Origin of the sequence: Shouchella lonarensis (genome assembly GCF_900096965.1) — a bacterium.
Taxonomy (GTDB): Bacteria; Bacillota; Bacilli; order Bacillales; family Bacillaceae_D; genus Shouchella; species Shouchella lonarensis.
The window spans coordinates 230,009-324,594 of sequence record NZ_FMYM01000001.1; the positions used below are offsets into that span (position 1 = coordinate 230,009).

A 94,586-nucleotide genomic window follows, 5' to 3' on the forward strand; every position below is an offset into this window, starting at 1 on the left:
CTTATAATTGGGCCATAGCCAAGCGGTAAGGCAACGGATTTTGATTCCGTCACGCCCTGGTTCGAATCCAGGTGGCCCAGCCATATTTGCGGGAGTAGTTCAGTGGTAGAACACCACCTTGCCAAGGTGGGGGTCGCGAGTTCGAATCTCGTCTTCCGCTTATTTATTTTATGACAGAAGTGCTCCAAAGCGCGGGTGTAGTTTAGTGGTAAAACCTCAGCCTTCCAAGCTGATGTCGTGGGTTCGATTCCCATCACCCGCTCCAATTAAAGCAAGGTCTTTTTTTATGCCTACATAAGGGCCTGTAGCTCAGCTGGTTAGAGCGCACGCCTGATAAGCGTGAGGTCGGTGGTTCGAGTCCACTCAGGCCCATTATTTTAGCAAAGCGTTGTTCAATCATGGACGATGCTTTGCTTTTTTTTGCGGTACCGGGTCAAACCCGCCGGGGTGGAAAGGATGGCATTTTAAGATGCGCTTACATGTCAAATAACCACCTTTTAGTGCGCCGTGCATTTTAATTGCTTCGATCCCGTAGTGAGAGCATGTGGGATAGAAACGGCATGAAGGTGGTTTAAGTGGTGAGATGCATCGTTGATATAAGCGAATGAGTTTAATCATGAGTGTGCGCATGCAAAGCCCCTTTCTGGGCAAACGATCCGGAAAAAATGAGTGTGTGATTAGTATACCAGAGACTTAAGTGGGAAGCGACGGATGCGCAAAAAAATAAAAAAAGAAGCAGGAAAATAAAGAGCGGTGTCTAATTGTATAGTAACGGGTCGTATGATCCCGTATTTTCTAGAAAGGTGGGTTGCGTGTTTTCCTCTGTTTCATCCCCGTAAAAATTCCTCGAGGTGATAAAATTTGAAGCGTATATGTAAAGACGAGCGTGGCTTTACGTTAGTAGAGATGCTCGTTGTGTTGATGATCATTTCCTTATTACTCCTCATTGCCCTGCCAAACTTATCCAAAAATACCGATGTTGCCGGTGAGCAAGGTTGCCAAGCGACACAGAAATTATTGCAAACACAAGTTGCTGCTTATGAAATCGAGCATGGTACGCTCCCAACAAACTTACAAGCGCTTGTCGATGAAGGATATGTAGATACTGTCACCTGTCCGAATGGCAAAACGCTTTTGTTAGACGGTCGTAATGTTGTTATTTCTCCGTAATGAAGATGGTTTTACGTTAGTAGAGTTGCTGATTTCCCTCCTCATTTTGTCACTCGTTTTGCTCATCCCTCTCTCTTTTTTTCCAAACACAATAAAAACAAAAGAAGCGTTCTTAGCTGCAGACAAACTAAGAGATGATGTGCGTTTAGCACAACATATTGCCATGTCAAATGGAGCGCGTATCGACTTATCCTTCTCTGATCAGCAACTGACATTAACGAGTGAAGGTGAGGTTATTGCGCAATTTTCTTACCCTATTCCTATAGTGATGGAAGCGGTAACAATGGACTTCAACGAAATTGCGTTTTTAGAAAATGGTCACCCCCGTCAATCAGGCACATGGACTGTGGTGATCCACGGACAGACATTTGTCTATACGCTTCAACTGGGGAAAGGACGTGTGGCATATCGTGAACAATGAAGGATTTGCGTTAATGGAGGCGTTAATCGGTCTACTCTTATTAAGTTTAGTTGCAACCATTGTGCTTCCGTTACTGGTGACGATTTATGAAGACAAACGCGCTTTACAGCAAGAACAAGACCTCTTACTTCACTTAGAGGAGAAGCGGTATGCCTATGATATGGCAAGCGACCAAGACGGGTGGCACGCCTCTGAAGTAACAGGTGTGTTGAAATATTGCAAGCAAAGTCCATTACACAAAAGGGTGCATTGTGTCTATGTTAAAGAGCAGTGAAGCAGGATTTACGTTGTTAGAGCAGCTCATTGCTTTATTTGTGGTCTCTATTGTTGTACTGCTAGGCGCTGCTTTCTTTTCGTTATTTATGACACAGTCATCCTCATTTAGCCAATTTCAAGAAACACAATTGTTTTTCAATCATTTGGCAACGGAAGCAAAAGAGGCAGATACGCTTGTGTGGCATGAAGAAGAATTGCAATTGCAATTCCCAGATTTCACATTGAGTTATCGTGTACAAAGAGAAACGGTGTTGCAACGTTTTCGGAATGGACGTGGGTTTGTCAGTATGGTTGAAGGTGTAGAAGATTTTCATTGTAGAGTTGAAGAGGTATCCGCGGTGTGCCGCGTGCAATTAGATAATGGCAGCGTGTTTGAGCGGCGTGTTTGGACAATGAAAGGAGTGATAAAAAACGTTGTGGAAAAATGAACAAGGAGCGGTACTTCCGCTGACATTATGTGTGCTACTACTTGTAAGCGTGTTTTTTAGTTATCAACTGTATACGTATGAGCGGAAGTCCACCTTTGTTGCGCACCAAAGCGATCAACTTATGTTGGATAATTTGTTACAACTTGGGCTTTCGTTTGCATTAGAAGAAGAGAACATGTCTCCGCTTATCGTTTCACATGGTGAAGTTTATTATGAATTTGCAGATGACGAGATTCTTATTAGTGCCCAATTACAAAACGGCGCAAAACGTGTTGCAACTGCTGTCGTTGATGAAGGCGGGAAACTGCTGCGATACCGTCAAGGAGAAGGTAAAGATTAAATATGCCAATAGGAGGGTAGGCTAATGATGAGGTGGAAGAGATGAAATTCCAAGATTTACTTAAATTTGCGACAGAAGAGATGGTAAAAAAGATTGAAGAACCGCAAGAAGTGCGGAAGAAAGCACGTGCTGAAAAGAAGGCTCAACGAGAGCCTCTTTCTACATGGGCGTTTGGTGTGCTGCCAATGGCGTTTTCGATGTTCAAAAGACGGAGACAGTCCGAATAAATAAAAGTGCTTTGTATGTGTGGGAGAAAGCATTTACAAGGCACACATTCATCGTATATAATGGTGGAGAGAATGTTTTGTGAAAGGGAGGAAGAAGATGGATCGCATGTTTCGTGTGTTAGCGTTCTGGACAGGAATCTTTTCAGTGCTCTTTTTTATTGGGCATATGGAAACGATGTCGCTATTGTTTTTTGCACAGACAGTCATCTTGCTAGGGCTTAGTTACTTGAAATTGTCCGAACGCGTATATATGTATATTTTTGCAGGGTATTGTACGTTGTTTTTTGTTGGGTTCACGTACTACTCAATCTTTTTATACGTGCCAGGCTTTCATTAAAACCGATACATAGGGCATATCGTCGGCAGTTTCAGCGGCGTGATGTTTCTTAGCTGAACTGCCGACTTGCTCAAAAGCGAACGGTTTTAAGAGGGGAATCCGTGTAAAAAGGGATTGTTTGCCATTTCAGCGCCGATGGTTGTAAGCGCGCCATGCCCTGAGGCGACAACCGTTTCTTCAGGACAAGTGAGTAGCTGGTTGTGAATGCTTTCTAGCAGTTGTGTGTGGTTACCACCGGGTAAATCAGTGCGTCCGATGCCTTGTTGGAATAACGCATCACCAGAGAAAACAACAGATTCTGGTTTGTAGTAATAAGAAGTGCTGCCGGGTGAATGCCCTGGTGTGTAGCGTAACGTAAAAGTAAATGGACCAATATCAAGTTTTTTCTCGTTCCCCAATAAGATGTTTGCCTGCTTCGCTGTTACATTTTCACCAGGAAAAAAGGCAGAGCCGTTAAGAGTAGGATTTTCCAGCCAATTCGCTTCTTTTTGGTGAATATATACTGGACAATCAAAAGCGTCTCTCACGTCATCTACCGCACCAATGTGATCAAAATGGGCATGGGTAAGTAAAATAGCTAGCGGCTTTAATTGCTGTTGTTTAAGCCAAGAAATCAGTGCTGGACCATCACCACCGGGGTCAAAAATAACGGCTTCCTTCTGATCGTTATAAAGCACATAAGCATTTGTTTGTAATGGCCCTAAAGGGATTTGTTTAAACATTTGTTGTCAGCTCCTTTAAAAAGTTTACAGAGGTTTATCTAGGACAAACTTATCATATCGTGCAGTGATATACGATGCAAATGAGCCGACTCGCAAAAAATAAAAGTGCGTTACATGAAAAAGCCACAGAGCGTTTTTTACATAAATTGATTTTGTATAAATGGAGGGTGAAAGCAATGGTTTTAGCAATAATGTTTTTGGTCGTAGCGATCTTATCAGCAATTGGTGGGATTTCTAGTTTGAAAAAGAAAAATTTCTTTGCATTTGGTTTCAGTGGTGTAGCAGTGCTTGTATTTGGCTTCTTTTCGATTGCAACAATTATGAGTTACATTTTCTAGCTAAAAATAAAGTGAAAACCAACCATCGCGCTTAAATGCTATGGTTGGTTTTTTCGTGTTGATATTAGGAAAACACTTGTTGCTTTAAGTAGAGTAGCCCGCCGTTAATGAAGGATACACGAATATTTGGCTCATATTGTTCTTTTAACGCTTCTTTTTCAGCGAGGTAACTTTCTGGTTTTTCATCGTAGTCCCGGTAAAATGATTCGAGTAAGTCTAAGTCGTCATCCCAACGCTTTTTCGCAGCCACGGCCCAGTCGTTGGGCTCGTTTTCTGCAAATGTGCGGATCATTTGTTTGATCCTGTTAATGCCACTCTCAACGCGAATGAGCGGAGAAAGGGTGAAACAGTAGTCAGGGATTTTCGGTGTGAGTGTTTTTGACATTGCTTTATCATAAAAATCAGGGACAATCTGCCCATGAACCAGGTTGAGACCGAGTGACAGTAAAATGTCTTTTTTTCGGTCACATTGAAACGAAATTTGGGCATTGAGACAGAGCCAAGGGTGGAGTGGCTGAGCCTGTTGCCCTTGTGGTGGTGTTTGTTCATATAAGCGGATGAACGCGCCGAGTGACTTACTCGATTCAAAGATTTGTCTAAGGCGAGGAGAACCGAAATGCACCGCTTCTCCTTTCATATCGTCCGCGCATCGTGCCTGATCGGTGACGACGGTAAGTGTCATTGGATTAGGTACGCCACCTGTTTTTTCAAGGTAGTGCCAGTAGAAAGGACGATTCATGAGCGCCTTGTCTAATTCAATCGACAATTGTACCTCTAAATGGGCGTCACTTTCTGTTAAGATAGGGCTGTCATTGACAGTAAAGTAGCGCCGTAAATATTGGTGTACTTCAGGCTGTTTCATTGTTCTCGTCTCCTTTTTCGTCGTTGGCATCACGTTGTGCGTCATTCATGACAGCCGCTAAGTGGGCAAACTTTAGACGGATTTCTCCTTCAGATGTGGCGTTTGATACAATAGATTGTACGTGTTCCTCGATGTCTGGTAAATCAATCCGCGCCAAAATATCGTCTAGTTGTCCAATGACTGCTTCAAATAGATTGATCTTTTCATAAAGAAGCGACAAAATATGTTGTTCAACAGTGTTTTGGACGGCAAAGTTGTAAATGTGGACATCTTGTTCTTGTCCTAAACGATGGAGCCGACCAATGCGTTGTTCGATCCGCATCGGATTCCAAGGCAAGTCATAGTTAATGACATGGTGACAAAATTGGAGATTAATGCCTTCTCCCCCAGCTTCGGTGGCAATCAGCACTTGGGCGTGGTTTTCAAAGAGCTGTCGCATCCAATCTTTTTTGCCTCGTTTAAAGCCGCCGCGGAACGGAACAGACGTAATCCCGTGTTGTTTGAGAAACCATTGTAAATACATTTGGGTGGCACGGTATTCCGTGAATATGACGACTTTATCATTGATTTGCTGAATAATTTCAAGCGCCTTTTCTGCTTTGGCATGTCCAGTAACGGTGATGACTTCATTGAGCAATTCAGCAATGAAACGTGGGTCGCCGCCTTCTTGTTCTGTTTTTTCAAATGTGTTTTTTAGCGTCATGAGCACAGCTTCACGGCTTGAGCAGAGTTCGCGCTTTAACGTGAGTAACGTAAAAGGATTGATCCGACCTTGCGCTGCGTCTAGTTTTTCGTAGTATCGTTGTTCATTGTCACTAAAAGTAATCGGCACGGTTTTTACGACCCGTTTTGTCCATTCTATTCCTGTTTCTTCTCTGCGGTTGCGCACCATTACTTTTTGGAGGAGCATCCTTAGTTGTTCGTCGTTTTTGGCAGATCGCTTGGCGGAGCGGAACTGGTGTGCAAACGATGTTGCATCGCCTAAATAACCCGGCTTCAGGAGTGAAACGAGATTAAAAATCTCCTCCAATTTATTTTGCACCGGTGTAGCAGTGAGTAAAATACAAAATTTCTTTTTCAATAGCTGGATAAACGCATAGTTTTTTGTTTTGGCGTTTTTCAGCTTGTGTGCCTCATCAATAATGACCATGTCGTACGGTTGCTGCAACACAATCTCACGGTGAGGGGCACGCTTCGCTGTATCAATAGAAGCGACAACGATGTCACACTTCTCCCATACATACGACTTTTTTTGTGGTATGGCTGGGATGTGGAATTTGCTGTTTAGTTCGTATGTCCATTGAGAAACAAGCGATGCGGGTACGAGAATAAGCGCTTTTTTCACGAGACCACGAATCATGTATTCTTTTAAAATGAGCCCTGCCTCAATTGTTTTCCCAAGCCCAACTTCATCTGCAAGAATGGCTTTTCCGTTCATTCTTTCAATGACGGTTTGCGCTGCTTCCAATTGATGTTCATATGGCTTAAGATCGGGCAAATGATTTGGTGCGACGAGCCCATGAAAATCAGGAATTTGTTCGTGCTTTACGGCTTCATAAGCTAATTTAAATGCGTCCAGCTGCGCCCACGGTCCATCGTGTGTTAATCGTTCTAAAAAGGTGGTTTGCCAACTGTCATCAAAATGAATATTTACGTGCAAAGTGTCTCGCTCCTTTCTTATGTAGAGGACGGTTAATTGATTTATAAAAAAGATGTTGCACAAAGAGAGAACCATTGATAGGATAAGAAGTATCAGAAGTCCATAACTTTTGTTAGTATGGACGAAAGTAGGCTTGTTTATCCTGAGACTTCTGACCACATGTGTTTTTCGATCAACAATCATATATTGGCGGATGATGGTAAAGGGAGAGACTGCGCATTTTTGTGCGCAGCGCCGAAGGAGCAAGCACAATCGCGAATCTCTCAGGCAAAGCAGACTTTTACCGGACGCACCTCTGGAGAGCGTCTGTTTACACAAAGACCACCTACGAAGACACTCTAGCTTAGTGCTAGAGGAAACTTTCTGGTTCAAGGACAGAGCACACAAGTGATTCATTTGTTGTGCTCTTTTTTGCGCGACAGGAAATAAAAGGGGGATGAAAAGATGACAGCGACATTGAAACAAACACCTTTGTATGAGGAATCGTTAAAAGCTGGCGCTAAAATGATTGATTTTGGTGGCTGGGCATTGCCAGTATCTTATTCAAGTATTACGGCTGAGCATGAAGCAGTACGAAATGATGTAGGTTTGTTTGATGTTTCTCATATGGGAGAGGTACGTGTCGAAGGGAAAGATGCAACGAATTATTTACAAAAATTACTCACAAATGATGTAACAAAGCTCACAGACGGACGTGCGCAATATCATGCGATGTGCACGGAAACAGGTGGGACGGTTGATGATTTAATTGTTTATCGACGTGCAGAAGGTCGTTATTTACTTGTGTTAAATGCGGCAAATATCGATAGCGATCTCGAATGGATGACGCGTCATTTAGAAGGCGATGTGTGTTTGACGAATGTATCAGCAGAAACAGCATTACTTGCCGTACAAGGACCACAAGCAGAAGCGTTATTGCAAACGCTCACATCGACCGATTTAACGACAATTCGCCCGTTCCGCTTTCAAGAAGATGTAAATATCGGTGGGGTCTCTGTTTTGGCTGCCCGTACCGGTTACACCGGAGAAGATGGGTTTGAATTATATGTGTCAGCGACTGATGCAAGTCGGTTGTGGACAGTGATCATGGAAGCAGGCGCACCATTTAAGTTGTTGCCGTGTGGATTAGGTGCACGCGACACATTGCGATTCGAAGCAGCCCTCCCGTTATATGGACAGGAGCTGACAACGGAAATTAGTCCCATTGAGGCTGGCATTGGCTTTGCGGTGAAAACAGACAAAGATACACCGTTTATGGGGCAAGAAGTATTGCGACGACAGAAAGACGGTGCACTCACTCGTCAGCTTGTAGGGATTGAAATGATTGAGAGAGGGATTCCGCGTACGGGTTATGCAGTGTTTGCTGGAGAAGAAGAGATCGGATTTGTTACAACCGGCACGCGTTCACCAACGTTAGGAAAAAACATTGGTTTGGCGTTACTAGACATTCGCTTTACTACAGTTGACACAGAAGTGATGGTCGCTGTCCGTAACAAGCATGTGAAAGCGCGCGTTGTCGCAACACCTTTTTATAAACGTAAAAAATAGGAGGGGCTCTTATGACTGCAATCCATCGTTATTTGCCAATGACAGAAAAAGATAAACAACACATGCTTGATGAAATTGGTGTTTCTAACATTGAGGAACTATTTACGGATATTCCAGCGTCGATTCGTTATGAAAAAGAGCTTGCTGTTGGCCGTGCGTTAAAAGAACCAGAGTTACTACGTTTCTTTCAACAGTTGGCGAATAAAAATGTATCTTTAAAAGACTATCCATCATTTTTAGGTGCGGGTGTGTATGAGCACTATGTGCCATCTGTTGTCGACCACGTCATTTCCCGGTCTGAGTTTTATACCGCATATACGCCGTACCAACCGGAAATTTCGCAAGGGGAGTTACAGGCGATCTTCGAATTTCAAACGATGATTTGTGAGCTCACCGGAATGGATTTAGCGAATTCATCTATGTATGATGGGCCAACGGCATTAGCAGAAGCGGCGATGATGTCATGCGGACATACAAAAAAGAAAAAGGTGCTCGTCTCAAAAGCCGTTCATCCAGAGGCACGAGCTGTGCTAGCAACGAATGCGTACGGGCAAGGTGTAGAAGTCATTGAAATTGATACAGAAGATGGGGTAACAAATATCGCTGCATTACGTGCCCACCATGATGAAGACGTCGCTTGTGTCATCGTCCAGCATCCAAATTTCTTTGGTAGCTTAGAGCCACTTGCTGAGATTGAGAAAGTTGCTCACGAAGGAAAAGGACACTTTGTCGTATCAAGCAATCCACTTGCGCTGGGTATTTTAGAGCCACCAGGCGCCTTTGGTGCCGATATTGTCGTTGGTGATGCACAACCATTTGGGATCGCGACACAGTTTGGCGGACCACATTGTGGTTATTTTGCTACAACGAAAAAATTAATGCGCAAAATTCCTGGTCGTCTCGTTGGACAAACGGTCGACGAAAGTGGGCAGCGTGGCTTTGTGTTGACACTGCAAGCACGTGAGCAACATATTCGTCGGGAACAAGCAACATCTAACATTTGTTCGAACCAAGCATTAAATGCCCTGGCGGCATCCGTCGCTATGTCAGCACTCGGTAAAGAAGGTGTGCAGGAAATGGCCGCACAAAACGTGCAGAAAGCGGCATACCTTAAAAGGCGCCTCCAAGCAGCAGGGATAAAAGTGGTCCATTCGACACCGACGTTTAATGAGTTTGTCATCGATGTCGGTGAAGCTGTAGCGGATGTAAATGAAAAGTTATTAACGGCGGGTTTCATTGGCGGTTTTGATTTGACCCAAGTGGACGCAGCACGTAACGGTCAAATGCTCATTGCAGTGACAGAGTTGCGCACAAAAGAAGAGCTAGATACATTTGCGGAAAGTTTGGAGGCGATCGTATGCGGCAAGTAAAGGATACTGCATTCATTTTCGAGCAAAGTCAGCCAGGGAGAATCGGTCACAGTTTACCAGAATTAGACGTGGAGGAACAAGCGCTGTCTACGCTCATTCCATCTGAGTATGTGCGGAAGGAAAAAGCAGCCTTACCAGAAGTATCTGAACTGGATTTGATGCGGCATTACACAGCTTTGTCGAAACGTAATCATGGCGTGGACTCAGGTTTTTATCCGCTTGGTTCTTGTACGATGAAATACAATCCGAAAGTGAATGAAGATGTGGCGCGGATACCTGGACTTGCGCACGTACACCCGTACCAGCCGGAAACGCAAGTACAAGGCTCACTCCAATTAATGTACGAATTACAAGAAGCGTTAGCAGCAATTACGGGGATGGATGAAGTAACGTTACAACCAGCGGCAGGTGCACACGGGGAATGGACGGGATTAATGATGATTCGGGCTTTCCATGAGGCAAATGGTGATGATCAGAGAACGAAAGTCATCGTACCCGACTCTGCTCACGGAACAAACCCTGCTTCAGCTTCAGTGGCTGGTTTTGACACAATTACAGTCAGAACGAATGCGCATGGACTCGTCGATTTAGATCATTTACGTGAAGTTGTTGGCGCAGATACAGCAGCGTTAATGTTAACAAACCCTAACACACTTGGGTTGTTTGAAAGTGACATTGTTGAAATGGCGGCGATTATTCATGAAGCTGGCGGAAAACTGTATTATGATGGCGCCAATTCGAATGCAATTTTAGGGATCACCCGTCCAGGTGATATGGGTTTTGATGTCGTTCATTTAAACTTGCATAAAACATTTACCGGCCCACATGGTGGGGGAGGTCCTGGTTCAGGTCCTGTTGGTGTCAAAAAGGAGCTCATCCCATTTTTACCGAAGCCGGTTCTGCGTAAAAAAGATGATCGTTTTTATTTTGATGACCACCGCCCACAGTCAATTGGCCGGGTAAAACCTTACTATGGCAATTATGGGATCAACGTTCGGGCATATACGTACATTCGAACGATGGGACCTGCTGGGTTAAGGCATGTTTCAGAATTTGCGGTGTTAAATGCAAACTATATGATGCGCAAACTAGCACCTTACTTTGACTTACCATATACACAGCATTGCAAGCATGAATTTGTGTTATCTGGAAAACGGCAAAAGAATTTAGGGGTGCGTACGCTTGATATGGCGAAACGTCTGCTTGACTTCGGGTATCATCCACCGACAATCTATTTTCCACTAAATGTTGAAGAGTGTATGATGATTGAACCGACAGAAACAGAATCAAAAGAAACGTTAGATGCGTTCATAGATGCGATGATTCAAATTGCCAAAGAAGTAGAAGAGACGCCGGAAGTGGTGCAAGACGCACCACATCATACAGTGATCAGTCGTTTGGACGAGGCACGAGCGGCACGTAAACCGGTGTTACGGTACGAGAAAGAGAAAGATACGTTATCGGTGTAATGTATGTAACATGCAATCGATCCTGCTAACGAGCATTTTGGCAGGATCGAAATGATGAGGAGGGCTTTAGATGACCCCTTTATATGATCAAATTGGCACAACGTATGATGTGACAAGGAAAGCAGATCCTGAAATTGTTAGACGTTTGCGACATCATTTGAATGTTGCAGATGGGAATCGTGTGCTTGATATTGCGTGTGGGACAGGAAACTATACCGTCGCCTTAGCAGGTACAGGTTTATAAATGACAGGTTATGATATCTCAACTGTTATGATTGAGAACGCACGGGAAAAATTTAAGCAAGTCGACTGGCACGAAGGGGATGTTCATCAACTACCGTATGAAAGTGGTGTGTTCCAAGGGGCTGTCTGTACATTATCTATTCACCATTTTGAACAGTTAGCAGGCGCGTTTCGTGAAGTTTACAGAACGTTAGATCGCGGGCGGTTCGTTATTTTCACGTCTTCTCCAGAGCAAATGAAGCATTATTGGTTAAATGAATACTTCCCGGATGCACTAGAGAAGTCAATCACACAAATGCCGAGCATTGAAACGGTAAATGAAGCGCTCAAACAAGCGGGGTTTACATTGATTGGCGTTGAGTCATTCTTACTTGATCCACATATTCAAGACTTATTTTTATATAGTGGCAAGTTTGCGCCAGAACTGTACTTAGATGAGCGGATTCGCTCCGGAATGTCGACATTCGCTCATTTAGCATCGGTTGAAGAAGTGAGAGCGGGTTGTGCTAAATTGAAATTAGACATAGAAACAAATAAAATTAAAGACGTTTTGGAGCGTTATCACAGTCGATTTGGTGATTATATGTATGTTGTGGCGGAGAAGAAGTAGAAGAAAGGAGGACAAATAAAAAAGGCGCCCGGAGGTGCCTCTTTTTAGGTTACTCGTTACTTCTTCTTTACTTTCCCGGTCCACGTGCGGAATCCGCCTTTTAAATGGTTGAGATCTGTTGCGCCCCGCTTCTTTTTAATTATTTTAGCGGCTTGACGACTGCGCATGCCTGATTGGCAATACAGATACACGGTTTGATCTGCACGAACTTCGTTTACGCGTTGCCGTAATTGCGACATCGGGATATTGCGCGCACCTAAAATGTGTCCACCCTCATACTCCCGAGGTTCGCGCACATCAATTAGTTGTGCTTTACGGTAACCTTGGATAAATTCCTCTTGTGACAATACTTTTAAATACTTTGGGGTGTAAAGTCGGCGTATAATAAATACAGCAAGCAAAACAGCAAGTACGATGATTAAAATGATTTGAATGTCCATGAGACCTTTTAACGCTCCTTTTACAATATCAGCTATCGTTCATTATAGCGTTGTTATGAGGATTTTTCAATGAGTATGACCGTTCATTTATTGCTAGGGAGATAAAAATATACAGGTAATGTGGTTTGCAAAGGTGGGTCGGTCTTCCCTGTAGAGGGGAGGTGTCGCGAATGACAGAATGGCGGTCATGCTGATGTGGTTCGCATCAGACGGTATTTTGAATTTCATGTTTTATTACATTTTAATATACGTGTTGGTGTCCGCATAAGTCAAGGGGAGGTCTGAATCTGTATATGTAGATCTTTGGTGTATTGTTTGCTACACTGAGGAGGATGAAAATAGGAAAGAAGCGATGAATATGACTGAAACATGGCGCTTTATTGCGTTTGAAAAACATGATCCAGCTTACAATATGGCACTGGATGAAGCGTTACTTAACTGGCATAGTGAAGGGAAAATCCCACCGACAATCCGTTTTTACGGCTGGAATCCCCCGACGTTATCAATTGGTTACTTCCAACAATTGGAGAAGGAAATTGATATGGAGGCGGTGAGGCGCCATCAGCTAGGTTTTGTTCGTCGTCCGACCGGGGGACGAGGTGTGTTACATGAGCATGAATTAACGTATAGTGTCATTGTATCTGAGGCCCACCCTGATATGCCGCAAACGGTGACCGAAGCATACCGGGTCATTTCAGAAGGGTTATTGGAAGGGTTTAAAAAACTTGGATTAGACGCGTATTTTGCTGTACCGAAAACGGCAGATGAGACAGCGGCGTTAAAAAATCCACGCTCGTCTGTATGCTTTGATGCACCGTCGTGGTATGAGCTGGTTGTTGAAGGACGGAAAGTGGCTGGGAGCGCGCAAACAAGACAAAAAGGTGTCATTTTGCAGCACGGATCTATCTTACTTGATATTGAGGAAGATAAATTATTTGATTTGTTCCGTTATCCAAGCGAGCGGGTACGTGAACGGTTGCAAAAGCAATTTGCAAAGAAGGCGGTTGCGATTAACGCGTTGCGCGAAACGCCTGTGACATTGGAAGAAGCAAGTAAGGCGTTTCACTATGGGTTTGAAAAAGGGCTCGGCATCAAGCTTGCGCCTTACACATTAACAAGAGAAGAAGATGCATATGTTGCGCAGTTAGCGAAAACGCGCTACGCAACCGCAGAATGGAATGAACGGCGATAAACGCGCGATTGTGACAGACAATTTTAAAAAGGGGTGAGAGGCTTGCAAGAGCAATTGGATTGGGAGCGACAGCGGGCCGCTTATATTCACGCATTTATTCGCACGAAGCAGGCGCTATTAAAAAGTAAAGTAGAAGGTGTCCACGCGGATGAACGTGAACTGAAAGAAACGTTTTGGAACGATGTGACGGTCAACTTTTCCACTGCGGATGATACAGCAGAAACCATTTCAAGCATTAAACAGCAAGCCGAGCTTTTAAATGAACGGGAGCGAAGCGCGGCGCTGATTAAAAAGCAGATGAAGACGTTGCGCCGGTTGGCAGAGTCGCCCTATTTTGGCCGGATTGATGTAAAAGAAGATGGACAGTCAGAGATAGAGGCCGTCTACATCGGTATTGCGTCGCTTATGGACGAGCAAGAATTCGATTTTTTAATTTATGACTGGCGCGCGCCGATTTGTAGCCTCTACTATGATTCAGAACCGGGTCAAGTTTCATATACGGCACCAGCAGGAGAGGTTCACGGAGAATTATTACAAAAGCGTCAGTATCTTTTTCATCGCGGAGAACTTGAAGCGATGTTTGATACGACGATTGCTATTGGTGATGATCGGTTACGGGCAGCGCTTGCTGCTGGCGCATCGACACAAATGAAAACAATCATTTCCACGATCCAAAAAGAGCAAAATGAGGCAATTCGTGATGAGAAGAGTGCTGCATTAATTGTGCAAGGTGTTGCGGGTAGTGGCAAAACGTCAGTGGCGATGCAACGTGCTGCTTATTTATTGTACCGGCAGCGGAAACACTTGGATGCGAGCCAGCTCATCTTGTTTTCGCCGAATCGGTTATTCTCAAGTTATGTGTCAACCGTGTTGCCAGAGCTTGGTGAAGAAAATATGACGCAAAAGACATTTGGCTCGTATGTGTATGAACGTCTCGGAAAGGTATATGATGTCGAGGATGGCTTCTCGCAGTTAGAGTATGCGCTTGGCGCCCAACATGACAAAGCATATGCGATGCGGATGATGAGCATGCGGTATAAGGCAAGTGCGCGCTATAAACAAAGAATGGATGACTATATTGCTTTATTACATGTGAGCGGCCTACCGTTTTGTGATCTCCTTTTTCGTAAGGAAGTGCTCATTTCAAAAGAGGAGATGAAACATTTCTTTGACCAGTTAAATAAGAAAATCCCATTGACAAACCGTGTGCATTTGCTGGCAGAGTGGTTACTAAAGCTAATTATCCAAAAGGAGAAGCGGGAACATCTTAATGATTGGGTAGAAGCTGAAAGAGAACTGTTGGATGAAGAAACGTTATTTTATATGCATCGCGAGTTGCAAAAACAGTATTCGAATGAAGATGTGTTTAACGAGAATGAAGCTGTTGACCATGTGGCAGCACGTCATTTAGTGAAAAAAGCTTTTCAACCACTCAGAAACTGGGTAAAGTCATTTCAATTTATTCATATGCCGTTGTTGTATAGCCATTTTCTGCGTTCTGATGTGCATCGAGATATAACGGATTTTGCGATGATTGCCGATTGGACAGAAAGTGAGTTAGCAGAAAAACGCATCCCGTTTGAGGATACGACGCCGTTTTTGTACTTGCAAGATGCGGTGCAAGGATTCCGAGTTGACCGGACAGTGAAACATGTGTTTATAGATGAGGCACAAGACTACGCTAGTTTTCAATTTGCTTATTTGCGGATGATGTATCCGAAAGCGAACTTTACAATTGTTGGGGATAGTAGCCAAGCATTATTTCCGCATGTAGAGGTCGGAGAAGGTTTTCAAGCACTTTCGTCTTGGGCAGGCTCCAAGCAGTTGTCGTTCCATAAAAGTTATCGAGCGACAAAGCCGCTCATGTCTTTTGCACGAGAATTGTTGCCACATCCGGAAGTAATTGAGCCATTTGAGCGAGTGGGAGAAACACCATTGCTTATTGTTGCCTCAAATAGTGATGCACATATGAAGGCAGTGCGCACACAAATTGAAGCATTCAGTACACAAGGGATAAAAACGGTTGCTGTTGTAACAAAGACAGTGGCTGAGGCTGTACGAGCTCACGCACAGCTTAGTGAGTGGCACGACATTCAACTTGTTGCAAGAGATGACCAAACGTATCAAAATGGGGCGGTCGTCTTACCTGTCTACTTAGCAAAAGGGCTGGAGTTTGATGCGGTGCTCGTCTTTGATGCTTCAAAAGAAATGTATGTCAGTGAGTATGAGCGTTATCATTTATACACGGCGTGTACGAGGGCAATGAACCAATTGTTTATATTTGCAACTGTTGCACCGTGCCACTGGATAGCAAAAGTACCGTCTCATTTATACCGACGAAAAGAAGCAACAACGCCTCCTCTCGATTAAGAGGAGGTGTTTGTCGTGGTGATACCGATACGTGCGGTAAAGGCTTCTTGAATGCGCTTGGTTATTGGACCGATTGGCAGTGTGACTTGGACGTCGCCAGTAAAAGAGTGAATCGGCATAATTTCAATGGTTGTACCGGTAAGGAACGCTTCATCCGCATGCGCAAGAACTTCTTTTGGGAAGGGCTCTTGAACAACATTGATATGGCGCTCTTCTGCGATGTCAATGACTTCCTGTCTGGTGATGCCATCTAGAATAAAATTGTTTGCTGGATGTGTATATAATGTCCCGTTATTGACAAGAAAAATATTTGTTGAGGCACCTTCTGTGATCATACCATCGCGGTGAAAAATAGCCTCCGTACATTGATGATCAGCAGCTTGTCGTTTCGCCATTACGTTACCAAGCAAGTTGAGACTTTTAATATCACAGCGTAACCAGCGAATATCTTCGGTGACATAAGCGGCAATCCCGCTCGTATGTGCTTGACGATGGTCTTTTTGTGGAAGGAGGTATGCGCTTAAGATGGGTGTTTCAGTACGTGAATAAAGATGGTCTCTCGTTGAAGTTCCCCGGGTTACTTGCACATAGACATTGCCGTTGTCAGCGTGATCTTTTTGGATGAGTTGATAGAGTAAATGGGTAAGTTCTGCCGATGTATAAGGCAGTGTCATATCAAGCTTTTCCGCACTTTTATTGAGGCGCTCAAGGTGCTTCTGTAAAGCGAAAAACTGACCATCATATAACCGAACCATCTCATAAATACCATCGCCAAATTGATAGCCACGGTCAAAAAGGGATGCTTGGGCAGTGGCTTCTTTCATGATTTGCCCCTGCCATAGAATGTAAGCCATATTCATCTCACTCCTCTTTGCCCTTATTTTGCACAGGGTCTGTTCACTAACTTCTATTTTCACGAAAGAAATAGGCATTTGTCAATACTTAATGTGACCTTTCATTTTTATGATGATCGGGACGGAAAAAGAAGCAACATTGTTGAGGTATATCACTCGGCAGTGTCATTTTTTGTTATACGATTGTTGCACCTGTGAGTGGGCATGGATAAAATTTTATAGTAAGATGAGGTTGTAACATTGATTTGTGTTTGTAATGGGAGGTTATTATGCCAACACCAAGTATGGAAGATTATTTAGAGCGTATTTATGTGTTGATAGATGAAAAAGGCTATGCGCGTGTCTCTGATATTGCTGAGGCATTGGCGGTGCATCCATCGTCTGTAACGAAGATGGTTCAAAAGCTTGATAAAAGTAAGTATCTTGTATACGAGCGTTACCGGGGACTTGTATTGACTGCGAAAGGAAACAAGATCGGGAAAAGGCTTGTATATCGTCATGAGTTATTAGAGACGTTTCTTACGATGATTGGCGTTGACGAAGCGCATATTTACCGGGATGTGGAAGGAATTGAGCATCATTTAAGTTGGGATGCGATTGATCGGATTGGTGATGTGGTTCAATATTTTCAAGAAGATGAGGAGCGTATTCAGGCATTAGGCGCTGTGCAAAAAAGAAATGAAGAGACGGTCGCTGATGAAGAGGAGTAAGTGATTTTTTTTTCTCGTATGCATATGATGAGCGTAGGAGGTGGAACGCCATGGATGTGGATGCGGTTTTTGCAGGAGGCGGTGTGAGAGCGTTTGCTTTCATCGGTGCGCTTGAAGTGACAGAACAAAAGGGATTGAAGTTTCATCGTATTGCTGGGACAAGCGCTGGCGCAATTGTAGCAGCGCTTGTCATGGCCGGCTATCGAAGTGACGAGCTACTGGAAACATTATCAACGTTAGATGTTAAGACGTTACAAGACGAGCGTTTCCCATACTTGCCTTTTCCATTTGTAAAGTGGCTTAATTTATACTTTCGGCTCGGTTTGTATAAAGGGGATCGTCTAGAGCAATGGTTGCAAGATTGTTTAGAGAAAAAAGGGGTTCGGTCTTTTGAAGATTTGCCTCAAGGCGCACTTAAAATTGTTGTGTCAGACGTGACGCGTGGACGGATTGTTGTTTTACCTGATGATCTAAAAGATTATGGCATTATCCCTGAAAAATATAGCGTTGCCCGTGCAGTGCGAATGAGCTGCAGCATTCCTTATTTTTTCGAACCCGTGAAGTTGCATCATAAAACAGTTGATCGCGGTGTGTCATATATTGTTGATGGTGGCTTGTTAAGCAATTTCCCAATGTGGATCTTTCATGATAGAAAAAAAACCCCTCGTCGTCCTGTAGTTGGTTTCCAATTGTCCCCACAGTTAGAAGAGGAACCGCCTCATCAAATTTATAATGCATTTGATATGTATAAGGCGGTGTTTGACACAATGATGAGTGCGCATGATAAGCGTTACATTAGCAAGGAGCACGCGAAAAATATTGTATTCATTCCCGTGGATACGGTAAAAGTGACTGACTTTTCAGTTACAGATGTGGAGAAAGAGGCCATGATTGCAGTGGGGCACGAAAAAACAGCAGCATTTCTAGAAAATTGGCCTTCTTCTTAATGATGACGATAAAAATGGTGATTAAGCTTTCCACTTTCGTGTCTTATTGCTTTTCTTTCCTTCTATAACTGTGAGGTGAGGCTGGTCACGACGTGCAAGCTTAGACTTACGTGCAAGTTGACGTTTATTTTGTTGTTTATTCGGTTTCACGGTACTTGTGCGTTGTGCTTTTTTAATTTGTGCACGTGTGGGACCTGACTGCCTTTTTGGAAACAAAGATGTTTTCTGTTGTTGTGAGACGATGAGGCGATACACGATGTACATGACAGCACAAATACCAGCGATAAAGATGGTGTGTTGAACGAACCCGAGAATATTCGTGGCGATGCCAATCACGGCAAGAATGAGGATGGTCATGAGAATAAAGCGCATCGTACGTGTCATGAGGGCACTGCTACTAATGATCATTAGTAGCAGATTCACCTCCCTTCTGTATGCATGGTCTGTTTATGCGAGCGTATAGAGCTGTCAGCATTTATTTATACAAAGTATACGCTTAGTTGGCCATTGTTTCAACAAGTGTCACCGTAATTGGAAAATAGGTTCAGATATATCTTTTTCTACAAACATAATAAAAAATCCTTTCTCTAATAAGAAGAATGATAAGTGGTTGGTTTTTTTATGTATGGGCATACTTCAGTGTAGGAGGTGTGGACCAATGGGTAAAAAGAAATATACAGATCACGAAATGAAGCAACAAAAACAAATGAGTTTTGCCGCAAAGACGGTTTGGATTGGTTTTATAGGTGGGCTTTTATGGTCCTCACTAGGGTATTTTTCTCACTATTTCAATTTCATGCAGATTGGACCTGCGTTCATTTTGCAGCCATGGGCGCTAGGAGAATGGAAAAATGGGCACCTAGGTCAAGTTGTAGGGATTTTTACCATTTCAATTGGCTCAATTGGTGTAGCTTTTTTGTACAAATGGACGTTACAAAAAATTAGTCGTGTCTGGCCTGGTTTGTTATTAGGGGCATTTATTTGGGTACTCATCTTCTATTTGTTAAATCCTTTTGTCCCACAGTGGAAACCAGTCCAGTCATATACACTCACGACATTAATTACGTCACTTTGTTTATGTTTAGTGTATGGCTTATTTATTGGTTATTCTATTGCCTATGAGTATGCTGAGCAAAAAGCAGGACAAAAAGATTTCGGCTAAACCCTTTTCAGCGCGCCTGAAATTGTGCTACAATTCTTTTATCCACGCAAGGAAAAGAGGGGTTGCACATGGGTGCCATTGTCGAGATACAACGTGATTTAGCTGCACACAATATTGATGGTTTATTAATTGAAACTGGGATTAATCTTCGCTATGTAAGTGGTTTTACAGGAACATCTGGTGCCCTCTTACTTACGAAAACAGCTGCGTTTTTTGTAACTGATTTTCGTTATACAGAACAAGCAAAGGCAGAAGTGAGTGGCTGTGAGTTTGTTTGGCAAAAGGGCGCACTCGCAAGTGAAGTGGCAAACCTTGTGAAGAAGTTAGCGATTAAACGGCTTGGATTTGAAAAAGCGCGACTTACATATGAAACATATGAAACATATCAACAATTATTACCAGAGGTCACGCTTGTACCTGTAGCAGATGTAGTGGAAACACACCGCCTTGTGAAAACAGACGCTGAACTTGTAATTATGCAGAAGGCAGCAGATATTGCAGATGCAGCTTTTGCACACATACAAGGTTTTATTCGGCCGGGTGTGACGGAGCTCGCCGTTGCCAACGAGTTAGAATTTTTTATGCGCAAGCAAGGAGCAACTTCGTCTTCATTTGACATGATTGTCGCCTCTGGTGTACGTGGCGCTTTACCGCATGGCGTGGCGAGTGAAAAAGAAATTCAAGCTGGGGAATTGGTGACGCTTGACTACGGAGCGTACTACCAAGGATATTGTTCAGATATGACGCGAACGTTGGCTGTGGGACCGGTATCTGATCAATTACGTAATATTTATGAAACGGTACGTGTGGCGCAACAGTTAGGCATGGATGGTACAAAAGCAGGTATAACTGGACAAGAAGCAGATCGCTTGACGCGCGATTACATTGAGGAAAAAGGGTATGGTGCATATTTTGGGCATTCCACGGGTCACGGATTAGGAATGGAAGTGCATGAAGCGCCTGCGCTGTCATCCAAGTCAACGGATGTTGTATTGCGTCCAGGCATGGTTGTGACAATTGAACCAGGGATTTATGTGCCGAATGTAGGTGGCGTACGAATCGAAGATGACATCGTGATTACAGATGAAGGCAATCGATCACTGACAAAATCACCGAAAACGTTGATTGAGCTAGATGTATAAAGACATTGGCGGCAAGCTATGGTATAGTAAACATGGTTGTGGTTGGTAAAGTGCAAAGCAATAGTCCAAAAGTCGGAGGGAAAACATGATTTCAGTAAATGATTTTAAAACAGGTTTAACAATTGAAGTAGATAACGGCATTTGGCAAGTCATAGACTTTCAGCATGTTAAACCGGGTAAAGGCGCTGCTTTTGTCCGCTCTAAACTACGTAACTTGCGAACGGGAGCAATCCAAGAAAAGACGTTCCGCGCCGGGGAAAAAGTAGCGAAAGCACATATTGAAAATCGCCGTATGCAGTATTTATACGCAAGTGGTGATACACATACATTTATGGATAGTGAGACATACGAACAACTGGAACTTCAAAGTGGACAAATCGAATACGAGCTAAAGTTTTTGAAAGAAAATATGGATGTACACATTATGACGTATCAAGGCGAAACGATTGGTGTAGAAGTACCAAACACGGTGACGCTCGTTGTTACTGAAACGGAGCCAGGCATTAAAGGTGACACAGCATCTGGTGGCACGAAACCAGCAACAGTTGAAACGGGTTTAACTGTTCAAGTGCCATTCTTTGTAAACGAAGGGGACAAGCTCATTATTGACACACGAAATGCTTCTTACATTTCGCGAGGGTAGAGAGCAACAGACAGCGCACATCCACGTGGGCTGTTTTTACATTTAGTAGAGGGGGAATTTAGGTGGAACCATCGGTGTATTTGTACCAAATATTAGATGAACAAGCAGAAAGACTAGAACAAGGTACGTCATTCACCTATTTAGAAGCCATTGCGAAAATAGGTAACGGCTTATTTACAGGAGAGGCGCCTCGTCAGCTTGACGCAACGGCATTTCGTAAGGTATATGAACAATTCAAGCAGCAACAATGGCTACCAGAAGATGTGCGCAAAGCGTTCAGGCTTGCTTGTTTAAAAGGGATGAAAGGTCAGGTGCAAGCACATCATGAAATGACACCTGATAGCGTCGGCTTTTATATGAGCTACCTGGTGAATAAATGTATGAGTAATCGGGAGGAAGCGTGTGAATTGTTGGACATCGCTGCTGGAGCGGGCAATTTATTATTTACGATTTGCAATCATGCAGCATCCCCTGTTCACGCATCAGGCATCGAAGTCGATGAAACGTTGCTCCATATCGCTTACGCAAGTGCAAATTTGCAACAACGTGAAGTATCACTGTTACATCAAGATAGTTTAAAAGTGACGATGCCTGCCGTTGATATGGTCGTAAGCGATTTGCCGGTGGGTTATTATCCGGACGATGACCATGCAAAAACCTATCGGTTGGCAGCAGACAAAGGGCGTTCTTATGTACATCATTTGTTCATTGAGCAAAGCATCCGTATGCTGAAACCAGCTGGTTATGCTGTTTTGTTAGTGCCAAATCATCTATTTACAAGCGAGCAAGCACCCAAGTTGCATCGTTTCTTAAAAGAAGAGGCACTCGTTTTAGCGTTATTACAATTGCCAACGTCCATGTTTCAAAGTGAACAGCATGGCAAAAGTATTTTATTACTGCAAAAGAAAACCACGGGGACGCGCATCCCGCGCCAAGCGTTGTTAGCAGAGCTGCCTTCTTTTACAAACGAAGAAGCATTAAAACAAATGACGCAACGGATGAATGTGTGGTTTGCGGAGCAGTTGGGGATAGAGTAGTCTGTTCTTTGTAATATCCACGGACGCGAGTAACTGGGCTCCCTTTAAGTGGGGCAACCTAAATTTGACCGCCCTACCTATCAAGGCTAAGTTGTAGGGGGCGGTTTCGTTATGTCTGAAGAAATTTGGAAAAAGAAATTGTCGCTGTATGCTTGAAACGAGCGAAGGGGCATGCTTAAATAGAGAAGGAGTATAAAAAAGGGAGTGCGAATAAATAATGGGAAAAGTTATCGCGATTAACGCGGGCAGCTCATCGCTAAAGTTTCAATTGCTGTCGATGCCAGAAGAAATGATTTTAACAAAAGGGCTTGTCGAGCGGATTGGATCGAATGAAGGTGTATTTACGATTGAAGTCAATGATCAATCATATACAGTTACTGAACCAATTTTAAATCATGGGGTTGCAGTGAAGAAATTATTGGAACAGTTAACATTACAAAATATTATTGATTCGTTAGATGAGATTGAAGCAATTGGACATCGCGTCGTACACGGGGGCGAAAAGTTTAATGACTCCGTCGTCATTACTGATGAGGTACTTGCAGGAATTGAGGAAGTGAGTGAACTTGCACCACTTCATAATCCGGCAAATATAACGGGGATTAAAGCTTTCAAAGAAGTATTACCGAACGTGCCAGCAGTAGCGGTATTTGATACAGCTTTTCATCAAACGATGCCAGAAAGTGCGTATTTATACAGCTTGCCTTATGAGTATTATGAGAAGTACGGCATTCGTAAATATGGATTTCATGGTACGTCACATAAATATGTGTCACAGCGAGCAGCAGAATTATTAGAAAGACCAATAGAAGACTTACGTATTTTATCATGTCACTTAGGCAATGGCGCAAGCATTGCGGCGATTAAAGGGGGTAAATCGATTGACACGTCGATGGGATTTACGCCACTTGCAGGTGTAACGATGGGGACGCGATCTGGCAACATTGATCCAGCGCTCATTCCATTTATTATGGAAAAAACGGGACAATCTGTCGATGAAGTGTTAGCGATGCTTAATAAAGAAAGTGGTTTGCTTGGTATTACAGGCACATCGAGTGATTTACGTGATATTGAAGCAGCTGCAAGTAAAGGGGACGAACGGGCGCAAATTGCACTTGAAGTGTTTACGTCTCGAATCCATAAATATATTGGCTCGTATTCGGCACGTATGGGTGGTGTTGATGCGATCGTGTTCACGGCTGGCATCGGTGAAAATAGTTCCGTCATTCGTGAGCGTGTGTTAAAAGGATTGGAATTTATGGGTGTATGTGCGGACTTAACGAAGAACAATGTTCGTGGTAAAGAAGCATTCATTCAAACGGAAACGTCACCTGTGAAAATTATGATCATCCCGACAAACGAAGAGGTAATGATTGCGCGGGATACGGTGAGGTTGACGTCGAAATAAGTTGTTGTTTACCTAAAAGGGTCAGATAAAAGGTCTGGTCCTTTTTGTGTATGCAGGATTTGACGATTAGAAGCGCGAATGAAAGAGAGAGCAGTACAGGAAGTGAGGAGGAAAAGGAAAATGGATGTTCAGCGAGAAGTTATGATGAGTGTGGCGCAATTTGAAGACGCCCTTTATAAGATAGCACGCGAGGATAACAAGAAAATAACACAACAGTCACTTTTACCGATTGAAAAACACTTTTACGGGAAAGTTGATGCGCTGATGATTCAATTGCAAAATATATTTTTGGAATGGCATAGAGTAAGCGAAAAATGTACCGTTGTATCACTCTCAGATGAAGCAACGTTATCCGTGTGGAAATCACATGCCTCATCTGTTCGCGTACATGAAGCAGCATGGCGGTTGCTATCTCTTGCACAAGGCGCATATGCAAATGCGAATCGGCTAGGGGCGGCGCTTGATATTCCAGCACAAGCATGGCTCCATATCCAGGCGGTTGCTTGCCTTGCGCATGCATATGGTTTTTCTATTAAGTCCCCGTTGGAGTCATTTTACGCGATACGTTTGATGTATATTGGCTATTTGCCGAAACAGGACCAGTGGCGTGAATGGTCGGTATTGTTAGATGAGTTGCGTGAACATGAGAAAGGTCAATTATTGTATCGCGCAGAAAAAGAGATTTCCCGCCGCGAAATTACATCAGCCCTTTGCCTGCAACTGTTAAAGATTGGCTTATGTATGCGTGGCAAACGAACGCGGTGGGTCGCAGTAAGTGCAGGTGGCGTGATAAACTACCAGTATGCGAGAAATGTGATTGCTTTAGCGAAAGCTTTTTATCAAAAGCGGTGGCTAATGCGGCAAAAAAACATGCAAGTTACTGGATAGTGGAAAAGGAGCGATTGCGATGAGGCATGTATTCATTACAGCAGGAACGAAAGGGCTTGGCTTAAAAGTAACAGAAACATTTTTACAAAAAGGATATCAAGTTACAGCAACATATTATCAAGATCATGCACGCGCAGAAGAATTGGTCGCAAGGTGGCCAGCGACTCAACTCCAGCTCATTCAAGCGGATATGGCAAAGAAAGCGGATGTAAAGCGGGCCGTGGCAGCAGCGATGACATTTGTAGATAAAATTGACATTTGCATACATAATGCAGGACCGTACATTTTTGACCGGAAAAAGTTGATTGATTATAGTGATGAAGAATGGGTGAAGATGATAGATGGAAATTTAAGTTCTGCTTTTTATTTGTTAAAAGAAGTTGTCCCATTCATGAGAGCGCGGCAGTTTGGACGGATCGTGTTTTACGGTTTCCAAGGGGCGAATCATGCCCCCGGGTGGACGTATCGCGCTGCTTATGCAGCAGCAAAAGTTGGGCTCGTTTCGTTAATGAAAACAGTGTCGATCGAAGAAGCAAACGCGGGAATTACCGCGAATATGGTTTGCCCGGGAAATATTATTGGCGAAATGAAAGAAGCATCCATTGAAGAGGCGCGGACACGTCCAGATAAAGAGACACCGATCGGTCGGTCGGGAACAGGAGAAGACATTGCCCGGACTGTCTTGTTTCTTTGTGAAGATGATGCAGATATGGTGACGGGCACGGTAGTCGAAGTGACCGGTGGTGTAGATGTGATCAATCGCTATCGTTAAGCATAAATAACACTTTGGAGGAAATATTACAGGAGATGACATGCCGTCGTCTCCTTAACTGTGTTTGAAGTAATATACGGAGGTGTAAAAGAATGACGAAGCAAGTGACAAAGGTATGCATGCTTGTAGGGTGTATGTGGCTGCTTGTATATGGACATATGCACGCTGTATCAGGGACAGATTTAATGCAAGCTTTTTCTATGCGGGTGACGGTCTTTTCAGAAGGGACGACCTATGAATGGGAATATGATAATCCAAACCATTTTGAGTATGAAATAGGTAAAAAAGTGATGAAAGGTGCAGACGCCAAACCCGAGGTAGAACGCATTATGGAGCGTTTACGTTTGTCGGAGCATACGAGTAAAGAAGTGTACGCAAAGCGGATGAAGAAAATATTTCCTGAAATGAAAAAGTTAGAGATACGATGGGTGAATGCCAAAAGCGAACGTTACACATGGTTGTGGGAGAAGGGTGCATAGTATCGATAAAAAGCCATCTATGAGTGAAGCACAGTTCACTCGTAGACGGCTTTTAGTTTCTTTCATACCCGTCATGTCCGGGCAGGGACAATCACGAGTTCTTTTGGGTAGGTTGTCAAACATTCCGCACCGTTCTCTGTTAAAAGGACATCATCTTCAATTCGAACACCAGCAACGCCGGGCACATAGACACCCGGTTCAATTGTATACGTCATACCAACTTGCAATTTTTCGCAGTTGTCACTACTCATTGAAGGGGCTTCGTGTACATCAATACCTAGTCCATGCCCAAGCCGGTGAGGGAAATAGTCACCGTAGCCAGCATTTTCAATGACTTCTCGTGCTACACGGTCTAGCGTGCCAATAATTTCTCCAGGTTTAGAAGCGTTGCATGCGGCAATGTTTGCTTGTAAAACGATGTTGTAGATCGTTTTTACCTCATCACTGATGTGCCCATAAGCAATTGTGCGGGTAATGTCTGAGCAATAACCGTCAAACACGACACCGAGGTCTAAAAGCACAATATCACCTTCTTTCAAAGTGCGTTCCCCTGGCACACCATGGGGTTGAGCGGCATTTTCTCCAAATAAGACAATTGGTTGAAAAGACATTTCACGAATGCCACGTTGCTTGAGGGCATATTCAATTTGACCAACAAGTTCGATTTCAGTTATCCCCGTTCTTAACGAGGCAACAGCTGTTTCCACACCGAAATCAGCAAAGGCCGCCGCATGGCGCAGGATTTGTTGTTCAGCTTCATTTTTGATGAGACGCTGCTTCATTAGTAAGGGCTCGCAGTCATCTAATAAAAAGGTATCATCACTTAATGTTTGTAAGGCGAGGACTCGTTCATAACATAAAGATCGATACTCAATAAAGGCTTTCGGATTTTTTGAGAGTTGATGCGATACTTTTTGTTTAATGAGTGCCCAAACGTCTTCATGATCGCTATATGTGAGTAATTCCCCTGTAAAGCCGGCAGCGCGGATTAAATCGGTTTCCATTTTTGGTGCGACTAAAAATAGTTCTTCTGGCAAAATGAATAAGGCAATGAGTCGTTCATGCGGATCAGCGCGGAAACCTGTTAAATAAAATAAATTTTCTTTTCCTTGGATCATAGCAAAATCAGCATTCATATTAGTGAGATCTTGTTTGAGCGTTTCAATTCTAACTTTGTGCATGAGAAAATCACTCCTTTTGTCCATTATAAGCGACAATTAAGACGGTGAATAGCAGGAAAAACGTCGTTTAAGCACGAAGAAACAAGAGAGAGGTTATTTTTATTACGGAGGAGATGTTTCAACAATGAAAGTCAGTTACCACGGACATTCTGTCGTTCAGATTGAGACAAACGGGTATCATATTTTGATAGACCCATTTATTACAGGAAATGGCTTGACGCAGTTAAATGCTGATACGATTGCACCTGATGTCATTTTATTGACGCATGGACATAATGACCATGTTGGTGATACAGTCGCCATTGCGAAGAGAACTGGTGCGCTTGTTGTTGCTGTTTTTGAGCTAGCAACTTACTTACGCTTTCAAGGAGTGGAAAATGTTCATGAAATGTCTATTGGCGGTGCACATCAGTTTGATTTTGGGCATGTGAAGTTTACCCAAGCGTTTCACGGTTCTAGTTTTATTGAAGAAGAATCAGGGAAGATCGTATATACAGGTATGCCAGGTGGTATTTTATTTACAGCAGAAGAGAAAACGGTGTACCATGCAGGAGATACGGCGTTATTTAGTGATTTAAAGCTCATTGGGGATCGTGAGAAAATTGATGTAGCGTTTATTCCAATTGGTGATAACTTTACAATGGGACCAGGCGATGCCAAAATTGCCGCCTCCTGGTTACAAGCAAAAAAAGTTGTGCCTATTCACTACAATACTTTTCCGGTTATTCATCAAGATGCAGCTGCCTTCGTTGACAGTTTACCAAAAGGTCAAGGAGTCATGCTTCATTCAGGAGAAGGGTTACGCGTGTGACAACGAAGGGAGGAGAACGTTGTTTAAAATGGCAGCGTTCTTTTTTATCGTTTTGTGCATAATGTATAGGACGAGGAGGGGATGAAACGTATGAAAATAAGGGCATTGATGTGTTTGTTTTTTGCGATCGTCATGGTTGTGTATGCATGGGATCGCTTACCGCTTAATGGACAAGGGTTAGAAAAAGTTTTTGCACTGTCTTGGCTCTCCTTTGCGGGTCTAGTCATTGGTGGCAACATTGTCGCCATAGCGAGACGAGGAAGAAAAAGTACGCAGGCAAAACAGGAAGTTGATAACGCGCGCGCCGTAAAACGGGCACGTCAATTTGGTTGAGGTATTGCTTCTGGGTGTGTTTCGGTCGTATACTGTAGAGAAGAAACATTGAAATCATGAAAGTGTGGTGCCAACGTGGCGACGAAACATGAACAAATTTTGGCATATATCGAGCGTCTCGAAGTAGGTGGGAAAATCTCCGTACGTCAAATTGCGAAGGCGTTAGCGGTGAGTGAAGGAACTGCGTACCGGGCGATTAAAGAAGCGGAGATGCAAGGACTCGTGTCAACGATTGAACGTGTTGGGACAGTGCGAATTGAGAAGAAAGAAAAAGATAACATCGAAAAGTTGACGTATGCGGAAGTCGTTAACATTGTTGATGGACAAGTATTAGGTGGGCGAACGGGCTTGCATAAAACATTAAATCGTTTCGTCATTGGTGCGATGAAGATGGAAGCGATGATGCGCTATGTTACAGCTGGCAATTTGCTTATTGTTGGTAACCGTGATCAAATCCATCAAATGGCGCTTGAAGCAGGAGCGGCCGTGCTCATTACAGGTGGATTTGAGGCGAGCGCTGATTGTGTAGCACTGGCGGATGAGCTGAGTTTGCCCGTTATTTCTACTTCTTATGATACATTTACAGTTGCGGCGATGATTAATCGGGCGATTTATGATCAATTGATAAAAAAAGACATTGTATTGGTGGATGATATTTTAATTCCCTTGCAGGACACGTATTATATGACAACAACAAATACGGTTGAAAAATGGCATGAACTAAACGAACGGACAGGCCATGGACGTTACCCAGTTGTTAATGAGCAGTTGAAAGTGCAAGGAATGGTTGTAGCAAAAGATGTATTATCTGTGCCAAAACATATATTGATTGAAAAAGCCATGACAAAAGATCCAATTACTGTATGCGAACGTACTTCGGTCGCGGCAGTCGCTCATATTATGGTTTGGCAACGTATTGAGCTATTACCTGTTGTAGATAGCCACCGTAAATTAGTCGGGGTTGTGAGTCGGCAAGATGTGCTAAAAGCATTGCAAACAGCACAGCGGCAACCACATGTTGGCGAGACGATTGAGGAAATTGTGACAAGGCGGTTGGAGGAAAAGGACAACGGGTACATATGTGAAGTGATTCCCCAAATGACAAATCATGTTGGAACCATTTCGTACGGTGTCGTCACAACAATAATGGTTGAAGCAGCGCGTCGTTTTATGCAAAAGCACCGGCGTGGAAATATTGTTGTAGAAAATATTACTTTGTACTTTTTGAAGCCGGTGCAAATTGAGAATTTATTGCTGGTGATCCCACAGACGTTAGAGATCGGGCGTAAACATGGGAAATTCGAGGTTGCATTATATCGCGAGCAAGAGCTTGTAGCGAAAGGGATGTTAACCGCGCAACTGATTGAATAACGCGCATGACGTCTAGTCTAATTGTTTCATGTAATGTTTATGCGCTTTAAAGTGATAAACCGTATGAATGCTACCAATTAGGAGAAAGACAGCGCCGACAAAAAGTTCGGTTTTTTCGTAGGACGTAAAAAACAGGAAATGGATACCTAGAAACAATAGTGCCGCTCCTAGTGCGAGTCGCGCACGTACTTCGACGATCCGTTTTTGTAAGGAATCCGTCATACATAGTGAGCGGACACGTCCAATGACATAAAACAAGCATGAACCAATGACAAAAATGATAAGTAAACGAGCCAAAAGAATATACCTCCTTAAAAACTGTATCTCTATGTATTGTAGCGTTCGTGTGTAAAAAAAGAAAGAGGCGATGAAATGTTTGAACAAATGATTTCAGCGATTAAAGAATATACGACCATTGTGATTCACCGCCATGTTCGTCCTGACCCTGATGCACTTGGGTCGCAGTTAGGATTAAAAGCGCTCATCCAGGCTGCTTACCCTGAAAAGAATGTGTATGCGGTTGGCGAGGAAGAAGTGTCATTACACTTTTTAGGACGTATGGATGTTATTACAGATGATGTATATAAAGATGCGCTCGTCATTGTGTGCGATACAGCAAATACAGCGCGTATTAGCGATGAACGATTCCGTTTAGGCGCACGTCTGATCAAATTTGACCATCATCCAAATGAAGAACCATATGGAGACGTCCTGTGTGTTGACACGTCGGTCAGTTCGACGAGTGAACTTGTCGTCGCTTTAGCCGAGCATATGCCAGAACTCACGATGACGAAAGAAGCGAGTTTGTTACTGTATGGCGGGATTGTTGGTGACACGGGACGTTTTCGTTTTCGGAATACGACAGCAGGAACGATGCGTCGCACTGCGTTATTGCTAGAAACAGGTTTTGATAGTCAACGATTTTATCGGCGGTTGTACGAGCGGAGCATCCATATGATCCGCTTAGAAGGGTATGTGCTGCAACACTTTGAGGTAATCGATGGGAAGGTTGGTTTCATGCGCTTATCCGCTGAGATATTAAAACGCTTTGAAGTAACCGCTAATGAATCGTCGTTATTGGTGAACTGTTTTGCTGACTTGTCGGGTTTACAAGTGTGGGTGTTTTTTGTGGAAGAAGCAAATGGGACAATTCGTTGTAGGTTACGCTCCCAAGGTGTCGTTATTAATAATGTTGCGCAAGCATATGGCGGGGGAGGACATCCTGTTGCAGCAGGTGCAAGTGTAAACTCATGGGAAGAAACAGAAGAGATGGTTGCAGCGCTTATTGCTGCATGTTCTTAATATCATACGCAACTATGGAAATGCCTTACAAACGTTTGAATATTTCGCATTCTTATTTTAGCTATAGATGCATATATAGAAGGGAGCCCAGTAAAAAGCGTGTACTTATGACACGCTTTTTACTTAAAAATGGGCGTTTTTTTGGAAAGAGAGGTGTAAGTAGCAGAAAAGACATGAAGAAAGGCATCATTTGTTGTTCATTTTTTGTTCTCGCCCACACGATTTTTGTATCTATGTATAAGATGTAGAGCAGTCCAAAAAAGGAGGTGCACATAGGGTGGATACATCATAAAACGTGTGTATGTGAGGGAGCAATAAAAGAAAAGCGGCAAATTAATATCTGATTTATTTATTTTTTAAAAATAATAAATAAAGGGGTTTTTGATGTTGGGACTAAATAAACATGTGAAGAGATTTGTCGGTGTTGCACTTGCATGTATACTCATTCTGAGTGGTGGTCAAAGCTTTGCAGCGACAACTTCAGCAAAAGGTGAATATTTGATAGGCTTTAAGAATGGTGAGCGTGCTCAAACATTGCAATTACTTGCTGATGAAGGTGTGAAAGTGCATCATCAGTTTAAATTTGCTGAAATTGCCCATGTTACTTTACCAAATAATGTAGCGCTTAGTCTTGAAGAACATGAGTCGATTGCTTTCGTGGAGGAAAATGCGGAAATGGTCGCTTATGCGCAACAAGTACCATATGGCGTTACAAATATTCGGGCGCAAGAAGTGCAACAAAGCGATGGCAACAAAGGTGCAGGTGTCCGCGTTGCTGTACTTGATACCGGCATTCAACATCATGAAGATTTGGCAGTAGCTGGTGGTGTGAGTTTTGTGCCATCAGAATCTAATTACCAAGACGGTAACGGTCATGGGACACATGTTGCTGGCACAATTGCGGCATTAGACAATCAAATAGGTGTGCTTGGAGTGAGCCCAGACGTTGAATTATATGCAGTAAAAGTTTTGTCCTCAAGTGGAAGTGGCACATTAGCTGGGATTGCTAGAGGCATTGAATGGGCTGCGGATCATGATATGGACATTGTCAATATGAGTTTAGGCGGAAGTTCTGGTTCGCAAACTTTGGAACAAGCAGTCAATTATGCACACGGTGAAGGCGTGACGCTAGTAGCTGCTGCTGGAAACTCAGGATCATTTTTATGGTTTAATACCATCGGCTATCCTGCCAAATATGAGAATGTCATTGCGGTAGGAGCGGTCAATGAAAATAATGCGCGGGCTTCTTTTTCTAGCGTTGGTGATGAGTTAGATGTTATGGCACCAGGTGTCGATGTACTCAGTTCTCATTTAAATAACGCATACCAGTCATTTAGCGGCACTTCGATGGCTTCCCCACATGTTGCTGGTGCAGCAGCGCTGTTGCTAGCAGATGATCCATCCCTGTCAAATGAGGATATTCGCGGGTTGTTACGTGATACCGCAATTCCATTAGGTAGTCATTTTTATTACGGCAAAGGTGTGATTGATGTACGGGCAGCAATTGATGCAAATTAAGATGGTCACGTATCTTTTACAGAAATAATTTCCATATCTATTTGCAAGGTTGTATAAACGTAAACGCTACGCATGACAAGGGTGTACTTTGTTCCATTCACTTCATACGTCTTGTTTTCAATTGCGCCGCGTAGTACATCCTTGACATGTTCAATGGTTTCGATGTTCACACCTTGTAATTCAACGAGCTCTTGCAGCACTTGCTGCTTGAGCTCATACAAATGAAGTTGACTCAGTCGGTGCTTGTCACTATTAATAATAGAGACAGACACCTTTTGTATGACCAACTTGTTAGCATTTTCTTCATTTTGAAGGCGAATATCTTCAATCAGCCTTGTATTTTCTTGTTTAAGAAAAGAAATTTCACTTTCTTGCCGGGAGAGATCAGTAGAAAACTGGTCATAAGATGCACCATATTCAGTAACAAAAAATCCCCAGCCTATAAAAATGCCAAGTGCAATCCCCGCAAAGAAGCGGAGCCAACCGCGATGTTTTTTATAACGGGGGACAAGCATTATACAGGATCTCCAATGATCCAACGTAGCAAAATGGTTCCTGATTGTGCACCGCAAAAAGCGACAAGTAACATTGCTAACGTTTTATAAATGTCTTCATGTACGCCGCTAAAGAGACCATTCTCAATTCGGGTAATGGCATCGAATGATCCTCCAATTGCTGCAACAATCGCCCAAATTTTTAAACTGCCAGCAATTTTATCTATTTCCATTAAAATAGGTTTGCCAATTAAAAATGCGCCAATTCCACCAATCAATGCGCCCCCAATCATGACACCGAAAGCAATAAAGAAATTCATAACAAGTGTCGCGAGCATCTCTTTTGTTAATAGCACAAACGCCACCCCCATGTGACAAATCGGACGTTTCTATCTTATGGTCTACTATATGGACGACTTGATTGAAATATGATTGTTGATCATCAGGACTTTCATCTTTAGGAAATTCATACTACACTAAGGAGAGAAGAAGTGAGGAAGTGATAAGATATGCGTGCGCTTGTAACCAATATTTATAGTGAATACAGTTTATTGCAGTCGACTAATCGGATTGACGAGCTTGTGTCACGGGCAGCGCATTTAGGATACGAGGCGCTTGCATTAACAGATAAACATGTACTGTATGGATGTGTCCCTTTTTTTCAAGCATGTCAGCGCGCTGGTGTCAAGCCGCTTCTCGGGTTGGAAGTATCCGTTTCCTATGGAGAAGCGGTTGTCCCAGTGCAATTAGTTGCGAAAAATGAGATAGGTTATGCGCAGTTACGAAAATTCGCCACAGAGCTCGGCTGTACAAGTGGGGTACAAGCATTATCATTGGATCATTTTCAGCAAGGAAGTGACGCTTGCTTTATTTTTATTGGTGAGAGAGCATTAGGGCGAGACCCATCACAATGGTGGCAGCGTTGGTGTAGTCTCGCTCAAACCGGTCATGCTTTTTTTGCAGCTCGCGGAGCCGAAATTGATCAGGAAGGGATTGCTTTTGCGAAAGAAAAGAGGTTACCAATCATTGCCGCGCCATCCGTTCGGTTTTTATGTGAACAAGATGAACCTGTGTATCAACTGATTCGTGAAATGGCTCATGATAAAGGGGAAAATAAAGACGAACTATCTTCTTGTATGCCTTCACAGACACAATTAACAGCGCTATTTCCAGAGGAGCTTGGTGTGCTAGCTCATATGAAAGAAATTGCCGTCAATGCAAACGTCACATTGAAGCTAGGTGTCCCACATTTACCGACATATGACAACTTAAGTACGACCGAAGCAATGACGTACTTAAAACAGCAGTGTGCACGTGGTGTCAACGTGCGCTATGGGCAACTGACAAAAATAGTGCACAAACGCCTGGCGCAAGAGTTACGTGTCATTGAAGAGATGGGTTATGCATCTTATTTTCTCATTGTTGCGGACTTTGTCGGATACGCACGGCAAAAAGGGATGCTTGTTGGACCGGGACGTGGTTCAGCGGCAGGTTCGCTTGTAGCTTATGTGTTAATGATTACCGATGTTGATCCGCTTGCACATGGCTTAATGTTTGAACGCTTTTTAAACCGAGCGCGGGCGACATTGCCGGATATTGATATTGATTTTCCTGATTATCGTCGAGAAGAAATTATTGCGTATGTGCGTCGTCGTTTTGGGAAAGAAAAAACGGCTCAAATTGTCACCTTTGGCACGTTTGCAGCGAGGGCGGCAATTCGTGCTGTAGGAAAAGCCCAGAAGCTTCCTGATGAGTGGGTTGGAAAAATAGCAAAAGCAATTGTCCCAGCGTCGTTAACCATACAGGAAGCGGTCGAGAAAGGTATTTTTCGTCAATATGAGTGTCGTGCGTTAGATGAGCTGCTGTACTTTGCGCGCCAAATTGAAGGTTTACCGCGGCACGTATCTGTCCATGCTGCGGGGGTGATTATTGATGACCGTCCCCTCGTTCAGACGGTAGCACTCCAGAAAACGGAGGATGGACAACTTATTACGCAAGCAGACATGTATAGTTTAAATGAATTAGGGTTAATGAAGTTTGATTTGCTCGGTTTGCGCAATTTAACGTTGCTTGAGCAAGTATGTAGAAATATTGAGGCAATGACAGCGAAAAAGATGCGTGTCACAACGATCCCCCTGAACGATCAAAAGACTTTTGCAATGTTGCGAGAGGGTCGCTCAACGGGTGTGTTCCAACTAGAATCTACAGGGATGCGTCAAACATTAAAACAACTTGGTCCAACTGAATTTGCAGACATTGTGGCGACAAGCGCGCTTTATCGTCCTGGACCGATGGAAGTAATTCCAACATATATTGCGGGGAAGAAAAATCCGGCTGCAGTCACTTATATACATGAAGATATTGCCCCAATCTTATCGTCTACATATGGGGTGATTGTTTATCAAGAACAAATTATGCAGCTTGTGCAGGTGATTGGACGCTATACGCTTGGGGAAGCAGATATTTTCAGGCGAGCAGTCAGTAAAAAGCAGCAAAAAGTGATGGAAGAACAACGTGGGGAATTTATTCGCCGTGCGCAAGAAAATGGATACAGCGAAGCCGTCAGTTGTGAAGTCTTTGCCTTTATTGAGCGTTTTGCTCGCTATGGTTTTGTAAAAAGCCATGCGGTTGCCTATAGTTTTATTAGTTACTGGCTTGCTTATTTAAAGGTTCATTACACACCTGCTTTTTACGCAGCGTTGTTGTCGTCTGTATGGCAAAATCATGCTAAATTATATGCATATATAAATGAAGCAAAACGTGATGGGTTGAAAATTTTACCGCCGTCAGTACATGAGAGTGATGCGTTCTTCACTGTCCAAGGGAGTGCGATTCGTTTTGGGCTTTTACCGATTGCAGGCGTGAGCAAGCCGGTTGTCAGTGAGATCATTTCATGTCGCAAAAAAAAGCGTTTTGAAGACCTGTTTGATTTTTATGCACGCATGCCCACGAAAGTTGCCACAACCCGAGTGGTTGAAGCGCTAATTAAATCAGGAGCGTTCGATGAATTTGAGCAACCACGAGAAGTGTTGCTCGCGAATATGGAGAAAGCGGAGACTTTTGTTAAGCAACTACGATCATTTGAAAAGTCTTCAGCAGGATTGTTCACATTAAGACCGATGTCACCGGGTTATACAACAGATGTGGAATTGGATGATCGGGATTATTTAAGCGATGAGCGAGAAGTACTAGGATTTTATTTATCAGGACATCCACTAGAAAATGAGCAAGAAAAGCTGGAACGTTTTGATCGCGTGATGCTCCGCAGTTGCCGACCATCACGGGAAACCGTTCGAATTGCTGCCTGGATTCGTTTGGTGCGTCAAATTACGACGAAGTCTCATACAAAAATGGCATTTGTCCAAATGAGTGATGAGTCAGATGAGGGAGAAGCAGTTATTTTTCCAACCGAGTGGGAAAAGTTTCGACATTTGTTTGTTCCTCATGCCTTGCTATTTATGGAGGGGGTATTGGAGGAGCGTAAAGGAAAAAAACAATTTGTTGTCCAAAAGGCGCTTGACATTACCTTAATAGAAGCTGTTCGACCGACACATACGTTATATATTCGCCTCCCACAAGCGCTGGACACGCCAACACGCTTTAGCGATATGACGTATATTTTGCAACGAGATCAAGGGACAACACCGGTTATTTTATACCGGGAACAAGAGGGAAAACCACGTCAATTGGAAGATATTTATCGTGTGGCACCAAAAGAAGGGACATTGCGCCTCTTAAAACAAATGCTTGGGGAGAAAAATGTGGTACTCCAGAAGTCGGAGTGAAGGTAGATTTCAGGAAGGAAGGTATGAGTGGAAAGCCTTTGTGTACTTCTGGAGACGCCATGTTGATCTCTGAATGGAGGTTGGCTTTTGTGGTAAATTTGTTTATAATAGAAACCGTACATTTTTTAGTGGTCTGACCAGTGTGGTCGAAAATAAAGGAGAGAACAACGTGCCAACGACAAGAGAAGAAGCACTGCATATGCATCGCACAAATCAAGGAAAACTAGCAACAGTCGCAAAAGTGCCAGTGAAGGATGCCAATGATTTAAGCTTGGCATATTCACCAGGTGTCGCTGAACCATGCAAAGAAATTTTTGAAGACGTGGAATCGGTATATGAGTACACGATGAAAGGGAATATGGTTGCTGTTGTTAGTAATGGGACAGCGGTACTTGGGCTAGGAAATATTGGTCCTGAAGCTTCTTTGCCGGTGATGGAAGGAAAAGCAGTTTTGTTTAAATCATTTGCAGGCGTGGATGCTTTCCCGATTTGCTTACGTTCAAATGACGTCGAAGAAATAATTCAGACCGTCAAGATGCTTGAACCGACATTTGGTGGAATTAACTTAGAGGATATTGCAGCACCAGACTGCTTTGTCATTGAGGAACGGTTGAAAAAAGAGACAAACATCCCTGTGTTTCATGATGACCAGCATGGTACAGCAATTGTGACATTAGCAGGGCTTATTAATGCTTTAAAGTTAAATGGGAAAAAATTGTCCGAAATTAAAGTGGTTGCAAACGGTGCGGGAGCGGCTGGGATTGCGATTATTAAACTCATGTTGCGTATGGGTGTACGTGATGTGATTATGTGTGACACGAAAGGTGCAATTTTTGAGGGACGGACGCATGGAATGAACGCTGTGAAAGACGCCGTTGCTCGGCGCACAAATCGTGATAAGGTTGAAGGAACACTCACAGATGTCATGAAAGGTGCAGATGTTTTTATTGGCGTGTCAGTTGCTGGAGCAGTCACCCCAGAAATGATTGCAAATATGAATGAGCACCCAATTATCTTTGCAATGGCGAATCCTGTGCCAGAAATTATGCCAGAGGATGCAAAGGCAGCAGGCGCTTTAGTCATTGGTACGGGACGCTCTGACTTCCCTAACCAAGTGAACAACGTGCTAGCCTTTCCTGGAATTTTTCGTGGGGCGCTTGATGTTCGGGCAACACATATCAATGAAGAAATGAAAATCGCGGCGGTGTATGCGATTGCTAACCTTGTGTCTAAACAGGATTTGTCAGTCGATTATGTGATTCCCGCACCGTTTGATTCTCGCGTTGCCCCAGCTGTGGCAAGTGCAGTTGCAACAGCTGCAATGGAAACTGGGGTGGCCCGGTTGCGCGTCGATCCAGAAGCAGTTGCTGAAAAGACAAGAAGGTTAACGATGATCGATGAGTGAGCGCAGGTGATAAAAGCGAATGTCAACAAAACAACCAAAACGATATGTTGAAATTATTCAAGCGCTTAGCGAAATGATTCAACAAGACGATTTAAAAACAGGTGATCGCTTGCCTTCAGAGAGAGAACTTAGCGACAGGTTGTCTGTTGGTCGTTCTTCTATTCGTGAAGCACTGCGAGGGCTTGAACTATTGGACATTATTGAAACCCGCCGTGGTGAAGGTACGTTTATGAAGGCGCCTTCTAGTTACCGTCTTGTTGACTTACTACTGTCGTTTCTGTTAAAAGATGAAAAAGCAATGCAGGATTTAACAGAGACAAGGCGAATCATAGAGTTACAGGCACTACAACTTGCATGTAAGCGGATAACAGCGGCTGATTTGGATAAATTAATATTACTGACCTCTTCACGCGGAGAGGTTTCTCTTGAAGAGGATTACCTGTTTCATGAAACGATTGTAGCAGCGTGTGGCAATACATTGTTACAACACTTGTGGAAATCGCTCGTTGCTTTTCACCGAGAGGCATTGAAGCATGCCACGCCAAATAGAGAAGATACACAAACGCATGAAAAAATTGTTGAGGCAATAGCGGGTCGTGATGCGCCTCGTGCATTGCGTATCATGGCAACACATTTAGAAGAAAGCCCTTTTTAAGAGCAATTTGGTTGATTGCGCACGCATCAAGATGATTGAAGTGAGGAGCGATACATGTGTTGAAGGATATATTTACAAAGAAAAAGAAAAAGCGCCGGTACGCGACAATCCCCTCAGAAAGAGCGAAGCAAGAAGTGCCAGAAGGGCTCATGACAAAGTGCCCATCATGCCGTACGATTATGTATACGAAAGATTTGAAAAAGAACTTAGCGGTGTGTCGGACATGCGGTCATCATCATCGTATGACAGCAAAGGAGCGTATTGCTGCTTTAGTCGATGCGGGAACATTTAAAGAGTACGACCAAGACTTAATTGGGAAAAATCCACTCGATTTTCCTGGATATGAAGAGAAGTTGGCAAGTGATCAAAAGAAAACGGGTCTAAATGAGGCAGTTGTCTATGGCACAGGTAAGATCAATGATTATCCAGTTGTCATTGCAGTCATGGATGCGAACTTTCGAATGGGAAGCATGGGTGCTGCTGTTGGCGAAAAGCTTACCCGTGCAGTGGAAAAAGCGATTGAAACGAAATTCCCACTGTTAATTTTCTCGGCCTCAGGTGGTGCACGTATGCAAGAAGGCATATTAAGCTTAATGCAGATGGCGAAAACAAGTGTTGCATTAGAGCGTTTAAATCGTGCTGGAGGACTGTTTATTTCTGTCATGACCCATCCGACAACCGGTGGTGTGTCCGCAAGCTTTGCCTCACTTGGTGATTATAATTTCGCAGAACCAAAAGCATTAATTGGCTTTGCCGGGAGACGTATTATTGAACAGACGATACGTCAAGAATTGCCTGATGACTTTCAGACAGCTGAATTTTTATTAGAACATGGGCAGCTTGATCGCGTTGTTCCTCGATTGGAAATGAAATCTTTATTAACAGATGTACTTGCCATACATAGTGTAGCAGGTAGGAGGGGTTCACCGTCTCATGTTAGCGGTTAAATATGCCAAAATGATAAGGGGGAAGTGGAGTGTCCTCAGAGCAACCATTTGAACAACCAGTAATCGATTTACAAAAGAAAATTGCAGATTTGCGCGCATTTGCCACGGAGCGTGATCTAGATTTGAGCCGTGAGATTGAAAAGATGGAGCAGCGACTTGCTGTGCTAGAGGAAGATGTATATGGAAATTTGCAGCCGTGGGATCGGGTGCAAATTGCGCGTCATCATCACCGACCAACAACACTTGATTATGTCGCAGAATTATTTGATTCATTTTTAGAAATGCATGGTGACCGTCTTTTTGGTGATGATCAAGCAATCGTTGGTGGGATTGCACTGTATAAAGGTCAGCCTGTCACGGTCATTGGTCATCAGCGCGGAAAAGATACAAAAGAAAACATTCGTCGTTTTTTTGGCTCGCCTCATCCCGAAGGGTATCGGAAAGCGCTCCGGTTAATGAAGCAAGCTGAAAAATTTGGTCGCCCCATCATTTGCTTAATTGATACAAAAGGCGCATATCCGGGTAAGTCTGCAGAGGAACGTGGACAAAGTGAGGCGATTGCGAGGAATTTGTTAGAAATGGCGGGATTGCATGTGCCGACAATTAGTATTGTAATTGGCGAAGGAGGTAGCGGTGGTGCGCTTGCTTTAGGTGTTGCCGATCGCATTTACATGCTAGAGAATGCAACATACTCGGTTATTTCTCCAGAAGGTGCGGCAGCGTTGTTATGGAAGGATGCGACACAGGCAAGGAGAGCGGCAGAAACGATGCGCATTACAGCCCCTGATTTGTTTGATTTAGGTATTATTGATGCCATTATTCCAGAGCCACGCGGTGGCGCACAAAAAGACATTGTGAAGCAAGCAAAAGCCATTGCTGATGTGTTAGACACTTCTTTAGCAGAATTACAAGAAAAGCAAGTGGAGACATTATTGAATGAGCGCTATGATAAATTCAAAAAAATGGGTGAGATTGCTCAGAAAGTGAGCACAATAGCAACAAAGTGAACATTGTAAGCTTAGAGTGAGACAGCAACGGAGGGAAAAACTTTCGTTGCTGTTTTTATGTTTGTGCGCAAAGTAGGTATTTAATAGATTTTTAGAAATGAGAGGACAAGCGCCGCCTCATGAGAGAGGGTCTTGACATAGTGTATCTTATTCTCGAAAAAAGGAGGTGTTTTTAAGATGATAGACAAGAATTTTTTATCTCTTCCAATAGAGGTGGAAATCATTCCATTAGGAGGGAGTAAAGAAATCTCTTGCGGTCCAGACAATGTGACACAAACATGGAACTTGACACCAGGAACAACGTATATTTATACGTGTCTTGATCCTAACAACGTTGAAACCATCTTAGGCGCATATGCGTGTGGTGTCATTGGTGGCGCAATTGTCATTCAACGTGTACCACCAGGTCTAAAGGCGGTATTGAAATGTGGCGGTGGTGCATAAGGGCAATGGAGAGCAATGTGAAGTTATGCCGTAATTATGATGATCACTGTGGCGGCATATCCTCTTCAGTATGGCTATCAGGTGCTGGCATGCTTTACTTGTCAGTACCTCTTTTTTATTGCACATAGAAAATGTAAGTAAAAAATATCCAGCCCTTGTGTTCCTTTAGGCAAAATGGTATGTTTATGGCAGAGGTATATCGTTATAAGACGTTTCACCAGTGGTTACATAAAGAAAGTGTGAGGAGGTTAAAAATTTGAAACGGATAGGCGTATTGACAAGTGGTGGTGACTCCCCTGGAATGAATGCCGCGATACGAGCAGTTGTGCGAAAAGCAATTTACCATAATATGGAAGTATTTGGAATCTCCTATGGCTACCATGGGTTAATGAATGGAGAGATACGTAAATTAGAAATTGGCTCTGTAGGTGATATTATTCATCGCGGTGGAACAATTCTGTACACAGCTCGCTCAGAAGAATTTAAAACGTTGGCAGGACAAGAAAAAGCAATTGCACAATTAAAACGTCTTGGCATTGAAGGACTGGTTGTCATTGGTGGGGACGGGTCTTATCGTGGTGCAGAGAAATTAACATCACATGGATTCCCTACGATTGGTGTACCTGGCACGATTGACAACGATATCCCTGGCACGGATTTCACAATTGGGTTTGATACAGCGTTAAATACTGTCATTGATGCGATTGACAAAATTCGTGATACAGCAACCTCTCATGAGCGGACATGTGTCATTGAAGTGATGGGACGTCATGCGGGTGACCTTGCGCTCTGGTCAGGCTTGGCAGATGGGGCGGAGACAATTATGATTCCTGAAGCTGACTATGATATGGAACAAATTGTGACGCGCTTGAAACGAGGAGAAGAACGGGGTAAAAAACATAGCATTATTGTCGTTGCTGAAGGTGTAGGTAGTGGATATGATATGGCTGAGCGTTTGAAAAAAGAAACAAATACGGAAATACGTGTGACGGTGCTAGGTCATGTTCAACGAGGCGGTTCGCCAACGGGGGCAGATCGCGTACTTGCAAGCCGATTGGGTGCCAAGGCGGTTGATTTGTTGTTAGACGGTGTTGCTGGTGTTGCGGTAGGGATTGAGCGTAACGAACTTGTACATCATCCAATTGCAGATGTATTAAACAAGCCACATTGCCCCAATTTACAAATGTATCAATTGTCACAAGAACTTTCTATATAAGACGAGAAAGATCATAGAAACAGGAGGAAAACATGCGGAAAACAAAAATTGTTTGTACCATCGGTCCAGCAAGTGAAAGTGTTGAAAAATTAACATCTCTAATTGAGTCAGGAATGAATGTGGCGAGGTTAAACTTCTCGCACGGTGATTTTACTGAACATGGACAGCGCATTAAAAATATTCGTCAAGCGGCAGCAGAAACTGGGAAAACGATTGCGATTTTACTTGACACAAAAGGTCCTGAAATTCGTACCCAAACAGTAAAAGGTGGTGCAGTTCCACTTGAAAAAGGGTCTCAACTTGTCATTTCAATGACAGAGGTGGAAGGAACAAGTGAAAAGATTTCAATCACGTATCCAGGGCTAGTAGACGACGTAAAAATTGGTGACTCGATTTTACTTGATGATGGTCTCATTGGTCTAGAAGTGACAGATATTCGCGCAAATGAGATTGTAACAACCGTTCGTAATAGTGGTGTGTTAAAAAATAAGAAAGGGTGTAATGTGCCAGGTGTACGGGTCAAATTACCAGGGATGACCGAAAAAGATGCGGCTGACATCGCTTTTGGTGTTGAACAGGGTGTTGACTTTGTCGCGGCCTCTTTTGTTCGGCGTGCATCAGATGTGCTCGAAATCCGCGAATTGCTTGAGCGTAAAGGTGCTGCGCATATTAATATCATCCCGAAGATTGAGAATCAAGAAGGGGTCAACAATATTGACGAAATTTTAGCTGTATCAGACGGTTTAATGATTGCACGCGGTGATCTAGGGGTAGAGATTCCAGCCGAGGAAGTCCCGCTTGTTCAAAAACAATTAATCAAGAAATGTAACGAACAAGCAAAACCGGTCATCACAGCGACACAAATGCTTGACTCGATGCAACGAAACCCGCGTCCAACACGGGCTGAGGCGAGTGATGTTGCAAACGCGATTTTTGACGGGACAGATGCAATTATGCTTTCAGGTGAAACAGCAGCAGGTGATTACCCTGTTGAAGCTGTACAAACAATGCATACAATTGCAAGTCGAACAGAGCAAGCATTGAACTATGAAAACATGCTCCGCAAAAAAATGCGCGAACAAAAAGTGACGATTACAACATCAATTGGACAGGCTGTTGCATACACTGCTTCAACATTGCAAGCAGCAGCAATTTTAACTGCGACAGAAAGTGGTCATACGGCGCGAATTACTTCGAAATTTCGTCCAAAATCACCCATTATTGCTGTGACAGGAAATGACCATGTTTCGCGGAAATTGGCGCTTGTATGGGGTGTTGTGCCGCTTCTTGGTCGTGCAGCAAAGACAACGGACGAGATGCTCGAGTGTACGGTTGAAACGGCTGTTGCGTCCGGTCATGTGAAGCAAGGGGAACTGGTCGTCATTACTGCAGGCGTACCTGTCGGTGAATCAGGGACGACAAACCTCATGAAAGTTCATATGTTGGGTGAAGTCGCTGCAAAGGGTCAAGGGATTGGTCAGTGCTCTGCCGCGGGTAAAATTGTCGTTGCAAGATCAGCCGAGGAAGCAAATGAAAAAGTGAACAATGGTGATATTTTAGTCATGGGTGCAACGGACAAAGAGATGATTCCGGCGTTTGAAAAGGCAGGTGCCGTCATTACAGCTGCTGGTGGTCTGACTTCTCATGCAGCCGTTGTTGGGCTTAACTTGAGTACGCCTGTGGTTGTTGGTGTGGAACATGCATTAACGTTGTTTAAAGACGGGGATGAAGTGACCGTGGATGCCGTCAGTGGTAATATTTATAGTGGACATGCCAGTGTGCTATAATTAAAAATCGATGAGGGCGCAACCTTGGATGGCGTTTTTATAGGAGATAAGCCAAAATGCTGGTGAGGATGGGGAGGAGACAGCGCCTCCCTTGCACTCTTCGAATGAGTAAACAGAAAAGTAGGGATGGATGATGAGGAGAATCATATTTGCTTGTGCCATCGGCTTCCCGTTGTTGGAGTTAGTGCTCATCGTTTTATTGAGTAACTGGCTTGGCGTTTTTTCAGTGATTGCACTCATGTTTTTGACGGGGACAATAGGCGTGATATTTGCAAAGCGCCAAGGGCTACAAACATTGCGATTAGCACAGTTACAAATACAACAAGGACAGCTTCCGAGTGGTGCACTTTTAGACGGCGTTTTCTTATTTATGGGTGCGCTGCTACTTATTGTTCCGGGTTTCTTAACCGATTTAATAGGATTATGTTGTTTATTACCTTATGTGCGAGGATGGCTGAAAGCTTTTGTTGTGACAATTTTTCAACGGATGGTTGCGCGTGGTCAGTGGATTGTCGTAAAGAGAAGATAAGGAAAAAAATATGGAAGATGTAGCTGAATGTTTGTATCTATGATATGATAGTACATGTTTGAATTGCTAGGAGGAAAAACAGTGTTATCACAAGGTTCATGGTTTCTGTTGTTGCTTATGGCAATAGCGATTGTCGCAAAAAATCAATCGTTACTCATTGCGGTTGTCATTTTGCTGGTCATCAAATGGACACAACTTGGTGATAAGTTATTCCCTCTTTTGCAAACAAAAGGCATCCATCTAGGCGTCTTAATCATCACGATTGCTGTACTCACGCCAATTGCGACTGGAGAGATCGGTTTTAAGCAACTCATTGAAGCAACAAAATCGCTGTATGCGTGGATTGCGCTTGGGAGCGGGATTGCTGTCGCCCTAATTGCGGCGAGCGGATTGGACTTATTAAAACAAGATCCTCATATTACCACGGCATTAGTACTTGGTACAATTATTGCTGTTTCTGTCTTCCACGGTGTTGCCGTTGGACCGCTGATTGGAGCTGGCATTGCTTATTTAACAATGAGAGTGATCCAGTTTTTTGCACAATGGGGTGGATAAATGTATCGTGAGGATAGGCGTGAATCAAGGGGTGGACAATCTTATATAGGCATAAAGGAGCGAGGAAGATGACGACAACGCGCGGTTTAGAAGGGATTGTAGCAACACAGTCAAGTGTGAGCTCAATTATTGATGATGAATTAACATACCAAGGCTATGGCATTGATGATTTGGCTAACCATGCTCGTTTTGAAGAGGTTGTGTACCTGCTTTGGAACGGCGTACTTCCAGCGAAAGAACAATTGCAATCGTTTTCAGACGAGTTACAAAAAGCAGCATTTGTTCCGAAAGAAATTTTTGAGCAAATGAAAGCCTATCCAATCACAACAGTGCACCCAATGGCAGCGCTAAGAACAGCCATCTCTACATTAGGTCTTTATGATGAAGAAGCTGAGGAGATGAATGGGGAAGCGAACTATCGCAAGGCGATCAAACTCCAAGCCAAAATCCCAACCATTGTTGCTGGATTTGAGCGCATTCGTTCGGGGAAAGAACCTGTTGAACCTAATCCAAATTTATCATTTGCAGCCAATTTCTTATACATGTTAAACGGTACAGTGCCAGATGAGCTATCCGTACGTGCATTTGATAAGGCACTTGTCTTACATGCCGACCATGAATTAAATGCATCGACATTTACGGCGCGCGTATGTGTTGCGACATTGTCAGATGTATATTCTGGTCTCACAGCAGCGATTGGTGCACTAAAAGGACCATTACATGGCGGTGCCAACGAAGCTGTGATGAAAATGCTCGTTGAAATTGATGAGCTAGAAAATGTAGAACCATATATTCGCGCAGCGCTCGATCGTAAAGAAAAAATTATGGGCTTTGGACACCGTGTATATAAAAATGGTGATCCACGTGCGAAGCATCTGCGTCAAATGTCAAAGGAACTCACAGATGTCATAAAAGAATCAAAATGGTACGAGATGTCATTAAAGATCGAGGAAATGGTTACGAAAGAAAAAGGACTATTGCCAAATGTTGATTTTTACTCGGCAACAGTCTACCATAGTTTAGGGATCAAACATGATTTGTTCACACCAATTTTTGCAATTAGCCGAACGTCTGGTTGGCTCGCACATATTTTAGAGCAGTATGAAAACAACCGTTTGATTCGTCCACGTGCAGAGTATATCGGTCCTGACAAGCGGTCTTTCCCGAAAAAGTAATTATTGATATGAACGAATGTTAAATCGTATTTGTAACGGAGGAGGTTTTTTTCATGACAGCAGGAGAAAAGATTCAGACAAAAAATGGTGTTTTACAAGTGCCAAATGAGCCAATTGTGCCCTTTATTGAGGGAGATGGGACAGGACCAGACATTTGGGCAGCAGCTTCACGTGTATTAGATGCAGCGGTAGAAAAAGCGTATAATGGTGAGCGTCAAATTCACTGGAAAGAAATTTTAGCGGGTGAAAAAGCGTATAACGAAACAGGTGAATGGTTGCCAGCGGAGACACTTGAAGCAGTACGCGAATATTTGATCGCGATTAAAGGCCCTCTTACAACACCAATTGGTGGGGGAATTCGGTCGCTAAACGTTGCGCTCCGTCAAGAACTCGATTTATACACATGCTTGCGTCCAGTGCGTTATTTTACGGGCGTGCCATCGCCAGTAAAACGTCCAGAAGATACAAATATGGTCATTTTCCGCGAAAATACAGAGGACATTTACGCTGGGATTGAGTTTCAAGAAGGATCCGCAGAAGTTCAGAAAGTGATTGACTTCTTAAAAACGGAGATGGGTATTCAAAAAATCCGTTTCCCAGAAACATCTGGGATCGGTATTAAACCTGTATCAAAAGAAGGGACAGAACGTATTGTCCGTTCAGCGATCCAATATGCGCTAGATGAAGGCCGTAAGAGTGTAACGCTTGTTCATAAAGGGAACATCATGAAATTTACAGAAGGTGCCTTTAAAAACTGGGGCTATGAACTAGCTGAACGTGAATTTGGCGCACAAGTATTCACGTGGGCACAATACGACAAGATTGCTGAGGAGCAAGGAAGAGAAGCTGCCGACCAAGCACAAAATGAGGCAGAAGCAGCGGGCAAGATCATCGTCAAAGATGCAATTGCAGACATCTTCCTCCAGCAAATTTTGACGCGTCCAAAAGAGTTTGATGTTGTGGTGACGATGAACTTAAACGGCGACTATATTTCTGATGCACTTGCTGCGCAAGTAGGCGGTATCGGGATTGCACCAGGAGCAAATATTAACTACGATACAGGGCACGCAATTTTTGAAGCGACGCACGGCACAGCGCCGAAATATGCGGGCTTAGATAAAGTGAATCCTTCTTCTGTGTTGCTTTCTGGAGAGCTGCTCCTTCGCCATCTTGGTTGGACAGAAGCAGCAGAACTGATCATGGCTGCAATGGATAAAACGATTGAAAGCAAAGTTGTCACATATGATTTCGCTCGTTTAATGGATGGTGCAACCGAAGTATCATGTTCTGGGTTTGCAGACGAACTCATTAAAAATTTGTAGTCAAATTTTGATATAGAGAGTGGGCTTGGACTAGTCAGGCTCTCTCTTCTCTTATAAAAAATAGAAAACGTTATGGGAGTGTGTGAAATGGCCATTAAACGGAGAAAAGTGTCAGTAATTGGTGGCGGATTTACTGGAGCAACAACGGCGCTAATGATTGCCCAAAAGGAATTAGGCGATGTTGTTCTTGTAGATATCCCGCAGATGGAAGGCCCTACAAAAGGGAAAGCACTTGATATGCTTGAAGCAACACCTGTACATGGCGCGGATGCAAATGTGATTGGTACATCTGATTATGCAGATACGAAAGACTCTGATGTTGTCGTCATTACAGCTGGTATCGCCCGTAAACCAGGCATGAGCCGCGATGATTTAGTGGCAACAAATGCTGGGATTATGAAAGCCGTTACAAAAGAAGTTGTAAAGTATTCGCCAAATGCGTACATTATCGTGTTAACAAATCCAGCAGATGCAATGACATATACTGTGTATAAAGAATCAGGATTTCCGAAGAACCGTGTCATCGGTCAATCGGGTGTCCTTGATACCGCCCGTTTCCGCACATTTGTGGCTCAAGAATTAAACGTATCTGTAGAAGATATTACCGGCTTCGTACTTGGTGGTCACGGTGATGATATGGTGCCACTCATTCGTTATTCTGCTGCAGGTGGGGTACCGCTTACTTCTCTTGTCTCACCAAAGCGTTTAGATGCTATCGTAGACCGCACACGTAAAGGTGGCGGTGAAATCGTTGCTTACCTTGGGAATGGTAGTGCATATTACGCGCCGGCTGCGTCATTAACGCAAATGGTCGAAGCGATCTTAAAAGATAAAAAGCGGATCATCCCAACAATTGCTTACTTAGAAGGTGAATATGGATTTGATGATATTTATCTTGGTGTCCCTACAATCGTTGGTGGTGACGGGATTGAAAAAGTGATTGAACTAGATTTAACAGAAGAAGAGCAAGCACAGTTAAAGCAATCAGCAGAATCAGTCCGGAATGTAATGGCGGCATTGCCGAAAGCATAGTGGGAGCACATCGATTTGTTAGGAGTCGATCCGAGTGCAAATCGGTGTTGTTATTTTTTAGCTATTTTGATGGTTGCTTTTACAACTGGGATAAACGTAGATGAAAAGACCGCAAGTGATCATAATCACTCACGGTGCTAGCTAGAGGACAGCCTCATAAGGAAAAGAAGTAACTCCTCGAAAAGAGGGGGGTTACTTCTTTTTTGTTGCTTAAAGAAAGAGAGATTGTCACATCATTATGAATGGCTTTCTCTTACCCGTAACGGATGAGGATGATTATCGGTTGTTACCTCTTTTTTAATAAAGTAGCTGCGGAAGTAACTAATGACTTTCGATGTAATGACAATCGACAAAATGGAGCCGAGCACCGGGATCAACCCAATGGTAAAAAGGCTTAATAAAGCAACGGCCAAATCAAAAAGAAAGTTCGTTTTGCCTGGATCAATCCCGTATCGTTTTTGAAAAAACAATGCGACAATGTTTGCGCCACCGAGAGAAGCTTGTTGCGAAAATAAAAGCGACAGTCCGCAACCGATGAGCGCACCGCCAACAATCGCTCCTGTCAGTAACGGAACAGAGAAAGCGGGTAGCCATAGATCGATGGCGATGATGCCGCTCAATACCGATACAGACAACATGGTGACCACGGTAAAAGAAACGCCCATTTTTACAAACGAAAAAATGTAGAAAGGGATATTAATAAGGAAAAATAATAAAGCAAGTGGTAGCGGTGTAATATGGGTTAAATTTAAAGAAAGTCCAGCGATGCCACCAGTAACTAGTCCGGCATGGCGCAATAACAAAAGTCCACTCGCCGCTAATAAACAGCCAATAAAAATAAAGATACTTTTTTTCAATGTAATCGTCTCACCTATTCTTTTAATCATATTTTCATTATATAAGAATCATCCGGGTTTTTATATATCAACTAGCAGGATGATCGAATATATGATTTAATAAATGAAGGTATTTATAATAAAATATCTTCACTTTGAAGGAGTGATACGATGGATAAAATGGATCGTGAGATTTTGCGTTTGCTACAAGAAGATGGAAGAATGACAGTGAGTGATTTATCAAAAGCCTTGTCACTTAGCCGACCGAGCATGTCGGAGCGATTGCATCGGTTACGAGAGAGGGGTGTGATTGAAAAATTCTCTGCTCAAGTGTCATTAGACAAGATCGGAAAAGCGATGCTTGTGGTCATTCAAGTAGGCGGCTTGAAAGTGTCTCTACAGGCGTTCGAAGAGGTGATTCAGACTGAGGAAGCAGTAATTGAATGTCATCGGGTAACGGGAGAGGTAAGCTATTTCTTGAAAGCAGCTGTAGCGAATGTGCATGAGTTAAGAGAACTCATTGATCGACTTGTTCCTTTTGGGACGATTAACACGTCAACCGTGCTTCATTCTCCAGTGCGTGAGCGAATGCTTTTGCCGGAAGTGTAAAAGAGAGGAAAGGAAAATGGGGATGGTGCTTTACAACCATCCCCAAGCGATGGTATAATGCTTTTATTACATAAAGAAGGAGATGGTGGCTATGCGTTTATTAAGTGTTGAGAATGTAACTGAAATGTTCAACCATCATCCGCGGTTTTTTGTGCACTAAAAATCTCTCTTCTTGGGATATGCGCGATAGGCACGGAAGTTGGCTGAACTTGTCCGGGCTTTTTTGTTATGCATAAAACAAGGGGGAATAAAACAAATGCAACAACATTTACAACAATTTGGCTGGAAAAACGAGGCATTGCCACACGGGGTGGCAGAGACACGCATCGCCCGTGTTACAAAGGAATTTAAAAACCAATATGTGATTGAAGGTGTACACGGGACGCAGTTAGCGCGTGTACCAGGGAAATTCCATTATACGTCAACGTCACGGCTTGATTATCCTGCAGTAGGCGATTGGGTCGTTCTATCTGAGCGCCAGGAGAATGAACAAGATATTCAACTTGTTGAAGCGGTGTTGCCACGATCTTCTGCTTTCGTTCGCCAGGCAGCTGGAGAAGAAACAGCTGGGCAAATTGTGGCAGCGAACGTGACGAAAGTGTTTATTGTCATTCCATTGTTTGCGGAAGTGAATGTACGTAAGTTAGAGCGGTTCCTATTTACAGCTTGGGATAGTGGTGCGAGTCCGGAAATTATTTTGTCCAAAGCAGATTTATCTGAAGATGCGGCAGGACAAAAAGCGGCCGTAGCGTCTGTGGCAATGGGTGTACCCATTCATATTTGGAGTGCAGTGACATATGAAGGGTTCACCGATTTACAAGCACGGATAGCGAGCGACGACACGATTGTATTTGTCGGCACGTCAGGAGCGGGTAAATCAACGTTAATGAATGCGCTCGTAGGACAGGAACTATTAAAAACGAGTGCAGTGCGTAGCGATGATCATAGGGGACGCCATACGACGACACATCGAGAACTCGTTGTGTTACCAACAGGGGGCATTGTCATTGATACGCCAGGGGTGCGAGAATTGCAACTATGGTATGAAGAAGATAGACAGCCGATGTCAGAGACCTCTTTCTCAGATATTAAACAGTGGATGCAAGCGTGTTTCTTCAATGATTGTCAGCATGAAACAGAATCAGGCTGTGCGATTAAAGAAGCACTTGCTACTGGTGATTTGTCACAAGAGCGATGGGACAATTTTTTGAAACTACAAAGAGAGTACGCTTATGCGAAGCGAAAACAAGATAAGCGTTTGCAATTAGAAGAGAAGAAGCGGTGGAAGCGACTATCAAAGTATAGCAAACGTTCGGGGAAGAGATGAGCGGTTGCGCTTGTGTAGTGGCGTGCGCATGAAAAAGGGAGGCTCAGTGCCTCCTTTTTATGGTTGTGTCGATACGGAGAGCTTTGCTGTCTCTTTTGCATTAAATCTCTATCTCATTAATTACGACAAAATAACACTTTATACTATCTTATACACCATTAACCGATCGCGTGCGCGTGTTCAACCCGGTAATCTGTAGGTATTTGTCGCACGATAATTGGGGATTGCAGAAGGATTATTAGCTTTAATAGTCGAAATGGCTGTATGGGAGCTACAGAAATAAAGGAGGTTGAGCACTATGGCCATAAAATATCCCCTATTGTTTAGCGTGGACACTATTCGTAGAATCACCATAGAAACAGAAAAAAGGTTGGCGCGAATGTACTTAGTAGATGACAAGGAGTGGACATTGCCACTTATGCGTCAATTAGCTTCTAACGAAACTCATATGTTTGACTTTGAACAAGTGATATACGCTGTTAAGAAAGTAGCGAAGTCACGCATGATTGAGTTAATGAATGAATATACGTTGTCGCTCCAGCACATTCCTTATATTAAGGTTTCTTTTGAGTATGCGGTGCTATTTGGTCAGAAAGGTGTTTTAAGGCAGTTACTTAAACATTACCAAGATAATGAGAACTTGATCGAATGGGTGACAACTTACCGACTATTACTGCGTGTAGCTGAAAGGGAGTTGTCATACGATCAGGTTATTGAAGAAGCTCGAAGGCTTAGCACTTATGTGAAAGAACCAATTCTAATGATACGCCTGAAATTGTTAGCCGCAGATGCTTATGACAAACTAGGTAAAACGAAAGAAACTGCTTCATTGCTTGAGGGTGTGATAGAAGAGTTATATGCGGTTGAAGCAGGATATATGAAGAGTGTGCTAGCGAGTCGTGCGTTGCTACTCGTAGGAAACTACTTTTTATATGGAAAAGGTGACGCAGAAAAAGCTGAAAACAACTATTTGGCAGTTGTAACCACCGACGCTACACCTGACACGGTGAAAGTAGGGGCTTATCACGGCCTACTACTAGTAATGATGTGTAAAGGAGATCGTGCACAGTGCGCATACTATTTCGGAGAAGCGATTCAATTAGCAAAAGAAACAGGAAAACATGTTTATCAAGAGTGTTTAGAGCGCGAATATTATCCTTTTGTCCGTAACATACTTGGAGAAACCTTTAGTGCAGAGGGGGTCTGTCCAGAAGAGCGCGCACATCAGTATATTGTTCGCGGTGAACATGAAAAGGCTTTGCACTTAATTGATGAACTAGAAATTGCAGGAAAAGGCGACTCGATTTTAACGTGGTATAAAGGGAAGGCTACAGGTAATAAAGAATTGCTATTGTCTGCATTAGCAGCTTTTGAAGAAGAGCATTATGCATTTCTAGTATCACTGATCCGCCAAGAGTTAGACCGTCTTAGCGCTAATTCAGGAGGGGAAGTTCAATGAAACGGTTGTTACTTATAGCTACGATTGGAATTATTGTTGTCATTGGAAGTGCGCCGGCAAACGCTGAGGTTGAACCTACAGGCCCCGGAAGACCCGGATCAGAGGCTATTTAACCTTAATAAATGGTGCATGCGTGAAATGATGATTGACCTCGTTTTTGGATACGGGGTCTTTTTGATGTGCTCATCCGTATGAGTATCATTAAAATTGTTTTCTCAAAAGAACATCATAATCATAGTGAAAACGATAAACAAACGTGTATAATAGAGAAAGATACGCATGACATAAAACGGATCGGGAGTGTGAGACAAGCATGGCAAAGCGCATTTTGGTCGTTGATGATGAACCGTCGATTGTCACACTATTAACATATAACCTAGAACAAGCCGGTTATAAAGTCGTCTCAGAAAATGATGGTCGCGCAGGGTTTGACCGAGCGAAAAGTGAGACGTTTGATATGATGGTGCTTGACTTAATGTTGCCGAATATGGATGGGATCGATGTTTGCAAGCAATTGCGGCAGGAAAAAGTTTTTACACCGATTTTAATGTTGACGGCGAAGGATGAGGATTTTGATAAAGTCCTCGGATTAGAGCTCGGCGCAGATGATTATATGACAAAGCCGTTTTCCCCGCGTGAGGTCGTTGCGAGGGTGCGCGCGATTTTACGGCGCGTAGATCATGAGCAAGCAGGAGAACGTAGCGAAGAGGAAGATGAGAAGAAGCACTTTGCAATCGGTAAATTAATGATTTACCCAGACCATTATGAGGTGTACCAAAGAGATAAAAGGCTCACGTTCACACCGAAAGAGTTTGAATTGCTCACCTTTTTAGCTTCAAATAAAGGACGGGTACTCACACGCGATCAATTGTTAAATGCGGTGTGGGATTATGAATTTGTTGGCGATACGCGTATCGTTGATGTACATATTAGTCATTTGCGGGAAAAGATTGAGCGTGATTCGAAAAAACCGGTGTACATTAAAACGATCCGCGGGTTAGGTTATAAATTAGAGGAACCACGCACGGATGAATAAACTGCGTAATCGTTTAATTTGGGCATTGATGCCAGTCATTGTTGTCGTGTTGCTCGCGCTTGGGTTATTGCTCGGTTATTGGCTGAATGACCGCTATACGGAGTTGCTATCAGAGCGAATTGAACAGGAAGCGACGCTTGCAGCCCATATGATTACGGAGGTGGGATTCCCAACCGCAGCGGATGCAGGTGAAGTGGCACGTGAACTGGGTGAGGTGTTAAGTGCGCGTGTGCGATTGTTCACTGCTGATGACGATGTAATAGCAGACTCATGGGAAGGAGAGCAACCTCCACTTGAAGCAGAAATGCGGTACGGGGTCTCATCCATTTATGAAGGGGAGCAGCGCGTAGGTTATGTGCAAGTTGGGGTATTGTCATCATCGTTGTCAGCGCTGAACCAGGCTGGCTGGTGGGCCATTGGGGGGAGCTTCTTTTTTGCGATTGTCATTATGACGATGTTAATTATTAAAATTACCCGGCAGATGGTTCAGCCGATTGAATACGCAACGAAGGCGGCCATTCGCTTAGCAGAAGGTGATTACAAAATTCGTACGTACGAAGTCGGTAATCACGAGCTTGGACTGCTTGGTCGTTCAATTAATGTGCTTGCCTACAATTTGCAACAACTATCACGGCGGCACCAAGCACAACAAGAACAAATGGCGACACTCATTGATCACATGGGGAGCGCCCTGTTATTTATGGATGTCCGTGGTGATATCGTCATGCTAAATCAAACGGCAGAACACGTTTTTGATGTGCGCAGTAGTGACTGGCTCGGACAACCTTATCATAAAGTGGTAGATAGCGAGTCGCTCGTGCAATTTATTCAATCGATTTATTCAAATGAGGAAAAAAGCAGGGAACAAATTGAATGGACAAAACATTTTTACACACGCACATACGACGTATATGGTGCACCGGTGTTGACGAAATCTGCGCGTTTGCGAGGAGTAACAATTGTCCTTCATGATGTGACAGAACAAAAGAAATTAGAACAAGTGCGCAAAGACTTTGTGGCAAATGTGTCGCATGAATTAAAAACACCAGTAACGTCTATTAAGGGATTTGCGGAGACGTTGCTAGATGGTGCGCTACAAGAGGCTCAGTTGGCGGAACAATTTACCGAGATTATTTGGAAGGAAAGTGACCGTTTACAAACACTAATTGCAGATTTACTTGAGTTATCGCATATCGAGCATGCGCATTTTGCGTTAAAACTTACGCCAGTTGTGTTAGCAGACATTGTTGATGAGGTGAAGACGCTACTTTTAGCAAAAGCAGAAGAAAAAGACATTCACCTATCCGTCGTAACGGACGGGGATACGACGATCGAAGCGGACCCGCAACGCGTGAAACAAATTTTGCTAAACTTAACAAGCAATGCGATTGCGTATACACAACCAGGTGGACAAGTGACCATGACGATACAAGAAAAAGAGGATCATGTATTGTTGCAAGTAGCAGATACCGGGATTGGCATTGCAGCAGAAAATCTCGCACGCGTATTCGAGCGCTTTTATCGTGTTGATCGCGATCGGAGTCGTCATTCTGGTGGAACGGGTCTTGGCTTAGCGATTGTGAAACATTTGGCTGAAGCGCATCAGGCGAAGATTGCCGTTGAAAGTATGTTAGGGAAAGGTTCGACATTTACGGTGACATTTTTGAAAAAGCACCGGTAGCACAGCTTGTTTTCACTTGTCAGTCAGTGTATAATGAGTGTGTAAGGGCATATACTAAAAAGACCAGTCGACGTTTACCGTCAACTGGCATGTGTTGCATATCCGTAGAGCTGGCGCCAAAGGTTGTATGAATAAGCCTCAAGAGCCGTGAACTCATGTAGAGGGCTTATTCGTCTTTTTCTTTATCGACGAACGACAACATCCGGATGACTAGCATCGCAAACAAAATCATTAGCGACAGCGTCTCGTATGCTGACATGCGCATCACCTCCTTTCAAAGGAGATGGCGCCAGCCCTCATGTGGGTATGCAACTTGTTATATTATAACATAAAGATCGCGCAATTGCGGTCTTTTTTTTGCTTTGGCACAAGCTTCTTCCATTCTTTTTTCTGAACGAACTATGGTACAATAGGAAAGTAGAAAGAGGTGGAAGTCGTGAAAAAAATCGTATTAGTCGATGGGAACAGTATTGCCTATCGCGCCTTTTTTGCTTTGCCATTATTAAATAACCAAAAGGGTGAGTATACAAACGCTGTATATGGCTTTACAACGATGCTTTTAAAAGTGTTAGAGATGGAAAACCCAACGCATATGCTTGTGGCGTTTGATGCAGGAAAAGAGACGTTTCGTCACCAAACGTACGCGGCGTATAAAGGAACACGACAAAAGACACCTTCAGAATTGTCAGGACAAATCCCGCTTATTCATGATGTATTAAAAGCATTCTCTATCCCCCGCTACGAAGCCAAGTCTTACGAAGCGGATGACATTATTGGGACGGTTGCCCGTCGTGCTGCTAAAGAGGACTATAAAGTTGTTGTCGTTACTGGCGATAAAGATTTATTACAACTCGTTGATCAGAACATAGAAGTTGTTTTAACGAAAAAAGGAATGAGCGAAGTCGATCGTTATGACGAGGCAGCGATTCATGAACGATACGGACTCACACCAACACAAATTATTGATTTAAAAGGACTAATGGGCGATTCATCCGATAATATTCCAGGTGTACCTGGTGTGGGTGAAAAGACAGCTTTAAAATTACTTGCGCAGTTTGAAGATGTCGAAACGGTGCTCGCCTCGATTGATCAAGTATCAGGAAAGAAATTGAAAGAGAGATTGACAGAAAACCAGGAGCAAGCCCGTTTAAGTAAAAAACTCGCAACAATTTTCACCGATATGCCGCTAGAAGAAACATTGGACGCTTTTACGTATACGGGTTACGACGAGGAGCAGGTAAGAGCGGTATTCCGTGAACTTTCTTTCCACTCGCTATTAGAACGAATTGGACAAGGTGAAGCGCCTGAAGAAAGTTCCGACTTTGCACCGCTACCTTATGAAGTCGTAAAGAAACCGGAAGAGAAACACTTTGCAAGTCCGTCTGCGCTCGTGGTCGAAATGTTTGCGGAACATGAGCTGCAAGGCGACCTCATTGGAATGGGCGTGGCAAATGAAAATGGCCGCTTTTTCTTTCCGGTAGATGTTGCGCTCTCATCCCCGTTGTTTCAAGATTTCATTACATCGGCAACGGTGGAAAAATGGTTGTTTTCGGCTAAGCAGTCGATTGTGGCCCTTGAAAAAAGAGGATTATCTCTGCAAGGGGTGACATTTGATTTACAAATGGCTTCTTACTTACTCGATCCATCTGTTAGCGCCGAGGAAGTTGGCGATGTCGCTCACCGAAAAGAGATGAAGGTCGTTCGCTCAGATGAAGCTGTTTATGGAAAAGGAGCAAAACGCCACATCCCTGATGAAGACGAGCTTTCAGAACATGTGTGTCGCAAAGCAAGTGCGCTGTATGAGTTGAAGCCACTACTTGCAAACGAACTGGCTGAAAACAAGCAGGACGAATTATTTTATGAGTTGGAAATGCCGCTTTCACTAGTGCTTGCAAAAATGGAGTGTACAGGAATTAAAGTCGACATTGCGCAGTTAAAAGCAATGGGTAAAGATTTATCAGCGCGGATTGCTGTGCTTGAAAGGGAGATTCACGCCGAAGCAGGTGTTTCATTTAACATCAACTCTCCAAAACAAATGGGCACAATTTTATTTGAAACACTCGCCTTACCGCCAGTGAAGAAAACAAAAACGGGCTACTCAACGAGTGCGGATGTATTAGAAAAGTTACGTGATGCGCATCCGATCATTGAATTAATTTTGCATTACCGTCAACTTGTGAAATTACATTCAACATACATTGAAGGTTTACTTAAAGTAGTCGATGCAACGACGCATAAAGTGCATACGCGCTTTAATCAAGCATTGACGCAAACAGGGCGGTTGTCATCGGCAGATCCAAATTTGCAAAACATCCCGATTCGTTTAGAAGAAGGAAGAAAGATCCGTAAAGCTTTTATAGCTTCGAAACCAGGATGGAAAATTGTCGCTGCAGACTATTCACAAATTGAATTGCGTGTCCTTGCCCACATATGTGGGGATGAAAACATGAAGCGCGCCTTTCTTGAAGATATGGATATCCATACAAAAACAGCAATGGATGTATTTGGTGTGTCAGAGCAAGATGTCACTTCAGCAATGCGCCGGACAGCAAAGGCAGTAAACTTTGGAATTGTTTATGGCATCAGTGACTATGGTTTGTCGCAAAACTTGGGGATCTCTCGGAAAGAGGCCAAAGATTTTATTGACCGTTACTTGGTCAGTTACCCTAAAGTAAAAGAATACATGGAAGATGTCGTTACCAAAGCACGGAAAAAAGGTTACGTTGAAACATTGCTTGCAAGAAGACGTTACTTGCCGGAGTTAAATAGCCGCAACTTTAATCAACGGAGTTTTGCGGAAAGAACTGCACTCAATACGCCAATTCAAGGGACAGCTGCCGATATTATTAAGATGTCGATGGTTCAGATGGATAAACGCTTGCAAACCTCCCCACTAGCCGCAACCTTGCTTTTACAAGTGCACGATGAGCTGATTTTTGAAGTAGCTAAAGACGATGTAGCGTCGTTAAAAGCACTTGTACTAGAAGTGATGGAGCATGCCTTGCCGCTTGATGTCCCGTTGAAGGTAGATGTATCTAGTGGTGACTCGTGGTATGATGCGAAGTAGGTCATGAATATGAATGGGAATTAAGGAGTAAAGAAGATGCCAGAGTTACCAGAAGTAGAAACGGTTCGTCGGACATTGACCGACCTAGTCGTTGGCAAATGTATTGCAACGGTCGATGTTTATTGGTCGAAAATGATTAAAGCGCCTGATGATGTACGTGCATTTACAGTGCAGCTTAGCGGGCAGACGATTGAAGCAATCCGGCGGCGAGGAAAGTTTTTATTGTTTGATTTAACGGATGATGTGTTGTTGTCACACTTGCGGATGGAAGGGCGCTACCGGCTCGCTCTTGATGGTGAAGATCGGACAAAGCATACACACGTCGTATTGACGTTTACGGATGGTAGTGCACTTCACTATGCGGATGTACGAAAATTTGGGACGATGCACTTACGAAAGAAAGGAACAGAAGAAAGTTTGCCACCATTAGCCGACCTAGGGGTGGAGCCATTTTCACCTTCATTTACTGCGGTGCTATTACAAAACGCATATATAAAAACGAACAGAGCGATTAAAACAGCGTTGCTGGATCAAAAGACGGTCGTTGGATTAGGCAATATTTATGTGGATGAAGCATTGCATCGCGCGCGCATCCATCCTGAGAGGCAGGCGTCGTCTTTGACAGCAACAGAATTTAATGTGTTGCATAAACACATTGTCGCAACGCTCACAGAAGCAGTAGAAGCCGGTGGGAGTTCAATCAAGTCATACGTAAATGGTCAAGGAGAGATGGGCTTCTTTCAACAGCAGCTTGCTGTATATGGGCGCAAAGGTGAACCTTGTCATACTTGTGCGACCCCACTTACGAAGACAGTGGTCGGTGGACGCGGCACACACTTTTGTACGCATTGCCAACAGTAACGTTGACAACACCCTCCCCGTATACTATGGGCAACGACCAAATAGGTAGGAGGGTTTCCCTTGATACCACTTATGATGCTCGCAGTTGCAGTGAGCTTGGATAGTTTTGGGGTTGGGTTAACGTACGGGCTACGGCGGATTAAAATTCCTCTCGTGTCATTGTTTTTCATCGGTTTATGTTCGGCTGTGTCTGTATTATTGGCAATGGCCATGGGCAGTGGGGTTGCGGTGTGGCTCTCTCCTCATGTCGCAGAAATGCTCGGTGCACTCATTTTGATTGGGCTTGGCGTATGGGCGCTCGTACAAACGTATCGTCCGAAGTGTGAGACGGAATCTGTAGACTTAAATGCCATTTTAAAAGACCCAGCGCGAGCTGATATGGATCGTTCGGGTACGGTCATTGGAAAGGAAGCTTTTTTACTCGGGTTTGCTCTTGCCCTTGATGCGTTTGCTGCTGGCGTGGGCGCGGCGCTTATCGGTTTTTCTCCGCTCGGTTTAGCAGGAAGTGTCGCAGTGATGGGGGCGTTATTTGTCTTTTTAGGTATGAAGTGCGGCTACCTCTCTTCCAAAGTGGTTTGGCTACAACGATTATCTTTCGTACCCGGTATCATGCTCATTTTGTTAGGAATTGCCCGGCTATAGCTTGAGTAAGAGGAGTGGAATTTGGTTTATGAGAATTGGATTGACTGGTGGGATTGCTAGTGGAAAATCGTCGGTTTCACGCATGTTTGTGGAACTAGGAATACCAGTTGTTGATGCGGATGTTGTTGCGCGGCAAGTCGTTGTTCCTGGTGAACCCGCGTATAAAAAAATTGTGGATGCATTTGGTGCCGATATTTTACAGGCAGACGAGAAAATTGATCGCAAAAAGCTTGGCGAAATTATCTTTTCAAATAAATTGCAACGGGAAACATTAAACAAAATTGTTCACCCAATTGTGAGGGAGACGATGCAAAAAGAGGCACAGCAATATGAGCAAGAAGGTCATTCAATTGTTGTGCTCGATATCCCGCTACTATATGAGAATAAACTTTTTTACTTAGTAGATACAGTCTGGCTTGTGTTTGTATCTGAACAAACACAGCTAGCACGCTTAATGAAACGAGATGGGCTCACCGAAGTGGCGGCACGCGCGCGTATGACTGCGCAATGTCCGTTGGCGCAAAAGCGTGAACGAGCAAATGTCGTGATTGACAATGAAGGACCAAGAGAAAAAACCTATGCGCAAGTCGAGCAAGCATTGGCGACGATCCGAAAAAAAACGGATTAGCGCCCTTTTTTTGTTCACTTCTAAAATGATGCACACTAAATAGGTTATTTGTGTTATACTATTAAAGAAGAACAACATAAAATGAAGGTACAATGATTACACGGTAAAGGAGTTTTGTTGATGAAAGCTACAGTGGCGATAAATGGGTTCGGTCGGATTGGTCGTATGGTATTTCGCAGAGCGATTTTAGAGGGGAAGACAAAAATCGTCGCCATCAATGCATCTTATCCTGCTGAAACACTGGCGCATATGATCAAATATGATTCAATTCACGGACCTTTCGTAGGCGATGTGCAGGCGGAGGAAGGCGCGCTGTACGTAAATGGACAAAAGATACAGTTGCTTGCTGAACGTGACCCACGCAAGCTCCCGTGGCGAGCGCTTGGTGTAGACATTGTCATTGAAGCGACAGGAAAATTTAAAACGCGTGAAACGGCTAGTTACCATTTAGAATCAGGTGCGAAAAAAGTGATTATAACAGCACCAGCAAAAGGCGAAGATGCGACCATTGTAATGGGTGTAAACGAAAGCGATTACAACCCACAAACAGACGCAATCTTGTCGAATGCATCGTGTACAACCAATTGCTTGGCACCAGTTGCGAAAGTACTTGAGCAGACGTTTGGCATTGAGAGTGGTATGATGACGACCGTTCATGCCTATACAAACGATCAAAAAAATATTGATAATCCACATAAAGATTTACGCCGCGCACGTGCCTGCGGACAATCAATCATTCCAACTTCTACAGGTGCCGCAAAAGCGATATCAAAAGTGTTACCACAACTAGAAGGAAAACTAACAGGGATGGCATTGCGTGTACCAACGCCGAATGTGTCACTTGTCGATCTTGTTGTGACGCTCAAGAAATCAGTGACAGTAGCGGACGTGAATCGGGCATTCGTGCAAGCGTCATCACGTGAGCTTGCTGGTATTCTTGGTTATACGGATGAACCGCTCGTTTCCATTGATTTCAATGGAGAAGCACAATCAGCCGTGATTGATGGGGCTTCAACGGCTGTAATTAATGACCGTCAAGTAAAAGTGCTTGCCTGGTATGATAATGAATGGGGCTATTCTTGTCGTGTCGTTGATTTAATGCATTATGTTGCAGCACAGATGCAACCGACAAGTGAAGTTCACTCTGCGTCTTAAGTCATAAAAATTAACGTGACCGCTTTCGTCTCTCCTTAATAAAGAGAATGAGAGCGGTAATCGTTTATGTGAGCATATACGTTTTTAAATTAAATAAAATCCTTCAATTAACTATTGTCATAGCGAAAGAAAACAAGTATACTGAATTCCGGTGAGTTTGTTCGGAACATGTGGATTCTCTTGAATCCATATCATCGGAATAAGCTTCCTATTATTTTAAAGCGGTTGTCGTTAAGTAAGTGCGCATGTTTGAGAACGCTTTAATTGCATGTGACCACGTGGCGATTAACCGCGAAAGTGAGGGGAAGAACAGTGGATACAATGGGTCGCCATGTCATTGCTGAACTTTGGGGTTGTAACACGGAGCAATTAAACGATCGACCAGGCTTGGAGCGGATCTTTGTTTCTGCTGCGTTGAAAGCGGGAGCGGAAGTGCGGGAGGTTGCGTTTCATGCATTTGCACCACAAGGTGTCAGTGGTGTCGTTATCATTTCTGAATCGCATTTAACGATTCATAGTTTTCCAGAGCATGGCTATGCAAGTATTGATGTATATACGTGCGGGACAGTCATTGATCCACATGTCGCAGTTGCCTATATTGCGGAATCGCTTGGGGTGACATCACAAGAAGTATTGGAGATTCCGCGCGGCAGAGGTCTTTCAGAGGCAGACGTAGGACGTGTAGGGCTAGGTGTCTAGCTTTGAAAACTTCATAAGCCCTCCCTCTATCTTGCAAATGCTGGAGGGCTTATAATGTTGACCAACGATACACAATCATATGCCTCACAATCTTTCATACCCACCCTTGCCAAGAGGGTGTTTTTTTATTATGATGAAAAGAGAAGTTTTTCGTCTTTCAATACGAGAAAATTGATATGTTATAGCATGGAGATGATGAGATGCGCTGCCCGAAATGTCAATACAACGGCACACGTGTGCTCGATTCCCGCCCAAGTGATGAAGGGCGTTCTATCCGCCGTCGTCGTGAATGCGAGCAATGTACAGAACGGTTTACAACTTTTGAAATTGTAGAAGAACCGCCCCTTGTTGTTGTAAAAAAAGACGGTATGCGTGAAGCATTTAGCAAAGAGAAAATGTTGCGTGGGTTAATCCGTGCATGTGAGAAACGCCCTGTACCGTTAGAAGCATTAGAAGAAGTGGTCACAGATGTTGAAAGAGCACTTCGCAACGAAGGAAAAAACGAAATTCAAAGCGATGTGATTGGCGAGCATGTTATGGAGAGACTCGCTCATATTGATGATGTGGCTTATGTACGTTTCGCATCAGTGTATCGGCAATTTAAAGACATCAATGTATTTATAAAAGAATTGACTGAGTTAATGAACAAAAGTGAGAGGAGCTAAAAGCGCGCTTACGGTGCTTGAAGCTCTTTTTTACACGAAGGAGGTGAGTCTCTTGTGTCCTATCATTGGAAAGAACTGTTGCCGGTTGATCATTTTATCGTAAGGCTTTCTAACTATGAAACAACGATTGACCAGCAAGTGTTGACACTATTGTATCAACCATTAATTGGAGCGGACGCCGTCGGTCTATATCATGGGCTGCGTGCTCAGTTGTCTGTTGGCGCGTGGATGTCAGAACGAATGACACATCATCAACTAGCCTTGTCACTAGCGCTCGATTTACCTGCCTTGCTTCAAGCACGGAAAAAGCTAGAAGGGATCGATTTATTGCGGACATTTCACAAGAAATCAACGGATGGAGATACATTTATTTATGTACTGCACCCACCACAAAGACCGAATCAGTTTTTTTCTGATGATGTCCTAAGTGTCTTTTTATATAATCGGCTTGGCAAAACGCAATTTCGCTCGTTACGAGATCGTTTTACATTGCCAACTTTGCAAGAAGATGAGTACGAAGAAGTTACAAGGGCATTTTCTGATGTATTCACTTCTTTAAGGCATTCAGAAATGCAACCGAAACTACAATCAGATGCGGAAAATGTGTTGCAACTTCCAGAAGGTGAGGCATTTGCAGGGGATGAAGGGACGAACTTGAAATTACAGGGATTTGATTTGGCACTCATGAAGCAATCGCTCTCTAGTTTTGTTGTCCCCGATCAAGTGCTAACAGGGGAAATTGAAACGTTGATAAAGAAGCTTGCCTTTGTTTACCAAGTCACACCGCTTGTCATGGCTGATTTGGTTGGTCGGGCAATGCATCATGATACCCTTCATGCGAGTGATTTACGTAAAACGGTCCAAGACTGGTATCGCCTTGAACATGGAGACAAGCCGCCTGCGCTCGCGGAAAAAGCACAACCTCTCAATCAGCGTACGATACATGGCGAACCAGAAACAGAGGAAGAGAAGGTAATGCAATTTTATGAGCAGACCCCGCCGCTGACGTTGCTAGAAGAACGGCAAGAAGGGGCAAGGGTTTCACCAGCAGATGCGCGTTTAATTGAAGAGCTACTTGTTGATTACAAGTTATATCCAGGGGTGACAAATGTGCTTATTGATTTTGTCCTCTACCAATATGATATGAAGTTGTCAAGAAATCTGCTATTAAAAATTGCTGCCGAATGGGCACGTCATAAATTGAAAACAGTTCCCGAAGCGATGGCACTTGTGAAAGCAGAGAAACAAAAGCAAAAGCAGGCGCAACAGAAGCCACGCGGAAAAACGCGACGACATGTACGTGAAGATAAACTGCCACAATGGTTACTAGAAAAAGAGCAAGTGGCTTTAGAGAAGTCTTCGTCATTAGAAGAAGACAACACGTTGACAGAGCGCAACGAAGAATTAGCCGTATTGATGGCTGCAAGGAAACGTCGAAAGCAAGAAGGAGGGCAAGGTCATGGAGTCAATTAAACATGCGCTCTCAAGCTGGGATCGTGACGGGACACTGGCAAAGCGTTTAGAAGAACAACAACAGCGCTTATTGCAACATAAAGGCATTCAATCGTTTTTGAAACAACACCCCGATGTGACGCGATCTATGATTGAACGTGGGTTAAGCAAATTATATGAATATGAAAAAGAACAAGCGCATTGTGATGCATGTCCTGGGTTAGAAGCGTGCCCGAATATGATGACAGGTTACACGCCACATCTTTATGTTGAACGTGGTCACATCGCGCTTTCTTATACGCAATGTCCACTTAAAGGCGCCCAAGTTGAGGCACAAGCGCAGCAGGCACTCATCCAGTCGTTGTACATTCCAAAAGATGTGCTAAAAGCAACATTTGATAACATTGACCAAGATGGTGCAAGACAGCAAGCGCTCACAGCAGCGTTACGTTTTGTCACTGAGGCACAGCCAGGGAAAAACGGACGTGGGCTTTATTTATGTGGTCCCTTTGGCGTAGGAAAAACGTATTTACTAGGCGCGATTGCGAATGATTTAAAGGATAAACACATCAAAACATGTTTGATTTATACCCCTGACTTTTTCCGGGAAATGAAGCAAGCAATCGGCGATGGGAGTGTGCAAGAAAAGCTAGAGAACATTCGGAAGGTGCCTGTATTAATGTTTGATGATATTGGTGCTGAAACGACAACAGCATGGACACGTGACGAAGTGCTTGGACCCATTTTGCAATATCGCATGTCCGAAAACTTGCCGACACTATTTACATCAAACTACAACTACAATGAGCTTGAAGAAGCGCTTTCTTACTCAGACAAAGGTGGTATTGAACGCTTAAAGGCGAAGCGTTTAATGGAACGGATCAAGCATTTCACGACGTTTGTTGAAGTGCGAGGGAGGAACCGACGCACTTCGTTGTAGCACTGGATGTTTTTTGATGGCTATGTTACGATTGAAGGAAAATGGAGTGTATTTGGAGGTTTCATCATGACAATAGCGCACATTTTAGCGCGCGCTGTAAACGGAGATCGTATCTCCATGGCTGACGCTGTAAAATTATATGAGAGTAACGACATCGATGCGCTTGGACAAGCAGCCGATGCGATTATGAAAAAGTGGCACCGAGATCCAATCACAACGTTTGTAATTGGAAGAAATGTAAACTACACAAACTTCTGTGACACGTATTGTTCGTTTTGTGCGTTTTATCGCCCGCCGGGTCATAAAGATGGTTACGTGCTTGATAACGAGCTCATTTACAAAAAGATTGCTGAAACAGTCGCAGTGGGCGGAACGGAAATCTTGATGCAAGGTGGAACAAACCCTAACTTAAAGCTTGATTACTATACAAATTTACTCACTGGCATTAAAGAACGATTCCCAAGCATTTGGATGCACTCTTTCTCTCCGGCAGAAATTTGGAAAATTGCTGAGGTCATGAATATGACTGTTGAAGACGTTTTACGTGCACTACATGAAGCGGGTCTCGATAGCATGCCTGGTGGTGGTGCAGAGATTTTAACTGAGGAAACGCGCTTGCGGGTCAGTCGCTTAAAAGTCACAGCAGATGAATGGTTAGAGGCGATGAAAGCAACGAAGAAAGTTGGGATGTTTGGGACAGCGACAATGGTTATCGGTTTTGGTGAATCATTTGAAGAACGCGCCCTACACTTGCAGCGAATTCGAGATGCACAAGATGAGACTGGCTGCTTCACTGCTTTTATTTCTTGGTTGTTGCAGCCAGAGAATACCGGCTTAAAGCGATTGAAGAAGCTTTCATCAGAAGATTACTTGAAAAATGTTGCGATTTCCCGGATTTTCCTCGATAATATTGCGAACTTCCAATCGTCCTGGGTGACAATGGGTCCAGAAATCGGGAAAAAGTCACTTCACTTTGGCTGCAACGACTTTGGCAGCACGATGATGGAAGAGAATGTTGTTTCCGCAGCGAATACAACACATAAAGTGAACACGAATCTAACATTGCAACTCATTCGAGAAGCTGGCAAAGTCCCAGCTCAGCGCAATACAAAGTATGAGACATTACGTGTTTTTGACGGTGATACGAAAGCAGAAAAAGATTTTGTCATGCAAAATTAACGACGACCTCAAGGATCAAAATCTCCTTGAGGTTTTTTCTTGTCATTTGGCATGTTTCAGTCATCATGACATAGATTGAAAGTAGGGTGAACTTGTCTTATTCCGGAACATGGGGGTTTATTTTAATCTCAGTTCAATTAAGATGTGTCAAATGTTAGGGGGAGTCGTGTTTGATTGCTATTCATTTTGAGGAGCACGCGACTTGTTCACGTCTGTTACACAAACTAAGGACATACATCAATCGTTATGCAGCATATGGTTTGGGAGCGACGGTAACAAAGTGTGCAGATCGTAATATCATTGAAGTAGAATATGGACGTGATGAATTTTATTTTTTTGAATCATTTCAGCCACTGCTCGTGTCTATTTTAATTGAAGAGGTAATTGAAACAAAAGAAGACGAGTGGTTAATGGATATTGCTGAAACGGTGTTTTGCTTTACCGATGCTGAGGAAAAAAGACAAATTGCCGCAATCGCGCATGCGATTTTGCATGGAGAACGCCCAGATATTCCAATCATTCATGCTCATTCAAGGAGAAGGAACTATTTGTATGAAGCATTTTCAACATATATAGACCCACACACTTCCTTTTACTACGAAGCTTTTCTAACGTTTCGATTGAAGAAGTACGGGGATGTGTTAGTTGATGTTGTTGGGAAAGCGATTGATGAGTATTTGCTTGAGCAAGAGTATCAAACAATGGTAGAAGGATGTCGTCAATATTTAAAACAAACAGCACCAAAAAGAAAGCTTATTTATGTCGTTCAAGATCAACAAACGAAGCTTTATAATGAACATTGGGCGCGGTTGACGAACGCCGCAGTGCCTGAGGAGTTGGAAAAAATATGTATGTTTGAAAAAGATGTGGATAAGGACAAAAGGCTGATTAGCCCACTTGTGAGTAGGGTGCCTGCCCATGTGCACATCTTTTCTGACGAGCCGGACCATGCCATAGTACTAACGATTCAAGCCATCTTTCAAGAGCGACTAACGATTACCCCACTTACAACATGTGTGGAAAAAGTAAAAAAATAAGCTTGCAATGAAGTGTGTATGTTTTGTATAATGGTTGTGAAAAGTAAAAGTGATGATGAGGACACCGCAATTTTTGGTCGTTGTTTTAAAGAGAAAGGAGTCGCCGGCTGAGAGCTCCTAAACAGCAGAGAATTGTGACCACCTCTGAACTGCACAACGGAACCGATAGTATGTTGTGCCGGCCCGCAACCGTTATTTGTATGTAGAGTTTTCATTAGGGTGGAACCACGAGACCACACTCGTCCCTTCGCATGCGGAGGAATGGGTGTTTTTTATTTTTTTTTTTAAAAGGAAAGGAAGATGATGATGGCAGAAATACAAGTGAAATTTCCAGATGGCACAATGAAAGCATTTCCGGATGGCACAACAACAGAAGCCGTTGCTGCTTCAATCAGTCCAGGTTTAAAGAAAAAAGCATTGGCAGGAAAATTTAATGGTGAGTTGCTTGACTTGCGTACACCGATTCCGGGGGACGGAGAGATTGAGATTATTACACCTGACGCGGAAGAAGGGCTTGAAGTCATCCGTCATAGCGCCGCACATTTGCTCGCGCAAGCAGTAAAACGGCTTTTCCCTGACGCGAAGTTTGGTGTGGGCCCGGTTATTGAAAATGGTTTTTACTATGACATTGACACAAGTGAGTCTATTACAGCAGAGGATTTACCACGAATTGAAAAGGAAATGAAAAAAATTATTAGTGAGAATGTCGAGGTTATCCGTAAAGAGGTCAGCCGGGCCGAGGCGATTGCTTATTTTCAAGAAATTGGCGATCCGTATAAGCTAGAACTCATTGAAGCAATTCCAGAAGGAGAAACAGTGACACTGTATGAGCAAGGAGACTTTACCGATCTTTGCCGAGGCGTTCACGTCCCGTCAACAAATAAAATTAAAGTGTTTAAACTCCTTTCCACGGCCGGCGCATATTGGCGTGGAGATGCGAAAAATAAAATGTTACAACGTATTTATGGGACCGCATTTTTTACGAAAGAAGCGTTAGCTGAACATTTACGTTTACTAGAAGAAGCAAAAGAGCGCGATCACCGCAAACTCGGTAAGGAACTTGGTATCTTTGCGCTGTCACAAAAAGTTGGACAAGGCTTGCCACTCTGGCTACCAAAAGGCGCGACAATTCGCCGGACAATTGAGCGCTATATTGTCGACAAAGAAGAACGGCTTGGTTACCAACATGTATATACGCCAATTCTTGGTTCATCTGAGCTGTACAAAACATCGGGCCATTGGGATCACTATCAAGATGACATGTTCCCACCGATGGAGATGGATAATGAAACGCTCGTGTTGCGCCCGATGAACTGCCCTCACCATATGATGGTATATAAGCAAGCAATGCGCAGCTATCGTGAGTTACCATTACGAATTGCGGAGTTAGGAACACAGCATCGTTACGAAATGTCTGGTGCACTTTCAGGCTTACAACGCGTGCGAGGCATGACATTAAATGATGCGCATATATTTTGCCGGCCAGACCAAATTAGGGAAGAGTTTACCCGGACAGTGCGTCTCATTCAAGAAGTATACAAAGATTTTGGGCTGAACAGCTATGTATTCCGCTTATCTTACCGTGATCCAGAAGATAAGGAAAAGTACTTTGATGACGATGCGATGTGGGAAAAAGCGCAACGTATGTTAAAAGAAGCGATGGATTCTTTAGATGCATCCTATGTTGAAGCGATCGGGGAGGCAGCGTTTTACGGTCCGAAGCTCGATGTGCAAGTAAAAACCGCGTTAGGAAAAGAAGAGACACTTGCAACGGTGCAACTCGACTTCCTTTTGCCGGAGCGCTTTGATTTAACCTATGTTGGGGAAGACGGCAAGTCACATCGCCCTGTTGTTGTCCACCGTGGCGTCGTTTCAACGATGGAGCGCTTTGTTGCAATCTTACTAGAAGAATATAAAGGCGCGCTCCCAACTTGGTTATCTCCTGTCCAAGTACAAATCATCCCGGTTGCAAATGAAGTGCACTTGTCTTATGCAAAACACGTACAAGAAACACTTCAAGCAGCAGGGCTGCGGGTCGAAATTGATGCACGTGATGAGAAGCTTGGCTATAAAATTCGTGAAGCGCAGATGCAAAAGATCCCGTACATGCTGGTCCTTGGTGACAACGAAGTCGAAGCGGGTGCGGTGAATATTCGGAAATACGGCGAGAAAGCGTCAAATAGTAAACCACTGTCTGACTTTACTGCAGAGTTGGTTATGGAAACGAAGAAGTGAGGCGGTGTAGCGCCTAGTTTTTAGTGGGTACTTTGTATATCATAAGTGCACACAATGACATACTGATGTTGAATAGCCATTTCAACTGTAGTGAAGGGGAAGCTAAAATCATCCCATTCGAGCGGCGAGCGCTACTGAGAGTTTACTTCTCTTGTTTGAATGACAGAACGACGCATAACAAGTACTGCTTGAAGCATGATAACACAAGATCTCCAGAACATTCGTTCTGGAGATCTTGTGTTGCAAGTTACTTTGCATAGTGCCCACTTACATCCACGCCATCCCCATTCCTCCAACAATGCCAAGCCCAACAATCACCCACGCGGGCCATTTCCAATAAACAAGCAAGCAAAATAGTATGGCTGCAAACACAAAATCACGTGTTTGCAAAATGGTGCTCGTCCAAATCGGATTGTACAAAGCAGCAATTAAGATCCCAACAACAGCGGCGTTGACACCGAGCAATGCCCCTTGTATTTTCGGGTGTTTCCGCAACATTGTCCAAAAAGGCAATACACCTAAAACGAGTAGGAAAGCGGGTAAAAAAATCGCTAGTGTCGCAAGCAATCCGCCGGCCCAGCCGTTCATCACAGCGCCTAGGTAAGCAGCAAATGTGAACAATGGACCTGGTACCGCTTGGGTTGCGCCATACCCGGCGAGGAATGTTGCTTCGTCGATGGCACCAGTTGGTACAAATGATTGTTCGAGCAGCGGTAAGACGACATGACCACCACCAAATACAAGCGCGCCAGCACGATAAAAGCGTTCAAAGAAAGCAACCACTTCAAGTGAAGTCAGTTGATGTAGTAAAGGCAATCCAAATAATAAGCCGAAAAACATCGACAAACAAATCGCGCCAAAACGGCGGGAGACCGGGAACTTGAGTGGTGACGCTTCGGTAGTAATTTTTGATGTAAAAAAGAGTGCTCCGTATAGGGCCGCAATGACCATCAACACAATCTGTGTAGCTGGTGCCGCCCACAATAATGTCACCGTAAGCGCAATGAGTGCCAATGCTTTTCGCTGCAAATCAGGTGTCAATTTTTCTGCCATCCCAATTACTGCATGTGCAACAACCACAACTGCGACCACCTTTAATCCATGAATAAATCCAGCTTCACCAAGATGGAATGTTTGTGTCATAGAAGCAAAGAGTAACAACACAAGTACAGATGGAAATGTAAACCCGAGGAATGAGATGATTCCCCCAAGCAGACCACCGCGCAACACACCAATCCCAATGCCAACTTGACTGCTCGCCGGGCCTGGGAGGAACTGACAAAGGGCAACGAGCTCAGCATAGCTTTGTTCATCAAGCCACTTACGTCTCCGGACATACTCTGTATGAAAATAAGCAAGGTGAGCGACTGGGCCACCAAAAGAAGTGAATCCTAGTCGCGTGGAAATGAAAAAAATCTCTAGCAATCGCTGCAAGTAAGTCATGAAAGCGCTCCTTTTCTTACAAAGATGATTCGCCTTTAGTATAGCATAATGCGTATTCACGTGCTTTTAGGCGGGGAAATTAGGTGTTTATAGTTGACCGCCCGGCATCTTTTTCATATGATACAAAAGGATGAGCCGTGAAGGGAGCATGACGATGAACTTATATAAAACGCATATTATCCACCCTCACACGCATGTGCCTCTCATCGTCTACTACAATGAAACGGAAGGCTTTATTAGCTTTGAACGAGATGAAGCGATTTTAGAAGCAATGTATCACGTTGAGCGAGAACTTGTATTAGACGACACATTTCAAGAAGGTTTGCGCCGTGTGAGTCATTTATGTGAAACCCAATACCCACTAGATACATTAAAAGAAGCAAAGAAGTTTTTACGAAAAATCGGGATTAACGAACGGGATGTTTATTTTGAAACGGTGTATGTTCACTAACTGATATGGGTGAGAGTCCCCATCTCTCTGCTGGATTGAAGTGGAGGGTGGGGGTTTTTATGTGCGAGAAGGTAGATTGCCAGAAATATAGGGGAAAATCTCCAGTCACGCCCGAAGTCATTTTCATACCCCTTTCATCTAGAAAAATGACGTTTTGCGCTATGATGAAATTTTTTATTAAATGATTGAACGAACCCGCCTCTTCATTCGTCTTATAAATAACAGCCCAAATCACAGAAAGGAACCATCTCGATGGAGGAACAAACATGGATTCGCCAGGCAAAACGAGGAGATCCAGAGGCGCTCGCTCGGTTGTTTCAGAAGTATTATTTGTTTTTAGTAAAAGCGTTAACGAAAATGACGCTCCAGCCTGATGTCGCAGAAGAGTTGGCACAAGAAACGATGACGCGCTGTGTTGAAAAGATTCATCTTTACCATGAGAAAGCGAAATTCTCATCTTGGCTCATGACAATTGCGACCCGCTTGTATATTGACCAGTGCCGGAAGGTGAAACATCAGAACGAGTGGATCCAAGAGGAACAGTATTTGGTGCAATGGAGAGGGCGTGCTGATGACTCACAAGAAGATTGGCTGGATGTGCTAGATGCGCTTGCTCGCCTTAATCGTGAAGCGCGGTTATGTGTCGTGTTGAAGCATTATTACGGTTACTCATATGATGAAGTCGCAAAGATGACAGCGTTTCCTTCAGGGACAGTCAAATCGAAAGTGCATTATGCGCTTAGCCAGTTGCGAAAGGAGTTGAGTAGTGATGAAGACAAGCAACAAAAACGGGTGCAACGATGAGGAAGTGATTATGAGAATGAAGCAAGGGCTATACAAGGTAGATGAAATTCATTCTGTGCACGTCCCTCATGATGTATGGTTCAAACAAAAAGTCGTCACACAACAACGGGCGCTTCATGAAAAATATGTGCGCCAACTGATCTTCTTTTTACTCGTTGCATTGTGTATCGTTTCAGTGCTAATGGCGATGCTTTATTTAGAGCCGGCATCTTTCATCGTGCTGCAAGGCGTGGCGCTTTTTGTGATAACTGGGGTTGTGATTTTTAATCGTAAAAGGCAGGTGGTGAAACGGTGAATACAACATTGCCGTTATGGGGCTGGGTTGTGATTCCACTCCTTTTGCTTGCACAAGGGGTATGGTTATTTATGGATGCATCAAAACATGGCAGGCATCCGTGGTTGTGGGGCGTCCTCGGGCTTGTGCAGCTCCCTTTGCCAATATTGGTATATTATTTTTTTGTGAGGAAACAAGTTTTGGAATGAATGTTGACAGCGGAGGGGAATGATCAGTGAGCGATTTCATAAAGTATGGACTCATTGCAAGTGCGATCGTTGCACAAATTTCTTTCCTTTTATTATCCTTTGTGCAGCGATCTATTTCTTGGATGTTATTGATTCTTTATATCTTATTTCTAGTCGTGCTTATATTTTTGTTCATATGGGACAGATTGAAAGAGAAAAAGGAGGAGAAATACAATGATTATCGTGACTACTGATAGTGTGCCGAATCAACAAATCAAAGAGTTGAAAGGGTATGTGAAAGGGAATACGGTGCAAGCGAAACATGTCGGGCGTGATATTTTAGCCGGATTAAAAGGGATCGTTGGTGGTGAGATCAAGGATTATTCAGATATGATGACCGAAGCGCGTCAAATTGCGGTTGGACGTATGGTAGAGGATGCGAAGAAGAAAGGGGCGAATGCAATCGTTGCTTTTCGATTAGACACATCCTCAGTTATGGGCGGGGCTTCGGAAATCATTGCTTATGGAACAGCTGTCGTTGTGGAGTGATGAGGGGCAATAAATCAATCATTACGGACACAGGAGTGAAGTAAATGAATTTGAATATGGCGGCGTTATGTTTAAACATGGATTTCTTCAGGGGTAGGACAGCTGACAGAAGGAGGAGAAGAGAGCAGTAGAGGTTGCTGCGTTAAAACGAAAAGAGTTGAGACAATAATGTGTTTAAAATAACGTTGGCTAATAAATTCGGCCAACGTTCTATTTTTGTCTTGCGTTCTAACTTTATAGATAGTACTATGTATTTAGACCGGAGACATGTTAATTAACTCACTCTTGATTTGGAGGTTGAATTGTGTACGAATTCAAGAAAATTACATTAGAACAGCAGAAAGTCATCTCAAACCCAATTCGAGGGAGAATTGTTTACCTTTTGTACAAGAAAGCAATGACTGCCAAACAATTAGCGGATGAAATGGAGAAAAGCCCTGGGAATGTGCATTATCACGTGAAGAAATTGCACAAGCACGAAATCATTACATTGGTGGACGAAAAAATCGTGAATGGGATTGTTGAAAAATATTATCGAGCGCCTACGCGCTGGTTTGAAGTGGATGAAAAGGAGTTAGGGATGATGGATTCAAAAGAATTAGGAATGGAAGCGTACCTTTCGTTGACAGAAGAAGAAAAGTTACAGTTAAAGAATGATTTGACAAATTTACTGGATAAATATTTGTGTGTAGAACCGGAAAATGAAAATGAGGAGCGAACGTTTTATAAATTCCGCGCGCGGTTGTTTGAATTTAACGAAGAACAGGAAAAGGAATTGGAGACATGAGGATCAAAGGAGGACAAAAAATGTTCACACGTAATTTCAACGTACTACTATCAGGTGTGTTTGTAAAAAGTTTTGGGATGGGGATTTATGCAGCAGCAGGGATGATGCTCGTCTTGTATTTAACAGGGAACCCTTTTTACTCAGGTGTCGCTTTTTTTGTGACAACTTTGCCAGGGGTTATAGGCTTTTTGATCTCCCCGTTTGCAAATTACGTTAATAAGAAATCAGCACTGATCATTTGTGAGATCATAAAAGCGGCGCTACTTTTTTCAGTTCCACTTTTGCATATGACAAATATGTTGTCCGTGTTCTATGTGATTGCGGTCATGTTTATTCTCTCACTTATTGCTCAGTTTACGTACCCAATTGATTCAACCCTTTTGCCAGGCATTGTCGGTGAAGAGAATATCGTGAGGGCCAACTCACTGGTGCAAATGATTCGTGAAAGCATGGATGTCGTTTTCTTAGCGGTGGCGGGCTTTATTATCACGACGATCGGATCCGCTGAAGCCCTCATCATTACGGGTGCTTGCCATTTGCTAGCAGCCTGTGTGTATACACTGTATCGCCTTCCAAAAAAACAATTAAAGGATAAAAATCCTGCGCTCGTAATCTTGTTGAAGCAGTATGGACATGATTTGAAAGAAGGGCTGCTATATGTGCGACAAACGTTTTTGTTTCATATTGTCGTTAGCGCCTCATTCGTAAACTTTTTTGGTGGGGTACTGTTTGCGGCGCTTCCAGCATTTACATTGGCACAAGGTGGAACAGATGCGTTTTACGGTTATTACTTAATGGCGGGTGCTGCCGGCATGCTCATTGGTTCGCTTATTGCACCAAAGGTAAAAATGTTCAGGTACGGTCATTTAGTCATCATTTGCTGTTTCATTTCTGCCGGGGCGTGGGTCGGAGCAGGGCTGACGTCAGTCGCGGTTTCAATGCTTCTTTATGGCATTGCTTTTATTGCAACAGGTGTGATCAACATTCTTCTTTTCTCGCTTATCCAACAAAAAGTAGAAACGACATTGATTGGTCGCGTAATAACCGTGATGAGTAGTGGTGCATCGTTATGTTTACCACTTGGTAGTTTGTTAGGTGGGGCAATTGCGGCGACATTCTCCCCTGCGCTTGCAATTGTGATTGGCGGAGGTGCGATGGCCGTCTTTGCGTTATATTGGCTTGTTTTCCCGCGCTTACGCCGGTTAGCTGCGATTGATGATATTATATTAAAGCCAGCTGAGGTGGGGTCTGCGTCATGAGGGAGTAAAAAGGATTGCGGTAGTGATGTAGGGTGATTTTAAATAGTAAATTGTTGTCGTTGCTCTTGGCGCTTTGCTATAATTGAAGGGAAGGTTGGAGAGGGGGGACATTTTTTCAAGAACACCTATGACAATGAGAGAGAATAAAAGCGGGAGGTAAAAAATGAATCATAAAAAACGTGCAGTAACACTAGTAACCATCCTATCCGCATTATTTTGTAGTGGCATCATTGTCGCAGGGTCACTTTCTTCAGCTGCGACTTCAGGCCCTACTACAAATCAATTTGGCGATGTGGGTATGTGGGTTGCTATCGGAATGATGCTTATACCCTATGTTATTTGTTTAGTGCCGTATGCTTTAGGTATTAATAGTATGAAATATGTGATGGCTGTTTGTAATGTAATCGGATTGATGATGGCATTGACGACAGTGGCTATGGTTCCTATAAGAATGATGACAACAAGCAACATGATTGCAGCAGGTGACATCGGCTTAATGGTTGTTGCAATGGGCCTCATGGCGACAAATATAATTTGGTTTGTCGTCGTTTTCAGACGTGAACCACACAAGGTTGAAAATTATCAAGTATGACAGCGATTTCTAAAAAGATGGGGGAGGAAAAAAGTGAATTCAAAACGAACGATCATAACGACAACCGTAATTTCAGCGCTATTGATGTGTGCGATTCTCATTTCAATTTCCCTTTCTCCTGATGCTGTATTAGGACCAAATGGACAAAGGTTCGGCAGCCCAGGTATGTTACTTTTACTTGGAAAGGTGATCCTTCTTTATACCGTTTTGTTTGTTCCTTACATGTTGGGGCTAAAAGCGATGAAGTATGTGATGGCGATTTTTAATGTACTAGGGCTGTTTATCACGCTGCTTGTGGTAGGTGTCTTGCCTGTCGTTCAATTCTTCTCGACAAGTGACATTGTGACGCCGGCAACGATTAGTTTGATTATCTTTACAATAGCGTTTGTGTTAACGAACGTGATTTGGTTTGTTGTTGCATTTAGAAAGCAGCGACAGTGTATTTCAGTATCATGATTGCCAGATAAAAATAAAAACATTTACGTAGCGAAGGGCGCTCGTTTTGCGCCCGTGTTTCTTTTAAAATATACATTTTATGTGGAGGGATCGGCGCGATTATCACTGGACTCATCCCCCTTTTCGTGAGAGAATTGCAGCATATAAAAAACTCAAAGGCGTCAACATGAGGGAGACATGATTTATGAACACACTCGTATTAGCAGCTGTTCATATTGATGAGGAGAAGCAATGGGGTCATTATGAACCGTGGTTGAAAAAAGTATCGCCAGAACGGCAAGCACGTATCTTGCGGATGCGTCGACCGGCGGATCGCATTCGCTCGTTAGTGAGTGAGTTACTTGCCCGAAAATACATATCGGAAGCGCGGCATATACCGTTCTCTGAGATAGAATTTTTATCAAATGAATATGGAAAGCCGTTTGTTTCAGAAGCACTCTCCTTGTCATTTAACCTATCGCACTCGGGGAATTGGGTGTTGTTTGCGCTCGATGAGACAACTGTTGGCGTGGATGTAGAACAGATTCATCCAGTAGAAGAGTTGAGTTTAGCGAAACGATTTTTTGATCCAGCAGAAGCTGCGCAATTAAGCGAGCTCTCTGAAAAACAACGTCAGGAGCGTTTCTTTCAGTTGTGGTCCTTAAAAGAGAGCTACATTAAATGGAAAGGGACGGGTCTGAGTACGCCACTTCACTCATTTCGTTTCATGAAAGAAAAGGGAGAATGGTCGTTTTCGAATGATCACGGCGATGAGTGCTTTTTTCATTCGATACGGTTGGATGACAGTCATTATATGGCGGTGTGTACATCAAAGCGCTACGATGCGATACCACAAGTGATAGTGTATGAAGTAGAGGACTTTTTAACATCACTTTCGTAGTAAATGAAATTGAAGAGGAGTGAAAAAAGATATCTGCAAGTTTACTATAGAAAATGACGGATAAGCAGGATTTTTGATGTTTTTGGCGAATAGATAGGATATGGGAGAAGCTTGCTTACGCTTGATTGGCAAATGATGGAGAGTGATGCGCTTCTTGAATGAAGTGTTGTACGATAAAGAAGGTGAGAAGGGAGAAAACTTTCCATGAAACAAGAAATTAATTTAGAAATGGTGTTGCAAGCAGTGATGGAGTTGTCGGATCAGGTGGCAGCACAATCCAAACAGATGATGTTGTTGACGGAGAGAGTGGATGAGAATGGTAAACAAATCACCGCATTGACGGAGAGAGTGGATGAGAATGGTAAACAAATCACCGCATTGACGGAGAGAGTGGATGAGAATGGTAAGCAAATCGCCTCATTAACCGAGAAAGTAGAAGACATGAACCAAACATTTACAGCTCGCTTCATGGATATGGAAGACCGGTTTGATCGCATGGAGGAGAAAATTGATCATGTGGATACGAAAATGATGTTCACACGCGATGAGATCTTGCAGACGAAAGCGGATCTTCTTATTGTGAAAAGGAAGTGTGGTCTTCTCGCGTAGTAAAAGACTCTGTCGAGAGGCAATCATTTCTAAAAAAGGAGCGTATCAGCCGTGAGACAAAAGGGCGTCCGGCTTTACAAGTAAGTATTACAGGGTGATAAACAGCAAGTTATGATCAATATTTCCATAAAGTATACGATAGTTCATGTTATTTAATGATGTAGGATCCATATCCAAGCGATAGCGTATGATGCGTTAGCGCTTATTTTATTTTCCTGCAAGACAATTTCTTTTGCCTCTATAGATGATACACGTTAAAATAAGAATAGATAGCGTTGGATCTAAGGGAGGCAATGTAATGGCAATCATTGCGAAAATTACCGCGCAACAAAAACGACGCGGGCGCTATAATATTTTTTTACAAGAAGGATCAATAGAGTGTTATGCATTCAGCGTTACAGAAGACGTTTTAATTAAGTATGATTTAAAAAAAGGTCGTGAATTAGATGAAGACCATATGCGGGCAGTACTCTCAGCGGAGGCTTACAAGCAAGCAGAACGATTAGCATTACGCTACTTATCATACCGAATGCGCTCAGAAAAAGAGTTATGTACATATTTACAGCAAAAAGCTTGTGAAGCGACACATATTGAAGAGGTCGTTACTCGTTTTAAGCAAGAGAAGTGGCTCGATGATGTGGCGTTTGCGAAGGCGTTTGTCCAGACGAAGATAAACACAACATTAATCGGACCAAATAAATTGCGGCACGCATTAATGGAAAAAGGTGTTGCTGAAAGTGCCCAAGAAGTGGCGTTAGCCATCTATGATCGGACGCAGCAGAAGCAATGTGTGTCGGCGTGGTTAGAGAAGCGATTGGTGCAAACGACGAATGTGCGCGAGTCAAAGCAGATGCGCAAGCAAAAATGGACAAATCGCTTGCTTGCAAAAGGATTCACTTTTGAGCTAGTGCAAACGGTTTTAGAAGAAGTAACAAGTGAGGACGAGGCAAATGATTGGGCGTCTCTTTGTTATCAAGCAGAGAAAGTGACACGGACATATGCACGTCGTTTTGACGGTTTTACGCTACAGCAAAAAGTGAAACAAGCGTTGTACCGAAAAGGGTTTTCATTCAGTGAGATAGACCGATATATAGATGAAGAATGGCAGGAGAGAGGATAATGGATAAGCGTTTTAGTGAGATGGATGAACATGAGTTAAAGTTAGAGATTGCGATGTTGAATGAAAAGGCGAGAAAAGCAGAGCAGTTAGGTCACGCCAATGAGTACGCGGTGTATGAGCGTCGAAAAGCGATTGCAGAAACATATTTGCTTGACCCTGCAGCCTTTGAGCCGGGGTGTGCGTACGCCATGACAGATGGCACATCTTTTTTTGAAATATCATATATGAATGGACGTTTTGCATGGGGATACCGTTCTGGAGAGCGAGAACTTGTTGGTGTGCCGATTTCTTTACTAGCACACAAAATAACAGAAGAAAATTAAAGCCACCGCCACAGCGCCGGTGCATGTGGCGGTCACGATTCGTGCTAGTTACGTTTTCGCATTTCTGTCCCAAGCACGATGTTGTGTAGGCTTTGTTGGGTTTCCCCGTTTACTTGGTGGAAAGCACGCTTTGGGTTCGCGCGCGGTGACATGAACGGATCGCGATACAAATTGTGTTGCGCCTGGAAGTTCCCTTTCCCCACACGTCATTCCTCCCTCAATTAAGGTGTCTTAAAATGGTTGGACGGATGTGCTCGTTCTTTGTGATGCGCATTAATTGAGCTATCAGCACGTTTTGTTAGGTGCCGATGTATTTGCTCAGCTTTTAATCCAGAAAACGAGATATGGTTAGGAAATCCTTTTGCTTTGTTTCGCATGTAGGAACCTCCCTGTCTTACCGGCTTGTCTATAGTATCGGCAAGCGTGGCTTGTTTGATCGGAGGGAATCCTACCCATCTTCGGGAGAAAAATTAAGTTTTTTTTGCAACGTTTTTTCTTTGTAGATCCATCCTGTATAGGAGGTTGTTACTTGTAGCGAGTCATCAAGGTGTACGATGGCTATGAACGGATAGTGTCCTTTGCTACGGTAGCGCAAGTCAATAAAGCGTACTTCATAACTGCCTTGATTCGTGTGGGAAATTTCCCATCGATACGTTGGTGAGAAAGATAAGAAAGCGGCCAAGTTTTTATCGGTGCGGGCAGCGTTCATAATTGGGTCGTCTGGGATTGGATCAAAGGTATAACTTTCAAAAAATGTGAGCTGTCTTTTGTATGATTCAGCAACGTACAGGCGCGTCTTTGTGCGAATAACTAAGTGCCAGCGACTTGGATGTAAGGAGGGCGAAACAAACACGTGCGTGGCATTTGGATGATGTATGCGTGCCCGACGAACGACGGTGTTTTTTTGCTTCATGCGCAAAACATAGTAACCAACTAAGCCAATATAAATGAGTAAAAATGTTGGACCTGGTGACACGCCAAGTATCCACAATAAAATGCCAACAGCGTGCGCACCGAATATGAATGGGTCAAAAATGTTAATGACGCCAAAGGCAATCCAACGATTTGAAAATGGTTTGAGTGCTTGGGTACCGTACGAATTAAAGACATCTACACCAACGTGCAAAATAACAGAAATGAGAGCCCACAAAAAGATGGTTCCCATGTGAGCGGCTGGGAAAAACAACATCATGCCAGCTGTGATGAGAAATGGCCAAGTGATCACTGCGGGTAAGGAGTGTGTCATGCCACGGTGATGACGAATATATGTCGCATTATTGCGGAGTTTTAACACGGTATCAAAATCTGGTGCATTTGAAGCAATTAAAGTCGTTGCCATGATGGCCGATTGCATATAAGGAGAAGCTGCTATAGCTGGATCAAGTGTCGCAAGTCCAGCTAAGCCAACGCCCATGACAACATGTGTCGATGTATCCATGTTTGGGACACCCTCTTTCCAGAAGTCGGAGTTCAGCGAAAGAATGCAGAAGTTAGCTGGAGATGGACCTCTGTATTCCCAGGGTAATATGCTATAGTTATGTCCAGAAATATGTTGTTTCAAGCGATATAAACAAAAAATGGAGTACAAAAGTGAATTGTGGTGACAAAAGTGGAAAAAAATTTCAAGACAGTACAGTTTCAAACAGATTTGCTTAACTGGTACCGCGAGAACAAGAGAGATTTACCGTGGCGAAAACAGGCAACGCCCTATCATGTATGGGTATCAGAAATTATGTTACAACAAACGCGGGTTGACACCGTCATCCCTTATTATGAACAGTTTATGCGCTTATTCCCTAACATGGAACATCTTGCTTATGCGAAGGAAGAAGCCATTTTAAAAGCGTGGGAAGGGCTTGGTTACTATTCGCGTGTGCGTAACTTACAAGTTGCTGTGCGTGAAGTGGTGGAACAGTATGGAGGTGTTGTCCCCCGTACACGTAAAGAAATTAGCACATTAAAAGGCATTGGTCCATACACAGCTGGTGCAATTTTAAGCATTGCTTACGGGCAAAGAGAGCCAGCCGTCGATGGCAATGTGATGCGTGTCCTTTCTCGTATTTTACATATAAGTGATGACATTCGTAAAGCAGCTACAAGGAAAAAGTTTGAAGAATGTTTGTACGAATTAATTGATCCTGATGATCCGGGTAGTTTTAATCAAGGGCTTATGGAGCTTGGGGCGCTCATTTGCACGCCAACTTCACCGTCATGCGGCGTGTGTCCAGTGCAATCACATTGTCAAGCATTCGCTGTAGGTATCCAAACATCATTACCGGTGAAAACGAAAAAGAAAAAGCCAAAAAAAGTGGCAATTGCCTCGTTTTTATTGCAGGATGAAGATGGTCATGTGTTGATTGAGAAACGTCCTGATCAAGGGTTACTCGCAGGATTATGGCAGTTGCCGTTGGTGGAATCGGCAAGTGATGTGAAGGCCGCTTGTGTAGAACGTTATGGAGAAGTGATTGCATTTGAAAAAACAGCAGGGTATGTCAAACATGTGTTTACGCACCTTGTTTGGGAAATTGATTTGTATAAAGGCATGTTACGTAAACAGGATGCGCACATGCAGGAATCGCATCGGTTTGTACCAGTGGCAGATTTGGAGCAGTATACATTCCCAGTTTCACAACAAAAATTATTGTCCTATGCATTTGAGGAGGGATGGTTATGAATTTACAACTACAAAACAAAGCGGTATTTGTGACAGGTGGTACGAAAGGAATTGGTCGAGCAATTGCGGAAGCTTTTTATAAGGAGGGTGCGCGTGTTGTCGTGAGCGCACGGACAAAGGAAGGGTTGGAAAGCTGGTACGAAGAGATCAGCATTGTGACAGGTGATTTAACGAAAGAGGCGGAGCGAGAGCGGGTTTTTGCTGAAGTAACGAGTCATTTTGGTGCAATCGATATTTTAATTAACAATGTGGGAGGAAGCAATGGTGCTGCGATCGCGGAGACACCGCTAGCGCTTTTCCATGAGGCGTTTGAACTGAACTTTTTCTCTGCAGTCCACTTTTCGAAACTTGTTTTGCCGCAAATGAAGAAAGTAGGTGCTGGTGTCATTGTCAACATCTCCTCTATTTTTGGGCGCGAGTCTGGTGGAAAGGCGACATATAACAGTGCAAAAGCGGCGCTTATCAGTTTTACTAAATCGCTTGCCGATGAGGTCGCACGTGATGGGATTCGTGTAAATGGGGTTGCCCCGGGAGCAATTTTACACCCAACAGGCAATTGGCAAAAACGACTTGAGGAAGATCCTGAGAAGATCAATACGTTTGTGGATGAGCAAATTCCTGGAGGGCGTTTTGGCACACCGGAGGAAATCGCCAACGTGGTGCTTTTTCTCGCATCACCACAAGCAAGATGGTTTATGGGGGCGACGGTGAATGTGGATGGTGGACAGTCAAAAGGGAATTTTTGAGGGCAAGTAAGCCCTTTTTTTGTTGGTATGCTACTCCCCTGTCCCCAATCCTGCCCTTTTGAATAACATAACAGCAAATCATGGATTGCATTGTAGGTGGATAACCGTGACAGAGAACGGCGTACTAATGACAGGAGCATGGATTGTGGCGATTGGCACCATTGTTTCTGCTGGTGCAGATATACGTGAATTAGAAAGCTCTAGCCCGATAAACGCCCGGAAAATGGCGGTTGGTGAAGCGTTACAAGCATTTGGTGCGATGTTGATCGGTACAGTACCGACAGATAGTATGATGGAATTTTATGGGACGTGGATTGATGGTGCTGGTGCAGCAACGAGTTCTTATTCTGCTTATTTGCAATCAATTGACCCAGAAAATAGCACACGTTATTCGCGAATTGAAGTGGTCGGTGATACATTGCAATCACTTGGCGCTTCTATGGGGGCAATTGCTGCATATGAGGAAGGAGATCCTGCCTTTGTTGGTGATACTTTTCAAAGTGTAGGTGCAGGTTTGGAGGCGATCGGTGCGGTGCTTGAAATAAAGGAAAGAGAACGACAAGGATTGTTAATCGGGACAGTAGGTGCGATATTTCAAATGCTTGGAGCGAACTTAAACGCAATATTGATCACAACTGAAGATAGCGAAGAGGTGTATGAAGAGGTAGAAGATATTGTTTAAACCCACCGATATGGGTGGGTTTAGCTTTGTCTAGTTAGATGAGAACTGTGTTTTAGATAAGAAAAGCTTATCTAACAAAAAGATACATATGATCGATATTCCGACTAGTGGCATGATGATACCGCTTGCGAGCATGATAAAAAAAACAATCCTTGTCGCTCGCTTATATAAACCCCAGTTTTTCCAGCAGGGAAAGAAAGAGTGTATGGTTTTTCCACGCTGTTCATGTCCGCGACATAGGCAACATCCTCTATGCTCAATCGGAGATGTTTGTTAGGTGTTGAAGTTGGTACAACAAGGTCTTCATTTGCCCAGGGAATGTTATCGGCAACGTCCCTTGTTCGTATGATTGATTCAGGTTTTTCTTGCCAGTGATAAGCGTAAGGAGGTGCGGTGGAAATTTTTTTAATTTGTTCGCCTAAAACACCAGACCACGGTAAGCCCGTTGCAATTAAGATGAGAATAAAAGCAGACAACCAAAATGCCGGTACTGCATGGAGATCGCGCCAAAATGTGACCCCTTTTTTTCTGAAACGCGGTAGGAGTATTCCCCAGATGGACTTTCGCTTACGGGGCCACCACAAATATAAACCGCTAATAAGCAAAATGACAGCCCAGCAGGCTGCAAGCTCGACTAAACGGTTACCTATTGTTCCTGCGACGAAAAGTTCACTATGTATCTTTTTGAAAACTTCACCGAACCGCTTTTCTTTTTCTATTTCCCCCTGGATGGTTCCGGAATAAGGATTCACAAACACAGATCGTTGCTGATCGTGATCCGATAGCTAAAATTCTGTAGCTGTCTGCTTGTTATCCGTTATCATAAAAGATAAGAGCGTGGCATCTGGATAAGCTTCTTTTACAGCATCAACTTGTGCAGTGTAACTGAGTGGTGCTCCTTGCGCTGTCACGTTCATTATATCTTGATAGATGAGTGCTTCAAGCTCAGTCTTATACAAGTAAATGCCGCCACTAAAAGCGATGATCAGGAGGAAAGGGGCAAAAATAACACCGGCATAAAAGTGCCACCTCCATACCACTTGATAAAAAGATGCTTGTGAATGTCTCTTTAAATTTTTTTCGTTTGTCGTTCAATAAGTGTGAACAAGAGAAAGAAGAAACGCTGTTAGAACTACTGGACCATTTACTTGATTCCCAAGCACACGGGCGTTCAGCCGAAGATGTATTTGGTAACAATCCAAAACAGTACATGAATGAACTAATTGGAGAATTACCGAAAACGTGGACGAGACGAAACGTGAGTGCCGTGTTGTGGATTGCCTCAATATTTCTAACTGCTTATCTCATTGGTGGCCAGGCACTTAATGGGATAATCTTTCTCATTTTTGGTATCAGTAGTGGGGTGAAAGAAGTATTTGTAGGTTCAGCGCTGTTAATAACGGTGTTTGCGTTTGTTGTTAGTATGATACAAATGTCTTTTATAATTAAGACGATACGTTGGGCCTGTTTTCGTCGATTGAAGAAGTGGAAAGAATTTTTGCTTTACTGGCTGTTTGGCGTGTTAGGTATCGGGATCATCGTGTTGTTTACGTACTTACTCCCTGATATCGGACCAGCAATATCTATCCCATACTATGTAAATATTGCTGCGGGGCTACTTTTTCTCCTCCTTTCTTTTTTGTTTCGTAGACAAGTGGGCTGAGGAGGCATGCTCCCTACAACCCCGGCATATGATCATCTTCGTTCTGTAAGTGAATTTCTTTAACTTTTGCTTTTGTTTCGGCTGTACCAAGTTCATATAAGCGATCATATACATCGTTTAATCCAGCTTGATACTCGTTTTTGTCTGTGTCACTGGCGGTTTCATCAAAGTGTCGGAAAGAAAAAAGATTGCCAAGCTCGACATCATGTCGGTTCACTTCATGGAGCAGTTTTTCAAAGTCTTTTTTCTCCTCTTCAGTCGCTTCAATCTCGTATTCGATTAGCTGTCCGTCATTCACACGCACGTTGCTAATGGTGTCCATGCTAATAGGGTTTAAGTTGACATAGTACAATTGCTTTTCCATTGTCGTGTCTCCTTCCTTTTTCTATTTATAGCTTGGCTGTTCGCTCGCTTCAGTATGCGTTATAATAAAAGAAAATAAAAAGGAAGTGAATGTATGACTGAAAAAGTTGCACTCGTGACGGGGAGTAGTCGCGGGATAGGCAAAGAGATTGCGCTTGGACTTGCTGATAAGGGGTATCATCTTGTCATTAATTATGCGCGTAGTCGGACGCAAGCAGAGGAAACAGCGGAAGAAATACGCGCACGTGGTGTGAAAGCGATGACGGTGAAAGCGCATGTGGGTAAACAAGATAAAATACAAGCGTTATTTGAAGAGATAGATGCAACATTTGGGCGGCTGGATGTGTTCGTCAATAATGCCGCATCAGGAGTGTTGCGGCCGTTGATGGAACTAGAAGAAAGCCATTGGAATTGGACGATGGATATTAATGCAAAAGCACTTCTTTTTTGTGCACAAGAAGCGGCCAAGCGGATGGAGAAAAACGGTGGTGGGAGAATTGTGAGCTTAAGCTCACTCGGTGCCATTCGTTATTTGGAAAATTATACGACTGTCGGAGTCTCTAAAGCAGCAGTCGAAGCATTGACACGTTATTTGGCAGTGGAATTGGCACCAAAAGGGATTGTTGTAAATGCTGTGTCTGGCGGTGCGGTTGATACAGCTGCACTCACGCATTTTCCAAATCGGGAGGAATTGCTTGCTGACGCAGCAGCGCGTACGCCAGCAGGACGAATGGTTGAGACAACAGATTTAGCAAACGCGGCATTATTTTTATTGTCGGATGAGGCGAGCATGATTCGGGGACAGACATTGATTGTTGATGGTGGGATCTCGTTGTTAGCTTAAAAGTGTGGATGATAAAGAGCAATGTTAAATTTGTATAGAAAAAGGTAACATCGGACATGTTATATAGCGTGGAGGTGATACCATGAACAAGGAATCGAAAGCCCATAAAAACCAGGCCAAGAAACAAGGTCAAGCTGCAAATAATAGTTACAACGCTGAATTTGCTAGTGAGACGGATGTGCAGGAAGTGAAACAGCAAAATGCACAATCTGAAGCAAAAGAAAACAAGTAAAATCTCCTGTTAACTGTGAATGAAGACATTCTCTGCCCTCCGGTCGAGAGTGTCTTTTTCTATTTAAAGGGACGATTTCAACGAAGATTCTCCTCAATCGTATGAAGGTCTGTCTCCTCATTGGACGGGTGTTACATCGTGAGTCGTTCAAAATAAAATCCACAAACGTTTAAAAAAAGGTAAGAACCTAGTATAATATAAGATGTAAACACATACGTGAATAGAGCAGAGGCATGTGGGATGTAGAAGTTAGAGGTCAACAGACGATCGTGGAGGTGTTTCGATCTCTTTACTTGTGAATGTTCTTGATGAAAGATGCCTGGAAGGAGAAGGAGAATAGGCGATGAGCTTTCCAAAGGAGGGCAGCGTCATCCAGATACAAAGTTACAAGCATAACGGTACACTTCATCGCATTTGGGAAGATACAACCGTGTTAAAAGGAACGTCTAAAATGGTTGTCGCAGGAAATGATCGAATCATTGTTCGAGAGTCTAACGGTCGCAATTGGCGAACGAGGGAGCCAGCGATTTGCTACTTTGATTCAGACCATTGGTTTAATACAATTGGGATGATTCGCTCAGACGGGATTTATTACTATTGCAATTTAGGCACGCCATTCACATGGGATGAAGAAGCATTGAAGTATATCGATTATGACTTGGATATTAAAGTGTATCCGGACATGACAATGAAGCTGCTGGATGAAGATGAGTATGAATTACATCGGAAATCGATGAATTATCCACCGCAGTTGGACGCAATTTTGAAGCGAAGTGTACATGAGTTAAAATCATGGATTCATCAAAGAAAAGGGCCGTTTGCGCCCCACTTTGTGGAGAATTGGTATGAGCGGTATTTGCAGTGTCGTTAAAAGGAGCCTTTCAACAAGGTCTCACTTTTGGCTGGGTGTAAAGGGGTTATATTTTGAAAATCATTAAGCGCTATTTAATGTTTGTGAAGCCTTATCGGAAACAAATTGTGTTCACCATTTTTATTGGGTTGTTGAAGTTTTCAATTCCTTTATTGTTTCCGCTGGCAATGATGTATGTGATTGACGATATTTTGCTCAATGAGCAGTTGATTCAAGATGAGAAAATGACACAGCTTTATTGGATAATGGCGGGGTTATTTTTATTGTTTGTCGTATTAAGGCCACCGATAGAATACTACCGGCAATATTTCGCACAATGGATTGGCAGTAAAGTATTGTACGATATCCGCGACCATTTGTTTGCGCATATTCAGCGTTTAAGCTTACGTTTTTATGCAAATAGAAAAGTCGGTGAAATTATTTCACGTGTGATCCATGACGTGGAGCAAACGAAAAACTTTGTGATCACAGGATTGATGAACATTTGGCTTGATTTAGCGACCGTTGTGATTGCTATTATCATTATGCTTTCTTTGAATGTGTGGTTAACCGTTGTGGCAATATGTATGTTTCCTTTTTATATGTTTTCAATCAAATTTTTTTATCAGCGGTTACGGCAGTTAACTCGCCAACGTTCACAAGCATTGGCTGAGGTACAAGGGCATTTGCATGAGCGTATTCAGGGAATGAATGTGATTCGTAGTTTTGCCAATGAGCCATATGAACAAGAACAATTCGCCAAAAGGAATCAGCATTTCCTAGGGAAAGCACTTGATCATACACGTTGGAATGCAAAAACTTTTGCGGTCGTGAATACAGTGACAGATATTGCCCCGCTACTCGTCTTGTTTGTTTCTGCCATGTTTGTATTGCAAGGTCAAGTAGAAATTGGCGTCATGAGTGCATTTGTTTTATATATGGAGCGCTTGTACGGACCTCTGAGGCGGCTTGTCAATTCGTCGACCACATTGACACAATCCATTGCATCCATGGATCGGGTATTTGAATTTCTTGATGAATCTTATGATATTGTTGATCGAGAAGATGCAGAAGGACTCACATCTGTAAAGGGAGATGTCACGTTTGAAAAAGTGTCATTTGCCTATGATACAGCAACAGAACCGGTGCTAAAAGATGTATCGATCGACATTCAAGCAGGTCAAACTGTTGCCCTTGTTGGCATGAGTGGCGGTGGAAAAAGTACACTTATTAGTTTGTTACCAAGATTTTATGATGTAACAGCAGGGAAAATTTTGTTAGATGGCAGTGATATTCGGAAGTGGACGGTTCGAAGTTTACGTGACAAGATTGGTATGGTGTTGCAAGATCCTATTTTGTTCAGTGACAGTATTGCCGAGAATATTCGGGTGGGTCAACCAGATGCCTCAGAGGAGGAAGTCATTCGTGCAGCAAAAGCAGCAAACGCGCATGATTTTATTTGTGAACTTCCTTATGGCTACGAGACTGAGGTGGGTGAGCGTGGCGTGAAGTTATCTGGCGGACAAAAACAACGTATCGCCATTGCACGTGTCTTTCTAAAAAATCCGCCGTTGCTTGTGTTTGATGAGGCAACGTCAGCGCTTGATTTGGAAAGTGAGCAATTAATTCGTATGACGCTAGACGAATTAGCCAAAAACCGCACGACATTTATTGTTGCTCATCGCCTGTCAACGATTACACACGCAGATCAGATTGTCGTCGTCGAGCATGGTCAAATCGTTGAACAAGGGACGCATGAACAATTGATGGCAAGTAAAGGTGCATATTACAACCTTTACAGTGTGCAAATGTTGGATAAATAAAAAGGTCGCAATTACCTGTGGGTGATTGTGACCTTTTTATTTTGAGTCATCATTTACTGTGGTTCGTGGTCATGCGCTTGTTGGTTTTTAACGAGTGCATCTAAATGCGCAAGGGCCTGCTGATATTCAATGATCGCTGCAATAGCAGGGAGAAAAGCATGCCATTGAGATAGATCGAACGCGGTTTCCTCATATAAGGTAACAAATAAATTTGTTAAGGAAGTTTGCCCAGCTTCGATTTCAGACATATATTTATCAGGAGCATGTGCATTAACTTTCCCGTTATAGTGAAGCAAAATACGATGGTGGTAATCTGTCAGCGCAGCAACATGTTCTTCTACGCTGTTTTGGATACCACTTGGTAAATGTGCATAATCTTCAGCGCGCATTTCAAGCCCTTCCACAACATTGTATGCTTTCTCGCATGCGACAATCATATTTCGAAAAACAACTACTTTTCTGCGTTGCCCAAATGTCTTTGCACGAAAGTAGTTGCGCTCTTCCCGAAAAAGCGCAAACAAGTCTTGCGTTTTATGAAGGTTGTCTTTTTGAACCCTCATGTCTGATCTGAGTGCGACCGTATCAGCATCTCGACGTGCCAGTAGGTTCATCCACTCTAGTAACGTATCAGTTGTTGTGGACATTTGTTCATACACTTTATTTTCATATCTAGGAGGAATAAAAGCTAAGTTAACGAGAGAAGCAGACACAATGCCGATGAGAACAAGAAGAAAGCGCTCTGAGGCGAACTGGAGAAACTGTTCTTCAGGGGCTTCCATAATAATGATAATGGTCACAATCGATGTCGGAATAATAGCAGCTTCGAGTTTTAAGCGAATAAAGATGGCAATCGCCAACATGACAACGACGCCAACGACAACAGGCTCGTGACCAAACGCCATCACGAAAATGACCCCGATGATGGCGCCGATTAAGTTCGCCTGCACTTGGTGACCGAATGTACGCATCGTCCGGAACAGGGAAGGCTGAATGGCAAAGGCAGCCGCGATGGCAGCAAAGGTTGGCGGTGTAATCCCGCACCAGTTTGCCAAATAGAGGGCAAGCACGATAGCGAGGCCGGTTTTTAAAATACGGGCACCTAGTCTCATGTGACGTCGTTTCCTTTCTTAGGCGGCAGTGGCCGTTCTTTGTTTAGTATAGTGTAAAAGACAAGGTTTCATGCGTTTGTTAACGGTAAAATTGTTCCGCGACACATCGGAAAGCATGTTGTGCAGCGGTGATGGTTTTGTCAATATGTGCTTTTGTGTGAGCAATTGTTAAAAACCACGCTTCATATTTTGACGGGGCTAAATGAATGCCACGTGTGAGCATCTCTTTAAAAAAGACACTGAATTGGTCACCATTTGTACGAGAGGCGCCTTCATAATCGCGAATTTTTTCGTCCGTAAAAAAGACAGTGAGTGCGCCTTTTAGGCGATTGATTGTCATTGGCACTCCTGCTTCTTTCGCTGCTTGATGAAGCCCTTGTTCAAGCAATGCACCGAGCTGATCAAGTTGTTCATAAACACCGTTTTCGCGTAAAACTTGTAAACAGGCAAGTCCTGCACTCATAGAAGCTGGATTGCCAGCCATCGTTCCTGCTTGATAAGCGGGACCGAGTGGTGCTACTTGTTCCATAATATCCATCCGACCACCGTAAGCGCCGATAGGGAGGCCGCCGCCAATGATTTTTCCAAGTGCAGTCATATCAGGCTTTACTTGTAAGAGGTCTTGCGCACCACCATACATAAAACGAAAAGCTGTAATCACTTCATCATAAATGACGAGTGCACCAGCAGCGTGTGCAAGCTCGTTTACTTTCTCTAAAAATTGCGGTTCAGGTTCCACAATACCAAAATTCCCAACGATGGGCTCAACTAATACAGCAGCGGTCTCATTGCCCCAATGGGAAAGCGCTTCTTCAAAGGCCGCAATATTATTGAAAGGAACGGTGATCACTTCTGCGGCAGTGGCTTTTGTTACGCCAGCAGAATCAGGTGTTCCGAGGGTGGACGGCCCTGATCCGGCGGCAACTAGGACAAGATCAGTGTGCCCATGATAGCAACCAGCAAATTTAATAATTTTCTCTCGGCCTGTGTATGCGCGGGCAACGCGAATCGTGGTCATCACTGCTTCTGTACCAGAATTAACGAAACGAACTTTTTCAAGAGATGGGATCGCTGTTGTCAATTGTTTGGCAAACTCATTTTCCAAACGTGTCGGTGTGCCAAATAAAATACCGTTAGAGGCTTGTTGTTGGATTGCCTTTGTAATCGTAGGGTGAGCATGTCCTGTAATAATAGGTCCATATGCAGCTAAGTAATCAATGTAGCGGTTGCCATCAACGTCATATAAATAAGCACCTGCGCCTTTTTCCATAAAGACAGGAGTTCCCCCGCCCACACCTTTATATGCGCGTGAAGGACTGTTTACACCGCCAACAATGACAGATTGTGCTTCTTCATAATAAAAATCTGATGTTTGTCGATTCATCTTTTTTCTCCTTTTCCGAGAGCTATGTGCTCGGTCTCTTCCATTATTCAATCATAGCTGACAAAAAACAGCAAGCGATGTAAGATGAAGCCGCTCTTCCTTGAAGGGAAAGCTTAATTGAGCTATCCTTAAATAAGTGATGAAAAAAGGAGAGATGTAGACATGGTTGAAGTCGGACAAACAGCACCAGATTTTACGTTACTGGCTAACGGTGGAAAAGAGATCACATTGTCGCATGCAAAAGGGAAATATATCGTGCTTTATTTTTATCCGAAAGATATGACGCCGGGTTGTACGACAGAAGCATGTGACTTCCGAGACCAAGTTTCGGCTTTTGCCGAGGTTGGTGCGGTTGTCTTCGGAGTAAGTCCAGATTCTGTTAATAAACATGATCGTTTTGTAGAGAAATATTCTTTACCCTTCCCATTGTTGGCAGACGAAAACATTGAAGTAGCAAAAAAGTACGGCGTATGGCAACAGAAAAAGACGTTTGGAAAAGAATATATGGGCATTGTACGGACGACGTTTGTCATTGACCCTAATTTACAGGTTATAAAGGTTTGGGAAAATGTTAAGGTGAAAAATCATGTTGATGAGGTACTTGCGTTTATCGCGGATCATCGTCAATCACAGTCATGAGAAGATGAGCGCTTGAAGTGATTCAGGCGCTGTCTGTTTGTCATCATGGGCGTTGTGGACTTGTTATTTTTGGAATAACATATTATAATAACTATAAATAAAGAATTGTTTTCCGAAAGAGAGGCGCAAATGATGGCAAATCATAGCTTAGCTGAAGCGATCGACGCGCTGAAGCGTACGCATATACGTATGACACCCCAGCGCCATGCCATATTATCATTTTTATACGAATCGCGAACGCATCCAACTGCAGATGAAATTTATAGAGCATTAGAAGCCAGATTTCCAAACATGAGCGTAGCGACTGTATACAATAATTTACGTGTTTTCAAAGAGGCTGGCATTGTAAAAGAGTTGACTTATGGAGACGCATCGAGCCGATTCGATGCAGTGACAAGTGATCATTATCATGCTATTTGTGAAGAATGTGGAAAAATTGTTGACTTTGAGTCCCCATGCTTAAGCGAAGCAGAAAAGGTAGCAGCAAAAATTACAGGATTTAAAGTACACGCACACCGGATGGAGATTTATGGGGCGTGCCCCGAATGCCTAGCGAATGAAAAATAAAAAAGACACCGAATGGGATGTCTTTTTTATTTATTTGTGGAAGTCATCTAGCGGCTTTCCTTCTAAGGATTTGTCCATTGTTAGTGGCTGGTCACAATGCATACAAGCATCGGCGCGTCCAAGTAACTTTGTACGCTTTTCGCAATTGGGGCATGCTACGATGACTGCCTTTGTTGATAATAACCCGATAAAGAAGTACACAACTGTACTAGAAAGAACAGCAAGTAAGCCTACGCTCATAGAGATGATCATGATCACCGTGTTTTCTTTGAAAAAAATCCCTATGTACATAATTAGAATACCAATAAAAACGAGGCCAAGGGCAAAGGTTCGGATTTTATTTATTTTATTTGAGCGATTTCTTTTCATGTAAGCAATCCTCCTTGTTCTATACTATCATATCATGTGGCAACTGTTGTTAAGTATATCATAAATCATGACGAATTGTTTCATGGTGGAGAGTGATAATTTAAGAAGAAGGAGACGTGACCAATATACTTCACATAAAAAATTTCAAAAAAGGATTGACTCCAATATTGATAGCATGATATATTATTACTTGTCGCCGCAAACGTGGAAATAAGTAGCAAAGTTCGACAATACTTATTGACTAAGGTGAAAACAAGATGTTATACTAGTGAAGTAACCTGAATCTAGCTCATTGAAAACTAAACAATAGCCAAGCGTTAAAAGAGATCAATAGATCTCAACATGTAAGCCACAAAGAAATTTGTGCATAATGAGCAAATCAAACACTTTAATGGAGAGTTTGATCCTGGCTCAGGACGAACGCTGGCGGCGTGCCTAATACATGCAAGTCGAGCGCACAGAAG

Annotated in this window: 105 protein-coding genes, 4 tRNA genes, 1 rRNA gene, 1 pseudogene and 1 riboswitch; of the genes and pseudogenes, 89 read left to right on the top strand and 22 right to left on the bottom strand. The window is 43.3% G+C overall.

What is annotated here, in order from left to right; all coding sequences use genetic code 11:
- The first annotated feature begins 8 nt into the window (after positions 1 to 8).
- From BLT29_RS01145 to BLT29_RS01160, 4 genes are all read left to right on the top strand, one after another.
- Positions 9 to 83: transfer RNA gene (locus tag BLT29_RS01145), tRNA-Gln, on the top strand.
- A 5-nt stretch (positions 84 to 88) separates the two neighbouring features.
- Positions 89 to 160, top strand: a tRNA-Gly gene (locus BLT29_RS01150).
- A gap of 31 nt (positions 161 to 191) precedes the next feature.
- Positions 192 to 265: transfer RNA gene (locus BLT29_RS01155), tRNA-Gly, on the top strand.
- Positions 266 to 298: 33 nt separating this feature from the next.
- Positions 299 to 372: transfer RNA gene (locus BLT29_RS01160), tRNA-Ile, on the top strand.
- Between the two features lie 24 nt (positions 373 to 396).
- Here the strand turns inward: BLT29_RS01160 and yidD are convergent.
- Positions 397 to 630 carry a membrane protein insertion efficiency factor YidD gene (gene yidD, locus BLT29_RS01165; protein WP_090774462.1) on the bottom strand — a complete coding sequence of 78 codons (234 nt, stop codon included), beginning with the start codon at positions 628 to 630 and terminating at the stop codon, positions 397 to 399.
- 231 nt (positions 631 to 861) lie between these two features.
- Here yidD and comGC point away from each other — a divergent pair, with 231 nt between their 5' ends.
- From comGC to BLT29_RS01200, 7 genes are all read left to right on the top strand, one after another.
- Positions 862 to 1,170 carry a competence type IV pilus major pilin ComGC gene (gene comGC / locus BLT29_RS01170; RefSeq protein WP_090774463.1) on the top strand — a complete coding sequence of 103 codons (309 nt, stop codon included), beginning with the start codon at positions 862 to 864 and terminating at the stop codon, positions 1,168 to 1,170.
- Complete coding sequence (gene comGD / locus BLT29_RS01175) at positions 1,151 to 1,591, top strand: competence type IV pilus minor pilin ComGD (protein WP_090774464.1); 441 nt, start codon at positions 1,151 to 1,153, stop codon at positions 1,589 to 1,591. The genes comGC and comGD overlap by 20 nt, the downstream gene beginning before the upstream one ends.
- Positions 1,569 to 1,865 (top strand): hypothetical protein, encoded by a 297-nt coding sequence (locus BLT29_RS01180; protein ID WP_141769826.1) that lies wholly within the window; start codon positions 1,569 to 1,571, stop codon positions 1,863 to 1,865. The genes comGD and BLT29_RS01180 overlap by 23 nt, the downstream gene beginning before the upstream one ends.
- Complete coding sequence (locus BLT29_RS01185; protein ID WP_090774466.1) at positions 1,849 to 2,295, top strand: prepilin-type N-terminal cleavage/methylation domain-containing protein; 447 nt, start codon at positions 1,849 to 1,851, stop codon at positions 2,293 to 2,295. The genes BLT29_RS01180 and BLT29_RS01185 overlap by 17 nt, the downstream gene beginning before the upstream one ends.
- Complete coding sequence (locus tag BLT29_RS01190; protein ID WP_090774467.1) at positions 2,282 to 2,635, top strand: hypothetical protein; 354 nt, start codon at positions 2,282 to 2,284, stop codon at positions 2,633 to 2,635. The genes BLT29_RS01185 and BLT29_RS01190 overlap by 14 nt, the downstream gene beginning before the upstream one ends.
- Before the next feature lie 41 nt (positions 2,636 to 2,676).
- Positions 2,677 to 2,862: a YqzE family protein gene (locus BLT29_RS01195; protein ID WP_090774468.1), complete on the top strand. Its 186-nt coding sequence runs from the start codon at positions 2,677 to 2,679 to the stop codon at positions 2,860 to 2,862.
- A gap of 97 nt (positions 2,863 to 2,959) precedes the next feature.
- Positions 2,960 to 3,199: a DUF2626 domain-containing protein gene (locus tag BLT29_RS01200; RefSeq protein ID WP_090774469.1), complete on the top strand. Its 240-nt coding sequence runs from the start codon at positions 2,960 to 2,962 to the stop codon at positions 3,197 to 3,199.
- Between the two features lie 86 nt (positions 3,200 to 3,285).
- Here the strand turns inward: BLT29_RS01200 and BLT29_RS01205 are convergent, their stop codons facing one another.
- Positions 3,286 to 3,921, bottom strand: a complete 636-nt coding sequence (locus BLT29_RS01205; protein WP_090774470.1) for an MBL fold metallo-hydrolase — start codon at positions 3,919 to 3,921, stop codon at positions 3,286 to 3,288.
- A 176-nt stretch (positions 3,922 to 4,097) separates the two neighbouring features.
- Here BLT29_RS01205 and BLT29_RS01210 point away from each other — a divergent pair, with 176 nt between their 5' ends.
- Positions 4,098 to 4,259 (top strand): DUF2759 family protein, encoded by a 162-nt coding sequence (locus BLT29_RS01210; RefSeq protein WP_090774587.1) that lies wholly within the window; start codon positions 4,098 to 4,100, stop codon positions 4,257 to 4,259.
- Positions 4,260 to 4,323: 64 nt separating this feature from the next.
- On the opposite strand, the gene BLT29_RS01215 is transcribed toward BLT29_RS01210, so the two are convergent.
- Positions 4,324 to 5,121: a YqhG family protein gene (locus BLT29_RS01215; RefSeq protein ID WP_090774471.1), complete on the bottom strand. Its 798-nt coding sequence runs from the start codon at positions 5,119 to 5,121 to the stop codon at positions 4,324 to 4,326.
- Complete coding sequence (locus BLT29_RS01220) at positions 5,108 to 6,781, bottom strand: DEAD/DEAH box helicase (protein ID WP_090774472.1); 1,674 nt, start codon at positions 6,779 to 6,781, stop codon at positions 5,108 to 5,110. Before BLT29_RS01220 ends, BLT29_RS01215 begins: the two co-directional genes overlap by 14 nt.
- 193 nt (positions 6,782 to 6,974) lie before the next feature.
- Positions 6,975 to 7,071, top strand: a riboswitch (glycine riboswitch).
- 154 nt (positions 7,072 to 7,225) lie between these two features.
- On the opposite strand from BLT29_RS01220, the gene gcvT reads away from it, so the two are divergent.
- From gcvT to BLT29_RS01240, 5 genes are all read left to right on the top strand, one after another.
- On the top strand, positions 7,226 to 8,329 hold the full coding sequence (gcvT, locus tag BLT29_RS01225; RefSeq protein ID WP_090774473.1) for a glycine cleavage system aminomethyltransferase GcvT: 1,104 nt from the start codon (positions 7,226 to 7,228) through the stop codon (positions 8,327 to 8,329).
- Between the two features lie 11 nt (positions 8,330 to 8,340).
- Entirely contained in the window at positions 8,341 to 9,699 is a 1,359-nt protein-coding gene (gene gcvPA, locus BLT29_RS01230; RefSeq protein ID WP_090774474.1) for an aminomethyl-transferring glycine dehydrogenase subunit GcvPA, read from the top strand.
- The gene (gene gcvPB / locus BLT29_RS01235; RefSeq protein ID WP_090774475.1) at positions 9,687 to 11,168 is read left to right on the top strand and encodes an aminomethyl-transferring glycine dehydrogenase subunit GcvPB; all 1,482 of its coding nucleotides are present in this window, start codon (positions 9,687 to 9,689) and stop codon (positions 11,166 to 11,168) included. The genes gcvPA and gcvPB overlap by 13 nt, the downstream gene beginning before the upstream one ends.
- 70 nt (positions 11,169 to 11,238) lie before the next feature.
- Complete coding sequence (locus BLT29_RS13235) at positions 11,239 to 11,412, top strand: class I SAM-dependent methyltransferase (protein ID WP_176763730.1); 174 nt, start codon at positions 11,239 to 11,241, stop codon at positions 11,410 to 11,412.
- Positions 11,413 to 12,021 (top strand): class I SAM-dependent methyltransferase, encoded by a 609-nt coding sequence (locus BLT29_RS01240; RefSeq protein ID WP_090774476.1) that lies wholly within the window; start codon positions 11,413 to 11,415, stop codon positions 12,019 to 12,021.
- 56 nt (positions 12,022 to 12,077) lie between these two features.
- On the opposite strand, the gene BLT29_RS01245 is transcribed toward BLT29_RS01240, so the two are convergent.
- A complete protein-coding gene (locus tag BLT29_RS01245; protein ID WP_090774477.1) occupies positions 12,078 to 12,461 on the bottom strand; it encodes a rhodanese-like domain-containing protein in 384 nt (127 codons plus the stop codon).
- Between the two features lie 358 nt (positions 12,462 to 12,819).
- On the opposite strand from BLT29_RS01245, the gene BLT29_RS01250 reads away from it, so the two are divergent.
- Together BLT29_RS01250 and helD are read left to right on the top strand one after the other, a co-directional pair.
- A complete protein-coding gene (locus tag BLT29_RS01250; RefSeq protein WP_090774478.1) occupies positions 12,820 to 13,653 on the top strand; it encodes a lipoate--protein ligase family protein in 834 nt (277 codons plus the stop codon).
- A 42-nt stretch (positions 13,654 to 13,695) separates the two neighbouring features.
- On the top strand, positions 13,696 to 16,023 hold the full coding sequence (gene helD / locus BLT29_RS01255; RefSeq protein ID WP_090774479.1) for an RNA polymerase recycling motor HelD: 2,328 nt from the start codon (positions 13,696 to 13,698) through the stop codon (positions 16,021 to 16,023).
- On the opposite strand, the gene dat is transcribed toward helD, so the two are convergent.
- A complete protein-coding gene (gene dat, locus BLT29_RS01260; RefSeq protein WP_090774480.1) occupies positions 16,020 to 16,877 on the bottom strand; it encodes a D-amino-acid transaminase in 858 nt (285 codons plus the stop codon). The two genes, helD and dat, sit on opposite strands and share 4 nt — an antisense overlap.
- Positions 16,878 to 17,146: 269 nt before the next feature.
- On the opposite strand from dat, the gene mntR reads away from it, so the two are divergent.
- Together mntR and BLT29_RS01270 are read left to right on the top strand one after the other, a co-directional pair.
- On the top strand, positions 17,147 to 17,587 hold the full coding sequence (gene mntR, locus BLT29_RS01265; RefSeq protein ID WP_090774481.1) for a transcriptional regulator MntR: 441 nt from the start codon (positions 17,147 to 17,149) through the stop codon (positions 17,585 to 17,587).
- Positions 17,588 to 17,637: 50 nt separating this feature from the next.
- Positions 17,638 to 18,534 carry a patatin-like phospholipase family protein gene (locus BLT29_RS01270; RefSeq protein WP_090774482.1) on the top strand — a complete coding sequence of 299 codons (897 nt, stop codon included), beginning with the start codon at positions 17,638 to 17,640 and terminating at the stop codon, positions 18,532 to 18,534.
- Positions 18,535 to 18,555: 21 nt separating this feature from the next.
- Here the strand turns inward: BLT29_RS01270 and BLT29_RS01275 are convergent, their stop codons facing one another.
- Positions 18,556 to 18,942 carry a hypothetical protein gene (locus tag BLT29_RS01275; protein ID WP_090774483.1) on the bottom strand — a complete coding sequence of 129 codons (387 nt, stop codon included), beginning with the start codon at positions 18,940 to 18,942 and terminating at the stop codon, positions 18,556 to 18,558.
- A gap of 250 nt (positions 18,943 to 19,192) precedes the next feature.
- Here BLT29_RS01275 and BLT29_RS01280 point away from each other — a divergent pair, with 250 nt between their 5' ends.
- The 8 genes from BLT29_RS01280 (at position 19,193) to BLT29_RS01315 (ending at position 26,065) form a co-directional block, all read left to right on the top strand.
- The gene (locus BLT29_RS01280) at positions 19,193 to 19,696 is read left to right on the top strand and encodes a YqhR family membrane protein (protein WP_090774484.1); all 504 of its coding nucleotides are present in this window, start codon (positions 19,193 to 19,195) and stop codon (positions 19,694 to 19,696) included.
- 68 nt (positions 19,697 to 19,764) lie between these two features.
- Positions 19,765 to 20,838 carry a M24 family metallopeptidase gene (locus tag BLT29_RS01285; RefSeq protein WP_090774485.1) on the top strand — a complete coding sequence of 358 codons (1,074 nt, stop codon included), beginning with the start codon at positions 19,765 to 19,767 and terminating at the stop codon, positions 20,836 to 20,838.
- Between the two features lie 85 nt (positions 20,839 to 20,923).
- Complete coding sequence (efp, locus tag BLT29_RS01290; protein WP_090774486.1) at positions 20,924 to 21,481, top strand: elongation factor P; 558 nt, start codon at positions 20,924 to 20,926, stop codon at positions 21,479 to 21,481.
- 62 nt (positions 21,482 to 21,543) lie between these two features.
- Positions 21,544 to 22,518, top strand: coding sequence for a class I SAM-dependent methyltransferase (locus BLT29_RS01295; protein ID WP_090774487.1), 975 nt, complete (start codon positions 21,544 to 21,546; stop codon positions 22,516 to 22,518).
- Between the two features lie 217 nt (positions 22,519 to 22,735).
- Positions 22,736 to 23,926, top strand: a complete 1,191-nt coding sequence (locus tag BLT29_RS01300) for an acetate kinase (protein WP_090774488.1) — start codon at positions 22,736 to 22,738, stop codon at positions 23,924 to 23,926.
- A 120-nt stretch (positions 23,927 to 24,046) separates the two neighbouring features.
- Positions 24,047 to 24,814, top strand: coding sequence for an EcsC family protein (locus BLT29_RS01305; protein ID WP_176763731.1), 768 nt, complete (start codon positions 24,047 to 24,049; stop codon positions 24,812 to 24,814).
- Between the two features lie 19 nt (positions 24,815 to 24,833).
- Positions 24,834 to 25,586, top strand: coding sequence for an SDR family oxidoreductase (locus tag BLT29_RS01310; protein WP_090774490.1), 753 nt, complete (start codon positions 24,834 to 24,836; stop codon positions 25,584 to 25,586).
- A gap of 92 nt (positions 25,587 to 25,678) precedes the next feature.
- Complete coding sequence (locus tag BLT29_RS01315) at positions 25,679 to 26,065, top strand: hypothetical protein (protein WP_090774491.1); 387 nt, start codon at positions 25,679 to 25,681, stop codon at positions 26,063 to 26,065.
- A gap of 71 nt (positions 26,066 to 26,136) precedes the next feature.
- Here BLT29_RS01315 and BLT29_RS01320 read toward each other — a convergent pair whose 3' ends face one another.
- Positions 26,137 to 27,246: a M24 family metallopeptidase gene (locus BLT29_RS01320; protein WP_090774492.1), complete on the bottom strand. Its 1,110-nt coding sequence runs from the start codon at positions 27,244 to 27,246 to the stop codon at positions 26,137 to 26,139.
- A 124-nt stretch (positions 27,247 to 27,370) separates the two neighbouring features.
- Here BLT29_RS01320 and BLT29_RS01325 point away from each other — a divergent pair, with 124 nt between their 5' ends.
- From BLT29_RS01325 to BLT29_RS01335, 3 genes are all read left to right on the top strand, one after another.
- Complete coding sequence (locus tag BLT29_RS01325; RefSeq protein WP_090774493.1) at positions 27,371 to 28,057, top strand: metal-dependent hydrolase; 687 nt, start codon at positions 27,371 to 27,373, stop codon at positions 28,055 to 28,057.
- An 81-nt stretch (positions 28,058 to 28,138) separates the two neighbouring features.
- The gene (locus BLT29_RS01330) at positions 28,139 to 28,390 is read left to right on the top strand and encodes a hypothetical protein (RefSeq protein ID WP_141769827.1); all 252 of its coding nucleotides are present in this window, start codon (positions 28,139 to 28,141) and stop codon (positions 28,388 to 28,390) included.
- 75 nt (positions 28,391 to 28,465) lie between these two features.
- Positions 28,466 to 29,761 (top strand): DRTGG domain-containing protein, encoded by a 1,296-nt coding sequence (locus BLT29_RS01335; RefSeq protein WP_090774495.1) that lies wholly within the window; start codon positions 28,466 to 28,468, stop codon positions 29,759 to 29,761.
- 12 nt (positions 29,762 to 29,773) lie between these two features.
- Here the strand turns inward: BLT29_RS01335 and BLT29_RS01340 are convergent, their stop codons facing one another.
- The gene (locus BLT29_RS01340) at positions 29,774 to 30,058 is read right to left on the bottom strand and encodes a YtpI family protein (RefSeq protein ID WP_176763732.1); all 285 of its coding nucleotides are present in this window, start codon (positions 30,056 to 30,058) and stop codon (positions 29,774 to 29,776) included.
- A 75-nt stretch (positions 30,059 to 30,133) separates the two neighbouring features.
- Here BLT29_RS01340 and BLT29_RS01345 point away from each other — a divergent pair, with 75 nt between their 5' ends.
- Together BLT29_RS01345 and BLT29_RS01350 are read left to right on the top strand one after the other, a co-directional pair.
- Complete coding sequence (locus BLT29_RS01345; RefSeq protein WP_090774497.1) at positions 30,134 to 31,063, top strand: DHH family phosphoesterase; 930 nt, start codon at positions 30,134 to 30,136, stop codon at positions 31,061 to 31,063.
- Between the two features lie 387 nt (positions 31,064 to 31,450).
- A complete protein-coding gene (locus BLT29_RS01350; protein ID WP_245700976.1) occupies positions 31,451 to 32,581 on the top strand; it encodes a S8 family peptidase in 1,131 nt (376 codons plus the stop codon).
- A 5-nt stretch (positions 32,582 to 32,586) separates the two neighbouring features.
- Here BLT29_RS01350 and ytrI read toward each other — a convergent pair whose 3' ends face one another.
- Together ytrI and BLT29_RS01360 are read right to left on the bottom strand one after the other, a co-directional pair.
- On the bottom strand, positions 32,587 to 33,096 hold the full coding sequence (ytrI, locus tag BLT29_RS01355; RefSeq protein ID WP_090774499.1) for a sporulation membrane protein YtrI: 510 nt from the start codon (positions 33,094 to 33,096) through the stop codon (positions 32,587 to 32,589).
- The gene (locus BLT29_RS01360) at positions 33,096 to 33,431 is read right to left on the bottom strand and encodes a YtrH family sporulation protein (RefSeq protein WP_281241391.1); all 336 of its coding nucleotides are present in this window, start codon (positions 33,429 to 33,431) and stop codon (positions 33,096 to 33,098) included. The genes ytrI and BLT29_RS01360 overlap by 1 nt, the downstream gene beginning before the upstream one ends.
- Before the next feature lie 153 nt (positions 33,432 to 33,584).
- Between BLT29_RS01360 and BLT29_RS01365 the strand changes: the two genes are divergently transcribed.
- The 13 genes from BLT29_RS01365 to mdh all read left to right on the top strand — a co-directional run bounded on the left by BLT29_RS01365 (position 33,585) and on the right by mdh (position 48,934).
- Positions 33,585 to 36,860: a DNA polymerase III subunit alpha gene (locus tag BLT29_RS01365; RefSeq protein ID WP_090774501.1), complete on the top strand. Its 3,276-nt coding sequence runs from the start codon at positions 33,585 to 33,587 to the stop codon at positions 36,858 to 36,860.
- A 169-nt stretch (positions 36,861 to 37,029) separates the two neighbouring features.
- Positions 37,030 to 38,265: an NADP-dependent malic enzyme gene (gene ystJ, locus BLT29_RS01370; RefSeq protein ID WP_090774502.1), complete on the top strand. Its 1,236-nt coding sequence runs from the start codon at positions 37,030 to 37,032 to the stop codon at positions 38,263 to 38,265.
- A 19-nt stretch (positions 38,266 to 38,284) separates the two neighbouring features.
- Positions 38,285 to 38,920 carry a FadR/GntR family transcriptional regulator gene (locus tag BLT29_RS01375; RefSeq protein WP_090774503.1) on the top strand — a complete coding sequence of 212 codons (636 nt, stop codon included), beginning with the start codon at positions 38,285 to 38,287 and terminating at the stop codon, positions 38,918 to 38,920.
- 56 nt (positions 38,921 to 38,976) lie between these two features.
- A complete protein-coding gene (accD, locus tag BLT29_RS01380) occupies positions 38,977 to 39,867 on the top strand; it encodes an acetyl-CoA carboxylase, carboxyltransferase subunit beta (protein WP_090774504.1) in 891 nt (296 codons plus the stop codon).
- Between the two features lie 29 nt (positions 39,868 to 39,896).
- Positions 39,897 to 40,874, top strand: a complete 978-nt coding sequence (locus BLT29_RS01385; RefSeq protein WP_090774505.1) for an acetyl-CoA carboxylase carboxyltransferase subunit alpha — start codon at positions 39,897 to 39,899, stop codon at positions 40,872 to 40,874.
- A gap of 177 nt (positions 40,875 to 41,051) precedes the next feature.
- Positions 41,052 to 41,318: a hypothetical protein gene (locus tag BLT29_RS01390; RefSeq protein WP_090774506.1), complete on the top strand. Its 267-nt coding sequence runs from the start codon at positions 41,052 to 41,054 to the stop codon at positions 41,316 to 41,318.
- A gap of 256 nt (positions 41,319 to 41,574) precedes the next feature.
- Entirely contained in the window at positions 41,575 to 42,534 is a 960-nt protein-coding gene (pfkA, locus tag BLT29_RS01395; RefSeq protein WP_090774507.1) for a 6-phosphofructokinase, read from the top strand.
- A 32-nt stretch (positions 42,535 to 42,566) separates the two neighbouring features.
- On the top strand, positions 42,567 to 44,321 hold the full coding sequence (gene pyk / locus BLT29_RS01400) for a pyruvate kinase (protein WP_090774508.1): 1,755 nt from the start codon (positions 42,567 to 42,569) through the stop codon (positions 44,319 to 44,321).
- 133 nt (positions 44,322 to 44,454) lie between these two features.
- Positions 44,455 to 44,850, top strand: coding sequence for an FxsA family protein (locus BLT29_RS01405; RefSeq protein WP_176763733.1), 396 nt, complete (start codon positions 44,455 to 44,457; stop codon positions 44,848 to 44,850).
- A gap of 54 nt (positions 44,851 to 44,904) precedes the next feature.
- On the top strand, positions 44,905 to 45,405 hold the full coding sequence (locus BLT29_RS01410; RefSeq protein WP_090774510.1) for a DUF441 domain-containing protein: 501 nt from the start codon (positions 44,905 to 44,907) through the stop codon (positions 45,403 to 45,405).
- Positions 45,406 to 45,473: 68 nt separating this feature from the next.
- Positions 45,474 to 46,580, top strand: coding sequence for a citrate synthase (gene citZ / locus BLT29_RS01415; RefSeq protein ID WP_090774511.1), 1,107 nt, complete (start codon positions 45,474 to 45,476; stop codon positions 46,578 to 46,580).
- A 23-nt stretch (positions 46,581 to 46,603) separates the two neighbouring features.
- Positions 46,604 to 47,902: an NADP-dependent isocitrate dehydrogenase gene (icd, locus tag BLT29_RS01420; protein ID WP_437182616.1), complete on the top strand. Its 1,299-nt coding sequence runs from the start codon at positions 46,604 to 46,606 to the stop codon at positions 47,900 to 47,902.
- Between the two features lie 87 nt (positions 47,903 to 47,989).
- The gene (gene mdh / locus BLT29_RS01425) at positions 47,990 to 48,934 is read left to right on the top strand and encodes a malate dehydrogenase (protein WP_090774513.1); all 945 of its coding nucleotides are present in this window, start codon (positions 47,990 to 47,992) and stop codon (positions 48,932 to 48,934) included.
- A gap of 236 nt (positions 48,935 to 49,170) precedes the next feature.
- Here the strand turns inward: mdh and BLT29_RS01430 are convergent, their stop codons facing one another.
- Positions 49,171 to 49,791 (bottom strand): YitT family protein, encoded by a 621-nt coding sequence (locus BLT29_RS01430; RefSeq protein WP_176763734.1) that lies wholly within the window; start codon positions 49,789 to 49,791, stop codon positions 49,171 to 49,173.
- A 150-nt stretch (positions 49,792 to 49,941) separates the two neighbouring features.
- Between BLT29_RS01430 and BLT29_RS01435 the strand changes: the two genes are divergently transcribed.
- The 5 genes from BLT29_RS01435 (at position 49,942) to pnpS (ending at position 55,882) form a co-directional block, all read left to right on the top strand.
- The gene (locus tag BLT29_RS01435) at positions 49,942 to 50,379 is read left to right on the top strand and encodes an Lrp/AsnC family transcriptional regulator (protein ID WP_090774515.1); all 438 of its coding nucleotides are present in this window, start codon (positions 49,942 to 49,944) and stop codon (positions 50,377 to 50,379) included.
- 256 nt (positions 50,380 to 50,635) lie between these two features.
- Positions 50,636 to 51,706, top strand: a complete 1,071-nt coding sequence (gene rsgA, locus BLT29_RS01440) for a ribosome small subunit-dependent GTPase A (protein WP_090774516.1) — start codon at positions 50,636 to 50,638, stop codon at positions 51,704 to 51,706.
- Positions 51,707 to 52,004: 298 nt separating this feature from the next.
- Complete coding sequence (locus tag BLT29_RS01445) at positions 52,005 to 53,165, top strand: AimR family lysis-lysogeny pheromone receptor (protein ID WP_090774517.1); 1,161 nt, start codon at positions 52,005 to 52,007, stop codon at positions 53,163 to 53,165.
- Positions 53,166 to 53,478: 313 nt separating this feature from the next.
- Positions 53,479 to 54,201: a response regulator transcription factor gene (locus BLT29_RS01450; RefSeq protein ID WP_090774518.1), complete on the top strand. Its 723-nt coding sequence runs from the start codon at positions 53,479 to 53,481 to the stop codon at positions 54,199 to 54,201.
- A complete protein-coding gene (gene pnpS, locus BLT29_RS01455; protein WP_090774519.1) occupies positions 54,194 to 55,882 on the top strand; it encodes a two-component system histidine kinase PnpS in 1,689 nt (562 codons plus the stop codon). Before BLT29_RS01450 ends, pnpS begins: the two co-directional genes overlap by 8 nt.
- Before the next feature lie 166 nt (positions 55,883 to 56,048).
- Here the strand turns inward: pnpS and BLT29_RS13525 are convergent, their stop codons facing one another.
- A complete protein-coding gene (locus BLT29_RS13525) occupies positions 56,049 to 56,141 on the bottom strand; it encodes a putative holin-like toxin (RefSeq protein ID WP_245700978.1) in 93 nt (30 codons plus the stop codon).
- 177 nt (positions 56,142 to 56,318) lie between these two features.
- Between BLT29_RS13525 and polA the strand changes: the two genes are divergently transcribed.
- The 12 genes from polA (at position 56,319) to thrS (ending at position 70,442) form a co-directional block, all read left to right on the top strand.
- Positions 56,319 to 58,949, top strand: a complete 2,631-nt coding sequence (gene polA / locus BLT29_RS01460; RefSeq protein ID WP_090774520.1) for a DNA polymerase I — start codon at positions 56,319 to 56,321, stop codon at positions 58,947 to 58,949.
- Between the two features lie 36 nt (positions 58,950 to 58,985).
- Complete coding sequence (mutM, locus tag BLT29_RS01465) at positions 58,986 to 59,810, top strand: DNA-formamidopyrimidine glycosylase (RefSeq protein WP_090774521.1); 825 nt, start codon at positions 58,986 to 58,988, stop codon at positions 59,808 to 59,810.
- Positions 59,811 to 59,870: 60 nt separating this feature from the next.
- On the top strand, positions 59,871 to 60,452 hold the full coding sequence (ytaF, locus tag BLT29_RS01470; RefSeq protein ID WP_245700981.1) for a sporulation membrane protein YtaF: 582 nt from the start codon (positions 59,871 to 59,873) through the stop codon (positions 60,450 to 60,452).
- 28 nt (positions 60,453 to 60,480) lie between these two features.
- Positions 60,481 to 61,080 (top strand): dephospho-CoA kinase, encoded by a 600-nt coding sequence (coaE, locus tag BLT29_RS01475; RefSeq protein WP_090774522.1) that lies wholly within the window; start codon positions 60,481 to 60,483, stop codon positions 61,078 to 61,080.
- A 120-nt stretch (positions 61,081 to 61,200) separates the two neighbouring features.
- Entirely contained in the window at positions 61,201 to 62,235 is a 1,035-nt protein-coding gene (locus BLT29_RS01480; RefSeq protein WP_090774523.1) for a glyceraldehyde-3-phosphate dehydrogenase, read from the top strand.
- A gap of 312 nt (positions 62,236 to 62,547) precedes the next feature.
- A complete protein-coding gene (gene speD, locus BLT29_RS01485; protein WP_367576273.1) occupies positions 62,548 to 62,934 on the top strand; it encodes an adenosylmethionine decarboxylase in 387 nt (128 codons plus the stop codon).
- Positions 62,935 to 63,134: 200 nt separating this feature from the next.
- Positions 63,135 to 63,599: a transcriptional regulator NrdR gene (gene nrdR, locus BLT29_RS01490; protein ID WP_090774524.1), complete on the top strand. Its 465-nt coding sequence runs from the start codon at positions 63,135 to 63,137 to the stop codon at positions 63,597 to 63,599.
- A gap of 54 nt (positions 63,600 to 63,653) precedes the next feature.
- On the top strand, positions 63,654 to 65,072 hold the full coding sequence (locus BLT29_RS01495; RefSeq protein WP_090774525.1) for a replication initiation and membrane attachment family protein: 1,419 nt from the start codon (positions 63,654 to 63,656) through the stop codon (positions 65,070 to 65,072).
- Positions 65,059 to 65,991, top strand: coding sequence for a primosomal protein DnaI (gene dnaI, locus BLT29_RS01500; RefSeq protein WP_090774526.1), 933 nt, complete (start codon positions 65,059 to 65,061; stop codon positions 65,989 to 65,991). Before BLT29_RS01495 ends, dnaI begins: the two co-directional genes overlap by 14 nt.
- A gap of 66 nt (positions 65,992 to 66,057) precedes the next feature.
- Positions 66,058 to 67,170: a cyclic dehypoxanthinyl futalosine synthase gene (mqnC, locus tag BLT29_RS01505; protein WP_090774590.1), complete on the top strand. Its 1,113-nt coding sequence runs from the start codon at positions 66,058 to 66,060 to the stop codon at positions 67,168 to 67,170.
- Positions 67,171 to 67,340: 170 nt separating this feature from the next.
- Positions 67,341 to 68,207 (top strand): putative sporulation protein YtxC, encoded by an 867-nt coding sequence (gene ytxC / locus BLT29_RS01510; RefSeq protein WP_090774527.1) that lies wholly within the window; start codon positions 67,341 to 67,343, stop codon positions 68,205 to 68,207.
- 303 nt (positions 68,208 to 68,510) lie between these two features.
- On the top strand, positions 68,511 to 70,442 hold the full coding sequence (thrS, locus tag BLT29_RS01515; protein ID WP_090774528.1) for a threonine--tRNA ligase: 1,932 nt from the start codon (positions 68,511 to 68,513) through the stop codon (positions 70,440 to 70,442).
- A gap of 267 nt (positions 70,443 to 70,709) precedes the next feature.
- Here thrS and chrA read toward each other — a convergent pair whose 3' ends face one another.
- Positions 70,710 to 71,885: a chromate efflux transporter gene (gene chrA / locus BLT29_RS01520; protein WP_090774529.1), complete on the bottom strand. Its 1,176-nt coding sequence runs from the start codon at positions 71,883 to 71,885 to the stop codon at positions 70,710 to 70,712.
- Positions 71,886 to 72,039: 154 nt separating this feature from the next.
- Here chrA and BLT29_RS01525 point away from each other — a divergent pair, with 154 nt between their 5' ends.
- The 14 genes from BLT29_RS01525 to BLT29_RS01590 all read left to right on the top strand — a co-directional run bounded on the left by BLT29_RS01525 (position 72,040) and on the right by BLT29_RS01590 (position 80,177).
- Positions 72,040 to 72,336: a hypothetical protein gene (locus BLT29_RS01525; RefSeq protein WP_090774530.1), complete on the top strand. Its 297-nt coding sequence runs from the start codon at positions 72,040 to 72,042 to the stop codon at positions 72,334 to 72,336.
- Between the two features lie 252 nt (positions 72,337 to 72,588).
- The gene (gene sigY / locus BLT29_RS01530) at positions 72,589 to 73,140 is read left to right on the top strand and encodes an RNA polymerase sigma factor SigY (protein WP_090774531.1); all 552 of its coding nucleotides are present in this window, start codon (positions 72,589 to 72,591) and stop codon (positions 73,138 to 73,140) included.
- Positions 73,106 to 73,435 carry a YxlC family protein gene (locus BLT29_RS01535; RefSeq protein ID WP_090774532.1) on the top strand — a complete coding sequence of 110 codons (330 nt, stop codon included), beginning with the start codon at positions 73,106 to 73,108 and terminating at the stop codon, positions 73,433 to 73,435. The genes sigY and BLT29_RS01535 overlap by 35 nt, the downstream gene beginning before the upstream one ends.
- Positions 73,432 to 73,623, top strand: coding sequence for a hypothetical protein (locus BLT29_RS01540; RefSeq protein WP_090774533.1), 192 nt, complete (start codon positions 73,432 to 73,434; stop codon positions 73,621 to 73,623). The genes BLT29_RS01535 and BLT29_RS01540 overlap by 4 nt, the downstream gene beginning before the upstream one ends.
- Positions 73,624 to 73,649: 26 nt before the next feature.
- Positions 73,650 to 73,856 (top strand): hypothetical protein, encoded by a 207-nt coding sequence (locus BLT29_RS01545; RefSeq protein ID WP_090774534.1) that lies wholly within the window; start codon positions 73,650 to 73,652, stop codon positions 73,854 to 73,856.
- The gene (locus BLT29_RS01550) at positions 73,837 to 74,151 is read left to right on the top strand and encodes a YbjQ family protein (protein WP_090774535.1); all 315 of its coding nucleotides are present in this window, start codon (positions 73,837 to 73,839) and stop codon (positions 74,149 to 74,151) included. The genes BLT29_RS01545 and BLT29_RS01550 overlap by 20 nt, the downstream gene beginning before the upstream one ends.
- Before the next feature lie 304 nt (positions 74,152 to 74,455).
- A complete protein-coding gene (locus BLT29_RS01555; protein WP_176763735.1) occupies positions 74,456 to 74,938 on the top strand; it encodes an ArsR/SmtB family transcription factor in 483 nt (160 codons plus the stop codon).
- 20 nt (positions 74,939 to 74,958) lie between these two features.
- Positions 74,959 to 76,197, top strand: coding sequence for an MFS transporter (locus BLT29_RS01560; RefSeq protein WP_176763736.1), 1,239 nt, complete (start codon positions 74,959 to 74,961; stop codon positions 76,195 to 76,197).
- A 163-nt stretch (positions 76,198 to 76,360) separates the two neighbouring features.
- Positions 76,361 to 76,789, top strand: a complete 429-nt coding sequence (locus BLT29_RS01565; protein ID WP_090774538.1) for a DUF5391 family protein — start codon at positions 76,361 to 76,363, stop codon at positions 76,787 to 76,789.
- Between the two features lie 33 nt (positions 76,790 to 76,822).
- The gene (locus tag BLT29_RS01570; RefSeq protein WP_090774539.1) at positions 76,823 to 77,245 is read left to right on the top strand and encodes a DUF5391 family protein; all 423 of its coding nucleotides are present in this window, start codon (positions 76,823 to 76,825) and stop codon (positions 77,243 to 77,245) included.
- 184 nt (positions 77,246 to 77,429) lie between these two features.
- The gene (locus tag BLT29_RS01575) at positions 77,430 to 78,125 is read left to right on the top strand and encodes a 4'-phosphopantetheinyl transferase family protein (RefSeq protein WP_090774540.1); all 696 of its coding nucleotides are present in this window, start codon (positions 77,430 to 77,432) and stop codon (positions 78,123 to 78,125) included.
- 204 nt (positions 78,126 to 78,329) lie between these two features.
- Positions 78,330 to 78,734 (top strand): coiled-coil domain-containing protein, encoded by a 405-nt coding sequence (locus BLT29_RS01580; protein WP_090774541.1) that lies wholly within the window; start codon positions 78,330 to 78,332, stop codon positions 78,732 to 78,734.
- A gap of 298 nt (positions 78,735 to 79,032) precedes the next feature.
- A complete protein-coding gene (recX, locus tag BLT29_RS01585; RefSeq protein ID WP_176763737.1) occupies positions 79,033 to 79,854 on the top strand; it encodes a recombination regulator RecX in 822 nt (273 codons plus the stop codon).
- Positions 79,854 to 80,177, top strand: a complete 324-nt coding sequence (locus tag BLT29_RS01590) for a YfhH family protein (protein ID WP_090774543.1) — start codon at positions 79,854 to 79,856, stop codon at positions 80,175 to 80,177. The genes recX and BLT29_RS01590 overlap by 1 nt, the downstream gene beginning before the upstream one ends.
- Before the next feature lie 44 nt (positions 80,178 to 80,221).
- Here the strand turns inward: BLT29_RS01590 and BLT29_RS01595 are convergent, their stop codons facing one another.
- The 3 genes from BLT29_RS01595 to BLT29_RS01605 form a co-directional block, all read right to left on the bottom strand.
- The gene (locus BLT29_RS01595) at positions 80,222 to 80,380 is read right to left on the bottom strand and encodes a YpzG family protein (protein WP_090774544.1); all 159 of its coding nucleotides are present in this window, start codon (positions 80,378 to 80,380) and stop codon (positions 80,222 to 80,224) included.
- 18 nt (positions 80,381 to 80,398) lie between these two features.
- Entirely contained in the window at positions 80,399 to 80,554 is a 156-nt protein-coding gene (gene sspK / locus BLT29_RS01600) for a small acid-soluble spore protein K (RefSeq protein WP_090774545.1), read from the bottom strand.
- A 71-nt stretch (positions 80,555 to 80,625) separates the two neighbouring features.
- The gene (locus BLT29_RS01605; RefSeq protein WP_090774546.1) at positions 80,626 to 81,615 is read right to left on the bottom strand and encodes a metal-dependent hydrolase; all 990 of its coding nucleotides are present in this window, start codon (positions 81,613 to 81,615) and stop codon (positions 80,626 to 80,628) included.
- Between the two features lie 162 nt (positions 81,616 to 81,777).
- On the opposite strand from BLT29_RS01605, the gene mutY reads away from it, so the two are divergent.
- The 3 genes from mutY (at position 81,778) to BLT29_RS01620 (ending at position 84,279) form a co-directional block, all read left to right on the top strand.
- Positions 81,778 to 82,851: an A/G-specific adenine glycosylase gene (mutY, locus tag BLT29_RS01610; RefSeq protein ID WP_437182615.1), complete on the top strand. Its 1,074-nt coding sequence runs from the start codon at positions 81,778 to 81,780 to the stop codon at positions 82,849 to 82,851.
- Positions 82,848 to 83,597 (top strand): SDR family NAD(P)-dependent oxidoreductase, encoded by a 750-nt coding sequence (locus BLT29_RS01615; protein WP_090774548.1) that lies wholly within the window; start codon positions 82,848 to 82,850, stop codon positions 83,595 to 83,597. Before mutY ends, BLT29_RS01615 begins: the two co-directional genes overlap by 4 nt.
- A 106-nt stretch (positions 83,598 to 83,703) precedes the next feature.
- Positions 83,704 to 84,279 (top strand): DUF6944 family repetitive protein, encoded by a 576-nt coding sequence (locus BLT29_RS01620; RefSeq protein ID WP_090774549.1) that lies wholly within the window; start codon positions 83,704 to 83,706, stop codon positions 84,277 to 84,279.
- A gap of 104 nt (positions 84,280 to 84,383) precedes the next feature.
- Here BLT29_RS01620 and BLT29_RS01625 read toward each other — a convergent pair.
- A pseudogene (locus BLT29_RS01625) lies at positions 84,384 to 85,319 on the bottom strand (PepSY-associated TM helix domain-containing protein).
- Positions 85,320 to 85,336: 17 nt separating this feature from the next.
- On the opposite strand from BLT29_RS01625, the gene BLT29_RS01630 reads away from it, so the two are divergent.
- Positions 85,337 to 85,942 carry a DUF1129 family protein gene (locus tag BLT29_RS01630; RefSeq protein ID WP_176763738.1) on the top strand — a complete coding sequence of 202 codons (606 nt, stop codon included), beginning with the start codon at positions 85,337 to 85,339 and terminating at the stop codon, positions 85,940 to 85,942.
- A gap of 13 nt (positions 85,943 to 85,955) precedes the next feature.
- Here BLT29_RS01630 and BLT29_RS01635 read toward each other — a convergent pair whose 3' ends face one another.
- Entirely contained in the window at positions 85,956 to 86,306 is a 351-nt protein-coding gene (locus BLT29_RS01635) for a hypothetical protein (RefSeq protein ID WP_090774551.1), read from the bottom strand.
- Between the two features lie 93 nt (positions 86,307 to 86,399).
- Between BLT29_RS01635 and fabL the strand changes: the two genes are divergently transcribed.
- The 4 genes from fabL (at position 86,400) to BLT29_RS01655 (ending at position 90,054) form a co-directional block, all read left to right on the top strand.
- Complete coding sequence (fabL, locus tag BLT29_RS01640) at positions 86,400 to 87,149, top strand: enoyl-[acyl-carrier-protein] reductase FabL (RefSeq protein WP_090774552.1); 750 nt, start codon at positions 86,400 to 86,402, stop codon at positions 87,147 to 87,149.
- A gap of 82 nt (positions 87,150 to 87,231) precedes the next feature.
- Complete coding sequence (locus BLT29_RS01645) at positions 87,232 to 87,381, top strand: gamma-type small acid-soluble spore protein (RefSeq protein WP_090774553.1); 150 nt, start codon at positions 87,232 to 87,234, stop codon at positions 87,379 to 87,381.
- 343 nt (positions 87,382 to 87,724) lie between these two features.
- Positions 87,725 to 88,252 (top strand): nucleoside tri-diphosphate phosphatase, encoded by a 528-nt coding sequence (gene ntdP, locus BLT29_RS01650; protein ID WP_090774554.1) that lies wholly within the window; start codon positions 87,725 to 87,727, stop codon positions 88,250 to 88,252.
- Positions 88,253 to 88,305: 53 nt separating this feature from the next.
- Entirely contained in the window at positions 88,306 to 90,054 is a 1,749-nt protein-coding gene (locus tag BLT29_RS01655; RefSeq protein WP_090774555.1) for an ABC transporter ATP-binding protein, read from the top strand.
- Between the two features lie 53 nt (positions 90,055 to 90,107).
- Here the strand turns inward: BLT29_RS01655 and BLT29_RS01660 are convergent, their stop codons facing one another.
- Entirely contained in the window at positions 90,108 to 91,163 is a 1,056-nt protein-coding gene (locus BLT29_RS01660) for an aromatic acid exporter family protein (RefSeq protein ID WP_090774556.1), read from the bottom strand.
- A gap of 79 nt (positions 91,164 to 91,242) precedes the next feature.
- The gene (locus BLT29_RS01665; RefSeq protein ID WP_090774557.1) at positions 91,243 to 92,547 is read right to left on the bottom strand and encodes a glutamate-1-semialdehyde 2,1-aminomutase; all 1,305 of its coding nucleotides are present in this window, start codon (positions 92,545 to 92,547) and stop codon (positions 91,243 to 91,245) included.
- Positions 92,548 to 92,709: 162 nt separating this feature from the next.
- Between BLT29_RS01665 and bcp the strand changes: the two genes are divergently transcribed.
- Both bcp and perR read left to right on the top strand, forming a co-directional pair.
- Entirely contained in the window at positions 92,710 to 93,186 is a 477-nt protein-coding gene (bcp, locus tag BLT29_RS01670; protein ID WP_090774558.1) for a thioredoxin-dependent thiol peroxidase, read from the top strand.
- Between the two features lie 132 nt (positions 93,187 to 93,318).
- Positions 93,319 to 93,753: a peroxide-responsive transcriptional repressor PerR gene (gene perR, locus BLT29_RS01675; RefSeq protein ID WP_090774591.1), complete on the top strand. Its 435-nt coding sequence runs from the start codon at positions 93,319 to 93,321 to the stop codon at positions 93,751 to 93,753.
- Positions 93,754 to 93,783: 30 nt separating this feature from the next.
- Here the strand turns inward: perR and BLT29_RS01680 are convergent, their stop codons facing one another.
- Positions 93,784 to 94,122 carry a DUF2614 family zinc ribbon-containing protein gene (locus tag BLT29_RS01680; protein ID WP_090774559.1) on the bottom strand — a complete coding sequence of 113 codons (339 nt, stop codon included), beginning with the start codon at positions 94,120 to 94,122 and terminating at the stop codon, positions 93,784 to 93,786.
- A gap of 388 nt (positions 94,123 to 94,510) precedes the next feature.
- Here BLT29_RS01680 and BLT29_RS01685 point away from each other — a divergent pair.
- Positions 94,511 to 94,586 (top strand): 16S ribosomal RNA (locus BLT29_RS01685); the annotation flags it as partial.

Bases quoted from the DNA above. Each gene is read 5' to 3' on its own strand.
- BLT29_RS01580 (WP_090774541.1), top strand. From the start codon at position 78,330: ATGAAACAAGAAATTAATTTAGAAATGGTGTTGCAAGCAGTGATGGAG.
- BLT29_RS01245 (WP_090774477.1), bottom strand. From the start codon at position 12,461: ATGGACATTCAAATCATTTTAATCATCGTACTTGCTGTTTTGCTTGCT.
- bcp (WP_090774558.1), top strand. From the start codon at position 92,710: ATGGTTGAAGTCGGACAAACAGCACCAGATTTTACGTTACTGGCTAAC.
- BLT29_RS01445 (WP_090774517.1), top strand. From the start codon at position 52,005: ATGGCCATAAAATATCCCCTATTGTTTAGCGTGGACACTATTCGTAGA.
- dat (WP_090774480.1), bottom strand. From the start codon at position 16,877: ATGGCTTACATTCTATGGCAGGGGCAAATCATGAAAGAAGCCACTGCC.
- efp (WP_090774486.1), top strand. From the start codon at position 20,924: ATGATTTCAGTAAATGATTTTAAAACAGGTTTAACAATTGAAGTAGAT.
- BLT29_RS01680 (WP_090774559.1), bottom strand. From the start codon at position 94,122: ATGAAAAGAAATCGCTCAAATAAAATAAATAAAATCCGAACCTTTGCC.
- comGD (WP_090774464.1), top strand. From the start codon at position 1,151: ATGTTGTTATTTCTCCGTAATGAAGATGGTTTTACGTTAGTAGAGTTG.
- BLT29_RS01275 (WP_090774483.1), bottom strand. From the start codon at position 18,942: ATGATCATTAGTAGCAGTGCCCTCATGACACGTACGATGCGCTTTATT.
- BLT29_RS01195 (WP_090774468.1), top strand. From the start codon at position 2,677: ATGAAATTCCAAGATTTACTTAAATTTGCGACAGAAGAGATGGTAAAA.
- BLT29_RS01185 (WP_090774466.1), top strand. From the start codon at position 1,849: ATGTTAAAGAGCAGTGAAGCAGGATTTACGTTGTTAGAGCAGCTCATT.
- yidD (WP_090774462.1), bottom strand. From the start codon at position 630: ATGCGCACACTCATGATTAAACTCATTCGCTTATATCAACGATGCATC.
- sspK (WP_090774545.1), bottom strand. From the start codon at position 80,554: ATGCGAAACAAAGCAAAAGGATTTCCTAACCATATCTCGTTTTCTGGA.
- chrA (WP_090774529.1), bottom strand. From the start codon at position 71,885: ATGACTTACTTGCAGCGATTGCTAGAGATTTTTTTCATTTCCACGCGA.
- BLT29_RS01330 (WP_141769827.1), top strand. From the start codon at position 28,139: ATGAAACGTATGAAAATAAGGGCATTGATGTGTTTGTTTTTTGCGATC.
- BLT29_RS01390 (WP_090774506.1), top strand. From the start codon at position 41,052: ATGATAGACAAGAATTTTTTATCTCTTCCAATAGAGGTGGAAATCATT.
- BLT29_RS01410 (WP_090774510.1), top strand. From the start codon at position 44,905: ATGTTTGAATTGCTAGGAGGAAAAACAGTGTTATCACAAGGTTCATGG.
- BLT29_RS01300 (WP_090774488.1), top strand. From the start codon at position 22,736: ATGGGAAAAGTTATCGCGATTAACGCGGGCAGCTCATCGCTAAAGTTT.
- mqnC (WP_090774590.1), top strand. From the start codon at position 66,058: ATGACAATAGCGCACATTTTAGCGCGCGCTGTAAACGGAGATCGTATC.
- BLT29_RS01215 (WP_090774471.1), bottom strand. From the start codon at position 5,121: ATGAAACAGCCTGAAGTACACCAATATTTACGGCGCTACTTTACTGTC.
- BLT29_RS01535 (WP_090774532.1), top strand. From the start codon at position 73,106: ATGAAGACAAGCAACAAAAACGGGTGCAACGATGAGGAAGTGATTATG.
- BLT29_RS01590 (WP_090774543.1), top strand. From the start codon at position 79,854: ATGGATAAGCGTTTTAGTGAGATGGATGAACATGAGTTAAAGTTAGAG.
- BLT29_RS01280 (WP_090774484.1), top strand. From the start codon at position 19,193: ATGGGTAAAAAGAAATATACAGATCACGAAATGAAGCAACAAAAACAA.
- BLT29_RS01615 (WP_090774548.1), top strand. From the start codon at position 82,848: ATGAATTTACAACTACAAAACAAAGCGGTATTTGTGACAGGTGGTACG.
- BLT29_RS01320 (WP_090774492.1), bottom strand. From the start codon at position 27,246: ATGCACAAAGTTAGAATTGAAACGCTCAAACAAGATCTCACTAATATG.
- pyk (WP_090774508.1), top strand. From the start codon at position 42,567: ATGCGGAAAACAAAAATTGTTTGTACCATCGGTCCAGCAAGTGAAAGT.
- BLT29_RS13525 (WP_245700978.1), bottom strand. From the start codon at position 56,141: ATGTCAGCATACGAGACGCTGTCGCTAATGATTTTGTTTGCGATGCTA.
- BLT29_RS01565 (WP_090774538.1), top strand. From the start codon at position 76,361: ATGAATCATAAAAAACGTGCAGTAACACTAGTAACCATCCTATCCGCA.
- BLT29_RS01480 (WP_090774523.1), top strand. From the start codon at position 61,201: ATGAAAGCTACAGTGGCGATAAATGGGTTCGGTCGGATTGGTCGTATG.
- recX (WP_176763737.1), top strand. From the start codon at position 79,033: ATGGCAATCATTGCGAAAATTACCGCGCAACAAAAACGACGCGGGCGC.
- nrdR (WP_090774524.1), top strand. From the start codon at position 63,135: ATGCGCTGCCCGAAATGTCAATACAACGGCACACGTGTGCTCGATTCC.
- BLT29_RS01205 (WP_090774470.1), bottom strand. From the start codon at position 3,921: ATGTTTAAACAAATCCCTTTAGGGCCATTACAAACAAATGCTTATGTG.
- gcvPB (WP_090774475.1), top strand. From the start codon at position 9,687: ATGCGGCAAGTAAAGGATACTGCATTCATTTTCGAGCAAAGTCAGCCA.
- sigY (WP_090774531.1), top strand. From the start codon at position 72,589: ATGGAGGAACAAACATGGATTCGCCAGGCAAAACGAGGAGATCCAGAG.
- gcvPA (WP_090774474.1), top strand. From the start codon at position 8,341: ATGACTGCAATCCATCGTTATTTGCCAATGACAGAAAAAGATAAACAA.
- BLT29_RS01635 (WP_090774551.1), bottom strand. From the start codon at position 86,306: ATGGAAAAGCAATTGTACTATGTCAACTTAAACCCTATTAGCATGGAC.
- BLT29_RS01210 (WP_090774587.1), top strand. From the start codon at position 4,098: ATGGTTTTAGCAATAATGTTTTTGGTCGTAGCGATCTTATCAGCAATT.
- BLT29_RS01325 (WP_090774493.1), top strand. From the start codon at position 27,371: ATGAAAGTCAGTTACCACGGACATTCTGTCGTTCAGATTGAGACAAAC.
- BLT29_RS01575 (WP_090774540.1), top strand. From the start codon at position 77,430: ATGAACACACTCGTATTAGCAGCTGTTCATATTGATGAGGAGAAGCAA.
- BLT29_RS01660 (WP_090774556.1), bottom strand. From the start codon at position 91,163: ATGAGACTAGGTGCCCGTATTTTAAAAACCGGCCTCGCTATCGTGCTT.
- perR (WP_090774591.1), top strand. From the start codon at position 93,319: ATGGCAAATCATAGCTTAGCTGAAGCGATCGACGCGCTGAAGCGTACG.
- BLT29_RS01605 (WP_090774546.1), bottom strand. From the start codon at position 81,615: ATGGATACATCGACACATGTTGTCATGGGCGTTGGCTTAGCTGGACTT.
- BLT29_RS01285 (WP_090774485.1), top strand. From the start codon at position 19,765: ATGGGTGCCATTGTCGAGATACAACGTGATTTAGCTGCACACAATATT.
- BLT29_RS01450 (WP_090774518.1), top strand. From the start codon at position 53,479: ATGGCAAAGCGCATTTTGGTCGTTGATGATGAACCGTCGATTGTCACA.
- gcvT (WP_090774473.1), top strand. From the start codon at position 7,226: ATGACAGCGACATTGAAACAAACACCTTTGTATGAGGAATCGTTAAAA.
- ytrI (WP_090774499.1), bottom strand. From the start codon at position 33,096: ATGCTTGTCCCCCGTTATAAAAAACATCGCGGTTGGCTCCGCTTCTTT.
- BLT29_RS01270 (WP_090774482.1), top strand. From the start codon at position 17,638: ATGGATGTGGATGCGGTTTTTGCAGGAGGCGGTGTGAGAGCGTTTGCT.
- citZ (WP_090774511.1), top strand. From the start codon at position 45,474: ATGACGACAACGCGCGGTTTAGAAGGGATTGTAGCAACACAGTCAAGT.
- BLT29_RS01665 (WP_090774557.1), bottom strand. From the start codon at position 92,547: ATGAATCGACAAACATCAGATTTTTATTATGAAGAAGCACAATCTGTC.
- BLT29_RS01345 (WP_090774497.1), top strand. From the start codon at position 30,134: ATGTTTGAACAAATGATTTCAGCGATTAAAGAATATACGACCATTGTG.
- BLT29_RS01305 (WP_176763731.1), top strand. From the start codon at position 24,047: ATGGATGTTCAGCGAGAAGTTATGATGAGTGTGGCGCAATTTGAAGAC.
- BLT29_RS01310 (WP_090774490.1), top strand. From the start codon at position 24,834: ATGAGGCATGTATTCATTACAGCAGGAACGAAAGGGCTTGGCTTAAAA.
- BLT29_RS13235 (WP_176763730.1), top strand. From the start codon at position 11,239: ATGACCCCTTTATATGATCAAATTGGCACAACGTATGATGTGACAAGG.
- BLT29_RS01645 (WP_090774553.1), top strand. From the start codon at position 87,232: ATGAACAAGGAATCGAAAGCCCATAAAAACCAGGCCAAGAAACAAGGT.
- BLT29_RS01200 (WP_090774469.1), top strand. From the start codon at position 2,960: ATGGATCGCATGTTTCGTGTGTTAGCGTTCTGGACAGGAATCTTTTCA.
- ntdP (WP_090774554.1), top strand. From the start codon at position 87,725: ATGAGCTTTCCAAAGGAGGGCAGCGTCATCCAGATACAAAGTTACAAG.
- BLT29_RS01375 (WP_090774503.1), top strand. From the start codon at position 38,285: ATGTCAACAAAACAACCAAAACGATATGTTGAAATTATTCAAGCGCTT.
- mntR (WP_090774481.1), top strand. From the start codon at position 17,147: ATGCCAACACCAAGTATGGAAGATTATTTAGAGCGTATTTATGTGTTG.
- rsgA (WP_090774516.1), top strand. From the start codon at position 50,636: ATGCAACAACATTTACAACAATTTGGCTGGAAAAACGAGGCATTGCCA.
- fabL (WP_090774552.1), top strand. From the start codon at position 86,400: ATGACTGAAAAAGTTGCACTCGTGACGGGGAGTAGTCGCGGGATAGGC.
- BLT29_RS01525 (WP_090774530.1), top strand. From the start codon at position 72,040: ATGAACTTATATAAAACGCATATTATCCACCCTCACACGCATGTGCCT.
- BLT29_RS01435 (WP_090774515.1), top strand. From the start codon at position 49,942: ATGGATAAAATGGATCGTGAGATTTTGCGTTTGCTACAAGAAGATGGA.
- BLT29_RS01250 (WP_090774478.1), top strand. From the start codon at position 12,820: ATGACTGAAACATGGCGCTTTATTGCGTTTGAAAAACATGATCCAGCT.
- dnaI (WP_090774526.1), top strand. From the start codon at position 65,059: ATGGAGTCAATTAAACATGCGCTCTCAAGCTGGGATCGTGACGGGACA.
- pnpS (WP_090774519.1), top strand. From the start codon at position 54,194: ATGAATAAACTGCGTAATCGTTTAATTTGGGCATTGATGCCAGTCATT.
- mutM (WP_090774521.1), top strand. From the start codon at position 58,986: ATGCCAGAGTTACCAGAAGTAGAAACGGTTCGTCGGACATTGACCGAC.
- BLT29_RS01405 (WP_176763733.1), top strand. From the start codon at position 44,455: ATGAGGAGAATCATATTTGCTTGTGCCATCGGCTTCCCGTTGTTGGAG.
- BLT29_RS01560 (WP_176763736.1), top strand. From the start codon at position 74,959: ATGTTCACACGTAATTTCAACGTACTACTATCAGGTGTGTTTGTAAAA.
- BLT29_RS01550 (WP_090774535.1), top strand. From the start codon at position 73,837: ATGATTATCGTGACTACTGATAGTGTGCCGAATCAACAAATCAAAGAG.
- BLT29_RS01315 (WP_090774491.1), top strand. From the start codon at position 25,679: ATGACGAAGCAAGTGACAAAGGTATGCATGCTTGTAGGGTGTATGTGG.
- mdh (WP_090774513.1), top strand. From the start codon at position 47,990: ATGGCCATTAAACGGAGAAAAGTGTCAGTAATTGGTGGCGGATTTACT.
- coaE (WP_090774522.1), top strand. From the start codon at position 60,481: ATGAGAATTGGATTGACTGGTGGGATTGCTAGTGGAAAATCGTCGGTT.
- thrS (WP_090774528.1), top strand. From the start codon at position 68,511: ATGATGGCAGAAATACAAGTGAAATTTCCAGATGGCACAATGAAAGCA.
- BLT29_RS01240 (WP_090774476.1), top strand. From the start codon at position 11,413: ATGACAGGTTATGATATCTCAACTGTTATGATTGAGAACGCACGGGAA.
- BLT29_RS01365 (WP_090774501.1), top strand. From the start codon at position 33,585: ATGCGTGCGCTTGTAACCAATATTTATAGTGAATACAGTTTATTGCAG.